The organism is Phyllobacterium zundukense (genome assembly GCF_025452195.1).
GTDB classification, from domain to species: Bacteria; Pseudomonadota; Alphaproteobacteria; order Rhizobiales; family Rhizobiaceae; genus Phyllobacterium; species Phyllobacterium zundukense_A.
Genome location: NZ_CP104970.1, coordinates 115343 through 228701, shown reverse-complemented (window position 1 = coordinate 228701; position 113359 = coordinate 115343). Strand labels below are relative to the sequence as shown.

At 58.7% G+C, this 113359-nt stretch carries 108 protein-coding genes and 8 pseudogenes (2 of these 116 cut by a window edge); 49 read left to right on the top strand and 67 right to left on the bottom strand.

Annotated features, from left to right (window positions below; genetic code table 11):
- A protein-coding gene (locus tag N8E88_RS02870) for a DMT family transporter (RefSeq protein ID WP_262291018.1) crosses the window boundary here: on the bottom strand, positions 1-816 show its 5' portion. It extends 102 nt beyond the left edge of the window; the window shows 816 of its 918 coding nt (coding positions 1-816); it begins with the start codon at positions 814-816; the stop codon falls past the left edge of the window.
- A 296-nt stretch (positions 817-1112) separates the two neighbouring features.
- Between N8E88_RS02870 and N8E88_RS02865 the strand changes: the two genes are divergently transcribed.
- The 3 genes from N8E88_RS02865 to N8E88_RS02855 all read left to right on the top strand — a co-directional run bounded on the left by N8E88_RS02865 (position 1113) and on the right by N8E88_RS02855 (position 5065).
- Positions 1113-3257, top strand: a complete 2145-nt coding sequence (locus N8E88_RS02865) for a ParB/RepB/Spo0J family partition protein (protein ID WP_262291017.1) — start codon at positions 1113-1115, stop codon at positions 3255-3257.
- A gap of 127 nt (positions 3258-3384) precedes the next feature.
- Entirely contained in the window at positions 3385-3780 is a 396-nt protein-coding gene (locus N8E88_RS02860; protein ID WP_262291016.1) for a hypothetical protein, read from the top strand.
- A 94-nt stretch (positions 3781-3874) separates the two neighbouring features.
- Positions 3875-5065: a DUF932 domain-containing protein gene (locus N8E88_RS02855; protein ID WP_262291015.1), complete on the top strand. Its 1191-nt coding sequence runs from the start codon at positions 3875-3877 to the stop codon at positions 5063-5065.
- A gap of 112 nt (positions 5066-5177) precedes the next feature.
- Here N8E88_RS02855 and N8E88_RS02850 read toward each other — a convergent pair whose 3' ends face one another.
- Positions 5178-5486: a transcriptional repressor TraM gene (locus N8E88_RS02850; protein WP_262291067.1), complete on the bottom strand. Its 309-nt coding sequence runs from the start codon at positions 5484-5486 to the stop codon at positions 5178-5180.
- A gap of 71 nt (positions 5487-5557) precedes the next feature.
- Positions 5558-6754 (bottom strand): DUF1173 domain-containing protein, encoded by a 1197-nt coding sequence (locus N8E88_RS02845; RefSeq protein WP_262291014.1) that lies wholly within the window; start codon positions 6752-6754, stop codon positions 5558-5560.
- Positions 6755-7034: 280 nt separating this feature from the next.
- Here N8E88_RS02845 and N8E88_RS02840 point away from each other — a divergent pair, with 280 nt between their 5' ends.
- The 4 genes and pseudogenes from N8E88_RS02840 to N8E88_RS02825 all read left to right on the top strand — a co-directional run bounded on the left by N8E88_RS02840 (position 7035) and on the right by N8E88_RS02825 (position 14108).
- On the top strand, positions 7035-11462 hold the full coding sequence (locus N8E88_RS02840; protein WP_262291066.1) for a bifunctional class I SAM-dependent methyltransferase/DEAD/DEAH box helicase: 4428 nt from the start codon (positions 7035-7037) through the stop codon (positions 11460-11462).
- A gap of 14 nt (positions 11463-11476) precedes the next feature.
- Entirely contained in the window at positions 11477-12523 is a 1047-nt protein-coding gene (locus tag N8E88_RS02835; RefSeq protein ID WP_262291013.1) for a DUF7146 domain-containing protein, read from the top strand.
- Between the two features lie 323 nt (positions 12524-12846).
- Entirely contained in the window at positions 12847-13788 is a 942-nt protein-coding gene (locus N8E88_RS02830; protein ID WP_262291012.1) for a DUF2493 domain-containing protein, read from the top strand.
- 63 nt (positions 13789-13851) lie between these two features.
- Positions 13852-14108, top strand: a pseudogene (locus tag N8E88_RS02825) (type II toxin-antitoxin system prevent-host-death family antitoxin).
- A gap of 150 nt (positions 14109-14258) precedes the next feature.
- On the opposite strand, the gene N8E88_RS31455 reads toward N8E88_RS02825, so the two are convergent.
- The 3 genes from N8E88_RS31455 to N8E88_RS02815 form a co-directional block, all read right to left on the bottom strand.
- Positions 14259-14675 (bottom strand): hypothetical protein, encoded by a 417-nt coding sequence (locus N8E88_RS31455; protein ID WP_315975196.1) that lies wholly within the window; start codon positions 14673-14675, stop codon positions 14259-14261.
- Positions 14672-15034, bottom strand: a complete 363-nt coding sequence (locus tag N8E88_RS31450; protein ID WP_315975200.1) for a nucleotidyl transferase AbiEii/AbiGii toxin family protein — start codon at positions 15032-15034, stop codon at positions 14672-14674. Before N8E88_RS31450 ends, N8E88_RS31455 begins: the two co-directional genes overlap by 4 nt.
- 85 nt (positions 15035-15119) lie before the next feature.
- Positions 15120-15902 carry a type IV toxin-antitoxin system AbiEi family antitoxin domain-containing protein gene (locus N8E88_RS02815; protein WP_262291065.1) on the bottom strand — a complete coding sequence of 261 codons (783 nt, stop codon included), beginning with the start codon at positions 15900-15902 and terminating at the stop codon, positions 15120-15122.
- Positions 15903-16308: 406 nt separating this feature from the next.
- Between N8E88_RS02815 and N8E88_RS02810 the strand changes: the two genes are divergently transcribed.
- Together N8E88_RS02810 and N8E88_RS02805 are read left to right on the top strand one after the other, a co-directional pair.
- Entirely contained in the window at positions 16309-16941 is a 633-nt protein-coding gene (locus tag N8E88_RS02810) for a plasmid pRiA4b ORF-3 family protein (RefSeq protein ID WP_262291064.1), read from the top strand.
- Between the two features lie 338 nt (positions 16942-17279).
- Positions 17280-17429: a hypothetical protein gene (locus tag N8E88_RS02805; RefSeq protein ID WP_262291011.1), complete on the top strand. Its 150-nt coding sequence runs from the start codon at positions 17280-17282 to the stop codon at positions 17427-17429.
- 106 nt (positions 17430-17535) lie between these two features.
- On the opposite strand, the gene N8E88_RS02800 is transcribed toward N8E88_RS02805, so the two are convergent.
- Positions 17536-17805, bottom strand: coding sequence for a WGR domain-containing protein (locus N8E88_RS02800; RefSeq protein ID WP_262291010.1), 270 nt, complete (start codon positions 17803-17805; stop codon positions 17536-17538).
- Between the two features lie 690 nt (positions 17806-18495).
- Between N8E88_RS02800 and N8E88_RS02795 the strand changes: the two genes are divergently transcribed.
- The 9 genes from N8E88_RS02795 to N8E88_RS02755 all read left to right on the top strand — a co-directional run bounded on the left by N8E88_RS02795 (position 18496) and on the right by N8E88_RS02755 (position 27267).
- The gene (locus tag N8E88_RS02795; RefSeq protein ID WP_262291009.1) at positions 18496-19875 is read left to right on the top strand and encodes an ABC transporter substrate-binding protein; all 1380 of its coding nucleotides are present in this window, start codon (positions 18496-18498) and stop codon (positions 19873-19875) included.
- A 62-nt stretch (positions 19876-19937) separates the two neighbouring features.
- On the top strand, positions 19938-20894 hold the full coding sequence (locus tag N8E88_RS02790; protein ID WP_262291008.1) for a carbohydrate ABC transporter permease: 957 nt from the start codon (positions 19938-19940) through the stop codon (positions 20892-20894).
- An 11-nt stretch (positions 20895-20905) separates the two neighbouring features.
- On the top strand, positions 20906-21766 hold the full coding sequence (locus N8E88_RS02785) for a carbohydrate ABC transporter permease (RefSeq protein ID WP_262291007.1): 861 nt from the start codon (positions 20906-20908) through the stop codon (positions 21764-21766).
- Complete coding sequence (locus N8E88_RS02780; RefSeq protein ID WP_262291006.1) at positions 21763-22422, top strand: PfkB family carbohydrate kinase; 660 nt, start codon at positions 21763-21765, stop codon at positions 22420-22422. The genes N8E88_RS02785 and N8E88_RS02780 overlap by 4 nt, the downstream gene beginning before the upstream one ends.
- Positions 22401-22700 (top strand): PfkB family carbohydrate kinase, encoded by a 300-nt coding sequence (locus tag N8E88_RS02775; RefSeq protein ID WP_262291005.1) that lies wholly within the window; start codon positions 22401-22403, stop codon positions 22698-22700. Before N8E88_RS02780 ends, N8E88_RS02775 begins: the two co-directional genes overlap by 22 nt.
- A complete protein-coding gene (locus N8E88_RS02770; RefSeq protein ID WP_262291004.1) occupies positions 22700-23470 on the top strand; it encodes an SDR family NAD(P)-dependent oxidoreductase in 771 nt (256 codons plus the stop codon). Before N8E88_RS02775 ends, N8E88_RS02770 begins: the two co-directional genes overlap by 1 nt.
- Positions 23463-24263: an HAD-IIA family hydrolase gene (locus N8E88_RS02765; protein WP_262291003.1), complete on the top strand. Its 801-nt coding sequence runs from the start codon at positions 23463-23465 to the stop codon at positions 24261-24263. The genes N8E88_RS02770 and N8E88_RS02765 overlap by 8 nt, the downstream gene beginning before the upstream one ends.
- Positions 24264-24291: 28 nt before the next feature.
- Entirely contained in the window at positions 24292-25407 is a 1116-nt protein-coding gene (locus N8E88_RS02760; RefSeq protein WP_262291002.1) for an ABC transporter ATP-binding protein, read from the top strand.
- Positions 25408-25542: 135 nt separating this feature from the next.
- Complete coding sequence (locus tag N8E88_RS02755) at positions 25543-27267, top strand: phosphoenolpyruvate hydrolase family protein (RefSeq protein ID WP_262291001.1); 1725 nt, start codon at positions 25543-25545, stop codon at positions 27265-27267.
- Positions 27268-27274: 7 nt separating this feature from the next.
- Here N8E88_RS02755 and N8E88_RS02750 read toward each other — a convergent pair whose 3' ends face one another.
- Positions 27275-27829, bottom strand: a complete 555-nt coding sequence (locus tag N8E88_RS02750; RefSeq protein WP_262291000.1) for a hypothetical protein — start codon at positions 27827-27829, stop codon at positions 27275-27277.
- Positions 27830-27939: 110 nt separating this feature from the next.
- Between N8E88_RS02750 and N8E88_RS02745 the strand changes: the two genes are divergently transcribed.
- From N8E88_RS02745 to N8E88_RS02725, 5 genes and pseudogenes are all read left to right on the top strand, one after another.
- Positions 27940-29130 carry a Tm-1-like ATP-binding domain-containing protein gene (locus N8E88_RS02745; RefSeq protein WP_262290999.1) on the top strand — a complete coding sequence of 397 codons (1191 nt, stop codon included), beginning with the start codon at positions 27940-27942 and terminating at the stop codon, positions 29128-29130.
- Positions 29127-29951 carry a phosphoenolpyruvate hydrolase family protein gene (locus N8E88_RS02740; RefSeq protein ID WP_262290998.1) on the top strand — a complete coding sequence of 275 codons (825 nt, stop codon included), beginning with the start codon at positions 29127-29129 and terminating at the stop codon, positions 29949-29951. Before N8E88_RS02745 ends, N8E88_RS02740 begins: the two co-directional genes overlap by 4 nt.
- Positions 29952-29980: 29 nt before the next feature.
- Positions 29981-31720 carry an FAD-dependent oxidoreductase gene (locus N8E88_RS02735; RefSeq protein ID WP_262290997.1) on the top strand — a complete coding sequence of 580 codons (1740 nt, stop codon included), beginning with the start codon at positions 29981-29983 and terminating at the stop codon, positions 31718-31720.
- Positions 31721-31783: 63 nt separating this feature from the next.
- Positions 31784-32333, top strand: a pseudogene (locus N8E88_RS02730) (FAD-binding oxidoreductase); the annotation flags it as partial.
- A gap of 52 nt (positions 32334-32385) precedes the next feature.
- Positions 32386-32529 (top strand): hypothetical protein, encoded by a 144-nt coding sequence (locus N8E88_RS02725; RefSeq protein WP_262290996.1) that lies wholly within the window; start codon positions 32386-32388, stop codon positions 32527-32529.
- Between the two features lie 253 nt (positions 32530-32782).
- On the opposite strand, the pseudogene N8E88_RS02720 reads toward N8E88_RS02725, so the two are convergent.
- Positions 32783-33022: pseudogene (locus tag N8E88_RS02720) on the bottom strand (SAM-dependent methyltransferase); the annotation flags it as partial.
- Between the two features lie 214 nt (positions 33023-33236).
- A complete protein-coding gene (locus tag N8E88_RS02715) occupies positions 33237-33581 on the bottom strand; it encodes an RWP-RK domain-containing protein (RefSeq protein WP_262290995.1) in 345 nt (114 codons plus the stop codon).
- Positions 33582-33774: 193 nt separating this feature from the next.
- Here N8E88_RS02715 and N8E88_RS02710 point away from each other — a divergent pair, with 193 nt between their 5' ends.
- A complete protein-coding gene (locus N8E88_RS02710; RefSeq protein WP_262290994.1) occupies positions 33775-33963 on the top strand; it encodes a hypothetical protein in 189 nt (62 codons plus the stop codon).
- A gap of 587 nt (positions 33964-34550) precedes the next feature.
- Entirely contained in the window at positions 34551-34874 is a 324-nt protein-coding gene (locus tag N8E88_RS02705; RefSeq protein WP_262290993.1) for a DUF736 domain-containing protein, read from the top strand.
- Positions 34875-35097: 223 nt separating this feature from the next.
- Here the strand turns inward: N8E88_RS02705 and N8E88_RS02700 are convergent, their stop codons facing one another.
- Entirely contained in the window at positions 35098-35388 is a 291-nt protein-coding gene (locus N8E88_RS02700) for a hypothetical protein (RefSeq protein ID WP_262290992.1), read from the bottom strand.
- A gap of 101 nt (positions 35389-35489) precedes the next feature.
- Between N8E88_RS02700 and N8E88_RS02695 the strand changes: the two genes are divergently transcribed.
- Complete coding sequence (locus tag N8E88_RS02695; RefSeq protein WP_262290991.1) at positions 35490-35882, top strand: hypothetical protein; 393 nt, start codon at positions 35490-35492, stop codon at positions 35880-35882.
- 17 nt (positions 35883-35899) lie between these two features.
- Here the strand turns inward: N8E88_RS02695 and N8E88_RS02690 are convergent, their stop codons facing one another.
- Genes N8E88_RS02690 through N8E88_RS02675 form a run of 4 tightly spaced genes read right to left on the bottom strand, consistent with a single transcriptional unit; the run spans position 35900 to position 38787 of the window.
- Positions 35900-36370 (bottom strand): hypothetical protein, encoded by a 471-nt coding sequence (locus tag N8E88_RS02690; RefSeq protein WP_262290990.1) that lies wholly within the window; start codon positions 36368-36370, stop codon positions 35900-35902.
- Positions 36367-38280, bottom strand: coding sequence for a Ti-type conjugative transfer system protein TraG (gene traG, locus N8E88_RS02685; RefSeq protein WP_262290989.1), 1914 nt, complete (start codon positions 38278-38280; stop codon positions 36367-36369). The genes N8E88_RS02690 and traG overlap by 4 nt, the downstream gene beginning before the upstream one ends.
- On the bottom strand, positions 38271-38510 hold the full coding sequence (locus N8E88_RS02680; protein WP_262290988.1) for a conjugal transfer protein TraD: 240 nt from the start codon (positions 38508-38510) through the stop codon (positions 38271-38273). Before N8E88_RS02680 ends, traG begins: the two co-directional genes overlap by 10 nt.
- Positions 38500-38787, bottom strand: coding sequence for a TraC family protein (locus tag N8E88_RS02675; RefSeq protein WP_262290987.1), 288 nt, complete (start codon positions 38785-38787; stop codon positions 38500-38502). The genes N8E88_RS02680 and N8E88_RS02675 overlap by 11 nt, the downstream gene beginning before the upstream one ends.
- A gap of 220 nt (positions 38788-39007) precedes the next feature.
- On the opposite strand from N8E88_RS02675, the gene traA reads away from it, so the two are divergent.
- The 5 genes from traA (at position 39008) to N8E88_RS02650 (ending at position 48322) form a co-directional block, all read left to right on the top strand.
- Entirely contained in the window at positions 39008-43624 is a 4617-nt protein-coding gene (traA, locus tag N8E88_RS02670; protein ID WP_262290986.1) for a Ti-type conjugative transfer relaxase TraA, read from the top strand.
- 28 nt (positions 43625-43652) lie between these two features.
- The gene (locus N8E88_RS02665; protein ID WP_262290985.1) at positions 43653-43922 is read left to right on the top strand and encodes a hypothetical protein; all 270 of its coding nucleotides are present in this window, start codon (positions 43653-43655) and stop codon (positions 43920-43922) included.
- Between the two features lie 2 nt (positions 43923-43924).
- Positions 43925-46411, top strand: a complete 2487-nt coding sequence (locus tag N8E88_RS02660) for a zeta toxin family protein (protein ID WP_262290984.1) — start codon at positions 43925-43927, stop codon at positions 46409-46411.
- A gap of 337 nt (positions 46412-46748) precedes the next feature.
- Positions 46749-47069: a helix-turn-helix domain-containing protein gene (locus N8E88_RS02655; protein ID WP_262290983.1), complete on the top strand. Its 321-nt coding sequence runs from the start codon at positions 46749-46751 to the stop codon at positions 47067-47069.
- The gene (locus N8E88_RS02650; RefSeq protein ID WP_262290982.1) at positions 47066-48322 is read left to right on the top strand and encodes a type II toxin-antitoxin system HipA family toxin; all 1257 of its coding nucleotides are present in this window, start codon (positions 47066-47068) and stop codon (positions 48320-48322) included. Before N8E88_RS02655 ends, N8E88_RS02650 begins: the two co-directional genes overlap by 4 nt.
- Before the next feature lie 195 nt (positions 48323-48517).
- On the opposite strand, the gene N8E88_RS02645 is transcribed toward N8E88_RS02650, so the two are convergent.
- The 10 genes from N8E88_RS02645 to N8E88_RS02600 form a co-directional block, all read right to left on the bottom strand.
- Positions 48518-48862, bottom strand: coding sequence for an SMa0974 family conjugal transfer regulator (locus N8E88_RS02645; RefSeq protein ID WP_262290981.1), 345 nt, complete (start codon positions 48860-48862; stop codon positions 48518-48520).
- Between the two features lie 65 nt (positions 48863-48927).
- The gene (locus tag N8E88_RS02640; protein WP_262290980.1) at positions 48928-49593 is read right to left on the bottom strand and encodes an acyl-homoserine-lactone synthase; all 666 of its coding nucleotides are present in this window, start codon (positions 49591-49593) and stop codon (positions 48928-48930) included.
- A gap of 263 nt (positions 49594-49856) precedes the next feature.
- Positions 49857-50333 carry an aspartate 1-decarboxylase gene (gene panD / locus N8E88_RS02635; protein WP_262290979.1) on the bottom strand — a complete coding sequence of 159 codons (477 nt, stop codon included), beginning with the start codon at positions 50331-50333 and terminating at the stop codon, positions 49857-49859.
- Positions 50334-50435: 102 nt separating this feature from the next.
- Positions 50436-51032, bottom strand: a complete 597-nt coding sequence (gene pmtA / locus N8E88_RS02630) for a phospholipid N-methyltransferase PmtA (RefSeq protein WP_262290978.1) — start codon at positions 51030-51032, stop codon at positions 50436-50438.
- Positions 51033-51266: 234 nt separating this feature from the next.
- A complete protein-coding gene (locus tag N8E88_RS02625; RefSeq protein ID WP_262290977.1) occupies positions 51267-52904 on the bottom strand; it encodes an MFS transporter in 1638 nt (545 codons plus the stop codon).
- 25 nt (positions 52905-52929) lie between these two features.
- Positions 52930-53670 carry a LuxR family transcriptional regulator gene (locus N8E88_RS02620; protein WP_262290976.1) on the bottom strand — a complete coding sequence of 247 codons (741 nt, stop codon included), beginning with the start codon at positions 53668-53670 and terminating at the stop codon, positions 52930-52932.
- A 187-nt stretch (positions 53671-53857) separates the two neighbouring features.
- Positions 53858-54403: a UPF0262 family protein gene (locus tag N8E88_RS02615; RefSeq protein ID WP_262290975.1), complete on the bottom strand. Its 546-nt coding sequence runs from the start codon at positions 54401-54403 to the stop codon at positions 53858-53860.
- A 366-nt stretch (positions 54404-54769) separates the two neighbouring features.
- On the bottom strand, positions 54770-56413 hold the full coding sequence (locus N8E88_RS02610) for an MFS transporter (RefSeq protein WP_262290974.1): 1644 nt from the start codon (positions 56411-56413) through the stop codon (positions 54770-54772).
- Positions 56414-56654: 241 nt separating this feature from the next.
- Complete coding sequence (locus N8E88_RS02605) at positions 56655-57080, bottom strand: type II toxin-antitoxin system VapC family toxin (RefSeq protein WP_262290973.1); 426 nt, start codon at positions 57078-57080, stop codon at positions 56655-56657.
- Positions 57077-57325: a FitA-like ribbon-helix-helix domain-containing protein gene (locus N8E88_RS02600; RefSeq protein WP_262290972.1), complete on the bottom strand. Its 249-nt coding sequence runs from the start codon at positions 57323-57325 to the stop codon at positions 57077-57079. Before N8E88_RS02600 ends, N8E88_RS02605 begins: the two co-directional genes overlap by 4 nt.
- Before the next feature lie 155 nt (positions 57326-57480).
- On the opposite strand from N8E88_RS02600, the gene N8E88_RS02595 reads away from it, so the two are divergent.
- Positions 57481-57645: a hypothetical protein gene (locus N8E88_RS02595; protein ID WP_262290971.1), complete on the top strand. Its 165-nt coding sequence runs from the start codon at positions 57481-57483 to the stop codon at positions 57643-57645.
- On the opposite strand, the gene N8E88_RS02590 is transcribed toward N8E88_RS02595, so the two are convergent.
- The 3 genes from N8E88_RS02590 to N8E88_RS02580 form a co-directional block, all read right to left on the bottom strand.
- Entirely contained in the window at positions 57632-57934 is a 303-nt protein-coding gene (locus tag N8E88_RS02590; RefSeq protein WP_262290970.1) for a hypothetical protein, read from the bottom strand. The two genes, N8E88_RS02595 and N8E88_RS02590, sit on opposite strands and share 14 nt — an antisense overlap.
- 91 nt (positions 57935-58025) lie before the next feature.
- Positions 58026-58412 carry a type II toxin-antitoxin system prevent-host-death family antitoxin gene (locus N8E88_RS02585; protein ID WP_262290969.1) on the bottom strand — a complete coding sequence of 129 codons (387 nt, stop codon included), beginning with the start codon at positions 58410-58412 and terminating at the stop codon, positions 58026-58028.
- Between the two features lie 314 nt (positions 58413-58726).
- On the bottom strand, positions 58727-59017 hold the full coding sequence (locus N8E88_RS02580) for a hypothetical protein (RefSeq protein ID WP_262290968.1): 291 nt from the start codon (positions 59015-59017) through the stop codon (positions 58727-58729).
- Between the two features lie 150 nt (positions 59018-59167).
- Here N8E88_RS02580 and zigA point away from each other — a divergent pair, with 150 nt between their 5' ends.
- Complete coding sequence (zigA, locus tag N8E88_RS02575; RefSeq protein WP_262290967.1) at positions 59168-60400, top strand: zinc metallochaperone GTPase ZigA; 1233 nt, start codon at positions 59168-59170, stop codon at positions 60398-60400.
- A 422-nt stretch (positions 60401-60822) separates the two neighbouring features.
- On the opposite strand, the gene N8E88_RS02570 is transcribed toward zigA, so the two are convergent.
- Entirely contained in the window at positions 60823-61254 is a 432-nt protein-coding gene (locus N8E88_RS02570) for a GNAT family N-acetyltransferase (protein WP_262290966.1), read from the bottom strand.
- A 160-nt stretch (positions 61255-61414) separates the two neighbouring features.
- Between N8E88_RS02570 and N8E88_RS02565 the strand changes: the two genes are divergently transcribed.
- The gene (locus tag N8E88_RS02565; RefSeq protein ID WP_262290965.1) at positions 61415-61996 is read left to right on the top strand and encodes a hypothetical protein; all 582 of its coding nucleotides are present in this window, start codon (positions 61415-61417) and stop codon (positions 61994-61996) included.
- A gap of 539 nt (positions 61997-62535) precedes the next feature.
- Here the strand turns inward: N8E88_RS02565 and N8E88_RS31650 are convergent.
- A complete protein-coding gene (locus N8E88_RS31650; RefSeq protein WP_410010522.1) occupies positions 62536-62733 on the bottom strand; it encodes a hypothetical protein in 198 nt (65 codons plus the stop codon).
- Positions 62734-62736: 3 nt separating this feature from the next.
- Between N8E88_RS31650 and N8E88_RS02560 the strand changes: the two genes are divergently transcribed.
- The gene (locus N8E88_RS02560; RefSeq protein WP_410010521.1) at positions 62737-63603 is read left to right on the top strand and encodes a nucleotidyltransferase; all 867 of its coding nucleotides are present in this window, start codon (positions 62737-62739) and stop codon (positions 63601-63603) included.
- Between the two features lie 413 nt (positions 63604-64016).
- Positions 64017-64634, top strand: coding sequence for a hypothetical protein (locus N8E88_RS02555; RefSeq protein ID WP_262290964.1), 618 nt, complete (start codon positions 64017-64019; stop codon positions 64632-64634).
- Between the two features lie 634 nt (positions 64635-65268).
- Here the strand turns inward: N8E88_RS02555 and N8E88_RS02550 are convergent.
- The 8 genes and pseudogenes from N8E88_RS02550 to N8E88_RS02515 all read right to left on the bottom strand — a co-directional run bounded on the left by N8E88_RS02550 (position 65269) and on the right by N8E88_RS02515 (position 74869).
- Positions 65269-66041: pseudogene (locus N8E88_RS02550) on the bottom strand (ABC transporter ATP-binding protein).
- A gap of 55 nt (positions 66042-66096) precedes the next feature.
- Positions 66097-67146 (bottom strand): ABC transporter ATP-binding protein, encoded by a 1050-nt coding sequence (locus N8E88_RS02545; RefSeq protein ID WP_262290963.1) that lies wholly within the window; start codon positions 67144-67146, stop codon positions 66097-66099.
- A gap of 32 nt (positions 67147-67178) precedes the next feature.
- Positions 67179-69278 carry an ADP-ribosylglycohydrolase family protein gene (locus N8E88_RS02540; RefSeq protein ID WP_262290962.1) on the bottom strand — a complete coding sequence of 700 codons (2100 nt, stop codon included), beginning with the start codon at positions 69276-69278 and terminating at the stop codon, positions 67179-67181.
- Between the two features lie 18 nt (positions 69279-69296).
- Positions 69297-70499: an ADP-ribosylglycohydrolase family protein gene (locus N8E88_RS02535; RefSeq protein ID WP_262290961.1), complete on the bottom strand. Its 1203-nt coding sequence runs from the start codon at positions 70497-70499 to the stop codon at positions 69297-69299.
- Entirely contained in the window at positions 70489-71916 is a 1428-nt protein-coding gene (locus tag N8E88_RS02530) for an extracellular solute-binding protein (protein WP_262290960.1), read from the bottom strand. The genes N8E88_RS02535 and N8E88_RS02530 overlap by 11 nt, the downstream gene beginning before the upstream one ends.
- A 35-nt stretch (positions 71917-71951) precedes the next feature.
- A complete protein-coding gene (locus N8E88_RS02525) occupies positions 71952-72854 on the bottom strand; it encodes a carbohydrate ABC transporter permease (RefSeq protein WP_262290959.1) in 903 nt (300 codons plus the stop codon).
- Positions 72854-73753, bottom strand: coding sequence for an ABC transporter permease (locus tag N8E88_RS02520; RefSeq protein WP_262290958.1), 900 nt, complete (start codon positions 73751-73753; stop codon positions 72854-72856). The genes N8E88_RS02525 and N8E88_RS02520 overlap by 1 nt, the downstream gene beginning before the upstream one ends.
- Before the next feature lie 63 nt (positions 73754-73816).
- Positions 73817-74869, bottom strand: a complete 1053-nt coding sequence (locus tag N8E88_RS02515) for a LacI family DNA-binding transcriptional regulator (protein WP_262290957.1) — start codon at positions 74867-74869, stop codon at positions 73817-73819.
- Positions 74870-75006: 137 nt separating this feature from the next.
- Here N8E88_RS02515 and N8E88_RS02510 point away from each other — a divergent pair.
- Positions 75007-75201: pseudogene (locus N8E88_RS02510) on the top strand (PfkB family carbohydrate kinase); the annotation flags it as partial.
- A gap of 89 nt (positions 75202-75290) precedes the next feature.
- A complete protein-coding gene (locus N8E88_RS02505; protein ID WP_262290956.1) occupies positions 75291-75548 on the top strand; it encodes a hypothetical protein in 258 nt (85 codons plus the stop codon).
- Positions 75549-75862: 314 nt separating this feature from the next.
- Here N8E88_RS02505 and N8E88_RS02500 read toward each other — a convergent pair whose 3' ends face one another.
- Complete coding sequence (locus tag N8E88_RS02500) at positions 75863-76207, bottom strand: type II toxin-antitoxin system RelE/ParE family toxin (protein WP_262290955.1); 345 nt, start codon at positions 76205-76207, stop codon at positions 75863-75865.
- Complete coding sequence (locus N8E88_RS02495; protein WP_262290954.1) at positions 76191-76466, bottom strand: ribbon-helix-helix domain-containing protein; 276 nt, start codon at positions 76464-76466, stop codon at positions 76191-76193. The genes N8E88_RS02500 and N8E88_RS02495 overlap by 17 nt, the downstream gene beginning before the upstream one ends.
- Before the next feature lie 49 nt (positions 76467-76515).
- Between N8E88_RS02495 and N8E88_RS31645 the strand changes: the two genes are divergently transcribed.
- The gene (locus N8E88_RS31645; protein WP_410010527.1) at positions 76516-76596 is read left to right on the top strand and encodes a DUF3223 domain-containing protein; all 81 of its coding nucleotides are present in this window, start codon (positions 76516-76518) and stop codon (positions 76594-76596) included.
- A gap of 125 nt (positions 76597-76721) precedes the next feature.
- On the opposite strand, the gene N8E88_RS02490 is transcribed toward N8E88_RS31645, so the two are convergent.
- Together N8E88_RS02490 and N8E88_RS02485 are read right to left on the bottom strand one after the other, a co-directional pair.
- The gene (locus N8E88_RS02490; protein ID WP_262290953.1) at positions 76722-77369 is read right to left on the bottom strand and encodes a 3'-5' exonuclease; all 648 of its coding nucleotides are present in this window, start codon (positions 77367-77369) and stop codon (positions 76722-76724) included.
- Positions 77370-77488: 119 nt separating this feature from the next.
- Positions 77489-77701: a cold-shock protein gene (locus tag N8E88_RS02485; RefSeq protein ID WP_262290952.1), complete on the bottom strand. Its 213-nt coding sequence runs from the start codon at positions 77699-77701 to the stop codon at positions 77489-77491.
- A 29-nt stretch (positions 77702-77730) separates the two neighbouring features.
- Here N8E88_RS02485 and N8E88_RS02480 point away from each other — a divergent pair, with 29 nt between their 5' ends.
- Together N8E88_RS02480 and N8E88_RS02475 are read left to right on the top strand one after the other, a co-directional pair.
- Positions 77731-78906: an IS110 family RNA-guided transposase gene (locus N8E88_RS02480; RefSeq protein WP_262290951.1), complete on the top strand. Its 1176-nt coding sequence runs from the start codon at positions 77731-77733 to the stop codon at positions 78904-78906.
- A gap of 802 nt (positions 78907-79708) precedes the next feature.
- Positions 79709-80311: a cysteine hydrolase family protein gene (locus tag N8E88_RS02475; protein ID WP_262290950.1), complete on the top strand. Its 603-nt coding sequence runs from the start codon at positions 79709-79711 to the stop codon at positions 80309-80311.
- 34 nt (positions 80312-80345) lie between these two features.
- Here N8E88_RS02475 and N8E88_RS02470 read toward each other — a convergent pair whose 3' ends face one another.
- Entirely contained in the window at positions 80346-80561 is a 216-nt protein-coding gene (locus N8E88_RS02470) for a winged helix DNA-binding protein (protein ID WP_262290949.1), read from the bottom strand.
- 572 nt (positions 80562-81133) lie between these two features.
- Positions 81134-81895: a GGDEF domain-containing protein gene (locus N8E88_RS02465; RefSeq protein WP_262290948.1), complete on the bottom strand. Its 762-nt coding sequence runs from the start codon at positions 81893-81895 to the stop codon at positions 81134-81136.
- Positions 81896-82766: 871 nt separating this feature from the next.
- Here N8E88_RS02465 and N8E88_RS02460 point away from each other — a divergent pair.
- Together N8E88_RS02460 and N8E88_RS02455 are read left to right on the top strand one after the other, a co-directional pair.
- Positions 82767-83758, top strand: a pseudogene (locus N8E88_RS02460) (putative bifunctional diguanylate cyclase/phosphodiesterase); the annotation flags it as partial.
- Positions 83759-83883: 125 nt separating this feature from the next.
- A pseudogene (locus tag N8E88_RS02455) lies at positions 83884-84590 on the top strand (FkbM family methyltransferase).
- 325 nt (positions 84591-84915) lie between these two features.
- On the opposite strand, the gene panD (N8E88_RS02450) reads toward N8E88_RS02455, so the two are convergent.
- From panD (N8E88_RS02450) to bioD, 4 genes are all read right to left on the bottom strand, one after another.
- Positions 84916-85365: an aspartate 1-decarboxylase gene (panD, locus tag N8E88_RS02450; RefSeq protein ID WP_262290947.1), complete on the bottom strand. Its 450-nt coding sequence runs from the start codon at positions 85363-85365 to the stop codon at positions 84916-84918.
- 84 nt (positions 85366-85449) lie between these two features.
- Positions 85450-86439: a beta-ketoacyl-ACP synthase III gene (locus tag N8E88_RS02445; RefSeq protein WP_262290946.1), complete on the bottom strand. Its 990-nt coding sequence runs from the start codon at positions 86437-86439 to the stop codon at positions 85450-85452.
- A complete protein-coding gene (locus N8E88_RS02440) occupies positions 86436-87707 on the bottom strand; it encodes an adenosylmethionine--8-amino-7-oxononanoate transaminase (protein ID WP_262290945.1) in 1272 nt (423 codons plus the stop codon). Before N8E88_RS02440 ends, N8E88_RS02445 begins: the two co-directional genes overlap by 4 nt.
- Positions 87704-88342: a dethiobiotin synthase gene (bioD, locus tag N8E88_RS02435; protein ID WP_262290944.1), complete on the bottom strand. Its 639-nt coding sequence runs from the start codon at positions 88340-88342 to the stop codon at positions 87704-87706. The genes N8E88_RS02440 and bioD overlap by 4 nt, the downstream gene beginning before the upstream one ends.
- A 244-nt stretch (positions 88343-88586) precedes the next feature.
- On the opposite strand from bioD, the gene N8E88_RS02430 reads away from it, so the two are divergent.
- Entirely contained in the window at positions 88587-88976 is a 390-nt protein-coding gene (locus N8E88_RS02430; RefSeq protein ID WP_262290943.1) for a transposase, read from the top strand.
- A gap of 8 nt (positions 88977-88984) precedes the next feature.
- On the opposite strand, the gene N8E88_RS02425 is transcribed toward N8E88_RS02430, so the two are convergent.
- From N8E88_RS02425 to N8E88_RS02390, 8 genes and pseudogenes are all read right to left on the bottom strand, one after another.
- A complete protein-coding gene (locus N8E88_RS02425) occupies positions 88985-90130 on the bottom strand; it encodes an 8-amino-7-oxononanoate synthase (RefSeq protein ID WP_262290942.1) in 1146 nt (381 codons plus the stop codon).
- Positions 90127-91098: a biotin synthase BioB gene (bioB, locus tag N8E88_RS02420; RefSeq protein ID WP_262291063.1), complete on the bottom strand. Its 972-nt coding sequence runs from the start codon at positions 91096-91098 to the stop codon at positions 90127-90129. Before bioB ends, N8E88_RS02425 begins: the two co-directional genes overlap by 4 nt.
- 193 nt (positions 91099-91291) lie before the next feature.
- On the bottom strand, positions 91292-91960 hold the full coding sequence (locus N8E88_RS02415; protein WP_262290941.1) for a GntR family transcriptional regulator: 669 nt from the start codon (positions 91958-91960) through the stop codon (positions 91292-91294).
- Positions 91961-92856: 896 nt separating this feature from the next.
- A complete protein-coding gene (locus tag N8E88_RS02410; RefSeq protein WP_262290940.1) occupies positions 92857-94023 on the bottom strand; it encodes an ABC transporter ATP-binding protein in 1167 nt (388 codons plus the stop codon).
- Between the two features lie 76 nt (positions 94024-94099).
- Positions 94100-95125 carry a Gfo/Idh/MocA family protein gene (locus N8E88_RS02405; RefSeq protein ID WP_262290939.1) on the bottom strand — a complete coding sequence of 342 codons (1026 nt, stop codon included), beginning with the start codon at positions 95123-95125 and terminating at the stop codon, positions 94100-94102.
- A 32-nt stretch (positions 95126-95157) separates the two neighbouring features.
- Positions 95158-95992, bottom strand: a pseudogene (locus N8E88_RS02400) (carbohydrate ABC transporter permease).
- Between the two features lie 2 nt (positions 95993-95994).
- Positions 95995-96924: a carbohydrate ABC transporter permease gene (locus tag N8E88_RS02395; RefSeq protein ID WP_262290937.1), complete on the bottom strand. Its 930-nt coding sequence runs from the start codon at positions 96922-96924 to the stop codon at positions 95995-95997.
- Between the two features lie 71 nt (positions 96925-96995).
- Positions 96996-98462 carry an ABC transporter substrate-binding protein gene (locus tag N8E88_RS02390; RefSeq protein ID WP_262290936.1) on the bottom strand — a complete coding sequence of 489 codons (1467 nt, stop codon included), beginning with the start codon at positions 98460-98462 and terminating at the stop codon, positions 96996-96998.
- 277 nt (positions 98463-98739) lie between these two features.
- On the opposite strand from N8E88_RS02390, the gene N8E88_RS02385 reads away from it, so the two are divergent.
- Positions 98740-99993 carry an ROK family transcriptional regulator gene (locus tag N8E88_RS02385; protein ID WP_262290935.1) on the top strand — a complete coding sequence of 418 codons (1254 nt, stop codon included), beginning with the start codon at positions 98740-98742 and terminating at the stop codon, positions 99991-99993.
- A 210-nt stretch (positions 99994-100203) separates the two neighbouring features.
- Here the strand turns inward: N8E88_RS02385 and N8E88_RS02380 are convergent, their stop codons facing one another.
- Positions 100204-100686, bottom strand: coding sequence for a hypothetical protein (locus N8E88_RS02380; protein WP_262290934.1), 483 nt, complete (start codon positions 100684-100686; stop codon positions 100204-100206).
- A 305-nt stretch (positions 100687-100991) separates the two neighbouring features.
- On the opposite strand from N8E88_RS02380, the gene N8E88_RS02375 reads away from it, so the two are divergent.
- Genes N8E88_RS02375 through nagA form a run of 4 tightly spaced genes read left to right on the top strand, consistent with a single transcriptional unit; the run spans position 100992 to position 104874 of the window.
- A complete protein-coding gene (locus tag N8E88_RS02375) occupies positions 100992-101876 on the top strand; it encodes a glucosamine kinase nucleotide-binding domain-containing protein (protein ID WP_262290933.1) in 885 nt (294 codons plus the stop codon).
- Positions 101873-102637, top strand: coding sequence for a GntR family transcriptional regulator (locus tag N8E88_RS02370; RefSeq protein ID WP_262290932.1), 765 nt, complete (start codon positions 101873-101875; stop codon positions 102635-102637). Before N8E88_RS02375 ends, N8E88_RS02370 begins: the two co-directional genes overlap by 4 nt.
- Before the next feature lie 27 nt (positions 102638-102664).
- A complete protein-coding gene (locus N8E88_RS02365) occupies positions 102665-103699 on the top strand; it encodes an SIS domain-containing protein (protein WP_262290931.1) in 1035 nt (344 codons plus the stop codon).
- The gene (gene nagA, locus N8E88_RS02360) at positions 103696-104874 is read left to right on the top strand and encodes an N-acetylglucosamine-6-phosphate deacetylase (protein ID WP_262290930.1); all 1179 of its coding nucleotides are present in this window, start codon (positions 103696-103698) and stop codon (positions 104872-104874) included. The genes N8E88_RS02365 and nagA overlap by 4 nt, the downstream gene beginning before the upstream one ends.
- 357 nt (positions 104875-105231) lie before the next feature.
- Here the strand turns inward: nagA and N8E88_RS31640 are convergent, their stop codons facing one another.
- From N8E88_RS31640 to N8E88_RS02315, 10 genes are all read right to left on the bottom strand, one after another.
- Positions 105232-105405 carry a HEPN/Toprim-associated domain-containing protein gene (locus tag N8E88_RS31640; protein ID WP_410010526.1) on the bottom strand — a complete coding sequence of 58 codons (174 nt, stop codon included), beginning with the start codon at positions 105403-105405 and terminating at the stop codon, positions 105232-105234.
- A 164-nt stretch (positions 105406-105569) separates the two neighbouring features.
- The gene (locus N8E88_RS02355; RefSeq protein ID WP_262290929.1) at positions 105570-106475 is read right to left on the bottom strand and encodes a nucleotidyl transferase AbiEii/AbiGii toxin family protein; all 906 of its coding nucleotides are present in this window, start codon (positions 106473-106475) and stop codon (positions 105570-105572) included.
- The gene (locus N8E88_RS02350) at positions 106465-107079 is read right to left on the bottom strand and encodes a type IV toxin-antitoxin system AbiEi family antitoxin domain-containing protein (RefSeq protein ID WP_262290928.1); all 615 of its coding nucleotides are present in this window, start codon (positions 107077-107079) and stop codon (positions 106465-106467) included. The genes N8E88_RS02355 and N8E88_RS02350 overlap by 11 nt, the downstream gene beginning before the upstream one ends.
- Before the next feature lie 387 nt (positions 107080-107466).
- Entirely contained in the window at positions 107467-108165 is a 699-nt protein-coding gene (locus N8E88_RS02345; RefSeq protein WP_262290927.1) for an HAD family hydrolase, read from the bottom strand.
- Positions 108162-108968 (bottom strand): phosphodiesterase, encoded by an 807-nt coding sequence (locus N8E88_RS02340; protein WP_262290926.1) that lies wholly within the window; start codon positions 108966-108968, stop codon positions 108162-108164. Before N8E88_RS02340 ends, N8E88_RS02345 begins: the two co-directional genes overlap by 4 nt.
- Before the next feature lie 62 nt (positions 108969-109030).
- Complete coding sequence (locus N8E88_RS02335; RefSeq protein WP_262290925.1) at positions 109031-110287, bottom strand: ABC transporter substrate-binding protein; 1257 nt, start codon at positions 110285-110287, stop codon at positions 109031-109033.
- A gap of 39 nt (positions 110288-110326) precedes the next feature.
- Complete coding sequence (locus N8E88_RS02330; protein ID WP_262290924.1) at positions 110327-111160, bottom strand: carbohydrate ABC transporter permease; 834 nt, start codon at positions 111158-111160, stop codon at positions 110327-110329.
- Positions 111157-112107 (bottom strand): carbohydrate ABC transporter permease, encoded by a 951-nt coding sequence (locus N8E88_RS02325; protein ID WP_262290923.1) that lies wholly within the window; start codon positions 112105-112107, stop codon positions 111157-111159. The genes N8E88_RS02330 and N8E88_RS02325 overlap by 4 nt, the downstream gene beginning before the upstream one ends.
- Before the next feature lies 1 nt (position 112108).
- Complete coding sequence (locus N8E88_RS02320; RefSeq protein WP_262290922.1) at positions 112109-113257, bottom strand: ABC transporter ATP-binding protein; 1149 nt, start codon at positions 113255-113257, stop codon at positions 112109-112111.
- 87 nt (positions 113258-113344) lie between these two features.
- Positions 113345-113359, bottom strand: partial view of a MurR/RpiR family transcriptional regulator gene (locus tag N8E88_RS02315; RefSeq protein ID WP_262290921.1) — the end only. 807 nt of this gene lie beyond the right edge of the window; only the last 15 of its 822 coding nucleotides appear in the window; its start codon lies off the right edge, out of view; the stop codon is at positions 113345-113347.

The following is a 113359-nucleotide window of genomic DNA, read 5'->3' as shown; positions in this document are numbered from 1 at the left end:
CATTGCGGTGACAGAGCGATCAAAGACGAAGAAATCAGACAGCAGGGCAGCGGCAGGGTTCAGGAAGGATGCAGCGGCAATGATGGTGGTGGGCACCCTGGGATAAGCCGAATACAGCAGCACATAGACGATACCGGTATGGATGATGCCAAGCCCAACCAGCCATCCCCACATGCTGGCGGTGCCACCTTGGAGCGTTGCCATGTTGACAAACGGCAGGAAGGCGATGCACCCGATCAGGCAATGAACCGCGCTTAGCACGTCCGGCTTCACGCCTCTGACCGCGCGCGTGGTCAGCGTTGTGGCGGCGTAGAAAAGCGAGGCAACGAGCGCCAAGCCGACGCCGATCAGCCAATTCCGGTCGGTCTGCACATCCCCGAGCTTCGGCAGGATGGTGAGGACCAGGCCGAGGAACGCGAGGCATATCCACCCGATCTTGTGCCGCGAGAGCGCCTCGCCCAGAAGCAGTCCGCCGGCGAGCACGATCCAGAAGGGTTGCAGATGATAGATGATCGTTGCGAACCCGATCGAGGTTCGATGGAATGCCTCGAACAGGGTCAGCCAATTGAGCACGAGGCAGATGCCGCTCACCAGCACGAGTGGCCACAGTTTTCGCTCAATGGAGAAAAGGCTTTTCAAGCCACCCCTCAGTGATAGCCATCCGATAAGCGCCAACGCTCCGAACAAGCAGCGGAAAAACACCACGTTGAAAGTCGGCTGGCCTGACGAGACGGAAAAAAGCCCTGCCGTTCCTGACAGAGCCATGCCTAAGGAGAGTATGATTGTTGCCCATGTCAGCCCCGCTCTAGATTCCATCTTTCCTCCATTGTCGCACCGCCGCGACGCCGTAAATTCGCTATTCTACGTTTCGGGCCGTCTGGGCCAATGAAATGCGGTCGAAAAGGGCGTGCTCGCGAGCCGGCCATGGAACTATGGATAAGGGTTAGCCGGCCGCCGATCAACATATGTGCCGGTCCGAAGCGCTGCTTTTGCCGAGGGGACCCATCTTGAATTGCCGGAATGGAAGAGAGAGGGAGAGGGGGGAAGGGAGATTTGTGACGGGTTGAGGTGGTTGGAGAGAGGCTCCGGCCGGCCCGTCATGGAGAACGGACATGGCTCAGGCCACCCAGAAAATCACCCTCAGTGCTGCACGCGACATTCCCTTCAACAAGCTGGTCCTCAGCCAACAGAACGTTCGCAAGACCAAGGCGGGCGTCTCGATCGACGATCTTGCCGAGGACATTGCGCACCGTGGCCTGTTGGCCAGCCTCAACGTCAGGCCAGAACTCGATGCCGACGGCAACGAGACCGGCATCTATCGCATCCCGGCCGGTGGCCGCCGCTATCGCGCGCTCGAACGCCTCGTTGCCCAGAAGCGGCTGGCGAAGACCGCCGGCGTCCCGTGCATCGTCAGCAAGGGCGAGACGGCGGAAGTCGAGGATTCGCTTGCCGAAAACTGCCAAAGAATCGACCTGCACCCGCTCGACCAGTTCAGGGCGTTTCAGACGCTGCGCGAACAGGGTCAGGATGAAGAAGACATCGCTGCCCGTTTCTTCGTATCCGTTGCAACAGTCCGGCAAAGATTGCGGCTTGCGTCGATATCGCCTCGTCTGCTCGATCTCTACGCCAGTGACGAAATGACGTTGCAACAAGTTATGGCCTTTTCGATCACCAATGACCACGTCCGTCAGGAACAGGTCTGGGATACGATCTCGCGCCAGCACGTCCGCGAGCCCTATTATATCCGCAGGCTACTGACCGAAACGGCGATCCGCGCAAGCGACCGCCGTGCCGTCTATGTCGGGATCGAGGCTTACGACGACGCAGGCGGCGTGGTGATGCGCGACCTCTTCGACGAGGACAATGGTGGCTGGCTGCAGGATCCCGCACTCCTCGAGCAGCTTGTGATCGAGAAGCTCAATAGCGATGCCGAAGCGCTCAAGGCAAACGAGGGCTGGAACTGGGTCGAGGCGGCCTTCGACTTCCCTTATGGTCACACGGCCGGGCTTCGCCGCTTTTATGGCGAACAGGCGGAAATGACGGCGGACGAGCTTGCGCGATACGATGCCCTGAAGGCCGAATACGACAAGCTCGACGCGGAGTATGCTCAAGCCGAACAGTATTGCGAAGAAACCGAGCGCAAGCTTGAGGAGCTCGGCGACGCGCTCGACAGGCTGAACGACCGGCCTTATGTCTTCGACCATGAAGACGTCGCACGCGGCGGCGCCGTCATCTCGCTCGGCGCCAACGGTGAGCTGAAGATCGAACGCGGATTTGTCCGGCCCGAGGACGAGCCGCAGGTCGAGAGAGACGGCGATCATGCTTTGGAATCTCATGAGGATGCCGAGGGCGGCGACACCCCGTCCGCATTCCTCAACGGCGTCTCCGCGAATGGCACGCCCGCCGCGGACGGCGAGAGCGAAGACGACGATGGTGCGCTTCGTCCGCTTTCCGACCGGCTCGTGCTCGACCTGACGGCAGCCCGCACCGTGGCGCTACGCAACGCGCTCGCCAATGACCCGGTCATTGCCTTCATCGCCGTGCTGCACGCCTTCGTGCTGAAGACCTTCTATCTCTACGGCTCCGATACATGCCTTGAACTGACGCTGCAAAGCGCCAGATTCTCGCAGACACCAAGGCTTGGCGACACGGTCTGGGCGAAGGAGATCGATCAGCGGCACGAAGGCTGGGGCCAGGATCTGCCGAAAAACCCGGACGAGCTCTGGGGCTTCCTGATCGTGCTCGACGACGCGAGCCGCCAGGCGCTGTTTGCCCATTGCGCGTCGCTCTCCTTGAACGCCGTGATCGAGCCCTGGAACAAGCGTAGCGGCGCAATCGCCCACACCGACCAGGTCGCCGGTTCGATCGGCTTCGACATGGTTGAGGCGGGATGGGCTCCGACCGTCGACAACTATCTCGGAAGGGTGACCAAGGCTCATATCCTGCAGGCGGTGCGGGATGCCAAGGGCGAGCAATCGGCACAACTGATCGAGCACCTGAAAAAGACCGACATGGCACGGGAGGCCGAACGCCTGCTTGCCGGCAGCGGCTGGTTGCCGGAGCCGTTGCGCAGCGCCGGTGTGGAGGCCGCGTCCGATGAGGTTTTGCCAGTGGCTGAAGACGCCGGTAATGACCCGACCTCTGAAATCGCCATCAGCGAACTTCCTGCCTTCCTGACAGAGGACGTCGATCTCGCTGATCAGGATGACGAGGCGCAGGACGTGGATGGCCTCGGCCATCTCGACGCGGCCGAGTAATCCCTTCCTGTCCTTCACTCAACACTGCCCGGCCTCGTGCCGGGCTCTTTCGCTTCAGGAGTTTTGAAATGCCTCAATACACGATCGAGACGACCTACCAGCTGCCTGTTTTTCGGAGCCGCGGCTATTGCGCCGAAAGCCTTGGTGCCGCCTGCCGCGCGGTGTCAGGAGCGATGACGAAGCTGCAGGCGAAACCCATGTCACCGGGATCTGGGAAGGAGCGGACGCCGCCTATCGTGGTCCAGCCGTCCCTGTTCCCTCACGTTTTCGGGGAATGGTGCAACGGAAAGTTGGCCACTTCGAGATCCTGCTCGGCTTGCTCAAGATGATGGTCGACGACGTGCTCGCGCATCGGTCGACATCGGAGCAATGGCTTGCCAAAGCCAAATGGGCGATCGCCAGGGGCGAGGCCATCCTTTCCGGCGCCGACGATGTCGACCAGCCGTCCTGTCCGCCGGGATCGAGCAATGAATCGGATGGCGACCGGTCATCTTCGTTCGAGCGTCGGGACGACGACGTTTGAGCGCACATGTCGCTCAGACCATCTCATGCCACTCCACTGCCTTTCAACCACACCCGGCCACAGTGCCGGGCTTTTCGTTTCAGAGGACAATATCATGAACATCATGCCCTCCGCCTCCAGCCCTGTTTCCACCGGCTTCAAGGTCGACATTTCCCGCGGAGAGCGCATTGGCCGCGTTTCGTCCGAATGGTTTTCGCGGCCGGACGACGAACGCTACCTCTCGCTCTCAGAACTCCACTATGCCGTCAAAACCAGGGCGGATCGTGCGCAGGTCCGGACCGTGGAAAGCTCGGCAATCCGGGTTGAAGCGACGCGCAACAATGCCGAGCGGCTGGAACTCGTCGTTCCCGGCGGACGCCAGTCGATCTCGCCAACCCATTGGAGCTACGGACAGCTCTGTAGTCTGGTTGGCGCGCCCGCCAGCTATATGCGGCAGCTTCCCGCGCCGCTGGCTGCGATCAACCTCCAGCATGGTCTGCTCAACAGCCGGTCGGAGCTCATCAAAACGCTCGAAATGGACGACGGCCGCACCGAGCTCAGGGCTGTGACAGGCCCGGAATATGGCAGGATCTGGGATAAGAATCTGGTCGAGGCCATAATGAGCATCGCCGGCAATGGGACCGGAGATACGATGTGGAAGATTCCAGGCCGACTTGACTGGGCCAGTATGACGCACAATCCGTTCGTCGATATCACCAAGGACACGACGACGCTTTATGCGTCGGATCGTGATGTCTTCGTGTTTTTGGTCGATGACACCCATCCGATTGAGGCCGGCCGTCTCCCGAACGGCGAGCCTGATCTGTATTTCCGCGGCTTTTATGCCTGGAACAGTGAGGTCGGCTCGAAGACACTCGGGATCGCCTCGTTCTATCTCAGAGCCGTGTGTGCCAATCGCAACATCTGGGGCTCCGAAAATTTCGAGGAAATCACCATCAGGCACAGTAAATTTGCGGCGCAGCGCTTCGCCCACGAAGCAGCGCCGGCGCTGACAAGTTTCGCCAATTCCTCGCCGGCACCCTTTGTCGCCGGTATCCGCGCGGCGCGCGAACGCATCGTTGCGCGCAACGATGAGGACCGCCAGACCTTTTTGCGCCGGCGCGGATTTTCGAAAGCGGAGACCGGCAAGATCATCGAGACGGTGCTTAGCGAAGAAGGTCGCCCGCCAGAAAGTATCTTCGATTTCGTGCAGGGGATTACAGCGCTCGCCCGCGGCAAGCCACACCAGGACACGCGTCTCGAACTCGAGGGTAAGGCCAAGAAGCTGCTCGAAAGCGCTGCCTGATTGCGCCCCGAAATCCTGCCTGATGCGGTCGAACGGTGTTCGGCCGCATCCGGTTGCTCTCGCCGCAGAATCCAGGATTATTCAATCGATGAAGACGTTGAACGTGTTCGGTTTAATTCACCGGCACTTTAGGGATATGACCCAGGACGGTGATCAGAGTGTTCACCACATACATCTGCGCGTGCATGTCCATGCGGGCCCGGATGTATTCGAGATGCTGAGCACCGCCGGTCGTCTTTCCGGATCTGTAGTCGTCGGGCAATGCCTGGTACAGCTGGTCAGCCTCCTCGACCAGACACCGACGGGTGCGGATGGCCTCGACGGTCAAGCTCTCCAGGTCCGCCTTGGAAAGCCCCTCCGTGAGCCCGAACACGGCACGAACTTCACAACGTTGTTCCAATGTCGTTGTCGCTAGATCCATTTCAATTCCACTCTTTGGCTTGTCTGCGATGCGCATCGACGACCCCTTCCTCTTGATTGGCATGGCAGCGTTCACGGCCATGGCAATTTCGGCATATCGCCTTCGGCGATGCGCCAGATCCACGGTGTCATTTCCGGGCGCGTCTTGATCAGCTCCGCAAGCGCTGCCTCGTAGTCTTCGCCGGCGCCGGCCGGCACGATGTACATCGCGACCGGACCTGGCCGTTCGGCCGCAAGGGTCACCGACACGACCGGTTGGTCCCGCGACAGGTTGAAACGCAGGCCTTTGACGCTCTTGCGCCGCCAGCTTGCCAGTTTCTCCAAAAGCCGTTGCTCGTGGACACTTTCGAACGGGATCCAGTTCTCATTGACCACCATCAGCGCAATTTCCTCGACGCTGGCTATGCCCGCGTCGGAAATTCCAAATGTCGCGATCATGATCAAATGCAACGCATCGCCGGTACCCCAAAGTTCAAGCTCAGTTTCATATTTGGCGCTCAGCCGTCTCCAGGCGTTTGCCTCGATCATGAAGGGGAAGGGGAGGTGGCGCACGAGGATTTTCTGCCCGTCTCGCGCAGCGGCAAATTCCTTCACTTCCGCAACCGCCACCATCAGCTTGCGCGGACCTGGCCCAGACGCCTGGGCACCGGCCAGCGCCGCTGCACGGCGGGCGGCAATCCCTTCCTTGTCTTCCTGATGGAAGGCCTCCGGCACGAACAGGATGTTGCTGAGCGGCTCGCCGCGAACATTCATTTGGCCTGCAGCATCGATGAGGCTTGCCCGGACGCGCCCCCAGCCGCGCTTGCCTGTCCACAGCGACATCCATTCGGTCAACTCGCCGGTATCCCAAAGATAATGCAACACGGCGCGCAGCGACAGTTTCTTTGCCTCATTGCGAACGCTCTCCGAGGCCTGCGAAGCCTCAGCCGCACTTGCGCGAGCGCCGCGCTTCGACAATGAGAAGTCGAGCTTCAGCACCGACGAGCCGGACGCCGCGTCGATCTGGATCGCGTTTCCGATCAAGGGGCCCAGACCCGACAGCTCGTAGGGCGGCTCGTAGGAGGGGCAGGCGCCATCGTGCGCCCCGCCGGTGAGCGGCATCCGCTTGACGAGATATTGCCCGTCCAGCCGCGCGATATACATCGGGACCGGTGGGTTCTTGCATTGGCATAGTGGGCGAAGCTTCTGTGCATAAGCCCGTTCAAGGCAACCCTGGAATTCGGGTGCGCTTTCATCCCACGCCTGTTCGCCAATCAGATAGTGCCGCACATCGCTTCCATGATTTTTTGTCGTCGAGACCACCGTCCAAACCGGAGTGAGGATGTAGCACAGGTTGCTGCGGTCATACTAGCGCAAAAGCAATAGTAAAATCTTGGAGTTGCTCTTTGGAAGCGCGGTGATGTCCACTGATACGGCAGGTGCACGGGCGTTCGGGCGAGTGCTGTTGGTTGCGGGAGAGGAAGAGAGGGGCCGGAAAGGGTTGGCCTGGCGGGGTTTGGAGAGCGCCCAGCGGGCCAGCCTTTACCTCGCTCTCGCCAAGGGTCTTCCCATGAACGTGATTTCTTGCCCTGTCGCGGCTGCTCCTGTCGATCGTCCAGATCCCGCAACCCGCGCAGCACACATCCATCAGGCCGCCACCACGTTGCTGCCATTCCTCGAACGCGGCCAGCAGATCATGAGCGCCGATCTTCGTGACGTCCTCACCTCCACCTTCGGCGGCAGCGATGCCCAAGGCGTCTGGGCGTGGAAAGACGCCTATGAGGCGACCGAGGTGGCACAGGTTCTGTTTCTCAACAAGTTCGGTGCGGCGCTGGAAGCCCGTGCCGCGTCGCCGCGCTCTGTCCTTTCGATCCTGGAAAAAGTGGCGCAGCTGGTGCCGACCCATACCCGCCGCTCCGAGGAGAGCCAGGCGCTGCAGCAGCTTTCCACGCCGCTGCCGCTCGGCTATGCCGCAGCACGCGCCGCCGGCATGACGGCGGCGGACATCGTTCTCGAACCCTCCGCCGGGACCGGCCTGCTCGCGATCTTCGGCGAAATTGCCGGCGCACGACTGGTACTCAATGAATATGCCGCGGTCCGGCGATCCCTGCTCGAGACGCTCTTCTCCGGGGCGACGGTTTCACCGCATGATGCTGCCCATATCGACGATTATCTCGATCCTTCGATCCGGCCGACCGTCGTGCTGATGAACCCGCCCTTTTCAGCAAGCCTGCATCGAGAAGGCCGGGTCGCCGACGCCGCCTGGCGGCATCTTGCTTCCGCCTTCGCACGGCTTGCTCCCGGTGGCCGGCTTGTTGCCATCACCGCTGCCAGCCTCTCGCCCGACAATCCGGCATGGCGTGATGCCTTCATCCGCCTGCAGGCGCAGGGCACGATCCTGTTGACGGCGGCAATCGACGGCAAGGCCTATGCCCGGCATGGCACGACGACCGAAACCCGCCTGACGGTCATCGACAAGATGCCCGCCGCCGATCCCGGACGCTGCGTGACCGCGCAGGCAACCACGCCAGACGTCGAGACCCTGCTTTCCTGGGTCGGAGATCTTCCGCCCCGCTCGCCTTCTGCAGCGCCGAAACTCATCGGCGGCCCCTCGAACACGCCGCGCCACGCCGGCAAGGCGATCGCATCCATGGCAGCCGGGCGCCCGGCAGCGAATGCAGCGAATGCCGGGCGATCGACCCTTCAGGCGGCGTGCGGCAAACCGGATCCGATCGTCGAACTCGTCTACGAGACGCGCGATGACATCGCGCCCGATAGCAGGCATGCGTCTGTGGGCATCTATGAACCCTACCGTCTGCAGTCGGTGCATATTCCCGGCGCCAAACCGCATCCGGACACGCTGGTCGAATCCACCGCGATGGCATCCGTCGCACCGCCAAAACCGTCTTATCGGCCTCATCTGCCGGAGCGCCTCATCGACGATGGTATTCTTTCCGACGCCCAGCTCGAAAGTGTGATCTATGCCGGCGAAGCCCATTCCGGTCATCTCGCCGGCTGGTGGACGGCGGATCAATCCTTTGACAATTTGAGCGCCGCCAATGAAGGCACCGACGGCGCTGTGCGCTTCCGCCGTGGCTGGTTTCTCGGCGATGGCACCGGCGTCGGCAAGGGCCGGCAGGTCGCCGGGATCATTCTGGACAATTGGCTGAAGGGTCGCCGCCGGCACGTCTGGATCTCGAAGTCCGACAAGCTCCTGGAAGACGCCCAGCGTGATTGGGCGGCGCTCGGCCAGGAGAAACTGCTCGTCACGCCGCTGTCGCGGTTTCGGCAGGGAACGCCGATCCGTCTCCAGGACGGTATTCTCTTCACAACTTTCGCCACCTTGCGCAGTGACGAGCGGGAAGGCAAACGCTCCCGCGTCCAGCAGATTGTCGACTGGTTGAGCGAGGACGCGGGAAGCCGCGCCGCCGCGACAGGGAGCACGAAGAGCTTCGACGGCGTCATCGCCTTCGACGAGGGGCATGCGATGGCAAACGCCGCCGGCGGCAAGTCCGAACGCGGCGCCAAGGCCGCCTCGCAGCAGGGCAGGGCGGGTCTGAGGCTCCAGCGCGCTCTTCCCGACGCGCGCATCGTCTATGTCTCGGCGACCGGTGCGACGGAGGTCGAGGCGCTTGCCTATGCCGAACGCCTTGGCCTTTGGGGCAGCGCAGATTTTCCGTTTGCGACACGATCGGAATTCGTCGCAGCGATAGAGGACGGCGGTGTCGCGGCCATGGAAGTGCTCGCCCGCGACCTCAAGGCAATGGGGCTCTACACCGCGCGATCACTCTCCTTCGACGGTGTCGAATACGAAATCGTTGAACATGAGCTCACCGAGGAGCAAGTTGGTATCTACGATTCCTATGCGAAAGCCTTCCAGGTGATCCACAAGCACCTGGAGGCGGCGATGGAGGCGGCCGGCATAACGGGCAAGAGCGGCACGTTGAACAAAAACGCCAAGGCGGCGGCCCGTTCTGCCTTCGAAAGTTCCAAGCAGCGCTTCTTCAATCATCTGCTCACATCGATGAAGACGCCGACCTTGCTTCGATCGATCAGCAAGGATCTCGATGAGGGGCATGCGGCGATCATCCAGATCGTCTCGACCGGCGAGGCCCTGACCGAGCGCCGGCTCGCAGAGATCCCGACCGAGGAATGGCGTGATATCCAGGTCGACGTCACGCCGCGCGAATATGTGCTCGACTACCTGATGCATTCCTTCCCGACGCAGCTCTTCGAGGAATTCTCCGATGCCGACGGCAATGTGAGCTCTCGCCTCGTTTTTGACGCCGATGGACGACCAGTGACGTGCGGGCAAGCCGTGGCCGCCCGTGATGCGCTCGTCGAACAGCTCGGCAGCCTTGCCGCGGTCCCGACCGCGCTTGATCAGATCGTCCAGCATTTCGGGACGGATCGTGTCGCCGAGATTACTGGCCGCGCCCGCCGTATCGTGCGGCGCGACGAGGCTTCCAGCATCGCGCGCTTTTCTGTCGAGAACCGGCCGGGTGCGGCCAATCTCGATGAGACCCGCGCTTTCATGGATGACGACAAAGCCATCCTGGTGTTTTCCGATGCCGGCGGGACGGGACGCTCCTACCATGCGGATCTTGCCGCAAAAAACCAGCGCCTTCGCGTTCACTATCTCCTGGAAGCCGGCTGGCGCGCCGATGTGGCGATCCAAGGTCTCGGGCGTAGCCACCGCACCAACCAGAAACAACCGCCGCTCTTTCGCCCGGTGACGACCAACGTCAAGGCGGAGCGTCGATTTTTGTCGACGATCGCGCGACGTCTCGACACGCTCGGCGCCATCACCCGCGGGCAGCGCCAGACCGGCGGGCAGGGCATGTTCCGGGCCGAGGACAATCTCGAATCCCAATATGCCCGCGACGCGCTGAGACAGTTCTACAACCTGCTCCATCTCGGCCAAATCGCGGGATGCTCGCTGTCGACTTTTGAGGCGATCACCGGCCTGTCGCTGACCTCGGAAGAGGGCGGCCTGAAGGACGAGCTGCCGCCGATCCAGACTTTCCTCAACCGGATGCTGGCGCTCACCATCGACATGCAAAACCGGTTGTTCGAGGCGTTCGAGCAGCTCATGGGCGCGCGCATCGAAGGCGCGATTGCCGCCGGCATCTACGATAAGGGACTGGAGACGATCGCTGCCGATAGCATGTCGATCACTGACCGGCGGTTGGTCTACACCCACCCGGTCACCAGCGCCCGGTCGCATCTCCTGACGATCGAACAGAAGAGCCGCAACCGACCGATGCAGCTTTGCGACGCCCAGGCCCTCGTCAGGCAGGACCCGCGTGCCCGGCTGATGATCAACGGCCGGTCGGGCCGTCCGGCGGTCATGATACCCACCCGCTCGATCATGCTCGACGACGGCTCTGTTGAGCCGCGCGTGTCGCTGATCCGGCCAATGGATGAGCTGCGTTTCGAACTGCGGCAGCTTGAGGAGACGAGCTGGGAGGAAGCCGATGAGCGTGCCTTCGCCGCGGCATGGGAGGCCGACGTTTCCGCCACGCCCGAATTTTCGCAGTCGACGCTTAACATTGTCAGCGGTCTCCTGCTGCCGATCTGGCGTCTGCTGCCGCAGGACTATTGCCGCGTCTATCGGCTTCAGACCGATGACGGCGAGCGGATCGTCGGCCGCGTTGTTCAGCCGGAGGAGATGGGCCGGCTTTGCCAGGCCCTTGGTATTGCCAATAATACGCTCGTCACGCCGGAAGCGGCCTGGGCCTCGCTTGTCGATGGATCGTCGATCATCGGTCTTGCCAGCGACATGACGCTCAGACGCGTCCGGGTGATGAACAACTACCGTGTCGAGCTCACCGGCTTTACCGACGGTATGCGCGGCTGGTTGACGTCGATCGGCCTCTTCTCGGAGATGATCGCCTGGAAGATGCGGATGTTCGTGCCGACGAGCGAGGAGGGGTCGGCGATCCTCAGCCGCCTGATGCAGCGCCATCGGCTGATCGACGTTGTGAGCCGGACGTGATGGGGGCGGTGCAGATGTTGACCGCTTCCGAACTGTCCGACCGCCTCGCGCAAAATGCCGAGGCGGTCTGCCGCCATTATCTCTCCGCCGGCCGCCGCGCCGGCAAATACTGGATCGTCGGGGACGTCGCCAACAACAAGGGCCGTTCGCTCTACGTGCATCTGACTGGCCCGCGCGCCGGCCGGTGGGCTGACGCAGCAACGGCTCAGTTCGGTGATCTGCTCGATCTTGTGCGCGAGAGTTGCGGCCTGATCGACTTCCGTGACGTCGCCGGCGAGGCCCGGCACTTTCTGAGCCTTCCGCAACCCGATCCACAATGCTCCCGAGAAGGCGATGGCCGTGCGGATGCGCCGATCGCAAGACCGCCTTCGGAGCGGGCGCAACGCCTGTTCCGGATGACGCGTCCGCTCGCCGGCACGCTTGGCGACGCCTATCTGCGGCAGCGCGGCATTTTGCGGGCAGCGACCCATGCGGCCCTCGGGTTTCATCCCTCGTGCTACTACCGCGATCTCGCGACCGGCGGGACGTCGACTTTCCCTGCACTAATCGCGGCGGTGACCGACGCAGACGGCTGCGTCACAGGCGTCCACCGCACCTATCTCGGTCATTCGGGTGAAGGCGGTGTCGGCAAGGCGCCGGTCGAAGCGCCGCGCCGCGCGCTCGGCGGTCTTCTCGGCAATGCCGTGCGATTCCGCTTTCCAGCCGGTGCTCCGATCCCGGTGACGGCAGCGGGTGAAGGTCTCGAAACGATGCTTTCGCTGTCGCATGTGATGCCCGCCATGCCGATGGTTGCCGCACTCACCGCCAATCACCTCGCCGCTTTCCGTCTGCCCGAGGGTTGTCGGCGCCTCTACATCGCCGCCGACGCCGATACCGCCGGCCGGCACGGTATCGAAGGCCTGAGCCGGCGGGCCCAGAGGCGCGGCGTCCTGCCCCTGGTGATCGCACCCGAACTCGGCGACTTCAACGAGGATCTGCGGCGGCTCGGACCGGACCGGCTCACCCGAAACTTGCGTGACCAGCTCGCGCCCGAAGACGCGAAAGCGTTTCTGCCTCCGTGATGATCGGGCCCGTGAAGGGCGGCGGGGTATCCGTCATGCGGAGAAGCGGGCTTTGAGGTGCCCGCCCGGTCGGCGCGCCTGCGGGCCTGTCGAGAGGCGACCCTTATCACGCGGGCGCATGGCCTTCAGCGGGTCAGTCAGGTTTCTTCCCCTGACGGGCCGATAATCGGCCCGTCATTCCTCGCGGGGCAAGAAACCCTTCTTCCGCCGCCCGGCGCTCCGCTGGGCCGCGGCGCGGGGCGCCGCGGTTCCGGCCCGTCTCCACGTGAAAGGGGTTCGCCGTCAGGCCGCGAGAGGCGCGGCCCAAACCAACGGAGACCACCATGAACCTTGCCCTTCCCCTCGACGACGGCTATGAGCCCCACCACGCTTCCTCCCCGACCGACCGCGTCATCTACGAGATGCAGCTCTACGGTCATCGTCCCTTCGCAGATGAGCCCGATCCGCGGCCGCTTCCCGAAGAGCCGGTCGTCCAGGGGGCACTGACCGCGATCTTCGGCGCCCTCGTCGAAATGCTCGGCGACACCCGGCTCGAGCCGGATCTCGAAGACCTGCTCTGGTCGTCGGTCAACCTCTTCCATCGTGCCGGTGAGCGCATCCAGCGCGAGCTTCAGCGCAACGAGGATGCCCAGCGCAGTGGGCAGAGCGAGCAGGACGGGTCGGAGGTGAAAAGCGTCGAGCTCGAGCGCCATATCGCCGAGGGCATCACGCTCCTGGAACGCCGCAATGCCTTCGAATTCATGCGCGACTACGCTGGCGATCTCTTCGAGGCGCAGACCGGATCGGCCTGGCGTCCGCGCACCGGCTCCAAGGTCAGCCACGCCAACATGACGGCGGCGATGATCGACTCGAAAGACTTTCTCTCGGCCCGCCGCCGCGCCGAGACCGAGGTGCTGATCCCGGCCGGCACCAAGATCGCCTTTTCCGGCGGCACGGACTACAACGATCATCAACGGATCTGCGCAAAGCTCGACCAGGCCCACGCCAAGCATCCCGACATGATCTTGTTGCACGGTGGTTCTCCGAAAGGGGCCGAGCGCGTCGCCGCTTGCTGGGCCGAAGCCCGCAAGGTCACGCAGATCACCTTCAAGCCGAACTGGGCGAAGCACGCCAAGGCGGCCCCCTTCCGCCGCAATGACGAGATGCTCTCGGTCATGCCGGCGGGCGTCATCATCTTCCCAGGTTCCGGAATCACGGACAATCTCGCCGACAAGGCCCGGCGCCTCGGCATACCGGTCTGGCAGGTTGCTCCGGACGGCGCGTGAGCGCCGTTTTCCTGCAGATCGGGAGAATCCGGATGGTATGGCAATCTATGAAGGAGCACGGCAATGCGGCAATTTACGACAGGCGATCTCAACAAGGTTGGCGACGTTATCGACGCTGCTGCCCGCGAACCCATTGTCCTCACCAGGCACAGGAAACCCTGCTTCGTACTGAGAGCTGTGAGTATTGCCAGCGGATGCGTGCCGGAGGCGATCCTCGCGGCGCCCATCGCGTTTCCGATATGCCGGAGGAACATAAGGAACTCTTCGCCGCGGAGATTGATCGGCTGGCGCGCGGCAAGGGGTATGACGATGAGCCGTAAGTTCTTGCCTGGTCGGGTGATTACCTATCCCGGGTGCGGCAATGGCGTGCGGCCGGTGGCGCAAAAGGCGGCCTGAGCCATCTGCACTTCTGGCGGTCGCGACCCAGCTTCCTCGGGGTGATCGAGGCGCCGTGTAGGTTTCCGATTGAGTTATTCGAGCGCATTCAGGATCGCCTGCAACGTTTCCAGCGCGACTTTGTACTTGTCTTCTGGCATGCGCTCCAAGTTCTGCAATTTCCAGCGGACGGCCGGCAGCTTGTCCGCTCCATCGACGCCAAGCAGCGACCAGTCAGGGTTCCGGGATTTGAAGGATATCAGAAATCGCTTCTGATTGTCGGTCAATGCCTTGTTGATCTCGACGACCAATCGCTCCCGCACGCCCAGAAGCTCGTCGAGGCTGACCTCTTCCTGAGCCATTTGCAGAAACTCACCTTTGTAGAGGCCGGCAATGTCCTTCCGCACAGGGCGCAGCAGCTCCCCCATCGTGCGATTATGGCTGATCAAGTACACGACGAACGTCTTCACGAGATCGGGCGTTAGTCCCTCGGTCTGGAGTAGGAGCTTCACGTCGAAAAGATCGCATGGATGCTGGCGATCGAGAGCGGCGCAGATTTTGCCGGCATAGGGTCAGGAAACGAGAGCAACGGCATCTCGACGTAGCCGAATCTCTCTTCAACGCTGGGCGAAAACTCCCGCAGCTCTTCCGGGAAAGCCGATCCGCGAAGGACGGGCGACAGCTCGATCTTGATGCGATCACCAGCCTGCATGACGAAGAGCCTGAGCGCGTCGGCGCGATCCTGGAATGACCGGATGATGTCGACGTCTGACATTGCTTTTTGGATCGTATCGGCAATGCGGCCAAGTGCAGCTGTGATGTTCTTCAGCGCTGTCTCGCGATCGTCCATCGGCAGGTAGACGAGGTCGATGTCGACAGAGAGCCGCGGTAGGTCTCGAACGAAGAGATTGATGGCCGTGCCGCCCTTCGGGGAGCAACGAGAGGCAGAATGCGTGTCAGGAGCCTGACTTGTCTGTAATAGGGGCTGGCGGTGTCCACATATCCTCCGGAACGGTTATCATGTACTTTGCGTCGAGCCTGCCGCCCTTGATCAGCATCCTGTTTCCGCTACCAAGCCCGAGCTCATCGAGTGTTTCGGCCGGAGGCAGTTTCTTGAGCCACGTGTAGGAATGGCGCTCCGCCATCCAATAGAAGAGTCGCCTCACTTTGACCTGGGTACACTTTCGTAAAAGCCTCTCCATCACGCGCGGCGAGAGCGTCGTCATACCCTGCAGAAGCTGCTCGGCATGTTTGAAAGATATCGTCTCCGGGACATCCTGAAGGACTTCGAGATACGCTCGCTCCGGCGAGGACAGGGTAAATGGCCAGGCGCTTTTTCGCTGCCCGGGGATGTTCGGCCTGGAAAGGATCCGCTCCTGCGTTTCGTATTCGAAATTGACAAGACCGGTCGCACCCAGACCTGGGAGAGGAAGGTGGCGGACAAACTCCACATCTGGGAGGCCGGTTATGAGCCATTTTGGAAGAGGGTCCTTGCCGAACAGGTGCACCTGGCGCCTGTGTGAGATTGGGAGATAGTGCGCGAAACCCTGCTGTTCGAGCGCGGTCAATCCACCTGGTGTCAAATCCAGGCGGAACATATTCTGCAGGGAGGCAACCGCGCTCTCCCAGTTCATCCGCGTGCTCGGCCGCAAATAGACGCCATGCGCTATCGGTTCGAGCTGACGCCCCTTCAGGAGATTGTCTACGGCATGTCGGTCCATGGACGGATCCTGACGCATGAGCCACGACTTGCTGACCGGCATTCCCTCTGGGAGCAGGTCTAGAAGGCGATATCGTCTGTCGGCATCAAGGGGCATCGTTTAGCATAAGCTCCAGTTGCGGCGATGATCGCCGCAAACTCTAGGTCAATACAAATACCACACGCATGGAGTTTATCAAAATAGAAAAATACGGCGATGATCGCCGCAAGTTCATGAATTTAAAACCAGGAGAACCGGAATTCCAGCGTAGTGATTGAGAAGGTGCCTCTATCGTCGCGGTGCTCAAACCTCATGTCCGTCTGCGCCACAACACTTAAGGCGGATTTTTGACCGGGACGAAACGCAAATAATCACGATGCGTTTTCCAACGTACAAACAGATGCTGCGACTTGACGCTTCACGGCTCGTCTTGTTCATTTGCGGCATGTTCAAAGCCCTCAATGCCCTTCAGATTCGCGTTTCGCTCGACGAGATCGAGCCAGCCATCTGGCGTCGTCTCGTCTTGCCGTCGCATTGGAATCTCGAACAATTGCATCTTGCCATCCAGGCGGCCTTCAATTGGTGGAACTATCATTTGCACGAGTTTCGGATCGGCGGGCTACGCTATGGCGACGTGGCGCTGCTGACGGAGGATGCTTTCGACGACGATCCTCGCGTCTTTGATTCCCGGGAGGTGCGGCTTTGCGATTTCGAGCGGCGCGCAACGTTCACCTATATCTATGACTTCGGCGACAACTGGCGCCATACGGTCTCGGTTGAAGAGTTCGTGGCGCTGAATACCGCCCCGAAACATGGCGCCTGCATCGAGGGTGCGCGGGCAAGGCCGCCTGAGGATGTCGGCGGCGTGTCCGGTTATGAGCGTTTCCTGGAAATCATGTCGGACAAGTCCGATCCCGAATATGCGGAAACGAAACGATGGTGCGGCGGGTATTTCGATCCGGACTGGTTCGACCTTACGATCGTCGACAAGGACGTTCGCAACGCGTTGCGTTCAAATGTCCGCCGGCGCCTCCATCAGCCGAAGCCCTCATCACAGCGCAACAAATCGGAAAACTGACGGACAAAGCGAGCGGTGCTCTCTTCGTCTGACGACACCACTCGGGCATTGTCCGCTCAAAGAGGTCGATTAGATCAAAGGTTATCTCCAAATATGTCTGAGCTCATTACTTTCCAAGGCCTGCAGTTCAGCATTCAAAATCGTCCTGGCCTTGTCACCCGCATCCGGGCTCGCCAGGCGCTGCGCGCTTATGAGAGGGCGAAAGGTCCCTATCTTTGGTTTGAAGCGGAGTTCGAGCGACTTGAGACGCTTCGCGAGGCTGCTAACCGGGGTGGCATGATCTCATTCGACAAGGGCCGGAAGCCGACGAGGTTGCCGTTGCTGACGTCGAGCGCGAGATGGATCGCATCAACAAACGTTTCGGTGCGTTGGCGGAACCCTTACTCAAGGCCCGAGCCGCTTTCACCCGCGCCAAACAGTCCACGCAGCGCGTTTTGGAAAAGGTCGGGTTTGAACCGGTCGAGGACGAGGTGTCGGACGGCCCATAAGTCCGAGGGATCGGCGACCAACGTGTGGTCATGGTCGTTCCTTCCTCAGCTCAGAAGACCATTGACCGAAAACCGGCTGATGTAACCGCGTGCATCAGCCGTGTTCTCAGGCGTTCATGGAATTTCCACAAGTTCCGACCGGGGTATAGCCTCTCTGGCGTTTCCGTCGCACCAATTCCAGAAAGTGTGACGCGGCGTCTCGCTCCGTCGAAAAGACATCGCGCTTTTCGCCGCCTCGACTGCCGATCCGGCCCCATGCGCGCACAACCGCGGCCTCACCGAACAATGTCGTTTCGATCGACAACATGTAATAGCGTGCCAGGTTGCGACTGGCATCGACACGCTGGCAGTAGAGTTTGAATGGATAAAGTGCCATGCGGCAAATATCGCTGGCATGAGCAAAACTGTCCAACGAGAGTTTTGAATCGTTTACCGCCGACCGATTCACGACGTTGATATATTGCAAGCACCCGTTGGTTCGCATGACACCGCAAACCTGGTAGCAGCGGCAAAAACCGGTCGCCGGAAGGTGCGCTGCAGCAGGCGCATGGCTGCATTGCACAACAATGAGTTGCTTTTGGTCAAAAAACAGGCATTCTGCACACAGCTGATGCACATGGTGGTTTCTCCTCCCAGTGCCACCGCACCAGCTGTTCCCCTCTGGAGGTTAAATTACCCTTCACACCTTATGGGCCGCGGTCTTCCGTCGGCCCTTTTTTCTGCCTGTCGATGACAAGCTGGCGAAGCGGCTATCGAAGCTATCCGCCTACCTATGCCCTGCCGATAGGTCAGTCGAACGTGCTAAAGGGATGGAGCGAAGCAGTTTTGTAAAAAGACATGAAGCATCTGCGAGCATCTCAATTGCTGAATGCTAAGTTTAGTAAGCAGCGCAGACATCACGTTTGGTCACTGTCGCCTCCTCAGGAGCAACACTTCAAATCAGAATGCTACCCAAAATTACCCAATACCGCGCGGAAGCACCGCACGCCTGTTTTCGAGCGTGATACCGTCCGGTCCATGTTCGCCGTTGAGGATACGCCGAACAGTGCAAACTTGGGAGGATTCTATGTTTAAGCCATTGGCGGCGTTGCGTTGCCGATCCAAAATTCGCGTCCAGTTGCTGCTAGCCGGTGCGGTCCTCTCGACCTCGCTTGTGCTTGGGTCGAGTGCGCATGCCGATGATATAAATTGGCGTCAGTATGAAGGTACGACGATTACCTGGGCCTACGATATCCATCCGTATGCGGATGCGGTCGCGGCACAACTACCCGAGTTCGAAAAGCTCACAGGGATCAAGGTCAAGCCGGAGCTTTACCCGGATGATTCATACTGGAGCAAGCTCACTATCCAGCTCACGACGAAGTCGCCGGCCTGGGACGTCATAGGAACCGGTATCCAGCCGGCATGGGATCTCGGCGAAACGCTGGAACCGTTGAACAAGTATCTCGAAGACCCAAAGCTCACGTCTTCCGACTATGACTACAAAGATTTTTTCCCGGCGCTTACAAGCGCACTGACTTGGAACCTGACCGACGGCCAGATCGAACCCGACGACAATGGGAAGGTCTGGGCCATCCCCCACGCCTTCGAGAACATTCAGCTCTTCTATCGGAAGGACATTCTCGACAAGTATAAGGTTCCCGTGCCAACGACGCCTCAGGAAATGGGCAAGGCATGCGACGCGCTCAAGGCTGCAGATCCCAAGATAACACCGCTTGGCGTGCGAGGCGTCCGCTTCTGGAGCAGCATCCACACCGCGGCGGTATCGATCGCCAAGTCGTATGGCGTCCAAGACTTCGTGGTAAAGGACGGGAAGCTAGACTCGGGGCTGGACTCGCCGGAGTCCATTCAATTCCACAAAGACTATGTGGAAATGATCAAGAAGTGTGCGGCGCCGTCGTTCGCGAACGACAACTGGTACCAGGTTGTCGACGGCATTTCGTCCGGACGCACCGCCATGGCGATCGACTCGAACATGTTCGGCTTCTGGAACGACGTCGCGGGTCAGCCGGCATCCGGTAAGATTGCCTTCGCACCGCCCCCTCGCGCACCCGACGCGAAGATCTTCGAATCCAATATCTGGATCTGGTCACTCGCAATGAATTCGGCATCGAACCAAAAGGGTGCCGCTTGGATGTTCATCCAATGGGCGACGTCGAAGAAGGTCGACCTAGCCGGCGCCGTTGCAGGAAAGCTGGTCAATTCTCCACGGCAATCCACATGGGCCGACAAGAGCTGGGTGGAATACGCCTCCAAGCCGGAATTCAACAACTTCGTCGAAAGCTTCAAGTCGACGCAGGATCGAGCCAAGCTCGCTTTCACGCCAAGAGTTGGATTTAGCGAAGCGATGAACGCCTGGGCTGTCGCCATGCAGAAGATGGTGAGCGGAGCAGACGTCGAATCGACTCTCCACGATCTCGCCGAAGAAATCCGTTCGGGTCTCTAGTCGCGCGCGGTGGGCGGCCCCTGCGCCGCCCTCTCTCGATTGCATGGATATGGAGAAAACCTATGAGCCTGCGTGTTTCAAGGGCGATGTCAGCCAATGCGGCGCCGGCCGTAACAGCAATTCACAGATCTTCGATCACTGACGAGGAGGCAAGAAAGTTCGATTGGGGCAGCGCACTGGCGATAGCGCCGGCGGTCCTTATACTTCTTGGCTTCCTGTTCCTCTTCTTCTACGGCGTCTATCAGTCGCTCACCGATCTCAAGCTCGGTCGAGCAACTGTCAAGTTCGTCTGGTTCGCAAACTACGCATATCTGCTAAAAAACCCCGACTTCTGGAACAACGTCCGCGTCACCGTGACGTACGCATTCAGTGCTGTTGCCATCGAAGCGGTCCTGGGCTTCGCGATCGCAAAGCTCTTTGCAACGGAAGTCCTTCTCGCCCGAATCCTGAAGCCGGTGATACTTCTGCCCCTCGTCCTGCCGCCGATGAGCGTAGCTCTGATGTGGACGACCATGATGGACCCGCAGAGCGGCATCTTGAACTATCTGCTCTCGCTTGTGGGAATCCCACCTATGGGCTGGATTGCCAATCCAAATTCCGCGCTGCTTTCCGTCATCCTGATTGACGTGTGGACCTATACGCCTTTCTTCACACTCATCCTCTTTGCCGGCCTCCAGGGCATAACAGACGATATCAGGGAGGCTGCCCGCATCAACGGTGCAAAGGGGTGGGCAACTTTTACCAGGATCGAGCTTCCGCTCGTCGTCCCGTACCTGTTGATAGCCGTCCTTTTCAGGCTCATCGAATCCTTGAACCAGTTCGACATCATCTTCGGCACCACCCAAGGCGGCCCAGGCAACAGCACATCCGCTCTGTCCGTCCAGGCCTATGTTACCGCTTTCCAGAATCTGACGTTCGGCCGCGGCGCCGCGATGATGGTCGTCAACTGGCTGATAGTCCTCGGAACGTCGATGCTGACTGTGAAGCTCTGGCAAGCTGCCCGTAAGCGTGTGGGCTAGGAGATCGTTCAATGCAATTTACCCGTTCACCCCTCCTTTCGTTCTTACTGAACATTCTCGTCCTTCTCTGTGCGCTGGTCCTTGTTTTCCCGCTCGCATGGATCGTGATGATGTCATTGAAGCAACAGGCCGACGTCATGGCGTGGCCGCCGACCTTCTACTTTACGCCTACGCTCGAGAACTTTCGCGTTCTCTTCGACGTGGCGCAGGCTGGCAGCACAAACTACGGCACGATCAAGGTCGACTTTATTAGTCCTGTGATCAACAGCGTCATCATTGCCTTGGGGTCCGTGCTTGTCTCCCTAGTCGTCGGCGTTCCTGCAGGGTATGTGTTGGCGCGCCGCGACATTCCCAAAAAAGAAGACATCGCGTTCTTCATTCTGGGCTTCCGCTTCGCACCAGCATTGCTGGTTGTCATTCCGCTGTTCGGCATCTTCCAGTCAATTGGCCTCTACGACACTTACACCGGCATGATCTGGGTATATCAGGTCATCACGCTTCCGATGATCGTCTGGCTTAGCCGTTCCTACATCGAAGACATCCCGCGCGACATCGAGGAAGCCGCCGCGATCGATGGGGCGAAACCCGTGCGCATCTTCTTCCACATCGTTCTGCCGCTCTTGAAACCCGGTCTCATCGGAGCATCGCTTCTTGTCTTCCTGCTTGCATGGCACAATTTTGCGCTCGGCCTCATGTTGAGCTCAACACGAGCACCGGTAACGGTCGCTCTCCTCAAGCTGCTCAATCCCGGCGTTCAGTTCTACCCCGTCATGGCGGCCGGCTTGGTCGTGACGATGATCGTGCCGGTCATTCTGATCGTATTCGGCCAGCGGCATCTCGAGCGTGGCCTGACTTTCGGAGCTGTCAAATGAGTCATCGTCCGCTCTTTTTCTTTGGCACGACGAACCTGGATTTTTGTTTCAATGTCGAGAGGCTGCCGACGCCCGGAGAAACGGTTGCTGGAACGCCGGCTCGGCATGCCGGCGGGAAGGGGGCAAACCAGGCGGTTGCCGCCGCCCGACTGGGAATGAGGCCCAAATTCTTCACCAGGTTGGGGGACGACGCCGCCGGTCACATGCTGCTGGATGCGCTTGCTTCCGCAGGTGTGAATACCGAAGCGGTACTCGTTGCACCCGGTGAAATGTCCGGATCGGCCGCCGTCATCGTCGATGACGACGGAGGGAACATGATAGTGATCGCGCCCGGAGCCAATGCCGAGATCACTGGACCGATGATCCGCGATGCCGGTGAGCTTATCGAAGAAAATTCGATCGTCATTGCCGAAATGGGATTGCCGGTCAGCGCTCTGGAAGAGCTATTCGCACTTCGCGACAAGAAGGGCTTCCAGCTCGTCTTCAATCCGGCCCCGGTTCGTCCAGGCCTCTCTTCCTTCGCCTGGAAGCAGGTTGATTTCATAACTCCGAACGAGACGGAAGCTTTCGAGCTTACCGGGATAGAACTTACCGACTTGGCGCCGCCCGCGCGGCTGCGGATGCGCTCCTGGGGATGGGGCCTCGCGCCGCGCTGATCACGCTCGGCTCACGAGGAGCGCTCTACGCAGACGGCAAGGAATCCTTCGTCGTGCCGGCCTTTCCGGTTGTCGCCATTGATACGACGGCTGCCGGCGACGCATTTAACGGCGGCTTTGCTTCGGCGCTGGCCAAGGGACTGCCGGTTCGCGAAGCGGTCAGACAAGCGATGGCGATCGCAGCCCTGTGCGTCAGCCGTCGTGGCGCTCAGTCATCCATGCCGACCGCGGAGACAGTGGCAGAATTCTTGAATCATAACATGCTAAAGGAAATCTAATGACAGTTCTGGGCTTTTCCATCGATGGCAAGACCGTGCTTGTGACAGGCGCGGGCGGCGGTATCGGCGGCGCGATCGTTCAAGCCTTTCTGGCAAGCGGCGCCAACGTGGTCGCAACCGATGCCAACATCGACCATCTCAACGCATCTTTGAGCGGCACGTCGAGCGACCGGCTCCTGACTTTGCAGGTCGATGTAACGAGCGAAGAAGCGATTTCGGCCGCACTTGACGCCGCGATCGACAAATTTGGCTCAATAGACGTGCTCGTGAACAACGCTGGTATCAAGTCAGGAGAGAGCCTCCTTCAAGGGGACAAAGGTAAGATCGACCGCACAATGGAGATCAATACAAGTGCGGTCCTGTCCTGCTCCAAAGTGGCCGTATCCAAGTTTCCTCAACAGTCCGGCGGCCGTATCATAAACATCGGATCTTCTCTTTCCTCGCAAGGCGCGGTGTTCAACTATCAGGCGGGCGGGGCGGATTACTGCCTCTCGAAGGCCGTGGTGCATGACATTACCAAACTGCTCGCCTACGAATGCGCGCCTCGGAAGATCAACGTCAATGCGATCGCTCCGGGCATCATCGACACTCCGATGCACGGCCGGCCACGTGAAGAGACCGAAGCACGTCACGCTGGCCGCATTCCGATGGGTCGCGTCGGAACCCCGGAAGATATTGCAGGGCTGGCTGTGTTTCTTGCAACGCCCGCTGCCGATTACATCACAGGGCAGGTAATCCACGTGAACGGCGGGATGTTGATGAATGGCTGATACTCCAGTGCCTGGTGCCATTTCCGACATCAAAGGTGTCGTGTCGGATCTCGACGGCGTCGTCTATCGCGGCAAGGCTCCGATCCCCGACGCCATCGAAACCTTCAAGGTCTGGCAGAGAGAAGGCGTGCCGTTCTGCTTCGTCACCAATAACTCCACTCATTCGGCGGATGACATTGTCCAGAAGCTGAAGGGCTTCGGCTTGTTGATCACAACGGACAACGTTGTCACTTCCGCTGCAACAGCGGCTATTCTGATCCGCAATGATTACCCCGCTCATACGCCCGTCTATGTCATCGGCGCTTCGTCTCTCAAGGACGCCATCAAGGATGCGGATCTCGAACTCACGGAGCACTCGCCGAAGGTTGTGGTGGTCGGCCTTGATCGCGAGATTACTCATCAGAAGATGACGGTGGCCGTGGATGCGGTACTAAAGGGGGCGCTGTTGATCGGAACCAACCCGGATCTGCTGCTCCCAACCGCAACTGGCTTCGAGCCGGGAAATGGTGCGATCCTCACAGCCATCGCCGCGGCGACAAGGGTAACGCCCGTCATCGTAGGAAAACCTGAGGTGCACATGATCGTGACCGCGCTGGCAAGGCTCGGGACCGATCGCGGGTCGACGATCATGATCGGCGACCAGATCCCTACCGACATACAAGCCGGGAAACGGGCCGGGCTCCGCTCCATCCTTGTGACCACCGGTGTCCCGCCTGTCCAGGACCCGACCCTGCACAAGCCGGATGTCACGGTATCAAGCCTGCGCGAGCTACTGTCGGCGCATACCGTGTAAATAAAACAGGAATTATCGGGAGGAAACGATGGCTGAAGTTCGCTTGGAGAGCATCCGGAAAGTCTATGGTGCTTTGGAAATCTTGAAGGATGTCAACCTGGACATCAAACATGGGGAATTCGTGGTGTTTGTCGGACCTTCCGGGTCCGGCAAATCCACCTTGCTCCGAATGATCGGCGGCCTGGAGAAGATCACGGGAGGGAAACTGCTGATCGACAACAAGGTGGTGAACCAGCTCGACGCGGCAGATCGCAATCTGGGCATGGTATTCCAGAGCTATGCGTTGTACCCGCATATGACGGTTCGAGAGAACCTTGCGTTCCCGCTGCGCATGGCGAAACTTGGCAGGGCTCAGATCGCGCAAAAGGTCGAGGACGCCGCGACCCTTCTGCAGATCAATCATCTGCTGGATAGAAAGCCAAAGCAGCTCTCGGGAGGCCAACGCCAAAGAGTAGCGATCGGACGGGCGATCGTCCGCGAGCCGCAGGTATTCCTGTTCGACGAGCCGCTGTCGAATCTGGACACCGAGTTGAGAGTTCAGATGCGGGTTCAGATCGCCAAGCTCCACAGGCAACTCGGTAACACGATGATCTATGTCACCCACGACCAGGTCGAGGCGATGACTATGGCCGACAAGATCGTCGTCCTGAAGAACGGGAACGTCGAGCAGGTCGGAACGCCACACGATCTATATCATAATCCAGCGTCGCAGTTCGTGGCAGGGTTCATCGGCTCGCCGCGGATGAACTTCTTGAACGGGAAGCTTACCGACGTTGCGCGCGACAGCATCCGTCTCAAGGTGGGCGACCGGGCTCCGACGTTCGTGCCGGTACGCGGGGAGACCGTTCGGACCGGCGACGAGGTAACGCTTGGCGTCCGACCTGACGACTTCATCACGCCGACCGGTCGGCCCGAAGAGCTGATCATAGACGTAGATCTGGACTATATCGAGCATTTGGGCGCGACGACGTACCTTTACGGGACTTCGTCTGGAGAGCCCATCACGGCGCTTGCTCCCGTCGGTGACACGCGTTTCGAGCAGGGGCAACAGATCTCTCTGGCCGTTTCCACGAGCGACTGTCATGTCTTCACCAAGGATGGAAGTGCACTCGCTAGACTACAGGCACCCACCAATTGGAGTTGAATTCACTCCGTCAATGTTCCACTCTTCGGGACTGCGACGGGGTGGAGAGCGGGCTATTGTGACCAAGAATGCGAGCCGATCGGAGCAACCAGCACATGGACATCCGGCCGGCATTGCGGTGCTGGGCGCGCTAAAATGACGGGCATACGGCGCTTTCTGTCAAATCCACGGTCGTTCATGCTCGGAGCTGCGATAGGCTCCGGCATGACGGCCCGCGCGGCAGAGAGGGCGGGCGCTGATTTCGTTATTGCCCTCAACGCAGGTCGATTCAGGGCGATGGGCGGTTCTTCTCCCGCCTCGATCCTTCCCATACGAGACAACAACGCTTTCGTTGCGAGCTTCGGACGAACGGAAATCCTCAAGAGCACGAAGCTGCCCGTTTTTTTTGGCGTCTGCATGTTCTCTCCTTCCACCGATCCGGAGCTTCTTCTGGATCGGCTTGCCAGATGGGGCGTCTCCGGCGTCACCAACTTCCCATCCGTCATTCATCTCGATGACCGCAGGCGCGCTATCATGGATGACGTGGGGCTGGGGTACGACCGTGAAATCTCCTTTCTCACGAAGGCGGCGGATCGCGGGCTCATGACCATCGCCTACACCCGGACGCAATCTGAAGCACGTCGGATGGTCGAAGCAGGCATCCAGGCGATATGCATGAATTTCAATCTCAACGCCGCCGACTTCGCCGAAGGCTCGAACATAGGGCTGACCGAACTGGCCGCGCGCTGCCAGACAATCGCGCGCACCGTGCATTCGATCGACAAGAATGTCGTCTGTCTCCTTGGTGGCGGTCCTATTACAAGACCGGACGAACTGATGGACGTCTGCAAGGAGACGGGAACACAGGGGTTCATCGGTGGGTCTTCGCTGGACCGCGTCCCGCTTGAGATGTCCGTTCTGGAAATCACCTCGGGATTCAAGACAGTCCACGTTCTACGTGAGAGGGTTGAAATCCTGGAGCGCCAGCTTCGCCTCAGCGGCTATCATCACGGCATCGTCGCGCAGTCCGCCTCGATGAACGTTGTCCTCGAGAGGGCCAGGCAAATGGCGGTGGGAGCGAACCCCGTTCTGATCGTCGGAGAGAGCGGGACAGGGAAACGTCGGCTGGCAAGCCTCGTGCACGCCCTGGGCTCTCGCAAGCATCGCAAACCCACCGTTCTACCCTGTCGCCAACCACCCGCAGTCACCTCGGCGGCGCTCTTTGGCACGCAGACCGACGTCAGGCGCCGCATTGCGATTCTCGAGAGTGCGAGTGAATCGTCTGTGATCCTTTTACACGTCGACGGTCTTTCGTCCTCTGCCCAGGAAAAGCTGGCAGACTACATGGAGTCCGGCTTGTTCTCGTCTGTCGACGGCACCGAACAAAGACACTCGACAACCAAGATAATTGCGACGGCCAACACGGCTTCGGAGCTGACGCCAACGCTGGCCGCGGCCTTCTCCGGCTATGAGATCGGTCTTCCGCCCCTGCGAGATCGCCTCGAGGACCTGCCTCTGCTGATCACCCATTTCACGGCAGAGGCTCGGGGCGACGCCACCTCGAATGCGGCGCTTCATATCGAGAATTCGGCCTTCCAAGCGCTCGCGGCGCACCATTGGCCCGGAAACATCCGGGACCTACGGCATGTCGTCGAGCGACTTGCGGCACTACCTGTCGAAACGGCCATCGACGCAGGGCGTCTTGCACCATTGCTTGGCGACGACAGGCCCGTGAGACCTGCGAAGGGCTTATCGGAAAGAGACCTGATCATCGAAGCTCTCCGCCGCAACAAGCTCCATAGAGGAAAAACGGCAGCTTATCTGGGTATGTCGAGAAAAACTTTGTTCAATAAGATCAAGAAGCTTCGAATACTGGAGTGAATCGAATTCACCCTGGGAGACTGACGACCCCGTCGACGATGACGAACTTCATTTCGTCTTCAATGGTTGAGTTCATCAGTTCCGGCGACAACTGCACCGCATTGCTAGAAAGGCCTTGCGGGAGCTGACCGACGTCCGCTGCGTTGTAGAGCACCTCGAATCCTTCGTTCTGAAACCACTCCAAACATTCGATCTCCACCCTCCCGAATGTCTCGTTCTGGCCCGAAGCGCCCTGGCAGAACGACGCCGGAGGAAAATTCGTCACACGGCTTATGCCGCCTTTTCGGAGCAGCTCTGCTATATCGGACCAGCAGGCAAACGGATCAATCATGAGAACGGCGGCATACGACGCGCCGGCTTCCGGAACTTGAACGTCCAGCAACGCGGCCTGCAGCAGCTCATTCCAATCCAGGACCGGCAGTGTTGCCATGATCAATCGCGATCCCGAGGGCAGGGAAGCCAACGGGGGCGCATAGACCGAGATGGTTTTCCCAGCTCCGCTCGGGATGCCCGGCCGAACCGACAGACAGTATTCCCCAGTAATCGCTTCTTCAGTTCCCAATTTTACCCATCTCCCAAGTTATCGGCGACCAACGAGGCGGCGAATGGACTTAGATCGTTTCTCAGGAAGAGGAAATACCTGGGAAGAGAATCTATGAATTTGGATACGTTGTGCGTTGCGATGAGAAGGCCGCAGCCATGGGCCTGATCGATAATCAAGGCGCCGTGGGTATCGTCGCAACCATGGACACAAAATCCGCCGAGGCGGATTTCGTTGCCGAAATCATCATGGACTGCGGACGACGGGTGGTCTTTCTTGACACCGGAACCTCTGGCGCGAGAGAGCAAAACCCCGCAGAATTGCTTGAGTCCAACGCCGCCGCCGTGAAAAAGTGTGTCGATGAACAAGCGGCTTCCGGAGAGATAACCGCGGTTCTAGGGATCGCAGGTGGCAAAGGAAGCGGTGTCTTCGCTCATGTGGCCTCGGACCTGCCTTACGGGTTTCCCAAACTGCTGGTTTCGAGCGCGCGCCCCGCACTGCTGGGAGAGCTCGCAGCCAAGAGCGACATTATTCTGTACCCGACAATTGTCGATTTCTTCGGGATCAACTCTTTCACGTCTAGGGTGCTGGGCAATGCGGCCCGCGCGATTGCAAACCTCCACTATGAGCCCACGCAAGGTGGGAGAGAGCGGAAGATTGTCGCGATTACCGCGTTCGGCGTGACGACGCCTGCTGTTAATCGATGCGTCGAACTGCTCAAGCAGAGCGATATCGACTCGATCGTCTTTCCGGCAAACGGAACCGGCGGAAAGAAGATGGAGGCGTTGATCCAGGCCGGAGAGTTCGATGGCGTCATTGATCTAACGACGACTGAACTCGCCGACGAACTGCTCGGTGGTACGGCAAGCGCCGGCCCTGGACGTCTTACGTCGGCAGGCAGAAAGGGCATACCCCAGTTCATCGCGCCGGGTGCTGTCGACATGGTGAACTTCGGCGCTCGGCAGACTGTTCCGAAGTCGTTCGAGCACAGAAACCTCTACTCGCACACGCCCTACACGACCCTCATGCGTACCACGCGAGAGGAGAACGAGCAGATTGGACGGCTTGCCGGAGAGCGGCTCGCCAGCGCATCAGGCCCCACGATCGTTGCTTGGCCCGCCCGAGGCGTATCCGACTACGATCGCGACGGTGGCGTCTTCTTTGACACGAATGCAGATGAAGGATGGTTGAAGGGGTTGCGGGACGTCCTTCCCGAAACGGTGCCTATCATCGAGCTCGACGCTCACATCAACGATCCCGACTTTTCAGAAACCGCAGTGAACTGGCTCCTGCAGCAGCTTCGAGAGGAGAAGCATCAATGAAAACTATCTCTCGAGATGAAATTCTTGCGTCGATCAGAAGGCAAGTAGATCAAGGCAAACCCGTCCTGGCAGCAGGAAGCAGTTGTGGTCTTGTTGCGAAATGCGCGGTGATCGGCGGCGCCGATATGCTCGTCGTCTACAGCACCGGTCTCTCCAGATTGATGGGTCTTCCAACGAGCCGCATTGGCGATTCAAATTCCAGGACGATCGAGATGGCAGCCGAGATCCGCAACGTGGTCTCGGAGGTGCCGGTGATCGGTGGGGTCGAAGCTTGGGATCCTGTCAGGCTCGACCTCGATCTTCTCTTGGATAAGTTCATCGCTGCCGGCTACTCCGGGGTGATCAACTATCCGACCATCTCGACCATGGGAGACAAGTGGCGAGATCGAAGGGGGCGTGTCGGTCTCGGCTTCGATCGCGAAGTCGAGATGATAGAGCTCGCCAGAAAAAAGAAAATCTTCACGATGGCGTATGTCGCGTCGGCGGAAGACGCCGAAGCCATGGCACGGGTTGGCGCGGACTGCATCGTGCCACATGTCGGCGCGACGCGTGGAGGCTTGTCCGGCCATGAAGACGGTCAGGCAATTAATGAAGCGATCACGAAGATCAACCACATCAACAATGCTGCGAAGGCGGTGCGCTCGGACGTGATCCTGCTGTCGCATGGAGGCGCGATCGCGGAGCCCGAAGATACGGAAGCGGTCTACCGGGAGACCGAATGCGTAGGATTCGTCGGCGCTTCATCGATCGAACGGATCCCGATCGAACGGGCCGTCAAAGCCGTTGCCGAGGCCTTCAAGGCCGTCCCGTTGAAAAGATGACCCAGCCCCGACAGCCAAGCGAGATGAAAATGTCTGAAGAACTCACTGCACGCGCAGGGTGCGGCTCAACGGAAAACATGAAATGGGACCAGGAGGCCGATGTCGTGGTCTTCGGCAGTGGCGCCGCCGGACTTTCGGCAGCTCTCTTCGCCGCGAAGCAGGGACTTAAAGTCCTGGTATTCGAAAAATCGCCCAAGCTCGGTGGGACGACTGCGCTTTCGAACGGCATGATCTGGATCCCTTGCTCGCCGCAAGCAGTGGCGGCAAAGGTCAGTGACAGCCTTGATAACGCGCGCACATATCTGAAGAACGAGCTCGGCAACTATTATCGGGCCGACTATGTAGATGCGTTGCTTCAGGACGGTCCCAAGGCTGTTTCGGAACTGGAGAAAGACACGGACGTCAAGTTCACGCTTGCCTCGGCGCCGGACTACCATTCGAGCCAGGTCGGCGGCGTCGATTCCGGCCGCGCTCTCAGTCCCGCCCCCTACGACGGGCGGCTGTTGAAGGCGGACTTCAAGCTGATCGGCGATCCGATACGCGTCGTGCTGGGCGGCATGATGATTTCTTCGAGCGAGGTGGGAAAATTCCTCAATCCGCTGCAGTCGGGATCGGCTATGAAACATGTCCTGAAACGCGTTTCCCGTTATGTGGCGGACCGTACGAAGTTTCCGCGGGGCACGGAACTCAGTGGAGGTAACGCGCTCATCGCCAGGCTTTTAACGAGCTTGCGCAAGCGCGGCGTCCCGATCTCGACGAATGCCAGCTTGGCTGACGTTGTTCGCTCGTCTGATGGCAATGTGATCGGCGCAACCGTCCGGGAGAGCGGCGGTATCGTCGCAGTACGAGCCAGACGCGGCGTCGTTCTTGCAACGGGCGGCTTTGCTCGTAGCCCGCAGCTCCGGCAGGAATTGAGCGGTAACCATCAGCATGACTATACGCTTGCGCATCCTGACGCCACCGGCGATGGCATTTCTGCTGCTCGGCGGGCCGGGGCGGACGTGGATACCGAAGGCGCAAGCGCTGGCTTCTGGACGCCCATCTCGCTTCTGAATAGCGGTAGAGGCGAAGTCAAGACCGTGCCTTATGGTTGGCTTGACCGCGGCAGGCCGGGCGTAATCGCAGTCGGGCCGAATGCCAAACGTTTCGTCAATGAATCCAACTCGTATCACGACATTTGCCTCGCGCTGTTCGAGAACGGCTATTCGAGGGAAAAACGCTTCTATTTCATCTGCGACGCGATGTTCATCAAGAAGCGAGGAATGGGCCAGCTTCTTCCTTGGCCATGGACATCGAGCACGAAAAAGTTCGAAAAGCTGGGGTACCTGCAGTCGGGGAAATCCCTTAGCGAGCTTGCAGCCAAGATCGGTCTCGATGCCTCCACGCTCGAAGCTACGGTCTCGGAGCATAACCGTCATGCCGAAACCGGCGTAGACCCTTATTTCAAAAGAGGCGAATCGGCCTTCAACCGGATGCTTGGCGACCCGGCTGTGGGCATCAAGAACCCAAATCTCGGCAAGATCTCCCACGGTCCATTCTATGCCCTTCAGATCGTTCCGGCGACGCTTGGCACCTCTACAGGACTGGCTGCCAACACCTATGGGCAGGTGCTGGACGGCGAAGGGATGCCGATCAAGGGTCTTTACGCTTGCGGTAACGACATGACGTCGCCGATGCGGGGAATCTATCCGGGGGCCGGCATCACGATAGGGCCAGGCATCACCTTCGCATTCAGGGTTGTCGAGCACATCAAGCAGACTGTCGGCTGAAGCGCTGTGAGACCCGCAGACTAAGGGCAGCCCGCGTGTCTGACATTCGCGATGCCGGGTATGATGTCGGTTAGGAGGAACCGTGACCGAAGCATCCGTTTTCTGACGCCATCCCCTGAGATCATCGGGAGGCGCAGCCAGATCGTAAAAGACCTGGCTGCGCTGGTGCCCCGCGACGCCCTCATTCACGAACCTCGGGAACTCGTTCCGTTCGAAACCGACGCATTTGTGTCTTATCGGAGGATCCCGCTCGCGGTTGTTCTTCCCACGACAACGGAAGAAGTCGGCGCAGTGATGGCATACTGCTACCGGAACAAGATTCCTGTCGTTCCTCGCGGTGCGGGAACATCCATGTGGAGGAGCGATTCCGCAGGAGGACGCGGTCGTGATCGGCCTCTCTAAAATGAACCGCATCCTTGAGATCGACTTGCCGAACCGCGTTGCCGTCGTTCAGGCGGGCGTCACAAACATCTCGATCACGGAAGCGGTCGCTGTGGACGGCTTCTTCTATGCGCCGGATCCGAGCTCGCAGCTCGCTTGCACCATTGGCGGCAATATCGGAATGTATTCCGGCGGGTCACACTGTCTAAAATACGGAGTGACGACGAACAATCGAAATCCTCTGGCTTCAGAGCGGTCCGCTTCTCCATTTACTGACGGCCGGCATGGCGTTGCAACATGGACATAAGCGCCATTCCGAGGTCGTCGCATGTCTTGCGGCAGGTGATGGTGTTGGCGCAAGCGAGGCGCTGAAAAACGATATTCGCGAAGCTTACGCGACGATGTTCGCCACCATTGAGAAGGGTTAGCCAGAGCGAACCTGAAACGGTGACTTGGCTTCGGCAAGGTTGGGGCGGCTGGCAGTAAAAGATGGACGGACCCACGGAGTCCGCCAACTCCTTTATGGGCTCCCGACACGAAAGTGGTTCATCTGTCCGACATTTGAGAACGGATATGGAACACTGTGCTTGACGGCGTAAAGGCTGATTTTTTGACCTTGAGTGCACCGTTTGCGGGACAAGATGAAATCTTTCTGCGGGGATGAAATCACGAATACCCGATTCATAATTTCACCGCTGAGAAAAAGATGAAGCGAGGCTTGGTCGTCAGGCTCTGATATGCATCCGGGAAGAGCGCGCGCGGGTCAGGCTGCGGTTCGCTCAGTATATTGATCTGAAAACCGGCCGACTTGAGGGCGTCAAACATGGCGTGGAGTGGCCGATGCCAGAAGCGCATTTCGATAGCCCTTCCGTCGCGCTGCCACGTCTCATTGAAACTATAAGTTTCAAAGTAATTGTCGTGTACCAGTCCTTCTTGCCTGTGTTCTCAAACACCAGCAGCTGTGGCCGGGCGATTGGTAATAGCCTTTCGACAAGCTTCGCCAAGCTATTGCGTGCTGGATGTGCCCAGGTCGCGATTACCTTTCCGTCCTTGATCCACTCATATCCCCGGTTCTGAATGGCCAGCAGAATCTGCGTAGCAAGGTCCGGGTTTATGTCGGATAGTCGACTGCCTCTCAGTTTGCTCCCTTTACATCGACACCGCGACCTTGCAGGTCGGAGAGCGCCACCCGGTAAAATTGTTGCTGTAGATTCGAAAGAGATGCCGCCGATATCGCCCGTGCCGCCTTCTGGCGGCTGCGTTCAACTTCCTCGCGAAAAGCCGCCAGTGGAGGACGTCGTGGAGTTTGATCAGCCTGCACTCTGGCCCAATATCCGCGCGGCGGCTTTGGAACCTGCAAACGAACACATAGCTTACCGATTGCAACATCCGAAACACCGAGCTCTTTCGCCACTTCCTGGGTCGGCTTTTCCCAAACCAACGCAAACAGCTCTTCGCGGGAGAGCCCGTGTTGGGTCATGCAATCTCCATCTGGCTTTCGCAAGTTCAGAGGCGATATTATCGGTTCGCCACACACAGTTGCAACCGGCAACGAAAGCTTGGCTGCAACCGCGAAATGCATAAATTTTAGGCCAAAGGTAATTTATCTTGGCAAAAAAGGTAATTTTGCTGCAACACGTCAAAATTGACTTATGCGATTTCAATGGCTTAGAATGTGGCCAAGGGTAATTTACCTTGGCAATCGACACTTGCTTTCCGGCGGCTTCGGGTTTGCGATCTATCTCCTGCCGACTCTTGTACCAGGCGCGTCCGAGGCCTTCCTCTACATGGCATGTGGGTTTCTGATCGTCGTCTGCGCGGGCGTTCTATCCATTTCGATCAAGCGCCGCGAACAGGCGTGACGTCGCAGCTTGGGGGACCAGTTCATCGAGCCGCTGTTGACGCGTGCTGGTTCAATCGGGTCGCCTCCGCGTTGTGCACTTCGCAACGATCCCAGCCAGCGGGGCGCGCCAATGGATAATGCGGTCTCGGCGGCCATTCGGGGTTACCATCGCAAGCGTCCGGCTGTCGAGGGCGCCGAGTTTTAATGCCTGCCGCAGCGCGCCGCGAGCGGAGACAGTCGCCCGGAGGCTGACGGGTTGCATGGCGCTCGCACATGCCGGTCTGCCTGTGCATGCGGCGAGACGGGGCCGGTTCCCGCACATTTGCATCTGACTGGCGACGCGGGGCGGTTCCGGCAAGTGGTGACTTCAACTCCCCTATCTACCCGCACCGGGTTGCCACCGGACGGCCGTGCGATTCTATCTCCGGCTTCGGCCGCTTCGAAACCATTCCCGTTCTCTATGCCGCCTTTTTAAGGGACCGGCCGCCGTCAGCGTCAACCCCGCAAGGGGGTTCCCCCTCGCTGTCGCTCCGGTGACGCCTGCGGCTCGGCCCCTTCTTCGGGCGTCATCGGGAATGGTCCCGAGCAACCGAAGGAGAAACTACCATGGCCACCACGATCGCAACCCTCACCCAGAAGACCGACGGCAGCCTCGAAGGCGTCTTCGCCACCATCCGGGTCAACGCCCCGATCGCCATCATCCCGAACGCCAACAAGGCGAGCGAGGAAGCCCCCGACTACCGCATCATCCACCGCAAAAGTGGCTTTGAGATCGGCGCGGGCTGGAACCGCATCGCCCGCCAGACCGGTGAAGAATACCTCTCGGTCAAGCTGGAGGCTCCGGAGATCGGCGTGATCTTCGGCAACCTCGCCCCCGCCCCCGGCGGTGAGCCGAACCGCAAGGTTATCCTCTGGAACAATCCGGCCTGAGGCCGGGCAGCCGGCTACAGCGACGCAGGATCCTTGCACCGCCGATTTCCAAAACTGCAAACGGGTATCGAACCCGTTTGCAGTTTTTCGGGTGCCACACGAGAGGATGGCTGTCTGCTCAGTTCCGCCCAGTCTGCCATGAGGCAAACAAGGCCTCAAGGCCGCCGGTCGCGTTCCGCGAGCCCTTGACCCCTTGTACCCCTCATGACGCCGCCGGCATCTTTCACGTCAATAAGGAGATGACGACGATGACCACTACTACTTCAACATCATGTGGACCATCGAGGAACTGCGCGCCGAGGCAAAAGCGGCGCAGCGCCGGCTCATCGAGGCCGAGCTCGAGACACTCAAGGCCTAGCGCGAAGATTACGCCGGGGAGCAGCTGCCATAAGGCAGCTCTTTCCTCTCCGGATAGAGGGAGTCGCGCCGGATCGACCGGCGCGACTCCCTGTCCGCCTTGGCGCTCCCGGTATTGCCTTGTCTCTGGATCATGATTAGACTCGCGCGAAAACATCAGTCTACTCTGTGGCAGGTTGGCCTTCGCGCCATAATCGAAAAGGCGAATGTGGGTCGGATCGCCGTCTGGGCCCGAGAGCAAAAACGGGATGTCCGACGATGGCGATCGAGCCTCTTTCCACGAACAGCCACCGTTGTGCTGCGCCCAAAGGTCCCGGCGCGCTCATTTTCCGCTTTGCCGTCAGTTTTCCCTTCACTCTTCTCAAAGGAACGGGACGCGTCGTCTTCTATTGTGTCTGGTATCTCGCCTTCTATCTGCTCTGCATGTTTCGGCCATTCACCGGAATGATGATGCTGGCGGCGATCGTCATGCTACCGATGTCGATCGTCGTTTTCGCCCATCCGGAAGCCGCCGCCGGCATGCCCTTCTGGACTTTCGGCCTGATGGCGCTCGGTCTCGTCGCCTTCTCTGTTGGCTATACGATGCTTGTCGATTGGTTCGCTCCTCCGGGAGCTGAAGATCCCTTCGAGCGCTATAGGCGACGGCGGTAGGTTGTCGTCGACTGCGCCTACCAGGAATCCCGAGTCATTTCTTCAACCCATTTACTGCCGTCATATTCAAACTCCACGCTCATGGACATGACCTCAGGATCGTCGGAAAATTCGGTCACGATCGTTGCGGAGGGAAAACGGTCTTGGGCTCGTTCCAGGGCCATTTTCCGATCCGCACGGGTCATTTCGACAACTTCAGGATCCTGAGTGTCGCCAATGCAGGCTCCAAGGAGCCAGAGCGTGATCTTGTCATGCTCTGCCGCCGCCGCTCGCGCATCATCAAAGATGTCGTCAAGCAACTGAGAGTTCACGGACCACCCGGACTCGTGCACCAGCCAGGCTTTTCCTTGGCTATGATTGAGCACGGCTGCAGCAATGCACGGACCCATGCCCGATGAGCCTATCCCGTCAGGAGCCGCAGCAAAGCCGCTTTGTCCTTGTTCGACGTCGACCAGTTCGCTGGATTCTTTATTCCGCTCTATCGTCAAAGCGTTACAAAGCGGTTTGCCTTTGCCGCCGCATCCATCTCCTTGCGCCGGAAGTAGATCGCCCGCCCGCAGCGGATCGGGCTATGGCCCTGGACAATGATGATCTGCTCGTCCTTGCGCATCGATTGGGTGATCTCGTGCGGCATGATCAGCGGCCGGCGTTGGAAGTTGACGCTTTCGGATTTGCGCGTGCCGCCGTTTTTCGTGTCCCAGCCCAAATTGCGCGAGCGGCCCTCGACTTCGACGGTCATTTCGCCGCATTGGGCCGAGACGTTGCGGGCGGTGTCGAGCGCCTTGATCGCCGCGTAGGATGCAAAGGCGCAACCATCGATCCACGACGTCGCGCCGTCCTTGCCGAAATGCCGCTCCAACTGACCGACCGACTGGTACATCAGCATCATGGTGATGCCATACTTGCGCCCCCGATCGCGCGCCTCCTCCAGCACCCGCATGTAGCCGAGCAGATCCACCTCGTCGAGCATGAACAGCGCCCGGCGTTTGAACGCGCCGTCGGCCTGAACCATGGCATTGATCAGCGAGCCGATGATGACGCGGCCGATGCCCGGATAGGAGCGCAGGATCGACGCGGGGATATTGAGGAACACGTCCTTCTTGCCCGTGACGATATCGCTCGACTTGAAGGCATTGCCGCAGACGAGCGCGGCGTAACTATCGAGCGAGAGCCATTGCGTATCCTTCGACGCGGTCGAATAGACACCCGAGAACGTCTGCTCGGTCATGTTGGTGAAGACGCCGAGCGTTTCGCGGATGAAGGTCGATTGCGCGTTCTCCTGGATGTCGCGCAGCATCGCCAGCACCGACGGCTCAGGCTCCGATACGATCTGCCTCAAACTGCGCAGGTGTCGCCGGCCGGCATAGTCCGGCGACAGCATGACATGCGCCAAGAGGCCGGTCAGCAAATTGTGCGCCTGGTTCTGGAAGTAGGAGCCGGTCGAGGATTCGAAGCGCGCGCTTTCCGACAAAAGCATGTGTGCGATGCCAACGATGTCTTCCTCCTTGTGCTTCGATGCCGCGATCCCGTCGAGCACGTTGAAGCCCATGATCGGGTTCGTCGGATCGAGCACCATCACCTCGCGGCCGAGCGTGTGCGTTCGGTGTTCGACTACCATCGGTGCGACCTCGGTCGACGGATCGAGGCAGATCAGCGGCCCGGTATATCTGAGCGCCGTTGGCACAACATTGCTGGTGGTCTTAAAGCCGCCTGAGCCGGCGAAAAACAGCATATGGGTGGAATCGAAATCTTGTCTGAACGTCAGCAATGGCGCCTTGCCACCTTGCCCCCATGTGCCCCGATCGCTCGGGTCGAAGGGGAGCTCATGGACGATTTCCTTGTCGACGCGGTAGCGTTCCCCGACGACGATTTCGCCATCGGCCGGAAACAGCTTTCCCACTGCGGCCATCGGCAGCCAATCGGCGTCGCCGAAGGTCCCCCGCTTGGCGCGCTTGACCGCTTCGGGGACGACAATGGAAATGCGCGCGGCTACCGCCGAGGCGATAAAGCCGGCGAGCGCGCCCAGCGCGGCAACCATGTCGAGATAGGAAAGCGCGCGATCCCAGGTGACGATCCCCTGGTTTACGGACAGAGCAAGACGCCCATATTCGCGCAGGGCATAGAATGCGAAAACGGCCAGAAAGCAGATGAGGCCCGCAACGGCGATCGGCCTGCGCCGATGCAGCGGCAAGGCCCAGACCGTCAGGAGACCACCAAGCGGTCCGAACAGAAGTGCCGGTACCGGTCCGGCCCGGAGGAACCAATATTCTGCCTTGCCCGTGAGTCCGGAGGCCAATCCTGGCCATCGCCAGCCGACGATGTAGATCGTCATTACCGTCACCGCGATCGGCACGAGCACAAGCAACTGGCTCGGATGCAATTTCCCTTTCAGTGCCATTCCGCCGTCTCCCCGATCTGCGGTGACGCCGCGTCCATCGATGTGGCCCTGAATGCCTCAGCGCCGAGATCGCGCAGCCGCCGATGTTCGGGCGAGCCCGGAGCGATCCTTGCCAGTTCGATGAAGCCGCCGAGCAGAAAGGCCCGGTCAGCTGTCGTCAGACCCGCCTTGGCGACAATGCCGCCGAGAAGAAACGTCTCGCGTGCCTGGCGTTTGCGATCAGCTGTCATGTGAAACCTCCGGCGACGCTCCAGTGCCGCGATTTGCTGGTCGATGCGCTTGAGAAGCAGTGCCACCAGATCCTTTCTTCTCTTCTTTGCGAAATCGCGCGGCAATCTCCTCGAAGATGCGGTCGAGCGCGTCATCCGTGATCTCCATTTCCGCCAGCCCTGATTTCGTGGCGGAACGGGCAAAGCGCTCCGCCGATTTGACGACCAGAAGCTTTCTGCGCTCCCGCAGCTTCTCGATCTGGGCGTCGAGATCGTTGATCGATGATTTTGCGGCCATTCCTGTTTCCTTCCTCTGTCGCAGCAATCTGAACAGCGGCGATTATACTAGCTAGAAAACGTTAGTAAAATAGGTTATTTTGCATTACCCCAAAAATGTCGTGCCGGCATTCCGGCTGTTGGCCGGCATCCGGAGAAGCGGCATCGGCTTGATGAGGCCGATCGGTTTGAGGGCGCAATATACGTCGCTGGCGCGACGTGCTTGGAAGGTGCGGAGAGTCATGGCGATCATGTTCATCAGAGGGCAGGTGATCAGCAGGGGAGCGGGACGCAGCATCGTCTCGGCCGCCGCCTATCGTCATCGCGCCCGGATGATGGACGAACAGGCCGGCACGTCGTTCAGCTATCGTGGCGGTGCCTCCGAGCTGGTGCATGAGGAACTGGCCCTGCCGGACGAGATACCGGCGTGGCTTCGCACCGCAATCGACGGACGTTCCGTTGCCGGCGCCAGTGAGGTGCTGTGGAATGCTGTCGATGCGTTCGAGAAGAGGGCGGACGCGCAGCTCGCCCGAGAGCTGATCATTGCCCTGCCGGAAGAACTGTCGCGGGCGGAAAACGTCGCGCTGGTGCGCGAGTTCAGTGAGAATTTCACGTCGAAGGGCATGATTGCCGACTGGGTCTATCACGACAAGGACGGCAACCCGCACATTCACTTAATGACCGCGCTGAGGCCCCTGACGGAGGAAGGGTTTGGGCCGAAGAAGATCGCCGTCCTGGGTGAGAATGGCGAGCCGCTGCGTGTCGTCACGCCGGATCGGCCGGGCGGCAAGATCGTTTACAAGCTCTGGGCCGGCGACAAGGAAACCATGAAGGCGTGGAAGATCGCCTGGGCGGAAACGGCAAACCGCCATCTGGCGCTTGGCGGCCATGAGATCCGGCTCGACGGCCGCTCATATGCCGAACAGGGTCTCGACGGCATTGCGCAGAAGCACCTCGGGCCGGAAAAGGCAGCATTGGCCAGGAAGGGCAGGGAGCTCTATTTCGCGCCGGCGGACCTTGCCCGGCGGCAGGAGATGGCGGATCGGTTGCTGGCCGATCCGGAGCTTCTCCTGAAGCAGCTCGGTAACGAACGGTCGACCTTTGACGAACGCGACATCGCCAAAGCGCTGCATCGCTATGTCGACAATCCCTCGGACTTCGCCAACATCCGGGCGCGGCTGATGGCGTCCGACAATCTGGTGATGCTAAAGCCGCAAGAGGTCGATGCCGAGACGGGGAGGGCGGCGGAGCCGGCGATCTTCACGACGCGGGATATCCTGCGCGTCGAATACGACATGGCGCAATCGGCGCAGGTCCTGTCGGAGCGCAAGGGTTTTGCCGTTTCGTCACGGCATGTCGCGGCCGCCATCAAGAGCGTCGAAACCGGTGATCCCGAAAAGCCCTTCCAGCTCGATGCGGAACAGGTTGACGCTGTCCGTCATGTCACTGGCGACCGTGGCATCGCGGCCGTCGTCGGTCTCGCAGGCGCGGGCAAATCGACGCTGCTTGCCGCCGCTCGTGTCGCCTGGGAGAGCGACGGCCGCCGGGTGATCGGTGCGGCCCTTGCCGGCAAAGCGGCGGAAGGGTTGGAGGACAGTTCCGGCATAAGATCGCGCACACTTGCCTCGTTGGAACTGGCCTGGGCGGGCGGTCGCGGCAGGCTCGAACGCGGCGATGTGCTGGTGATCGACGAGGCTGGCATGGTGTCGTCGCAGCAGATGGCCCGTGTCCTGAAGATTGCCGAAGAGGCACAGGCGAAAGTCGTTTTGGTCGGCGACGCCATGCAGCTCCAGCCGATCCAGGCGGGTGCCGCCTTCCGGGCGATCACCGAGCGGATCGGCTTTGCCGAGCTCGCCGGTGTGCGGCGCCAGCGTGAACAGTGGGCGCGCGAGGCCTCGCGTCTTTTCGCGCGCAGCGAGGTCGAGAGGGGACTCGACGTCTATGCCCTACATGGCCATCTTGTGGAAGCGCAAACGCGTGACGAGATCGTCGGGCGGATCGTTGCCGATTGGACGGATACCCGCCGGCAACTGCTTCGCAAATCCGTCCTGGAAGGCAACAGTGACCGTTTGCGCGGCGACGAACTGCTCGTCCTCGCCCACACCAATGACGACGTGAAACGGCTGAACGCGGCGCTGCGTCACGTCATGACGGGTGAGGGCGCGCTCGGTGACAATCGCGCCTTCCAGACCGAACGAGGGACCCGCGAATTCGCCGCCGGCGACCGGATCATCTTTCTCAAAAACGCCCGCTTCCTCGAACGGCGTGCCGACCATCTCGGCCCGCAATATGTCAAGAACGGCATGCTCGGCACGGTCGTTTCCACCAGTGACAAGCGCGGCCGAACCCTGATTTCGGTCCGCCTCGACAATGGCCGCGACGTCATTTTCAGCGAAGACAGCTATCGCAATGTCGATCACGGCTATGCCGCCACCATCCACAAATCGCAAGGTGTCACCGTTGACCGGACCTTTGTGCTGGCGACCGGCATGATGGACCAGCACCTCACCTATGTTGCGATGACGCGGCATCGCGATCGCGCCGATCTCTATGCGGCGAAGGAAGATTTCGAGGCGAGGCCGGACTGGGGACGAAAGGCGCGCGTCGATCATATGGCGGGTGTTACCGGCGAACTCATCCAAGAGGGGATGGCGAAATTCCGTGATGCCGACGATGTCGAGGCAAGCCCCTATGCCGATATCAAGACCGACGGAGGGGCCACGCATCGCCTTTGGGGTGTCAGCCTGCCGAAGGCGATCGAGAGGGGCGGCGTCTCGACCGGCGACACCGTGACGTTGCGCAAGGATGGTATCGAGAACGTCACCGTGAAGGTTCCGGTCATCGATGCGGAAACCGGGAGCAAGCGTTTTGTGGAACGGCTCGTCGAGCGCAATGTCTGGACAGCGAAGCAGATCGAAACCGCTGAGGCGCGTGAGTCGCGGATCGAGCTGGAAAGCCATCGGCCGGAACTGTTCGGGCAGTTGGTGGGGCGATTGTCGCGCTCCGGCGCAAAGACGACGACGCTCGATTTCGAGAGCGAGGCCGGATACCGCGCGCATGCACAAGACTTCGCCTGGAGGCGCGGCATCGACCATCTCTCTTTGGCCGCGGCCGAAATGGAGGAGGGCGTTTCGCGGCGGCTGGCGTGGGTGGCGGATAAGAGGGAGAAGGTGGCGAAGCTGTGGGAACGTGCAAGCGTTGCGCCCGGCTTTGCGATCGATCGGGAACGGCGCGCGTCCCACGATGAAGAGCGATCCGACACGCAAATCCTCCCGGAAGCCATCTCCGGCGGCCGGTATCTGATCCCGCCCACCACGGTGTTCCGCCGCAGCGCTGATGAGGACGCGCGGCTGGCGCAGCTTTCATCCCCGGCCTGGAGGGAACGCGAAGACATCCTGCGGCCACTCTTGGAGAAGATCTATCGCGATCCGGATGCAGCACTTGTCCACCTGAACGCCTTGGCATCGGATGCCGGCATCGAACCTCGCAAGCTCGCAGACGACGTGGCGATTGCCCCGGCTCGGCTCGGTCGCCTGCGCGGGTCCGCTCTCACGGTCGGTGGTCGCATGGCATGCGAGGAGCGCAGCGTCGCGACGGCAACTCTCACGCAATTGCTGCCGCTGATCCGCGCCCATGCGACCGCGTTCCGCAGGGACGCCGAGCGCTTTGGCATCCGCGAGCAGATGCGCCGCAGCCACATGTCACTGTCGGTGCCCGCGCTTTCCGGCCGGGCGATGGCACGTCTCGGCGAGATCGAGGCGGTGCGTGAGCGCGGCGGCGACGACACCTACAGAAACGCATTTGCGCTCGCCGTCGAGGATCGCGCCACTGTCCAGGAGATCAAGGCGGTCAGCGAGGCGCTCACCGCCCGCTTCGGCTGGAGCGCGTTTACGCCGAAGGCTGATATCGTCGCCGAGCGCAACATGATCGAGCGCATGCCGGAAGACCTCACGCCGGAAAAACGCGAAGCGCTGACAACGCTGTTTGAGTCCGTAAAACGCTTTGCCGAGGCACAGCATCTGACTGAGCGGCAGGACCGTTCGAAGATCGTTGCTGCCGCCAGCGCCGATCCGGAAATGCAGAACCCTGCCGTGCTGCCGATGCTTGCCGCGGTCACCGCGTTCAAGACGCCGGTGGACGAGGAGGCACGGTTCCGGGCGCTCTCCGCTCCGCACTATCGTCAGCAGCGCGCGTCGCTGGCGGAGGCCGCAGTACGCGTCTGGCGAGATCCCGCCGGCGCGGTCAGCAGGATCGAGGAACTCCTGGTGAAGGGTTTTGCCGCCGAGCGCATTGCCGCGGCCATCAGCAACGATCCCGCCGCCTATAGTGCTCTGCGCGGTTCCGATCGGATCATGGACCTTATGCTCGCCGCCGGCTGGGAGCGGAAGGGTGCGCTGCGATCCGTGCCCGAGGCCGCGGCACGGCTGCGTTCGCTCGGCAGCTCCTACACAGGCGCCTTGGATGCGGAAAGCCAGGCGATCGCTGAAGAGCGCCGCCGGATGGCGGTCGCCATTCCCGGGCTGTCGAAAGAGGCGGAAGATGTTCTCGCGCGGCTGGCCACCGAGGTAAAGAAGGGCGACCGCAAGCTCGGCGCCATCGCCGGTTCGATCGATCCGGACATCCGACGTGAGTTCGCGGCCGTCAGCAGGGCGCTCGACGAGCGCTTCGGGCGCAATGCGATCCTTCGTGAGGAGAAGGACGCCGTCAACCGGGTGCCGCCGGCGCATCGCCCGGCATTCGAGGCAATGCGCGACAGGCTCAAGGTCCTCCAGCAAGCCGTCCGCATGGAGGCGAGCCAGAACATCATCTCGGAGCGGCGCCAGCGCACCATCAACCGCGCCCGCGGCGTCAATCTCTGAAACCCAGGAAACGAAAGGAACCACACGCATGGCTAAACAGGAAACCTCCTACGGTGCAATCGTCCGTGCCGAGATCGCCATCGAAGTGATCAATCAGGCGCGCGCGATCGTGACAGCGCGCGTCTATGAATTCGACGAGCAAGATCCCGCCGCGGCCCAACAGATGCGCGAGCGACGCCGCGAACTCATCGATCTGCAGCAACGCATCCGTGTCGATGATCACGATGCCGTCGAAACGGTCATCGCCGTCTGGGGCCCGCGGGTCAGGGACGAAGCCCGCTTCTGGGCGGAGTTCTGATCATGGCGGAGGAGGCAGTTCCCGGCTTGCTCTCGGCCGAAAGAAACGAGCGCATCTTCCGCCACGACGTCTTGCCGGATTACCTGCCCGAGGAAATGGGCCGGGCGGCACGTCCGCGCCTGATCCTGCTCGGCGGCCAGCCGGGCGCCGGAAAGACAGCCGTTCTGATCGCCAGCCATTCTGAGCTTGCCAAGGCCGGTCCGACGATCCGCATCGTCGGCGACGAGCTCAGATCCTATCATCCGGACTTCCTGACCTACCAGCGGCAGGATCCGGAAACGGCATCGCGCTTCACGCAGATGGATGCGGGCCGCTGGACGGAGAAACTGCTGGCCGCAGCGGCCGACCGTCAGGTCAACATCGTCTTTGAGACGACGATGCGGACGCCGGAGAATGTCGCACGCGTTATCCGCACCGTTCGCGATGCCGGCTATGAAGTCGATGTGCGCGCGGTTGCCGTCAACCCACGGCTGAGCTGGCAGGGCAACCTCTTTCGCTTCGAGGAGATGCTGCACGCCGGGGAGGCCGCGCGGATCCCGCCACAACACGGTCACGATGCCGCCGTTGACGGGCTTCGTGTCAGTCTCGAAAAGCTCGAGCGTGAGCGCCTGGTCGATCGCCTGCAACTGCGGATGCGCGGCGGCACGGTTCTTTATGACAACGAACTTTGGAACAGTGAATGGTCGCGGCCGCCGCGGGCGAGGCTGGCGCTCGAGCAGGAACAGTCGCGCCCCCTGACGCGTGGCGAACTGCAACGGTTTGCCGACGACTGGGGTTTCGTGCTGAACCGGATGACCGAGCGGAAGGCGCCCGCCGATCGCATTGCTCAGGTCGAGACACGGGCTGCCGAAGACGTGAGCCTGCTTCTGGCCGAACGCCGCGAGTCCGGCGGGCCAAATGGCCAGGATCGTGATCGAACGATCTTCCAACGTTCAGCGGATGGACTGCGCCTCTTCGTGGAACTCTACGAGAATACGATCCGCGACGCGGAACGCCGGCCCATCGGCAATGTCGAGGCCCATGCGGCCGGCCGTTTGACCCAGACTTATATCGCCTTACGCCTCGTTGAAGTGGCTCGCGAGCTCGGCCTCCTGCCGGAGGACGGCAAGATCGTCACGACCCGAGCCATGGTGCAGGACAAGCGCGCTAGCACCGAGTTTCCCGCCGCGCACCGGCTGCCTGCCGATCTTGCCGTTGAAACGCCGGACGGGACACGGCGGCGGTTGACGGAGCATTTCGGCCGAGACCTCAATCGCGTGGCGATCGACGCGCAGGTGTTCGGCCCGACGGATCGCATGTCGCGTCTCGCCAATGTCGCGGATTCCTGGGCAGAGGCAGCCGGCATGCGCAAAACCTTTGCCCGAGCGGCCAACAGCGTGGCCGATGGCAGGGCGTCGGCCGACGAGGCGATGACCCGGATGATCGAACCGGGATATGCGGCGGCGATTGCGCGGGCAGGGCGGCGGCTTGAGCGCAACATGACGTTTGCCGAGCGCGCAGCGATTGCGACCGCCATCGTCGATGTGAACGGAAAACAGTTCCGCCCGATGCGGGACGACCTTCGGCTTCGGACAGTCGATCTCGACAACCGCGCTCGCGCCAAGGCCATGCTGGAGGCGGTCCTGGCTGAGACCGCACGGCATGACCGCCTCGATCCGGAACGGCGCAGAGTGGCCGATGCGTTCGTGCGCGGTATCGCCGAAAACGAACAGACGTTGGGTGTCGGGCTGGAGCGCCGATCGGACCCAGGCCGCGCTCCGGTCCCAAGCTCACCCTTGGTTCCGGCTCGGCATTTGCCGGACCTTACGGCCTTAGAGATCGGCGAGCGGCTGCAACAGTCCTCGCGGCTGGCGGACAAACGTGCCGAAATCGAGCACCTGTCGCGGCTAGTATACGGCAGCAGACAGGCGGTGTCGGCGCCAGTGCGAGGCATTGTCGATGCGCAAAGAGGTGCTGCCGCCGGCGACGACGTGCGTGCGGGGCGGCTCGGCGAAATGGCCGGGGAGGGGAGCAGATGGCTTCGCGGGGCAACCCCCGAGCGCAAGACGGCCGAGGCCCATGCGCCGCGGCTCGCCGCTGCCTTGGCTGATTACGGATTGGCGGTAGATTTCGAGCGGCATCAGATTGTCACGCAGCACCGCGAGGAACAGGCGCGTCAGCGCGTCGAAGTCCCCCAGCCATCCGCGGCGCTGTCAACGGTTCTCGCATCAGAGGGAGACGACCGACGGCGGCAGCTTGTGGGAAATGATGGGCTCAAGCGCGAGCTCGAGCGCCTTTCGCTGGCAATCACCAAGAGGTTTGCACCTTCCGACCTCGCAAACCTCAAGGCGGGGGAAATCAAGGATGTTGCGACTATCCACGGCATCGGCGAAATGCGGGCGACGGACGTCAGAAAGGTGCTGCGCCAGGTCGTGGACACGCGGCATGCGTTGAAGGTTCAATCCACAGAACGGTCACGGGTGGAGGCGATGAATCTCGCGAGACGATGAGCGCTGTCTGGCTTTCGCTGATGTCTCACGAGATGATGGTGATACCACCTCGAAGGCCGTAGTCGCGTAGTTCGAGGAGAAGGTCCGCGTTTGAGCCCGCCGCGACGCAATCGGCGACACATAAGTCACTCGACGTCGATTGCAATATCCGGAGTGCGTGTCTTCGAACCAATAGTCGATCTTGCGCAATCGCTACGAGCACGGCTTTGCCGATACCGTCCCTGATCTGCCGTGGGCAAGGCACTCCTGCGCGCGTGTGTCTGCGGGAAGGTTGTGGAAAAGCACCATAATGAATATATATGTGCATGTAGCAATTAGTTTGTGAAAGTGTAATTTCATGGCGAAGCACTCCTTGGCTCTTGAAATTCTGCCCGTGACGGCAACCGAACCTCTCAAAACCCTTGGCGCGCATCTTCGTATCGCGCGAGAGCGGAGGGGAGACAGCCTGCAGTCCATGGCCGCAAGGATCGGCACGTCGATCCCGACGCTACGCAGAATGGAAGCAGGTGACGCGAGGGTTGCCATCGGTATTTACGCCGCCGCGCTCTGGGTATTCGGAAAGTCGGCAGCGCTTGCCGAGATCCTGCAGCCTGGAGAGGACGAATACGCCACCATGCTGGACGTGGACCGCGCAAGCAGGAAGAGAGCGACGAAATGAGCGACTTCCGAGCAACATCGATTGCGGTCTGGTATCTCGGGGACGTTCTCAATCCACGTCTTGTTGGCAGGGTGCGACTGGAAAGCAGCAACCGTCGTTGCCTTCTCGATCTGGACGACGAATGGCGAAAATCCGGATTCGAACCGTCTCCGGATCTTACCCTCGACAAGAAAACGCACGCGCCCCTGGGCGAGATGCTCGCTCCCGGGGCCCTCGACGATGCGATGCCGGATCGTTGGGGTGAGCGTATGATCAGGGTCGTTTCCCGCCCATCCCGGATGAGCCCGCTCGACAAGCTCTGGTACGCCGGCGATCGGCGATTCGGAGCATTGGGCATGTCTTCCAGCTTCGAACAGTACATCCCGTGCGATGAAGCGCCGTTGATGCGGGTAGACTCGCTCGCCGAAGCGGAGGCACTCATCGCCCGTGTTCTCGAACGCGATCCGCTCGATGAGCGGGAGCGGCAGCTTATCGCGAGCGCCGGAAGCATGGGCGGGGCCCATCCCAAGATGCTTGTCGAGAACGAAGGCGAGGAATGGATTGCAAAGTTTCCCCGCGGCAGCAACGTTGACCAGCTTCTGGTGGAGCACGCTTCGATGGAACTGGCCAGGCGCGCGGGACTAGATGTCGCCTCGTCGACCGTCCTCCAAGGCGGTATCGACCACATCCTCCTCGTGCGTCGCTTTGACCGGATCGGCTCCGAACGCATCCATGCCGTCTCGGCACGCACGATGCTGGCCAAGGAAGCTGACGACAGCTACGCCACAATCTCGGCTTTGATCCGACGGCATTGCGCGCCGGATCTCATGCAATCGACGCAGCGCGAACTGTTCCGGCGAATGGTATTCAACATCATGATCGACAATACCGACGACCATACGAAGAATCATGCCTTCCTGCTGCGCGCAGAGGCCGGCTCCTGGAAGCTTTCTCCGGCTTACGACATTCCGACCCAGATGAATGGCCTCGGACAGCAGGCCATTCAAATTTCTCCAAACCCGGCATATGCGAACAACTTCAGCATCGATCACGCGACCGTGGCCGCCCCTTATTTCGGAATGTCCAGGGATGAGGCGCGCCACGAATGGAATAGGATGGCGGGATGGATCAACGCGTGGCGCTCGGTCTTTGCCGATTGCGGCGTAAGTGATTCTGATCTCGACTACATCGGCGACTTTCTGGATTCCAACGAGATGCTCGAACATCGCAAGGATGCCATACCGCCCAAAACCGGCAGTTGCCCGACGCCTTGATCGCAAAACGCGAGGGGCGGAGAATATAGGAGATCATTCGACAGCCTCGTGCCGCTCACGCTAAGCCGCAGCTGTGACCTTTGGTGTCTTCAAACGACCGGCTGGATGACGAGGGGCCGGTCGACGCGCTCGACAGTCGAAGCAATCGCCACCACCCGAATTTCCGGCATCGCAACGGGCGAAGCGCGCTGCGTCCTAGGCTCTTTCCTTTGCAGGTCGGCTTCGATCCGACCCGAAAGGTTCCCCGTTGCCGTCGTACCAGTTGATGACAATGCCGGAGGCCGGCGCGAAATTATATACTGCACCATGCAGCACACCCCGGATGCCATAGTAGGTGCTGAAATCGCGTGCGCCCACCCAGAACAGCAGGCCATTTTCTATCGGCTTGATAATCGCGCGACCGTCACCGAAGTCGACGTCGCGATCATTTCCGAAAACCTCGACCTTCTGGCAAACGGGACTGATAAAAGTGGGGATTTGAGAGGCAATCCAGGTGGCATTGCGGACCACAATGAAGGTTTCTGCAGAATATCTATACATTCTTCCATCTCTGAAGTGTGCCGCACACCGGCACTTCCCAGGGGCATGGCCGGATTGGATTTGGTTCAAGAGGGCTGCGCCTCGTACGTTGGGCGGGCACGCCTGCGAAATGTCGGCCGTTCATAGAGAGGTCCCGAAATGCCAATCTTCTCGCGCATGTTCGAAAGCACGCGGCTTGAAACCTCGAAGGCCCCACAGCAGACAGGGTGCTTGCCATAACCCACCGCCCTGCCGAGTTCGTCGAATTCGGCGCCGGCCTTCTGATAGACCCGCCGCATATGCGGCTCGTAGTTGGAGATCAGCGTGTCAATGCCGTGCTCGAGCGAGGCCTCGCAGAGCGCAAGCAACAGCAGGCAGAAGGCTCTATCGAGCCGCAGGTGCGGAAAATCACGAGCGAGAGCCTCTTCGTCGACGCACATGCGCGTCCCCTCCCAGATGCCGGGAGCGACAAGGTCGGCCGCGTGAGGGAAAGTGGCCCGGAAGACGTCGTAGAGCAGGGTGGGACCGGTGGTTGGCAGCAACCTCACCGCTCCATAGAGCTGGCTCCGATCGTTGTCGCACCAGATCAGGTAAGCTGGCTTCAAGTCGTCGTAGAAGTCGCGCTCGTGAGACCCCCGTACGTTCACCTTCCAACCCAGCCGGTCGGCAAACACCGTCTTTCTCAGGCGAAAATACTGCTCCAGAACGTTTTCATATTTGCCATACTGATGGCCCTGAACAAGTGCGTACATCGTCGTCTCCAATTGCTGGTCGGCGCGATGATGCAATGGGTTGGGCAGCCGCGAAATTCCCGCAGGTGGGCACCCTTAATTGAGGGGTTTGTCATCCGGATTGAACCGGTGCAGACGCACTGCCGCGGTTCTCGACATCCCCGCTGCCGGTGGCGAGCGCTTCGAAAGCCACGCGCCGGAAAACAAAAAGGGCCGCGCTCGGATCTCCGGCGACGGCCCTCTGCTAAAATCCGGGTGCCGGCACGGCCCGCCGAGGGCCAGCCCTACTTTGTCAACGCGGAAGCCTGCTGCGACGTCAGCGACTCAGGAAACCCGTAGTCGTTGTCGGCAATCCCGGTGTTCACCGCCATGTCGAGCGCCCCGTCCGGACGGCGGAACACCTCGTAGGTGATCCTGTCGATGATCGCGTTTCCGGGACCGAAGACGAGAACGCGAGGCTTGAGACTTATGATATCGTCGACCTCGCAAAAGACGCTGGAAGCAATAATGATTTCATCGTCTTTTTGACAGGTGCGGGCGGCAGCCCCATTGAGGATGCAGCACTTGGAACCTGCCTCGCCATAAAGCACGTAGGTGCTGATCCTTGCGCCCGACATCTTGTTCCAGATGTCGACATATTCCAGTGGCTTCAGGTCAACGGCCCTGAAGAAGTCCGCATCGATCGTGATCGATCCGTGATAGTTGAGTTTAGCATCGGTCACCCTGATCCCGTGGAGTTTAGCACTCACATACTTTTCCAACGTCGATACGTCCTTTCATGGCTTCCGCGTGTATGCCTGCCGCTCGCAGGCAGCCGTAAAAAAGGGTGCAAACCGGCGGCCTCTTTCCTGTGCTGGATGTGGCTAGACTGCTCTCCGGTAGGTCCAGAGTTGCGCCGGCGGTATGTTGCGGATGACGAAGTCATAGTGCGACACCACGTAACGGTCGGGCATCTTGATCACCGGCGACAGAGGTCCATAAGTGATCTGAATGACTGGTCGGCCGGCGGGAATTCGGTCAAGCAGGCCCTCAAGCAGACCGACACGCCGTTCCATTGGAAAGCTTAGCAACGGCACAGCGCTGACGACACAGTCGAATTGTTCGCCTTTGAGATCGCTTAGAACGTCATCCAGCGCGAATGCATCGCCCAACCGGAAATCCACGCCCGGAAAGCGTTGCGTCAAGCCATCGTAGAAATCCTGGGAGTATTCGACCGAAACCAACTGGCGCGGATTGATGCCCCGTTCCAGAATCGCCTTGGTGATCACGCCGGTACCGGCGCCGAGCTCCAGGACCGGCATGCCGGATCGCGGATTGATCACGCTTGCCATCCGGCGCGCAGTGTGGATCGACGTCGGGATGACTGCCCCGACACCCTTCCTGTCCTTCCGCCACCCTTTGAAGAATTGCACTTCCTCTTCGAACCTCTTGCCGAGGCGCTCTTTCAGTCGAAATACCATATCCTCTCCCTGCTACGATACTTACCCAACGGTCATTTTGGCGTAGCGCGTTGTGTCCAGTTCTTGCGGCATTTACAAGCCCGTTTGCGACATGGGATCTCACATAAGCTTGTTTCTTTGATCGCGGCGCGGCTGTTCCGCAGCGCTTCATCGATTGTCTTTGCAGCAGGCGGGCGGAGTGCGCGGGAAACGCGACTCGATTTCGGCGACGCCTTTCCCTCCCGCGTGCAAGCTTCACTTCTGCAAAACGTAGGGCACGGATGGAGCCCCGCGACCTGCCTTGGTGGGGCGCTCGATTTGGATCGATGTCCGCGGCGGCTTGCCCTCCGTACTCAGTTTCAGGAGCTCTTGGTCCGAGAGCTTGTCAGCTGCCGTCAGCCGGTGATGCAGGCGGTGATAGTCCGTCCAGGTGGGGGTGCGGTAGGTCTCTATCCACCGGGAGGTTTCCTGAACGTCTCGCGTGAGTGTCCAGTGCCGCGCACCGACACGGCTCTGGATGTGCCGGCGTTCCCGCATGACTTCTAGAAACAAGCCGACATTTTCTTCCGGAATCGAGTATTCCGTCGTGATCAGGATGGGGCCGCTTCTGGGCTTCAGATCGAGCGCGACCGGAGGGGCGGAGAACTCTCCCAACGGTTCGAGTTCCGATCCGGAGCGGTTGCTGACCGGCAGTTTGAGCCCCAGAACAGCCACGACCAATGAAGCGGCGGCGGACCAGCCCAATGCCCACGGCAGAGAATAGTTCTCGGCGATGCTTCCCCAGAGCCAGCTGCCGCCAGCAATGCCGCCGTATGTGAACGCGCTATAGATCGAGATGGTACGGCCCACGACCCATCTCGGGCTTGCCAGTTGTACGTTGATGCCAAATCCAGACCAGGCGGTTACCCAACCTGCACCGCCAACGGCAAGCGAGAGCGTTGCGATGGCAAGTGAAGACGTCAGCGCCAGCGAGATCGCGCATGCGGCGCATGCAACACAGGCGAGGACAATCAACCGCTCCTGTGGCAATGCCCTCCTCAGTGTTGGGTTGCTGCCCCCGGCCAAAAGTGCGCCGGCGCCGAAGCCAGCCATAAGAATACCGTAGACGACAGGACCGCCCTTCAAATGGTCGCGGGCGACCAGCGGCAGCAGCGCCAAAGTCGACGTGCTTGCAAGCCCGAACAAAGTCCCGCGTACGATCGTTGCCTTGATTTCCGAGGATATGGCCGTAAAGCGAAGGCCATCATAGATGGCCGTCATCAACGCTTCGCGCGGAAGGGATGAGGATTTCACCTTCCAATTGTTGCGCCACATAACGGTGAGAGGGGCAACAAAGCTAAGCGTGGTCAGGGCGAAGGTGACAAGCGGCCCAAAGGCGGCGACGACAATCCCGCCAAGGGCGGGGCCGACACTGCGAACCGTGTTGAAGCCGACGTTCAGCAGCGTGACGGCGGCGGGCAGATGCCGGCGCTCCAGGATGTCGCCAATCGACGCGCGCCAGGCGGGATCGCTGAGCGCGATACCGCAGCCATCGAGAAAGCTAAACGTGAGAATGACCCAGGGATCGGTGATGCCGAGAGCCATGATGATCGTCAGCATTGCAGAAGCTGCCATCATCAGGCTGCGACCGACGATCATGACCATGCGCCGGCTGTAGTTGTCGGCAATCGCGCCGACGAAGACCGCCAGAAAGAAGGCCGGCAGGGTCGAGGAAGCTTGAACCAGCGCAACCATCAGATCCGAGGTGGAGACGGTCGCCATCAGCCAGCTGAGCGCCACGGTCTGCATCAGCCAGCCGAGGCTCGAAAGCTGAGACGCGAGGAAGATCGATCGGAAGGTCCGGTTCTCTAGCGGCGCCAATAGGCTGGTATGTTCGGTGGCTGCGCTGGTCATCGTTCGGTCATTTCATATTTGCCGTTCAGCTTCCGGTAGTGCTGTAAGGGTGAATCAGCCGGAGATGCGCCGCGCGCGCTGTAGCCGCCGAAGTGGTTGCGCTTCCAAGCTTGAACCGAGCAGATTTGATGTAGGAACGGACCGTATGACTGGAAAGACCGAGCACGGCGGCGATGTCCTTTGTGTCCTTGCCGAGCGCGCTCCAATGAAGGCATTCGACCTCTCGGGCGCCGAGAAGGGGGACAGGATCATGATCGCCGTGAAGCTCGAACACAGCTTTCTCATGGATGAGAAACGCAAGCTCGACCCACTCGCTGCGCCGCTCGGACACGATGTTACTCCATTCGCGGTCACCCTTGCTGGAGTTCAGTGAAAGGAGCGCACGGCGCGATTTGGTGATGACGGGGATGGAAAAACCGTTGTTACCCAAGCCGTGCCGTCCTGCATCGGCGCAAAATTCGTATGCCGCCTCGGGGATTTCGATTTCTCGCCAGTCGAAGGGCATTTGCCGGATGAGGCCCTCATGAAAAATTGGGTCGATCTTGACGTAGTCCCTCATCAGATAACGCGAGACCCAGCTGTCGGGATAAGTCGTCCTGACGAACGGCGTATCGACGACGTCGGCAACCGTTTGGCAAAGATGGTAGGTTATGAAATCAATTCCGTAATTGGTTCGAAGGACCTCGATTGCCTCGGCAACGTTGGGCGCTGCCTGGATTCCTGCGAATGTGATCCTGAAAGTGGCTGAACTGTCGTTGGAATGCATGCACTATTCTCCTAAAATGCCGCCCTGATTGGGCGTTTTCCTGGGGAGGTTGCGGCCTAGAGCCGCGCCTCGGCTTGAAAGCAACGCCGGAGAACCGACAGCGCTTTGCGAAGCAAGGATTCAAGCGAAAACCCATGGATGGCTCCAATGTGTTGATCATGTTTGGACAACGGTGTCGCCTCCGTCCTTATCGTTCCGAAGTCAGCGCCAGGCTTCGGCTGATGTTCAATGTGCTCGACAGCGTGTTCTGACTGATCAGGACATGGACCAGGGTAAACAGCCGACGGGCGGTCTCATGGTCGATGTCAACTTTCGATCTGAGGCGTTCTCTGAGCAGTTCGGATGCTTCGTTATGGATGGCCCGGCGTCCCATGTCGATGGCCTCGAGCCTATCGGCCGCCGCGCGGGCTTTTGCATGCGAGTAGCTGTCGCACACAAGGCTGTAATCCTTGAGCAGCCGACGGAACGAGGTGAGCGACAAATGGTGACAAAGGATGGGCGCCCCCGTCTCAGTGGTGACGGATATGACCAGCCGCCTGTCGGCCAATGCAAGGCCCAGCCGATAGGGTCCGCCGTCATGGCCAACCGGTGCAAAGGTGTTGTTGTCCAAGAGATCAAAAATCGCGACAGCCTGTTCGCGTTTTTGGTCTTTGTCCGTCTGCCTTCCGAAAGACCCGTCGAGCGAGACCGCACAAAGCCGAAAGCTGGACGAAGACATGGTCGCGGCCGTCATCGCAGGCTCCGGTTCGGTGCATCGGTGGCCTGAGCCACTTCGCCAAGCCGTCCCGCAACGCGGTGAGACGTCGCTGCCGTCGAAACAGATCCGACGACAGCCACGTTGCCTTGGGAGGCGGACGGGAAAGAAAATCTGGTTGAGCTCAGCGCTGCGTGAACGCGTGGAGAAAAATCGACTGCCGTTGGAACAGGGTCAACGGCAGCCGAGTGACCCTGCGAGGCATGGAGTAATACCATTCGCAGGTCTGGAGCTGATGCAGGCGAAGTTTGATCGGGCTTGGTCGGGATGATGTTAGCCAGGCCTCCCGGGCCGGAAGCCCGCTGCAAGCACAGCTGTTCGTTGGGTGATGGGTTCATGTCGACATCACCTCAGGGGCCGCGAAACGACTTCGATGGGCCGGGGGCGGGCTGCGTCCGTCGTGCGCTCGATCGAAAGCACCGTCTGCGGCGGAAGCTCTCCATCATGCAGGGCCTGAAGCTGCTCGACGACGTCTTTATCCGCAGCCGTGAGCCGATGGTTCAGGCGAAGAAAGTCGATCCAGGTTGGCGTGCGGAATGTCTCCGTCCAAACAGACGGCGTTTGCAGGTTTCGCTGGAGAGTCCAGTTTCGGGCGCCGGCGCGGCTTTGAACGTGTCGCCTCGCGCGCATGCAACCCAGAAACGCCTCGGTGTTTTCTTCGGATATGGAATACTCGATTTTGACACCGATCGGGCCACTCCTGGGCTTCAGAGGAAGTGCCAGTTCCGGCGGATGAAAATCCGAACTTTCCTGGTCCGCTTCTTCCCACGGACGCACCGGGAAAAGTATCCCCGCTGCTGCGACCAGCAACAATGCCCCTGCGGCGCCTTCTAAAGCTGTCGTCAGGGAGTAGTTCTGGGCGACGGTTCCCCAGACCCAGCTGCCGGCAGCCATGCCGCCAGCGCTCAAGGCGTAGTAGATCGAGAGCGTGCGACCGACAACCCATCTTGGGCTGGCCAACTGCACCGAGACGTCGATGCCCGTCCAGGTGATGAGCCAGCCCGCACCCCCGAGTGCCAGCGCAAAAGCCGCCACGGCGACCGACGATGTCAGGGCAAGGCAAAGGCAGCATGCTGCACAGGCAACAGAGGCGACCGCCACCAGCTTGTTTTGCGACATGATCCGTCGGAGGAAGCTGTTGCTCATGCCGGCGATAAACGCCCCCGCGCCGAAGCCGGCCAACAGAATGCCGTAGACGATTGGCCCGCTTGTGAGTTGGTCACGCACAATGAGAGGAAGCAGCGCGAGGATGGAGATGCTGGCCAACCCGAACAGGGTCGCACGGGCGACCGCAGACCTAATCTCGAAGGACATTGCCGTGAAGCGCAGCCCGTCGTGAATAGCCGTGGTCATTTTCTCACGCGGGAGAGGCGAAGTACGGACGTGCCATTTGGTGCGCCAAATGGCGCCAAGCGGCGTCAGATCGCACAGCGCGGCCAGGGCGAAAGCGGTGAGCGGTCCGAAGAAGGCCAGGATTACGCCCCCCAAAGCCGGACCAACGCTACGCACGATGTTGTATCCGACAGACGTCAGCGTCACCGCGGCCGGAATGTCGCGCTTGTGCAGGATATCGCCGATGGAAGCGTGCCAGGCTGGATCATTCAACGCGAAGCCGCAGCCGGCGACGAAACCCAGTCCGAGGATGAGCCAGGGACTGATAAATCCCAGGTAGACAGAAATCATCAGTGTCGTTGACGCCAGCGCTAACAGGCAGTGTCCGGCAAACATCACCCTTCGGCGGCTGAAATTGTCGGCGATGGCTCCGGCGAGAACCGACAGGAAGAACACCGGCAACGTGGACGCGGCCTGAACGAGTGCAACCATCAGATCGGACGCCGAAATGGTCGCCATCAGCCAACTGATGGCAACCGTTTGCACGAGCCACCCGAGACTGGATATTTGTGAGGCCGTCCAGATCGAACGAAATACCCCGTTCCGCAACGGAGCGAGGGTTGTCGAACTGGATAGGGGAAGGTCTTCGTGCTGCATGTCTCTCTGACTCTCAAGCCGCCCAGCCTCGTTGCTGCGACGCAGCAGGATATCCGACGCCCCACGACCAACGGCGGCGAAATGCGGTCATTTGGTGCAGGAAACTGGCATCAATCGCCAAATACTGGTGATTCCGGGCGTTACGTTATAACATATCGCATAATCTATCTTATGGAACATGGCTGCGGTTTTGTGGCTGTTGCTTTTTGCCGCTCTCCGGGCCATTCGGGTAATTGCGGTGTCAGCCTCGGTAATCCCATGGGTTTATGATCGTGAGGCCAATTTCTTCGAAATCAGCCACATTGCGTGTGGCAAGTGCCGCCCCGCGCGAAGCTGCAATTGCAGCAATCTGGGCGTCGAATTGGGTTATAGGTCTGCCCAATCGCCGACGCGACGTTGCGATCATCGAATAGGCACCGGCAGCGTCGCTGTCGAAGGCAAGGATGCGACCGGCAAGATCTTCTTCGAAAATCGGCAGGATCGCTGCCTCGAGATCGCGTCGCCGCCGCCCTTCAGGGAGCAACCGCACTCCATACAGGATTTCTGCCTGCGTGACTGTTGTGGTGAAGACCGACGCTGATGGCTGCTCCGCCAGCCAGCGCTCGACGTTGCTCGCGGGCCGAGGCATTAGAAGCTCAGAAATAACGTTTGTGTCTAGAACGATCATCGACCGAAATCAATTGGCTCGCGGATTAGCTCACGTGGAGCGGTTTCGAGTTCCACCCCGCCCAAGAGGGCTATCCGCGACCGGATCGCCAGCGCAAGATTGCGCGGCTGTTTCCCATCCACTGACAATGCCGCCCGCAGAATGTCGCGCGCCTCATCCTCCATAGACCGGCCATGGGAAGCTGCCCGAAGGCGAAGCCGCCTCTTGAGAGGATCGTCTATATTGCGAATCGTCATGCTTGCCATGGTCACTCTCCATTAGTCATTGATTGCAATTTAATCATTGGTGGCAAGCATTGCAAGGTACTTACTGCGCGGCAGATTCGGCAACAAAGGGTACAGCAAGGCCATGCAACACTCCGTATAAACGTCTGCGGGAACATGCTCCGACGGCCGATGAGATGGCGCGACAGGCTCTCTCCGAGGCTTATCGCTCCAGGGGCAGGAAGGGCCAGGCGCTGCAGGTCGGCATTGCCCGCGAGCGTGACTACGCTGCCGATCGAGGCCGCGTATTCGTCGAACCCGAACTTCGCCAGATCTTCGAGCTCATGGCTAGCGCCGCGTAAGACCGGCGATCGGGCGGCTGTCGCGGACGGCGTCCAGGAAACGCCGGGCGACCCTTTCAAGAAAGCGCGGGCTGAAAGACCCTACAGGGGTTAAGCTCTCAAAATCGTACAACTCGTCCGTCCTGACCTTGTTGTAATCATCCAAGATCAGGTGGCTCACTTTATCGGCCTCGGCTCCGAGGCCGATCCTGTGGCGCTCGGTCTCCGGGATGATCTCGTAGATTCTCTCTTCGCCAGATTGTCGCGGTTGCGGCCGCTGTCCGGAAATCCAGCCATTGATTTCCATCATCAGGCAAACGCGACGGATTTTCCGGCCGCTCTCTTCGCCTCGAGCCGCTTCATGTCCCCAGAGATAGTGGAAAGGATAAACCTCGCCCCGCTCATTCTTTTGACTGCTGCTCGACGTCGTCGATGATCTCCTGAAATCCGGTCATGAGATTCTCGATGTCCTCTTCAGGGGCGTCTGCCAGCGTGAAGGCTCGCCGCTCTTCTTGCCTTGTGCCCGTCAGGCGCTCATATTCCGACGTTGGCATCATCACGACTTTCGCCTTCCCTCGTTTCACCAGGGACACTGTCTCCGTCATGGCGGCATCAAGGACGTCGCCGGACCTCCGGCTTAAATCCGAAAACGAAAACTCTTTCAGCGAAACCTCCAAAATTTGTAAGTTCTGTATGATACAGAACTTCTGTAATTCGGCAAGGAGGTGCGCCGGCGCGTCTGGTTTGTGCGGACAATCCAAAACGCCGGGTTTGGCACCTATGTGCAAGAGACAGAAACTCCAGACACGACGGGTACCGCGCCATCGCAAAGCAGTTCACGCTTTTGCCGCTGCCCATGGGTTGACGCCCCGCGCCATTCCAGCGGAGGAAAGGAGCGGATTGGTTCAATCTCAAAGCGAGGAAAACCAGCAATTGCGCACATTTAGGCAACTCCTCGGGTGGCGCTACCGCAAGCATCTAGCGTTGAACCATCCGGATTCCAGAATGTAAGGCTAACTGCTTCCCTGCCCGCCGCTTATTATGTTACGTTTTGAGTAATCGCCATCGATTTGAATAGATCTAGATCGCGAGCGGACTCGCCTCATCCATACTGACGCTTCCGTTCTGGCGGCAACGTCGCTTGATAGTCGTCAGACCTTGCCTTGTTGCGGATAATTCGTTTCAGTTCGGCCTTGCCGGCGACTGATGCCCTGTTTCTTAGAGAAGCGAATTGAAGCCAGAAGGCAGCTCGGTCTTGCTGCGTTTCAATGCCAGCCAGGCGCTCCAACTGGCCCAGGGTTTTTGCCTTGCGCAAGGCAATTTCGACCGGATGATCAGGATCCTGTTCAAGTACCTCCCGCAGTTGCTGCTTACCGGTATTTGTTTTCGACATCCGGATCATCCTTTTTTTGCGGGCCGGTAGCTAACCTGGCCCAACTCAGTCTCAGCCCGGAGCGTCAAATAATCGAAAAACCCTTGACTTGGAATTGCCAGAACTCATATGCATTATGATGTTATAACATATCTTCCCAAGGATCTCTCAATGCCGCCCCTCGACTCGTCCGATCGCCGCCTGCCCGTCACCGTCCTGTCCGGCTTCCTCGGCGCGGGAAAGACCACCCTGCTCAACCATGTCCTCAACAACCGCGAGGGCCGCCGCGTCGCCGTCATCGTCAACGATATGAGCGAGGTCAATATCGACGCAGATCTCGTGCGCGAGGGCGGGGCCGATCTCTCGCGTACCGACGAAAAGCTCGTGGAAATGACCAACGGCTGCATCTGCTGCACGCTGCGTGATGACCTGTTGTTGGAGGTCCGGCGGCTCAGCGCAAGCGGTCGTTTCGACTATCTGCTGATCGAGGGCACCGGCATCGCTGAACCGCTCCCCGTCGCCAGCACCTTTTCCTTCCGCGACGATGAGGGCAACAGCCTCTCCGACATCGCGCGTCTCGACACGATGGTCACCGTCGTCGACGCCGCGAGCCTGCTCAAGGATTATGGCTCAAACGACTTCCTGCGCGATCGCGGCGAAGCAGCGGGCGATGGGGACGAGCGCACCATCGTCGACCTCCTGGTCGAGCAAATCGAGTTCGCCGACGTCGTCGTCATCAATAAGGTGTCCGAAGTTTCGCTTGAACAGCAGGCCCTCGTCCGCAAAGTCGTCATGGCGCTCAATGCCGATGCCCGCATCGTCGAGACCGACTTCGGCAGAGCGCCGCTTGGCGACGTCCTCGACACGGGTCTGTTCAACAAGGAGAAGGCCGAACGCCATCCGCTCTGGTTCAAGGAGCTTTACGGCTTCAAGGATCACGTGCCCGAGACCGAAGAATACGGCATCCAGAGCTTCGTCTATCGCGCCCGGCGTCCTTTCCATCCGCGAACCTTCAACGCTTTCGTCAACCAGACCTGGCCCGGTCTGATCCGTGCCAAAGGGCATTTCTGGCTCGCCACCCGCCCGAATTGGGTCGGAGAATTCTCGCTAGCAGGCGCCATTGCCCGCTCGATCCCGCTCGGCCGCTGGTGGGCCGCAGTTCCCAAAAACCGCTGGCCTGATCATCCGGAGTGGCAGAGGGTCCTCGACCGCAATTGGGACAAGGTCTGGGGCGATCGCCGGCAGGAACTGGTCTTTATTGGTATGGGCATGGACGAGGACGCAATCCGCGCGGCCCTCGATGCCTGCCTCATCGGCGAGCCCAATGCGAGGCGCTTTGAGCCGAGCGCGTGGCGCAACCTGCCTGATCCTTTCCCGGTATGGGGGACGGCCGATGCAGCCTGACCGCGCGATGCAGCCCGACAGCGATACGCGCTCGCCGACGTGACCGAAGCCGACGTCATGGATCTGGCGGGAAATCTCGAAGAAACACCGGCGGCGTCTGAATGGACCCTTCGATGGGTGGCGCTCAGTTGAAGACGTAGTCGACAGTCTGCGTTCACACCAAAAAGCTGCGCCGCTGGCGTTGCCGTGAGGTCAGTGCAGAACGCCACGACGAGTTTTAGCGAAAGCTTCTGAGCGCCGTACGAACAGAAATCAGCGTTATCCATCTGAGGCAAGGAACGTATTTTAAGGAGATCGGATACATCTTGGGATACTCCGACGTGAATGCATTTAGTCGCGCATTCAAATCCTGGACGGGGACGTCGCCATGCCTGGCTAAAGAAGAACTCAAGTAAGTTTGTGACAGAGCCTTTGGTTTTTCGTTAACTCGGAAAGCGATAGGCATTTGTGTTGCGCAGTTCAAACCCAAGCGACACATATAATCCATTGGCCGCTAGCCGGTCGCCTGAGGATGTTAGATCAAGGGAACGCGCTCCCGATCCGCGATATAATTCAATTGCTTTTTGACAAAGTCTCTTGCCTATACCTTGTCCTCGATATTGATCATGGACGGCCACATCTTCGATACGGGCACGTACACCTGTCGGAAGCCGATAAAATATTAGCGTGAGCATGCCCACAATTCTGCTTCCATCGTACGCTGCTAGCAGTTTTAGATCCTCATTACCTAATAACAATGACATTTTTTCCGACGACGGCAGTACGGCAGCGGAAGAAAGTTGCCGTATAAGGCAATGCAGATCAAGCAGTTCACTTTCGACCGTGCTGTGTAAGGGCCGAATTAAAATCGACATTGCATCTCCGTACCAGGCGTCTGAGGGCGTCCAGTGAAAACTGACCAACGATAAACCGCCCGACAGAATCAACGACAAAAAACGATACTTCGCGGAACGAAGTAATCAAGGAGCAAGTATGTACGATTTTTTTGTGAGCAATCAGGCTGTCGTCGCCTCATTGATAGCGGCGCTGACCGGCATCATAACTACGGCGGTAACAATAAGAAACAGCCGAAAGCTGCAGATAGTTGATCTGGATATCAAAGGGTACGCGGCAGCCACGGCAAAGGAAATGGCCCTGATTGCGGAGAGGCAAGCCGATCTGAGAGACGTTGAGCTAAAAAACGCTACCGCCTTCCGGCTAGCTGAAATGTTGTTCAAGCGGTATGAGGCCCTGCGCAATGACATTAGCGACCTTAGAACGATGCTCGACCTTTATAAAAATTCGCCCGGCGAACTAGCTGATGCTGTACGAGAGCGCATATTGTCTCCGTGCAATTCGATCTCGCTCCACGTTTCGCCGAAAGGATCATTTGATGAAGAGTTCAACACACAGATCGAGCATATCAAAGCGTTCCTGCATAGCGGGCACGAATACTGGCAGGCGCGTAGAGATTTTTTCGCTGCATTTGACCTGAACTGTTGGAAACTTGTCGATGCAGAATTCGCACGGGTGCAGGAGACAATAGCGAAAGGGCGGCTCGTCGAACGCCATCAGCCGGAACCTTCAAAGTTCAAAGTGACACAGTCACGCGCCTAAAAATGCTGAGCAGTTGAAGCTTCACGATATGGCTCAAATGATGCCCCATACCCGGGAGCACCCTCCCCCTCCTGCAAGCGTTTCCCGTCGTCACTACGGCCCCTACCGAGACATCCACAGAGCGGGCGCGATACCGCCACTTCGCACGATCATCTGTCAAAGTTAATGGCGAGCCAACATGCGCGAATCGGCATTCTACTGCGTGGTTTGGCATAATTATCATGAACACGCGTGGGGCTAGCGATCAAGAGATTACGCGCTGAAGTCCGGAACGACCGGTCAGTGACACCGGAATCCAGGTCGGCAAGATGATGACTGACTCAAGACCAGCGGAGCTGAACCGCCGTCCCATAATTTGGTACGACATCAAATTCATCGATCTCGTTGTAGCCTCCCGAAAATGTGCAACATCATCGTCCTGGCATCGCAAGTGGCGGTTCCGGAGAATTCACGGCTTGTTCAGCTGCTGATTTAACGTATATACCTGTTACGACTCGTTGCCGATTTGCCTGTTCGACCCGCAGTCACCAAACCGCCTGTCAGCCATGATGAAATCCAGCCTTGATCATCTCCCGGAACGCAAGCAGCGCGAACTGGCGCGCGTCCTTGAGATCCTGCACGAGGAGTTCGACGATGCCCTGAAGGGTGGCACCGCAGCCTTCAACAAACTGGGCCGGATCTTGAAGGTCATCCTCTTCGGCTCCTATGCCCGCGGCGATTGGGTGGATGAGCCGCACACAATGAAGGGTTACCGCTCGGATTATGACCTGTTGATCATCGTCAATGACCGCAGGCTCACCCACTTTGCCAGCTACTGGTACAAAGCCGCAGACCGGCTGCTACACGACAGAGGCGTCACCACCCAGGTCGGCTTTATCGTCCATTCGCGGCGTGAGGTGAATACGGCACTCAGAAAAGGCCAGTATTTCTTCTCCGACATCCGCCGTGAGGGCATCGCCCTTTATGAACTTGATGATGAGCCCCTAGCCGAGCCGAGGCCGCTGACGCCGGCCGATGAATACAAAGTGGCAAAGCAGCATTTCGGCATCACGTTTGCTGAAGCTCAGTTGATGCTGAAAATAGCTCAATGGCAATGCGAGCAATCCCAAGCTAACTCTGCTTGGCGAAATGGAGCGGCATTCAACTTACACCAAGCAATTGAACACGCATATTCAACAGCTCTGCTTACTCTGACCAACTACGGTCCGCCTTCCCACAACCTAAATTTTCTGCGGACCTTGACGGAAGGCCGCGATCGGCGTTTGTCGGAAGCTTGGCCACGCGACCAGCAGCGTTTCCGCGCCTGGTTCAATACAATCAACGAAGCTTATGTGAAGGCACGCTACTCGAAACACTTCGAGATCAGCGAATTCGAGATCAGCGAAGAGGCCCTGGTCTGGCTGGGTGAGCGAACTAAAATTCTGCATCGACTCGTCGAAACGATCTGCAAGGAACATCTGGAACAGCTGCAAAACGCAACGCTCCGGGATGTTTTTTCTGTCCATTGTATGAAACCGCATCAGACCCGCGACACCGCTTTGGACGCAGTATCCGCCCGAGTTCCCGAAGCCCACATAGGTCCGCCGTCTTCGCGGGGGAAACCGTAACCGTGGATCAGGACCAAATCGATGTCGAAAGGCTGGCGCACGATCCCTTCAGCGAGGATCGTCGATCCTTCCCTTGCCATTTTCGCAAGACGATGCCGGCGTCGCGTCGGCGGGCTTCCTTCGCAATGCCGAGACATCACTGCACCAAGGAGCGACTACTTGCCGAAGCCGCAACGTCGCGCCTGCGCGAACTTATACAGATCCCCCGCCTGTCCTACTATCCGCAAGGGGCGCGATCGCTACGGGCGCGTCCTCATCAGTGTCCGCACCGATAACGGCGACGACATTGCGGCCACTGATGGTCGAAAGCGGCTACGGTCGTCCTTAATGCCGGTGGCTATCATGACCCGCATGAATGGTGCCAATGAAGGCGTCATTTCAGGGTCCCCAAGGCCCATTTTGAATAAACAGTTGTGAAGGAAGGAGACGAATGTATGAGGGTGAGAGCATTCTATGGTGTCGTACTGGCTTTGTTGACTGGTCCCGCGTTCGCGCAAAACGTGACATTCGACATTTTCGGAATCCAGATCGGGGACACGCCAGCGGTTGTAACAGACGCTCTAACCGCCAAGGGATTTGCCAAATATAGGGAGCAGCGCGGCCCGAGCTTTGATGAGCAAGTTGCTATCAGGCGTGAAAAGATCGATGCCTTTACGGCGAAAGGGGCGCTCAAAGAAATCATCTACACGAGAGACGCCGACAAAATCAGCATTATGTTCACGGCATGGCCTGACGGGGAAAAGGTGACGCAGGTGTTCTACCGCCCGAACATCACTCCAGAAGACTGCCCGTCTTTCAAGGATGCCGCCGAACAAAAGTACGGAAAAGCCATCAAGTACGCCGGGGCGTGGATCGACCGACCCGTGGAAAAGAAGAAAGGTTTTGGCGAGCGCAAATCGGATGAAACGATATCGGTTATGGTCAAATGCAGCTTGGGCGACAGGCTCATTGACATGGGCCTCTTCGGCGCTCCGACGATGCTAAACCGCATGCTCGATAAAGCCGATGGTGAAGCCATCCACGATTTTTAGGAAGTCAGTGCGGGCAAGGGAGATGCCCCAGTGCTCGGCCCCGCAAAGGGCTGGTCCTCGCCATTCTCGCCTCGGCGCTAGCGCGCCTGCGGCTGGGCGTGGCTCCCGTCCCGGCGAATAAACTTCCCGATTTGAGCCGTTGCGGATAAACGGCTCGATCAAGCGCCCTTGGTTCGTCATCTTACAGTTACAGAAGTCGGGCATTGAGGGGTCGGTTCCGGCTGGGGGGCGGAATCGTACGCTAGCGCGCCCTCCTACGGTTTTGGCCATCCATATTCGCCTGTGAGCAGGGTGCGCCTATGAGGTAGGAGTGTCTGTACGAAGCTCCACGGTTCGCTATCCGATCGTCAAGCGGCTGACAGAAATCCTGAAGATCGAACTGGCCCATGGGTCTAAGCTCTAGATTACAGACCGTCAGCGGCTCATGGGAACAGTTTAGGTAATCTTTTCCTGCGTGGAATCCGCGGTTGCCAGATGTCACCGCTCATGTCGCCCGAGTCCCACATGGCTATGAGACTTTGGCCAGGTGTGTTGTGGGGGAAGAACAACCGCAGTCCGTACATGGTTGGCGGTCAGGAAGCGGCCAGCGCATGGCCAATCGTAATTCGCCGGCGCGGTCGGCTCATGTGCTTTTTCACCAAGATGGTTCCGCGGCTGCGGCTTGTTCCGGTATCTGGCTTGCCGCGGCACCGACGCCTAGAAGTCCGAGAACCTTGTCCCGCAGACGGATGAACTCGGGGCTGGACCGGTCTTGACGCGCTTGCTCGGGAACAGAAAGGATGGTGGCGATGCGGCGGGATGAGAGGCTGCATGACGACGATCCGGTGTCCGAGATGAACCGCCTCGTCGACGTCATGCGTCACTAGCAGCGCCGTTGTCCCCTCATGTTGAACGAACCGTTTGAGTTCGTCCTGGAGCCTGAGGCGCGTTAGCGCATCCAATGCACCGAGCGGCTCATCAAGCAGCAGGAACCGCGGCCGGTTGACAAGCGCCCTGGGCAATGGCAACACGCTGCGCCATCCCAGCCGAGAGCTGCGCGGGATAGGCTTTAGAGAACTGTGTGAGACTGACAAGTTCGAGATGCTCGCGCACCGTCTCCTTCTTCGCGGTCCGCGATAAAGGGCTGCGTCGAAGCGCGGCCACAACATTCCCTTTGACTGTGAGCCAGGGCAAAAGCCTATGATCCTGAACGACGATTGAGGGATCGAGAGCTGGCCGGCGGACGTGCGCGCCGTCGACCAGAATATCCCCACTGTAGTCGAAGTCGAGGCCTAGAATAAGCCGCAACAAAGTGGACTTCCCGCAGCCTGATGCGCCCACGATGGTGACGAACTCTCCGGTCTTGATGGGAAGGTCGACACTGGCAAGCGTGGCCGACGATGCAAAGAAGTAGCCAAGCCGTCGCATGACGGGGTAGCGGACGTCGTACAACCTCATAAAGGGCTCGAGCCTGCCTTTGCTCTCAACGAATACGTTCTCCGGATTGTTTGTCGAACAACAACACTCTGCCGGTATCGAATTCCAGCTTCACCCCTGTTCCTGCCGATATAGGAGGGCCACCTTGCACGACGACGTTCACATCGTGGGACCCCACCCTTACTACGACTTCCTGGTTTTCACCCGTCGGTTCGACTAGCGTCACCGTCCCGTCGATGCCGTCACGTGCGAGACGGATATGCTGCGGTCGGATCCCATAGGTGATTTTTCTGTATTCGGGCAATGCGACCGGAAGTGGAAGGGAAATTCCGTCCTGCATGACGGCGCGATCCCCCTTTACCTCAGCCTGAAGCAGATTTATTTCCGGGGAACCAATAAATCCGGCAACGAAGACATTATTCGGGTCGTTATACAACTCCAGCGGAGGGCCGAATTGTTCGATCTTGCCCCCATTGAGAACAACGATTTTGTCCGCCATGGTCATCGCTTCGGTCTGGTCATGGGTGACATAGACGGTCGTCTTGCCAAGCCGCTGATGGAGCTTTTTGATCTCGCTTCGCATCTTCACGCGCAGCTTGGCGTCAAGGTTCGACAACGGCTCATCGAACAAAAATGCCCTCGGGTCACGAACGATAGCTCGGCCCATGGCAACGCGCTGACGTTGTCCGCCGGAGAGCTCACGAGGATAGCGATCCAAGAGCTTCTCCAAGCCAAGTATCTGCGCCGCGTTCTGAATCCGCGCGCGGATTTCTTGCTTCGATGCACCCGCAAGCTTCAAGGAGAAGCTCATGTTGTTAGCAACCTTCATGTGCGGATAAAGAGCATAGCTTTGGAACACCATCGCGATGTCCCGCTCCTTGGCCCGCATGTCATTGACGACCTTGCCGCCGATCGTGATCTCACCGGCACTGATGTCTTCCAGCCCAGCGATCATCCGCAAGAGCGTCGATTTTCCGCAGCCGGACGGCCCCACGAGAACGACGAACTCCCCATCGCCCATTTCCAGCGAGATGTTCGAAAGCACCGGCACGTTGCCATAGCTTTTCCCGACATTTCTCAGTTCAATTTCGGACATGGTTTCCCCCATTTCCTTTCGCGGCCACGCGCTCAAGCTTCGACGATTTCAAACCGACCGATCGACATGCGCCCGGCAGACGCGAGACGCAGACCTGCCATCCCGTAACACAGGGTCCGATCGTCAGCCTGGAGCACAAACCTGCCGTCGATGGATAAGATCAGGCGATCACTGGTGACGGAAAAACTGACCGCGTAATCTCGACCCTGTTCCGGCATGAATGGCGTGCGTGCCAAGATCGTCGTACCGTGGTTTTCGACGAGAATAACGGCCTCTCCATCCTGGAAGCCGGCGGCATAAAAGCGACTTGTCCCCTGTGCCCTGGCGACGACAAGGTGCGACGATCCCGAGAGCGGCTGAAGATCGGCGCTGACACTGATGTCGCGCAGATAGGCATTCCCGGTCCAGGCGTCGGCATCGCTCGCCGTGTGCGCATGGATGCGGCCTTGCTCGAGGCTCCAATGGCCGCGGTTCCGGGTGAAGCGAGTGATGCCGCCCCATTCAAGTGCCTCTTTGGCGGGATCGACAATCGTGCGGCCTTTGCCTGACACCGAGAACTCGCCGAAAAACAGGCGGCCCGAGAATTTCAGGCGACCGAAATACTCAACGAGGATGCCGATTTCGTCGACTGCTTCGCCATCGCCGTCAGGGATCGTGAATTCATAATCCTGCCAGCCATCACTTGACGGCACGTGCCATGCCCCGGTCTCCTGGATCGTGCCGGACATGGCGCGACGGACATAAGGGGCGACGCGCAGATTGCCGTCACCCTCCCAAGGATCGAGCCACAGCTTGAAACGCACGGCCTGACCGTCATCGACCAGTGGCGTAAACATTGGGCGGTAACGCTCGTCGTCAAAATCCGAGCGCCGATAAAACGGTTTCCAGAAGACCCGGCCGCCCTGTCCACGGTCTAGCCGGTCGAGCTGAATCTCAAGCGCGCCGCGGGCGGCACCGACCTGTTTGTCCACGGACCCCTTGAGAGTTATCTTGTTCAACGGCTCGGTCCGAAACGCGTGGGTCGCGCCCGGGGCATCGAAATCGAAACGGACGCCGCGCCGCTCGAAATCCTGAACCCATAAGTTCGGCGCCTCTCTGCCCTGCAGCCGCAAAGCAAGAACGGTAAGCTCGCGTGCAAAGGATGGGACATCGACGACATTGACCGTACCTGTCACACCGGAGGCGATGACGACATCGTTGATCGGCTTGCGATATTTGTCCCAGCCGGGCTGAACCTGCTGAAATGTACCGACAACCGCACCCGCGTTACCGGCATTGCAGTCGGTGTCCCACCCGGCCATCGTGGCAATTTCGACCGTGCGGGGCAGGTCGCCCTGACCGTAGATCAGCGCCATGACAAGGACGCCGGCATTGGGAATGATATGGCAGACGCCAGGATAACGGTCGTAACCCCACTTCGCCGTCAGCATATCTCGGCAGGCCCGCCAGTCGGTCGGGTTTGCCGCGTGGAAAGCGATCACGGCGTGCGAGACCCGGGCATAAGTCGAATCCGGTGAGATGGTCGAAAGGCCGGATTCGATAGTCTCCTCGATGCTTCTCGCAACGAAAGCCTTGGCGATGGCGGCGGCGCAGAAACGTGCGCCGTTCAAACCCTCGCCATCATGCGCGACGCTTGCCGCGCGCGCAGACGCTTCGGCCGCCTTCTCGGGGTCGCCCGCATGCACCCAGCCCCAGCTGTCGATGAAAATCTGACCGCCAATCTGTTCGGCGACGGTGGTGCCGTTTTGAGAAATCGAGCCGGATTGCGGCGCCGGGATGCCGGCCCGCAGGTTCTGATAGGCGGTATGCTCAGTCGAAATGCCAAAGCCGCCCCACCAGTACATTCCGTGCTCTTCGGCGGCGTAATTCAGCCAGGTCTTGCCGACGTCTTCCGCCTTGGCGCCAAGACCGTAGTCGCGTAGCGCCCGGATGAAATAGACCGGTCCGTTGGTGTCGTCGTCGGCGGCAAAATTCCTGAAATCCCGCAGAAACTCCGTGATTTCGCCATAAGTGTCGCGAATGCGCTCATAGGTCCAGATGGTCGGCTCGACCGGCGCGCCCAGGCGCACGCCAATCGCTTTGCCGATGAAGCCGGAATAGATGCGGTCGAAAATGTCAGTTGTGGAGAGCATGGGATACTTTCAAATAAATCAAAGCGGTTGGATTTCAACGAATTCGGGAGAGCTCTGGAGCGCTTGTCGTGCTTTCAGCCTTGCCGCCTCGCGACGGTGATCGTTGCTTTGGACGGCAATGGCAGTCTCGGTAAACGCGTCGGCTGAAGCAAAAAGCGTCAGCCTGTTCACGCGGTCGAGCTGCGCGGCGACGGCGGCATCGATGACCGCCTCGCCGTGCATGGCGCCTAGGATGGCCCCAGCCATCACGCCAATCGAGTCGGTGTCGCGTCCCGAGTTGATGCCATCCTGGATGGTCCTGTAGAAATCACCGTCGTTGACGACAGCGAAACCAAGTGCCAGCGGCAGTTCCTCGATTGCGTTGATACGAGATGGGCGATAGGCCTCGCTCGGGACGCCGGCTTTCTTGATCGAATGCACAACGTCGTCCCCCATAGGCGAATATTTTCCTATGATCGAATGAAATGTCTCGACAACCTTGGCATGCTCGGCGCCCTTCAGTCCTTGCGCTGCATCGACGATGCCGGCAATCGCCTTCTTCGTTCCATCCTTGGCGAGCAAGAGCGCCTCATCAATGATCTTATCGACCGTCGTACCGGGAACGAGGGCAGCGGCGATCGCCGCGGCGAGCACACCGGCGGCCTCAAGCCCAAAGCTTTGTTGATGACCGGACGCGAACGCAATCGCCTCGTCGTAGGCCGCTTTGGGATCGCATGCATTCACGACGCCGATCGGTGCGATGTACATCGCTGCGCCACAGTTCACCATGTTGCCGATCCCACCCTCGCGCGGATCGCAGTTGGTCAGCTGATGACGCTGGAAGATCCACTTCTCCGGGTAGAAAAGACGTTCGATCAAGAGGGCTTCGCGCTGGAGTTCGGGAACCCACCTGGGCTTCCAGGCGATTTCCCGGACCATGCCGTCAGCCATGTCCCAAGCGTCCAGATGCCGGCGAACGTCGTTATAGACCGACATTAGGCACAAGGTCATCAGCGTATCGTCCGTGACGATGCCGCTGCCGCGGACGCGGCCGCTGCGGGCTATCTCACTCTGGTTCATGCGGTGCCACGCGGTGTCGAGCGACGTCACCTTGCCATAGCGATCGCGGATCTCGACAGCAGAGAGTTTTTCGACGGGCGCTCCGATGGCGTCGCCGTAAGCGACGCCAAAGAGAAGCGCACGAACCCTTCCCTTGAGGGATAGATTAGTGTCATTTGTCATTCAGTACAGTCCTCGCATAGTCGGTCATGTGCGCGCCGCCGGCAGCATTCCACTCCGCGACGTATTGGTCCCATTGGTCGATCTTTGCCTGCCCGGAGATGAACTTATATGTCCATGCCCGGTAGACGTTCTGGGCAGAATCGATGTCGGTCGCGTATTCGGCAGGCCAGATAAAGGCGTTGTCCGGCCTAAAGTCGGCGGCGATGGTCTTCAGCGATTGTTGCGCAGCATCACCCATCAATTGCACCGGCGGTTGCCAGTTGGCCGCGACAAGGAAGCGAGGGTACCAGGTGGCGATTTTGGCGGTCAGCTTAATCGCGCCGCCGTCCTTGGTATATTGCTCGCCTTCAAAGCCGAGCCTTTCGATTATCTGGCCCTCGGGGCTGGCAATGAAATCAAGCAGCTTCACCACCTGTTCTTTATGCTTGGATGTGGTCGAGATCGCGAAGCCGCGCGTTTCCTTGGAGACGTCAAACGCCATCAAGCCCTGTCCTGCGGGGCCCCTCGGCGGCGCAAGCAGCGTCAAGGTCGGATTCTTGTCGGGATGTGCCTGGCGCATCTTTCCGCCATAGATCTCGATCACGTCGGCGGACGAGCCGAAAACGACACCAACCCGGCCGGAATAGAACTTGTCTTCCTTGGTGTCCCACTTCGTCGTGATATACTCCGGATCGAGAAGCTTCTGCTCTCGAAGCGAAGCATAGAAGGCGATCTTTGCCTTTTCCTGAGCGGAGATCCTTGAAGAGATCCATTTGCCACTCTCGTCCTTGAGCCAACTCGCACTGACACCGAACGGCTGATTGAAGATCGAATCGATCTCATCCATATTGCCGGGCGCGGTCAGGCCGTAGGTATGGTCGCTGCCGACGCCGCCAAGATTGGCATCTTTGATCGCCTTGAAGAGCTTGACGTAATCATCGACAGTCTGCGGTGCGCCAACACCCGACTTTGCCAACCAGTCCGTTCGGATGAGCGGCTGCGGGATACGCGGCGGAAAGACGTAAATGAGGTAGGGATAGTTCTTCAGCCGCTCGTTATTGTGCGGGAAGAGCGCGTCCTTCAGGTAAGTGGTCTTCGGCAGCCAGGTGTTCCAGTCCTCGAGGAGGCCCTGCTCGGCCATCTGGGCGTCACCGCCCTGAAAGTAGATGAGGTCGGGAATGTCACCGGACAGAAGCATCGCGTTCAGCTTATCGGCGTAACCTGAAGACGGCAGATCGACGATCTGGATACGAATGTCCGCGCCCTTGGCTTTCAGCGCCTCCTCATACTTGTGCATGAGCTTCACATCGTCAGGATTGCTGTTAAGCAAATCCTTCGAGACGACACGGATCGTCACAGGATCTGACAAGGCCGGCAAGGCGACACCGGTAAGCAGCGCCATCGCAGTCAGAGCGCCTATAACTATTCTTCCAAGCATGTTTTCCTCCTCCTTGAGAATGCTTTGGGTATGCCTCAGCCTTTCAGCGCACCACTCATGGTGCCCTTGGTGAAAAACTTCAGAATCAGTGGGTAGATCGCCAGGATCGGGACGATCGTCAGAAGGATCATTCCTGCGCTCAGCGCGCGGATGTTGATCTGGCTAGCGCCGGTGTAGTTGTTGGAGTTGTCCACGCCGACCATGGCCAGCTTGTCGCCTTCGACGACAAATTGTCTGAGCACCACCTGGAGCGGCCATTTCGACTGGTCGTTCAGATAGATCATCGGCCGGAAGAAGTCGTTCCAGTGAAAGACGAAGTAGAAGAGCGCGACCGTCGCTAAGGCCGATTTCGAGACGGGCAACGCGATATGCCAGAAGATCTGGAAAGCATTGGCGCCATCGAGCTCGGCTGCTTCCAGCACTTCACTCGGAACTTCCTCGAAGAAGCGGATCAGGATGATCAGGTACCACGCGTTGACGACCTTGAAGAGGATGACCGACCAGTAGCTGTCGATCAGCCCGAGCCTCTTGTTAAGGAAATAGTCGGGAATCATGCCGGGATCGAAGACGATCGTTACGAGCACGAGTACAAGGATAGTACGGCGTCCCGGTAGCCCTGGACGCGACAAGGCCCAGGCCATCAGGGCCGTAAAGATGACGCCAAGGACGGTGCTGGTCAGGGTGATGAAGATCGAGTTCAGGATCCCCCGCTGGACCGCCGGATTGGTGATCAATAGCTTCCAGACGTCGAAAGAAAAACCATCCGGAACGATCGCCAGGCCGCTCATGCTCGTTACTTTGGACGGATCCGACAGCGAGATGGCGAGCAGGTTTAACAGCGGCTGCACCATCAGCACGACGAGGATAAGCAAGGTCGAGAGGATGATCGCATATTCGAGACGCTCAATGGGCGTGCGGCGCATTTTGCCCGTAGCCATCACCACACCCCCTTGCCTGTCAGTTTTTTCGATAGGAGATGAGCGCCGCTGATCAGCAGCATTCCGAGGATCGCCTTGAACAAGCCAGCCGCTGTCGCCAACGAATACTGGCCTGTCTGCAGGCCGATCCGGTAGACATAGGCATCGATGATATCGATCTTGCTGCGGACGATATCGTTGGTAAAGTTGATCACCTGGTTGAGATCGGCATTGAGTGCCATGCCGGCGTTCAGTATGAACAGCGTCGCGATCGTCGGAATGATGCCTGGGATGGTGACATAGAGGATCTTTTGCCAGCGATTGGCGCCGTCCATCTCGGCCGCCTGATAAAGCTCCTGGTCGATGGCGATAATGGCAGCGAGATAGAGCAGGCTGTCCCAACCGGCGGAGCGCCAGATCTCGGAGAACACCAAAACCCAGCGGATGGTGCCGGTTTCCGTCATGAACGAGACCGGTTGCATGCCGAAGAAACCCATCACTTCGTTGACCGAACCGGTGTTCGGCGAGAGGACGGCGATAAAGACACCGGCGATGACGACCCAGGACAGAAAGTGCGGCAAATAGATCGCCGACTGGATGAATTTACGGATCCCGCTCCCACGGACTTCGTTGAGCAGCAGCGCAACCACAATCGGCACGGGGAAAACGAAGACGATCTTCATTGCCGAAATGATCAGGGTATTAGCCAGGACTTGCCAAAAGACCGGTGACGAAAATAGCAATTCGAAATGCTTCAGCCCCACCCAGATATTTGGTGGGATGATCCGCAGTTGCTGAAACGCAACCTTCGCCTCCCAGATCGGCATGTAGTGGAAGATGAAAAAAAAGATCAGAGCCGGCGCCATCATCAGGTAGTATGGCCACCAGTCCCGGAAACGGACTCTGGTCCCAACTCTCATTGTGGTAACGTTCCCATATTTTGTTCCGATAGATGGCGAAATTGTGCTCGCGCTCATGAGTTCCTACCTCCCTGCGGCCAATCGGTCGGTATTTCCCGCCAAGAGATTGGCCAATGATCCACGCTCTATAAGGCGGCATGGTATGTAAACGCGGCCGTGCTCTGGCCGTCCGGCCATTTCGTCGAAGAGACACGTGACGGTCGTCGAGCCGATTTTGCGGCCATCCTTTTCGATCGTCGTCAGAGCCGGCCAGGAGAACGCCCCAGACGGAATGCCGTCGAAGCCGAGGATCGAAACATCCTCAGGACAGCGCAGTCCGGCATCTCGGACAGCGAGAATAGCGCCGAGCGCCATCAGGTCGTTGGCGCAGAAGACGGCCAGATGCCGTCCTTTCGACGCGCGCTCCAGCAAGCGGCTCATCGCTTCTTTGCCACCTTCGACGGTGTAGTCGCTATCTTCGGTGTGCAGGCTGGCAGGATCAATATCGCGCTCGATGCAATGTTGATTAATGGCACGCAAAAAACGCGCACGCGCTAGTTTGGACTTTGGACCGAGGATAAATGCTGGCTGCGCGTGACCATGGGCGAGCAGAACATCCATCCCTAGCCGGACCCCCTGTGCGATGTCCGACCCGACACTTGAGGTATCTGGAAAACTCTCCGCGCTTGAGCCGATCAGAACAAACGGCATGCCGAAACGGTCGAGACCATCGAGGTTATCGGCAACAGGATTGATGATCGCTCCGTCGACACGGGCCTGCCGCAAAGCCCGGAGGTGCGCGGCCTCCTTGGCGGAATCCCAGTCCGATGAAAACACCAGCAGCGACATACCCTCTTTGGCGGCCTGATCCTGAGCGCCACGGGCAACATCTGCCCAGAAGGGATTGGCAATATCGGGAATGACGAGACCGAGAAGTCCGCTTCGCCCGGAGCGCATTCCGACCGCGAGATGATTTGGCTCGTAACCGGTGGCCGACACGGCGGCGTGAACGCGCTCCGCGGCCTCCTCCGAGATGTTCGGCGAGCCTCCCAGCACACGCGCCACGGTGCTCTTCGACACGCCGGCTCTTTTGGCCACGTCGATGATTGTCGCCCTGTGGCGGGTTTCTTTCTTCAAGCTAAACTCCTCCGCGCCGACGGGAGACGTAGTTCCATCGGTTGACGTGGGAACGTTACCATCGGTATATGAGGATGGCAACCTCTTTTTGAGGGGCCGCTCACAAGCGCTAGAGGCGAAGTTTCGGGGAGGACGTCATGATAACTGTGTTGGGTTCGATCAATGTCGATCTGGTTGCCAAGGCTCCACGGTTGCCGCGGCCGGGAGAGACGATAACCGGCTGCAACTTCTCGATAGAAGCCGGAGGGAAAGGCGCCAATCAGGCGCTTGCTGCACGAAGGGCCGGCGCCGACGTTCGTCTGGTCGGCGCCGTGGGCAAGGATGGCTTTGCCGTTGCCTGGCGCAGAAACCTTGAGCTTGCCCCCTGATACAAGTATCTCTCAGACGAGAGCACAGACTAACACAAGGGCAGGATGCGGCGATGCTGAAAACCGATACCCGCCAAGCGAATTGGCGTCGTGCCAATCCAGGCAAATATGATGCTCACCTTGCTGTGCAGCGAGCAGTGAAGGCAGGCGAGTTGGAGAAGCAAACGTGTGAGGTCTGCGGGGTCGAAGCGGTCGATGCCCATCATGATCAATACGACGAGCCTTTAAGAGTACGGTGGTTATGCCGACGGCATCACACGAGGCTTCACCACTACGGCGAAGATATGTTTCCGGTCAGGAATGCACTTTAAAGGCCCGACCAAACTGGCTGCCCCTGTTGTTGCGGTCACGCCGCCAGTGACATGCCTCCGGTCTTCCGCTCTACCAGGCCCAGTCGGAACTCATCCCGCTGACGCCGGGGCGAGAGCGAAGAATAGAACGGGTATATGTGCGATCTGCGTCGGCGGCTCATTGGGCGATAGCTTTCAGGCGGGAGCCGATTTGTGTGGCCGGCCACTTTGCTGGTCATAGCGGACCATGCGAGCTCGGAAGGCGGTCTTGATTATTGCCTTGCCCCGCCGCCGGTCAGTGCATGGCAACCAGCTTCACGAGGCTTGCGGGCTGCCTAACATAACATCCTTAGCAGCATCCGGCCCTGATGGTCCTGTCCTCCGAAGAATATTGCCAGAACCCTTATCAGCTTCTGTTCTTCCAAAACCTCGAAGTAGAAAATGGCCCGATGTTTTGTGACATTTCGGATGCCATCCCCGAGCTCTGGCCGGAGGGTGCCCTGAAACGGTGCGTCTGCAATCCGTTCCAGGGCTCGCTCGATCTCTGCAATACGAGATGATGCATGTTCGAAAGCGGCCTCTGGATCTTCGCCAAAATCAAGTCCGGCAGTGATGAGAAAATCGAATATCAGTTCCAGATCAGCGGCAGCAGCTTCGGACCGTTCAACCCGAAAGGCCATATTCAGCCTTTTTTCTGCTGATCATATCCAGGGTCTGACGACGGCCTTCTTCCAGACTGACGAACTTGCCGGCACGGCGCTCCGCAAGCAGCACACTCAGTGCTTGTGTGTGTGATCGTCGAGCTTCCGTTTCATCGCGCAACATCTCCAGTCCATGCTGGATCGCCGCACTCACGCTGGAAAACCGACCTTCAGCCACAAGATTCCGTACAAAGGAATCCTGGGACTCTGTTAGCGAGACAGACGCTTTGACACTCATCTCCAATCTCCTTCTGGCATCAGTCTATACTACTCAGTAGCATAAGGCAATAGAGTATGGCACAAGATGCTTCTGGGTAACGAGGACGGACGGATCAATCGAAAATTTCTCTATTTCTAGTTGCCTCTGAAGAGCTTGGCCCGCGTAACAGAAATTCGCGGGAAGGTGCTGCGCTGAATGAGTGTTGGACCCGCCATTTCGACCTTTGACCCCCGTTTATGTGATATGGCGAATTCTTCTGAAAGCTCGACGAAACTACGCTGTGACGGATCGCCTTTTTGAGGTTCTGCGTGGAAGATCGCCAAACGGTCGCGGGGGATGTGGTTTCAGGTTCTTGGGAGAAGGCCAGGTATTCACATGAGCGATCGGCCGGGAGGATCCCGTTTGATGCAGATACAGAGCGGCGGTCAAATAAGCGTCTTCAAGTGCGCCGTGAGTTCTCATGATCCGCGATCTGCCGATCTTTCGTAAACAGTCATCCAATTTTGCGGATTCACCATGCCATACGTCTCGTGCACGCTCCATTGTACAAAAGGTGGGATGAATTAACTGCTCGACTTCCGCTTTTCGCAATTCCCTTTGCAGATAGCGCATGTCGAACTCTGCGTGGTGCATGACTAGTTCATCTGCCCACAACAACCAGTTGCGAACACGTATAGCCAAATCTGCGAATAGATCCTGATAGCGTGTCATCCAATTATCGAAGCCATGGACACCGAGAGCGGCAGGATGGCTGTCTTTGCGCGGATCAAAAATCAGATAGAGGGATTGCCGTTGCAGTTCATCGCCTTCTAGGCGTACTGCACCAAGGGTGACAATTCGATCGTAGGGCAACAAACCGGTCGTTTCGGTGTCTAACACTATGACACGCTTCTTGCGAGTATGAACGCTTGGCATATCCATGGGAAAGCTGCCTACTGGACCGACCGATCCTGTTGACGAAACTGACAGTAAGTCCGGAATTTGGGTCCTACCTAATTTGGGCCGCTCGCGAATGGTCGCGCGAACGAGATCGCAATCAATCAGTCAACGCTCAGGTTGTCAGCAGACGATTTGCCGGAACGGCGGTCCTGGACGATCTCATACTTGATTTTCTGGCCGTCATTGAGGCCACGCAATCCAGCCCGCTCTACCGCGGAGATATGGACGAACACATCAGCACCGCCGTCGTCGGGTTGAATGAAGATCCCATGGGGAGTGACAGCGGCCGGCGCTCTGGCAGAGTAAGGCTGCATCAAAGCACTCACTCAAAAAGGAGCCAGCCATGAAAGCTGTGATTGCCCCATCAGAAACACCGACCGCCATACGCACCGATCTTGCCGCAATATTCGTATCATTGGAACTCTCTCGCTCAACCTGGCTGATCACATCGTTGTCGCCGGGAAACGGCGAGAAGATGTCGAAGCACTCGGTGGTTGGCGGCGATGTGACGGCATTGCTGCATCGTTTTGCTCAGCTCCAGGAGAAGGTGCGATCTCGTACGGACGATGAGGTTCCGGTCGTGAGCATTCAGGAAGCCGGACTTGACGGCTTCTGGATCGATCGTGTGCTGAAGGCGAACGGGATAGAAAGTTACGTCGTCGATCCGGCTTCGATTGCAACCTCGCGGCGCAGACGGCAGGCGAAGACGGATAGGCTGGATGGCGAGGCATTGGTGCGGGCGCTGTTGGGTTTCAAGCGGGGTGAGCCGCGTGTTTGCGCTATGGTCAGGCCCCCGGACCCTGGGAACGAAGATCGCCGCCGCATCTGCCGGGAACGCAAGGTATTGATTGCCGAGCGGGTGGAGCATGTCAATCGGATCAAAGGCCTGCTTTTCGCCCAGGGCGTGCGTGACTACGAGCCGCTGCACCAAGGCCGCCGCAAACGACTGGAAGATCTCCACACCGGTGATGGCCGACCTTTGCCACTGCATCTGAAAGCGCAGATAATCCGCGAACTTGACCGGCTCGAATTGCTGCTTGTGCAAATCGCGGCAGTCGAGAGCGAAAGGGATGCACTGCTGGCTGCGCAAAAGGATACGGTAGTTGAAACGCCGGCACCGGCAGCGATGCTGCTCGACATCAAGGGTATTGGTCCGGAGTTCGCCGCCATCCTATGCACAGAAGGGTTTTTCCGTCACTTTGACAATCGCCGGCAGGTCGCTTCGTACGCAGGACTTGCGCCAACCCCCTGGCAAAGCGGCACCATCGATCACGACCAGGGCGTGTCGAAAGTCGGCAATCCCAGGCTGCGCACAACCATGATTCAATTGTCGTGGCTGTGGTTGCGTCATCAACCGCAATCAGCGCTCAGCTTTTGGTTTAAGGAGCGCGTTTGGTCAAATGGCGGGCGCATGAAGAAGAGCGCCATTGTCGCGCTAGCGCGAAAACTTCTCGTGGCATTGTGGAAATACGTCGCCATGGGCGTTGTTATCGAGGGGGCTGTGATGAAGTCCGTCTGACAACAATCCCGATTGTGTAATCTTGTAATCTTCCGGGACCGATCAATCCCGGCGGATCCAGGTGGATGACCGCGTTTTGGCATGGCTTAAAATGCCGTAGATGAAGAATGGTCTCATCTTCCTGAGCCACTGCCGCAACGCAAGCGGGATAATGGTGCAGCCGTTCAGCGGCGACCGCATGTGAGTTTGAACCGGCGATGGAAACACGCCGTGTTATGCAAGCTGGCCCAGACCATGGATACCGAAGACGGACCGAAAGGAATCTTGCTCATGCGAAAATAACCTCTTGACCCAAAACTCTCCATGTGAGCCAAAACCTTTGGTCGAGTTGAACCATTTAACAGTGCCAGTAGCCATTTCCATCTTCTTCGTGCGTAGGAGTGTTCGAAAGAGCGGCGAACCGATTATATTTGCCACCGGAGGTTTATGGCCTCGACCGGAAATGTCAATCAGTAGAATTTCCTAGTGAGATCGGGGGGTCCTCGACACGAGCGCACCGATGCTGGCGGGGGGATACCCCGCCCGAAAGCATAGGTCTATTTGGCCGGCGGGAAAACTATCCTCGAAGTCGGCTCGGAGATCACATCCGGCGGCAGTCTGTCCAACATATCTTTTGTGCGTTCGAGGATGGCGGGCGCCACACAACTTACCCAATCTTACTTGCTGCCACCGCAGTCGCGAAGAACTTAAATGCTTTTGCAACCGATGAATGCCAGACTGCGGACCGGCAAGAGCGGCCCTGCCAACACCGTTGCAAAGTCTAGCGCAAGCGGCAAAATCCGCGATAGACCAAGGAGAAAATATGTCCCCTCTTTCACTATTGCCAGAGCAAACCGCTCTGATCGTTATTGATGTCCAAAAAGCTTTTGATGAGATGGAGGCAGTTGACAATAGAAGGAACAATCCGGAGGCTGTGGCAAGGATTGCGGAGCTTCTGGCTGCGTTCCGCAGATCGAAGGCCAGCATAATTCATATTCGCCACTCAAACCAAAAACCACAGTCCCGTTTCAATCCCGCGCAAAGTGGACATCAGGTTATAGAGGAGGCACGCGAACGGCCGGATGAACCTGTACTCGTCAAGACCGTGAACAGCTCATTCATCGGCACTGACCTCGAACAGCGTTTGAGAAACAGCGGCATTCATGGCGTGGTGATTGTGGGAGCGACGACAAATCACTGTGTGGAGACGACTACGCGCATGGCGGGCAATCTTGGCTTTGATACTTTATTGGTTTCCGATGCGACCTGGACGTTTGACCGCCAGGGATTGGATGGGCGGCTTTATGCGGCGGCCGACATCCATGCAATGAGCTTGGCTAATCTGAACGATGAATTCTGCAGGGTTGTGGCGACTGAAGACATCATTGCTGCCTTGAAATCCAGTGACTTTTCGCACCAGCGCTGAATGACAAGCAGTTCATCTGGACGCATCCCACGGCTCACAGCGGCTCGCCTTTTTTCGGCTCTCTCACAATTGTCTTTCCATCGCCGCTGTATCCGACAGTACCAAGAACTGATCGTATCTCGTCCATGGATTCGAGCAGGCGTCGCTTCGCTGACTCTGACAACTTGCCAACCGTGGCTTCCAACGTCTGATCGACCTCGTTTTCCAGTTGGTCGAGTATCTTGCGCCCGTGATCGGTCAATTTGATCAACTGACGTTTTCCATTCCAGTCATCCGTTGATTTCTCGGCCATCCAAATGAAACGAGCCGCGCAAGTATCCGGCTGATCTGGGCTTTGTCCATCATCAAATCGGCTGCCAGTCGTGTCGCAGTTGTAGTTCCGGATGCCAATATTTCCGACGCGATCCTGTGCATGGCAATCGTGTAGCCGCTTTTTGAGTGCCGCTCAGAAAGTAAGCCGAGCTTTGCCGTATAAAAGTGGTTGAAGCGTCGTATCTCTTTTGTTGATTGCATCAATAACACCCGACAGTTGGCTTAAACCCACCATTTATGTTGATGCTATCAACATATCGTAAACGTCGGCGCCATCTGACTGCATCCCAGACATCATCCGTCGACATGATTGGCGCGCTTTGTTCGCAGGGCGGCAGGCGGACGTTTGGTCGTGGACGGGAGATTGGTCGGGAACCAATAGAAGTCGTCGCATGGAACGCTCCCTGACGTGGTGGAACTGAGCTTGGTAAGCTGGGTGCTGACTGTCATACTCGGTTTCTTCGCCGCTCTCGACTGACCGGTCCAATCCGTGGAGTGGTGCAAACCAGTTCACGCGTGCGATTTGATTTTCGCAAAGACGACGCGGTTGCGCCCTTGTTCCTTGGCCTGCAAGAGACAATCATCAGCTGTTGCCAGGAGGTGTTCGAGTGTCTGGCCGGGCTCGTGGAAAGAGACGCCGATGCTGACGGTCATGGCTAACTCCTGATCCTGAACATTGCGGGAAATTCCCCGTGCGCCCAGCAATATCTTCTCCGCCATCCACGCAGCTTGTCCAAAGTCCGCGTCAGTGAGGAATATCGCGAATTCCTTTCCGCCAAAGCGTGCGCCAACATCGCGCCTGCCCAGCGTCTCCCGGATCATTGTGCCGAGTTCTAGGAGCACGCCATCGCCAATCACGTGACCGAATTTGTCATTAATGGTCTTGAACCGGTCGGCGTCAATGTAAAGAACGGCCCCGGCACTTAATGCAGGATTGCTGTTCCTGATCAGACGCTCGACCCGAAGATGAAATTCATGGCGTGTCGTAAGTCCGGTCATACCATCCTTGCGAAACGCAGTTTCAAGTTCTTCTGCCATCACTTTCAGCTTGTAGTTCTGCCCAATCAGAAATGCCCCCAAGGGACCACCGACAACAAGTACGATCAAAGTTGTCAAATAGATCGTCTTGTCCGCACGGTCGTATCCACCGAGATGGAAGAAGAGGACCGCGAGAACATTTGCCAGTGTACTCCCCAGCACAAGCAGAAGGACAATTTGCTTAATTGGCGCCATATCATCAAATTTCAGTACCAGGATATTGTAGTATTTCATCGGCGTCCTCCACCACAATGGATGGACTATAGGTATAGTGAAATGAAAGTACACACCTACCGCAGGAGAGCAGTCTAAATTCTACTTTTATTGTAAATATTCGCTAGGGGGACTTTGCTTTTGGGTGCAGCCCAGCATCCTCGTCATGTGTGGCAGAGAGGAAGCCGGCCTTCATTCGACATTGGCTTGTCGCGTTTTACCTTCGCGACCAGCCAATAAATGCAGTTTTACTGCGTAACGACGCTCCGATACGCGGTCAATCTAGAGTGAGGAACGTGTATCTTGCCAGCAATCTTACTGCTGGAGCCAGACATGCAACGTATCGCGCCTAAAGCGGATTGGAAAAAAGACGCTCAATCGCGCTTCGATACATTGCGAAATCAGCACTCGACTCTGCCGCGCGATGGAGGCTGGATCACGGCACGAACGTTGGAAGACTGTGTTCGAAAGATCCATGGCGGCGAAGTGCTGTGATTTGATTATTTCCGGGACAACATGTCGAAATTCTCGAGAGTTTCCTGACCCGGCTGGAATGCAGTGAGAACCACACCGCCTGACCATACGGATAGAGAGCGATATGCGACCAGATAACGACGGGCCTGGGTTGGACGAGACGCTGTTTTTCGCATCGGTTTGGCCATATTTGATTGTCTTAGTAATGATTATCGCGATCGCCTTTTGGATTTGGTTCGACATGCGGAACGAATGATGTTGGTTACCGGACAGCAAAGCACGAATGCAAGGAGGACCGCGTTGGCTTGCAGACCAAACCCGAAGATCTCAATAGGGAAATCGGCGAAAGTCTCCGGGAGCTCAGGTTACGCGCTGGCATGACCCAGCAAGAGCTTGGGGCCGCAATAATTAGTTTCCCTACAATGTCAGTGAACGGGAGATCAAAATCGGTACATGCGTCGGGGTTGCCATATCGAACGCGGAATCCGACGCAGATGAACTGTTCAAGCATGCGGACGTCGCGCTCTACGAAGCGAAGGCTCTCGGCTCAGGTCATGCGTGTGTCTTCCAATCCCAGATGCAGACTCGGTTGACGGAAAAAAAGTCTTTCGAAGCCGATCTCAAGCAGGCGCTGCGGAATGGTGAACTGGAAATATTTTACCAACCGCAAGTGAACACAATCACCCGTGAGATTTGTGGCTACGAGGCCCTCTTGCGGTGGGCTCATCCGATACGCGGGCAGGTTCTTCCATCAGAATTCATTCCAGTCGCGGAAAATATCGGGCTGATTCATGAACTGGGCGAGTGGGTCTTGAGAACGGCTTGCCTGGAGGCAACCCGTTGGCCAAGGCCGCTCAAAGTTGCGGTCAATCTGTCGCCTGTACAGTTCCGCAGCCGAAATCTCATTCAGAGCGTCATTACCATACTCTCTCAAAGTGGTCTCGATCCCAACCGCCTTGAGCTGGAGATCACCGAGTCTGTGCTCCTGGACAAGAACGGACGCTGGACATTTTGACGAAACTTAAGGCAGTTGGCATCCAGGTTGCTATGGACGACTTCGGCACCGGATATTCATCGCTTGGCAGCCTCAGGAGTTTCCCCTTCGATAAGATCAAGATCGATCGCTCTTTTATCCGCGACGTTACGACCCGCGCAGATGCCTTCGCCATCGTCGAATTGGTGACTGGGGTCGGGCGAAGCCTGGGGATGACTACAATCGCTGAAGGCATCGAGACCGAAGAGCAATTCGCATGCGTCAAAGAGGTTGGATGCGAGCAGGTTCAAGGCTTCCTGATGGGCAGGCCCGTACCTGCGTCGAGATTAGAGCATCTTCGCCAAGAGGTCGATAGCGATGGCTTGATTAAATACGAGCGTCTCGTCGATGCCAACGCGGCATCTGGCAGAGGGTAAAACGTTCGGTTCGGTTTCGCATCGTCATCCTAAAACATAGCGATGTCTTGAAAAAAGAAAGTCGGTGCAGGCGATAGTTAACCCGTCTGGCAGCATAGCCCTATAAGCAACCAAAGGAGTTTGGTTTGGAATTACTGACGGTTCACGGAATTAGGGTGGCTCTAGCATCTGATGAGGTTTCACCGGTTATCTGGCAGGCGCTTACAAGTGGCAGCTACGAAGCAAAAGAGGCCAAGGGGGTCATCAAGGCCGTGAGGCCGAATGATCGCGTGCTGGAGCTGGGGACTGGGATCGGCGTCATCACGTCGATTATCGCAAAGGTTCAGGGAGTCCGGGTGTGGTCGTTCGAAGCAAATGCATCGACAGCGGCCCTTGCACATCGTGTGATCAGTGCAAACGACCTTCGCAACGTCGTATTGTCCAAGGAATATTGACGGCCGGTGAACCGTGTACCTTGCCGTTCTATGTTCGAGAGGATCTCTGGATGTCATCCATGGACGAAAATCAAGGTTCTTACCAATTCGAGATATCGCTAGCGTCGACCAACATCGATGGCTTTATAGCGGATCATGCCATCAACGTTCTGGTCATGGACATTGAGGGCGCTGAACGAGATTTGCTTCGCAGGGCTGAGCTTTCCGGCATCGATCGGATCTTCCTTGAACTTCACGACCACCTCTACGGATTGTCAGGCATTCGTGAAATTACTCAGGCTTTGGGAGCAAAAGGCTTCGCCTACGACCCTCGTGGCTCCTATGGCCCCTGTGTCCTCTTCGCCAAAAAGCAGGGCCTGCGAGAATACGATGCGGGAGTTTTCGAAGCGACGGATTGAAAGCATGCGATTCAATGACCAGATACTTCGTGAGTTATGTGAAGCCGCGATTCGATTGGGTCAGATGAACGCACACAAGCATCTTGAACATCTGTTTGCTCTGATAGAACAAGAGCCCCAGTGCCATCACTCCGAAGACTGCCATGATGAGAAAGAACGTGCCAACGATTAAAACGTGTTTCACACGCCACTCGCGGACTGAAGAACTGAGAAAAGCCGAGAACGTGCGCCCTCGCGTCGGCGCATCGTGCTATCGGGTAAACGATTGCCGTCGAGCGGATACAAGAGTCTCCTTCTTACCAGAGACAATTTTCCGCGGGCCCCGTCAGGCGGGAGAAACAAGAGCGGGAATCGCCAACGGCTGATTCGACTCATCAAGGATGGCGAAGATATATCCGTTCTCACCAAGGGTAACAGAGTAACTTAGACGGTCACACACGCGGTTGGTTTTGTCGAAAGTAAGGACCCGTGGCTTCAAAAACGTAATCTTCTGCTCGTCTAGATAAACCGAATTGCAGACGATGATTTGGTCGCCAGGTTGGCATGTCCGCGCCGCAGCACCATTGAGAATGCAGCATCGGGAGTGGCGCTCACCGAATATGACATAGGTCGAAATCCGTTCGCCGGAATTCTTGTTCCATATTTCCACAAATTCCATGGGAAGAATGCCTGCTTCCTCGCAGTGAGCAGGATCAAGGGTAATCGAACCGTGGTAATTGAGGTTCGCCTCTGTGATGTGTATCCCATGAAGCTTGCCGGCGACCATCTTTCGCATTGTTTTAAACGTCCTTCGTTTTAATACACCGCTACCATTCGTGCAGGCGGCTCGGTTGAACCGGATATGATCTGCAACGCTCCGCTAGATGCCCCAGACGACCGCGCCGCCTGTCAGGCCGGCACCGGCTGCCGTCAACAGCAGCTTTTCTCCCGACGCAAATGGCCTTGCCCGGTGAGCGAGCGACAGCGAAAGCGGAATGGTCGCGGCCGAGGAATTGCCGTATTCAGCGATCGTGCGAACGATCCTTTCGGGCTCAATCCCGATATTCTCACCAACGACGTCGAAGATACGGGCATTGGCCTGATGCGGGACGAACCTCGACACCTCCGCAGGCGGGAGCTCAGCGCTTGCCAGCGCCCGCCTGGCGCAAATGGTCATGATTTGCACGGCCTGGGCAAATATTTCTCTGCCGTCGCGCATGGTCATCAGGCATTCTTCAGCGGCCATGCCAGCAGCAAATGGCTGTTTGGAGCCCCCCGCCGGAATCGAAATCAGACCGTAGCGGCTGCCGTCAGATGCAAGATCCACACCGAGCAGCCCCTGTTCCGCATTGTCAGTCGGGACCAGAACGACGGCGCCCGCCGCATCGGCAAAAATAACACCGCTGGCGCGTTCTGCGGGGTTGATGCGCCGGCTCAAAATATTGGCAGCGACTACGAGCACAGGCTTGCCTTGGGTTCTCACAAAGCCGTCAGCCAATGTCAGCGCATAGATAAATCCCGAGCAGGCGCCGGCAAGATCGATCGCACCGGAATTCGCCAAGCCGAGATGATGGGCTAGCAACGGAGCGGAAGGCGGCAACAGATGGTCTGGGGTCGATGTCGCCAGGATCGTCAATCCGATGTCGCCAGGGTGGACGTTGGCATCGTAAAGGGCAACGCACCCAGCCCTTGCTGCAAGATCGGTAAGCAGTTCTCCTTCCACCACCCACCGGCGCGCGCGGATGCCCGTCCTGCGCTCGATCCAGCCAGGTTCGAGACCGAGCTGGTCTTCGATCTCGGCATTTCCAACACGGCGCTCTGGAGCGTAATGGCCGAACCCGGCGATACGGCTTGCCTTGACCAGACTCATCGGTCACCGCCTTGGACAATCATGTCCGCTGCCTCATCAATGACATCGTAGATCCGGGCGAGATCGTCGGCCGTCACACAATAGGGCGTCATCAGGTAGATAACATTGCCGAGTGGCCTGATAAGGATATTTCTTCCCTTGAAGAATGCCCTGAGCTTCGGCCCCGCATCGGAAAGGTAACCGGTCGCCGGGACATTGACGTCAAGCGCAACGATCGTCCCGGCCTGACGCACGTTACCGAAACGGGCGTCCGCCTTGAACCGCTCCAGCCTTGCGCCATGCATGGCGACGAGCGACTGGATGCGTGCCGTGACCGGCTCGGTCTTCCAGACGTCAAGATTGGCCAGCGCTGCGGCGCAGGCGATCGGATTGGCGGTATAGGAGCTGGAATGAAAGAAGGTCTGGCTTCGATCTGTGGACAGATGCGCATCGAAAATTTCGGCCGAACATAAAGTCGCGGCCAGCGGGAGTGATCCGCCCGTCAGCCCCTTGGATGTGCATAGTATATCTGGTGTGATGTTCGCCTGCTCGCAGGCAAAGAGAGTTCCCGTGCGGCCCCACCCGGTCATCACTTCGTCGGCGATCATCAGGCTGCGATGCCTTGTCGCGATCGCCTTCAGTTCAGCCAGAAGCGATGCCGGGTACATACGCATACCCCCTGCTCCGAGAACCAGCGGTTCAATCAGCAGCGCTGCAACCTGTCCGCCCCGGCAGAACGCCTCGAAGGCGTCGAGCGTGTCCTGTTCTCCTCCCGGCACTGGAAACGGCAGTCTGTCCACACCGAAAAGCATTGGTGCATAGGCCGTATTGAAGACACCCCGTTCGCCCGCTGACATCGTCCCGATCGTATCCCCATGGTAGCCATGCTCCATGACGACAATGCGGGAGCGCGGCGTGCCCCAATTGTGGAAGAAGCCGAGGGCCATTTTCAGCGCCACTTCGACGCAGGTCGAGCCGCTGTCGGAATAGAACACATGGTCGAGACCGGCAGGGGCAATAGCGACCAACCCTCTCGCCAGTTCCTCCGCCGGCTGGTGGGTATATTCGGCAAAGATAATCTGGTCATAGATCTCGCTGGCACATCGGATCGCATCCATGATGCGCGGGTGGCGATGGCCGTGCGTAATGACCCACCAGGAGGAGATCGCATCGAGGACAGCGTGACCTTGCTCGTCAAAGAGATAGGTGCCCTCTGTCCTGACAATGCGCTTCATTGCCGGCTCGAGTCCGTGCTGGGTGAATGGATGCCAGACAGCGGAGCGGGTCACAGGAGCCCTTTCCGAAAACAGGACGTGTCGAAATGAATTCGAAACGCCTGGCGCAATGCACAAGGCGTCAGGGGATCAATCAGCGGTAACCGTCCAAGACAGTTTACGTTGCCGAGTTTGGGAATGATTTCTAGCGTATCGGTCTGTTCGTTGCCGATGAACGCAACACCGAAAACCGGAATGGAACGGCGGCGCAGGGCTTCAAGTGATAGCAGCGTGTGGTTGATCGTTCCAAGCTCGGTGCGGGCGCAAAGGATCACCGGAATCTGCCAGCGGGCAAAGACATCGGCGAACACTTCGCTTTGCGTCAAGGGGACCAGCACGCCGCCAGCTCCCTCGATGATAAGCGTTGACTGAGTTTGCGGAGGTAAAAGTTCCTCCGGTCGGATCCGAACCTGGGCAATTTTTGCAGCAACATGCGGCGAGGCCGGCGTCTTCAACCGCCACGCCTCAGGGATGATACGTTCACACGGTATTCGTCCGAGACGCTGGACAGTTTCGCTATCCGTTTCTCCTGAAAGGCCCGATTGAACGGGCTTCCAGTAAGCAGCACCAAGCGCATCGGCTAATGCTGCCGAAAATACCGTCTTGCCGATATTGGTGTCCGTCCCCGTGACAACAAAACGGAGTGTCATGCTTCCCTACCTTTCAGATGCTGTGTGGACAGTGCCATGCGATGTTTTTCTGCTGTGCCACGATTTCCGCCGGGCGGCGGTGCCGGAATAGTTTTCATGCTGGCTGCCATTGATGGCTCAGGAGCAGAGCCCCCGGCAGCGCCAAATCGCATCGACCCCCGATCAGGCTCTGTGATTGATCGCCGTGCGGGACAGCGACGGCGCGGGCGGAACGCCTGACCGTGGTCAACGCTCGGAGGGGAGCATGCGCATTGATGTCGGCACCGATATCGCCAAGGACATCCACTGCCTCCACCGAGAACTGGCTGTCGAAGCGCTCGCGACCAAAGACCGCATCCCCTCCGCCGACGCACTCGCCGCCGCGGCCGGCATCGCCCCCGTCCTGCGCCAATCCGGCAAAACCCGCTTCCTGCGACGTCCTGCCGGCGGCAATAAGGGCCCCAAGCGTGTCTCCTGCCAATTCGCCTTCTGCTCGCTCGGTCAGCCAGACAGCCACGTCTTCTATACCCGTGAACCCCGCGAGCGAAACCGACACCAGGCATTCATCGCTGTTGCCCGGCGCCGCGTGAACGTACGGTGGGCCATGCTGCAAACCCGATCTCTCTTCCAGGTCAGCTTCAAGATTGTCGTGTGATGTTCGCATTAGGCTGCCTCCTCGATAAACACAGTCGCCAAGGCGTCAAACATGCGGACAATGGCGGCCCGGTCGACGTTGAGGGTGATGGCGATCCGCAAGCGGGCTGTCCCTTCCGGCACCGTCGGCGGGCGGATTGCACGAATATCGAAGCCCTCGGCGCGCATCCGTGCGGCGATACGCATCGCGCGACTGTTGTTGCCGATCATCACCGGCAGTATCTGCGAACCGCTGCCTTCGATCCCAAGCACCGCCGTCAGTTGCGCATTCGCAAAGGTACGAAGGTGCGCGAACTCCGTGCGGCGCTCCGGTTCGTCCACCAGGATTTTCAGGGCCTCCCGAACGCCTGCGGCCATCAACGGCGAAGGTGCCGTGGAGTAGATGAAAGACCGCGCGCGATTTACGAGGTAATCGCAAATCACGCTGCACGCGCCAATAAGCGCCCCGGAAACGCCAAGTGCTTTCCCACATGTATGTAGCAGGATAACATTATCCCGGCCCTCCATGCCGGCGGCAAGACCGCGGCCGCCAGAGCCGAAGGCGCCTGTCGCGTGCGCCTCGTCGATCACGACGAAGCCGTCATGCCTTTCTGCCAGGCCAAGAAGCTCCGCCAGCGGCGCGCGGTCACCATCCATCGAATAAAGGCTCTCGACGGCGATCCAGGGATGTCCCATCCCCCCGTCTTTGCGCCACCTTGCGATCGCGTCCTCGAAATCAGCAACATCATTGTGCCGTGCGGCGACTGCCTCTGCCCGGCTGGCCGCGATGCCCTCATGCGCGCTGGCGTGGATCAGAGCATCGTGAACGATGAGATCGCCCCGCTGCGGTAGCGTTGAAAAGAGTGCGGTATTAGCGATATAGCCACTTCCAAAATAGAGCGCCCGACCGGTTCCAAAAAAGGCGGCAGCATCTGCCTCCAGGGCCTCGTGTTCAGGGTGATTACCCCGTAACAGACGCGACCCGCCCGAGCCAACGGCAACACCGCGCTCCAGAGCCTCGGCAATTGCCGATCTGATACGCGGTGAATTGGCAAGACCAAGATAATCGTTCGATGTGAAATCGATGCCACCTTGCGGAACGAGCGCACGCCGCCGTCGCTTCCGCTCCAGCCCGCTCAGCGTCTTTGCATAGCGGGCAAGATGCTCGGGCATCATTCAGCGGTGTCCAGCGCCATCGGCTTCAGCCCGAGGCGGCGGAACAGCGCGGCGTCATGATCTTCGCCGGGATTGCCGGCTGTCAGCAGCGTGTCGCCGACAAAGATTGAATTTGCGCCAGCAAAGAAACACAACGCCTGCATCTCGTCACTCATGTCCGAGCGCCCGGCGGAAAGGCGGACATGGGTCTTTGGCATGAGGATACGGGCAAGCGCTATCACGCGGACAAATTCAATCGGGTGGACCGGAGCCGCATCCCCAAGCTTTGATCCGGGGATGGGGATCAGCATGTTGATCGGCACGCTCTCAGGCGGAACCGGCAGATTAGCGAGCGTCACCAGCATGGCAATATGATCCTCGGTGGTCTCGCCCATGCCGAGGATGCCGCCCGCGCAAACCTTGATTCCCGCCTCCCGCACATTCGCGAGCGTCTCCAGGCGGTCCGCGAATGTACGCGTGCTGATAATTTCGCTGTAGAAGCGTTCCGACGTGTCGATGTTGTGATTGTAGTAATCAAGGCCGGCATTGCCGAGCCGTGCCGCCTGCGCCGGCGATAGCATGCCGAGCGTCATGCAGGTTTCCATTCCAAGCTCCCGGACACCCTCGACCATGGCGACGATCGTCTCCATGTCGCGGTCTTTCGGGCTGCGCCAGGCGGCACCCATGCAATAGCGTGTCGCACCGCCCTCCTTGGCCTTGCGAGCCTCAGCTAGGACGCGCTCGACTTCCATCAATTTGGAAGCTTTAAGGCCGGTGGGATACTGCGCGGATTGGCTGCAATAACCACAATCCTCCGGGCATCCCCCTGTCTTGATCGACAAAAGCCTGCTCAATTGCACAGCGTTGGGGTCGAATTGCGCCCTGTGGATGGTGTGCGCCCGAAACAGCAAATCATTGAACGGCAAATTATAGATTTTTTTGGTCTCTGAAAAATGCCAGCTTGCATCGGCTGAGGCATGCAGATTGATGGATTGCAACTCGGGCACCTCCGGCAGCGGGTATTCTTCGACTTTTAATGTGGGAGAGCAATTATAGATAGAATCGATACTTATCTATAACTCTAGCCAGCGCGATAAAAAACGCAACCGAATAAGAGCCGGCCTTCGAAATAGAGCGGCTCTTGTAAGGCTGCACAGCAGCAGGCTTTAAAGGGTGGGCGTGCTAGCCGACGATGGCGAAAGCTTCTCGCGTCGAACCTGTGGCGCTTCTGACAGGCTTTTGCCCGATCCATTGGACGTGGCGTTCGAGCACTGCGACGGCATTGTCAATATTGCCCTGGCGCAGAAATCCCAGGATCGCGCGATGGTCATGATCCGTCCGCACTTCCCAATCGGAACGCCAGGCGGAAAACAGGAAACGCGCGCTTACCGAATGAAGGTCATCAATCGCGGCAAGCAGCCGCGGCATGCCGCATGGCACGAGGATCAGCCGGTGAAACCGCCGGTTTGCCTCCTCCCAAGAGCGCACATCCCGCGAATTGTCCCCGGCAACGGTTGCCTCTTCAGCATGCTCCAGAATTGAGGATGTCAAATGCGGAGCCGCCTGCCGCAGCGCAAGACCCTCGAGCTCGGCACGCATCAGTGCCACTTCCCGCACTTCCTTCAAATCGAAGGAAGCCACCCGCACGCCGCGGCGGGGTTCGCTGACCGCCAGTCCCTGTGCTTCCAGCTTGCGGAACGCCTCCCGGACCGGCACATGGCTCGCACCGAATTCCTCGGCAATGTGATCCTGCCGCAGTTTCGTACCCGGCTCCAGTTGGCCGGTTACGATCCTGTCGGCAAGAATACGGCTGATGCGGTTGGCGATGGTGTCTGCATTCGTTGAGGTCATGTTCTATAGATATTTTGCTTCCGAGAGCCTGTCGAGCCCGGCCGAATCTTTTTCGCGTATGAAGCCTTTGGATGCGCGGCCGGCACGATTTTCCTGGTGCCCATTGGACTTCAGAGAGCGCGCGCGCCGTGAGCCCCGCCCAGTGATCTTGAGCGGCATGAGCTTGCCTTTGAAACCATAGGAGAACTGTGATCGCGGTGGCGGTCAAGGTGCAAACCGGTTCACGCGCGCGATTCGATTTTCAAAAAGACGACGCGGTTGCGCCCTAGCTTCCTTGGCCTGCAATCGACCTGCGCCATTTGCGATACGTGACCGCCGCTGCTGAACATGGAAGTTCCGACAGGCGGCATCCATCAGCAGGGGAATCCGCGATCTTGAGGACGGGATAGGTGCCTCTTTGAGGCTGGCATCTACATCGACACCACGCCACGGTCGCCACCGATAGCAAAGCTCAACACTGGGATAAGCGCAAGCGACTTTCACAAATTCACAAAGGGATTGCGTTGAAGTACACGGTGAAGCCCGGCATCCGGTAAGGTGGTGCGAGGCCGGGCCTCGGCTGTCGGGGTGTACAGCCCTTTTAAGGTAGCAGCGTTCTTTTTCGCTGCAAGCACGGTTTACGCCGTCTGCCAAAGCATTAGAAATTTCTGACGGCCAACCGCGGAGAACGGACATCACGCCGAAGACAGTCATGATGAGCAAGAACTTACCAACATCGTTCACACGCCATTCCTTAGCGATGGTGTTGCGGATGATGTCCCAGTCCACACGGGTTGCGAAAATGCTGAGCAATAAAAAAGGCTGCCGCCGAACTCCATTCGACGACAGCCAAGATGCCTTGGGAGGCAAGAGAAACTACTTTGAAAACCCTATCTGGTTATGTTCCTTGCTAAAAATCAGTCGCGGATGGCGACACCTGTCGTCGGATCGAACCAGTGTAGCTTTGCGAGATCGACCGTCAGAGCGAGGCGCTGGTTCAGAGCTGGTGTCAGGGCCGGAGGAATTCGCGCCACCAGGCGGTTCTTACCCTTGTACGTGAAACCTTCGGTGTCCTCAGCATCGTTGACGTTAACGGGCGGGGACGGGATGTCGAAGAAGACAAACGTATCGGCCCCGAGTGCTTCAGCGACAGGAATCCGCTCGTTGAACAGCGCCTCCCCCTCCGGACAAACTTGAAACATTTCCGGGCGGATCCCGGCAATGACCTGCCGTCCGGCGTACGCCGACAGGGCCGCCCCTGCGGGAACAGGAAAGGATATTTCCGTTCCCGAAATCGCGGCTCTCAGTGATCCCGTCTCTGCCTTAAGCTCGATCCGCAGAAAATTCATGGCTGGTGATCCGATGAAGCCAGCAACGAAGAGGTTGGCCGGCTTGTCGTAGAGCATCTGCGGCGTGTCAATCTGCTGAAGGTTGCTTTCCTGATCATTGGACACCGGCTTCAGCACCGCGACGCGGTCCCCCATAGTCATGGCCTCGACCTGGTCATGGGTCACATAGAGCGTCGTAACACCGAGACGCTGATTGAGCAGCTTCAGTTCGCCCCGCATCTGGACCCGGAGCTTAGCATCAAGATTGGATAGAGGCTCATCCATCAGGAACGCCATCGGATGGCGAACAATCGCACGCCCCATCGCCACACGCTGGCGCTGACCGCCGGATAACGCGCCGGGTTTGCGCTCGAGATATCGGGTAAGATCCAACATTTCGGCAGCATCCCGCACGAGCTTGTCGATCTTTTCCTTCGGCATTTTGCGCTGCTGCAGACCAAACGCCATGTTTTCATAGACGCTCATGTGTGGATAAAGCGCGTAGTTCTGGAAAACCATCGCGATATCCCGGTCCTGTGGCTCGGTATCCGTTTCATCCGTGTCATCCATCAGCAGTCGGCCGCTATTGAGCGTTTCGAGGCCGGCCGCCATTCTGAGCAAGGTGGATTTGCCGCAACCCGAGGGGCCGACCAACACGACGAATTCTCCGTCCGAAATGGCGAAGCTCACATTGGCGACGGCGACGGTCCCGTCCGGATAGGTCTTGCCAATCCCGTCAAAAGTCATGGACGCCATTTTTATCTACTCCCAGTATTTTCGGGCGAGGCAAGCCGTCCGTAAGGACGAAGCGCCCCGCGCTTTTGGTTCCGGCTTAGCCGATGTTTACCGCTTTGCCGCTGACGACTGATTCCTCGATCGCCGCCAAAATCCTGGTGTTCGCGAGGCCGTCCTCAGCATCGGCCAGCAACGGAGCACCACGCACCACGCTGTCGACAAAGCGGGCAATAGACTCGAGCACGAAGCCACCGATACGCGTCTCTCCGGTCGGCGTGATGCCGATGTAATCGTTGAATCTCAGTCCTCCCTCCACAATCCTGCGCAGGCCGCCGTTATGGGTCGGGTCCGCCTGGATTTGTCCCTTTTCGCCGACAAACTCGATTTTGAAGTCAACGAGGGAAGGATTGTCTTTCGACAGGATCCAGCTGTTTTCCATGGTGACGACCGTCCCCTTGGAAAACTCCAGGATGGACACGTGGAAGTCCTTGGTGTCGACGCCACTGCTCGAAAGCGTGCCGGAACGGGCAACGGAATAAACGCGAGTGACCTCGTCTGCGAGAATGAACCGCAGGACATCGACCAGATGGCTTCCAAGGAACCAGAGGGCCGAAGATTTTGATGCCCAGCTCAGCATTTCCAAGGGAACGAACGTGGTGTTCGAAAGGCGCGCCGTCCCATGTTTTGCGAGGCCGATTTCACCGTTCTGGACCATGTCACGCAGTTGGGCGAGGATGGGGTTCACGCGGTTGTGAAAGTCCACCATCAGCTTGCCTTTTGACTTTGCGGCAGCCTCGGCAATCTCCTCGGCCTCCTTGACGGTGGTGGCAAGCGGTTTTTCGCTCAGGACATGCTTGTCGGCCTTGAGTGCGGCTAGGATGATTGGCGTATGCGTAAAGTCCGGTGTTGCGACCGATACGGCGTCGATCTCATCGCTGGCGAGCAGCTTCGTGTAATCGGTGAAGGCCTTTGCTGCTCCGAAGCTTTCCTTCATCTTGAGCGCCCTGCCCTCATCAAGGTCGCAAACGCCGACAAGCTCAGTTTCCGGCAACACGTTAAATGTGTGAGCGTGATTGTTGCCCCAAAGACCGGCACCGATGACGCCCATTCGCAGTTTGTTCATTTCATTTACTCCATTCAAACATTGGGTAGGTCTCAGCCTTTCACCGAACCAAAGGTGAGGCCTCGTACGACGTATCGATCGAAAACCAGGAAGATGATCATCGGCGGAATCATCGCCAGGACAGCGGCAGCGGCGATGTAGTTCCACGTCACTCCGCTGGTCGCGAAATATCCAAGAGTTCCGATCGGAAGGGTGGCGGTCGAGCGCGAGCTCAGGACAAGGGGAAAGGCGGCATTGTTCCATGCAAACACGAAGGCGAACATGGAGGTGACGATGATGCCGGGGCGAACGATGGGAAGCGTGATCCGCCACATGATCGTGTACCAACGCGCGCCATCGACGCGAGCAGCTTCTTCCAGTTCGGCCGGAACCTCATCGATGAAGCTCTTCATAAGCCAGACGGAAAATGGGATCGTCAGCGTCTGCAGAACCAAAATCATGGAAAGATAGGATCCCTGAAGACCGATGCGCGTGATCAGGACGAAGTACGGGATCAAGAACGCGACCGGCGGGGCCATAAGGAGACCGAGATACCACAGCATGATGTTCTTCTTGCCGCGCAACTTGAAACGGGACAGGGCATAGGCGGCCGGAACTGAGAAAGGAAGATTGAGCAACACGGCTCCAATTGCCACGACAAGGCTATTGACCAGTTGGGGGGCGTTGGTACCGGGATCGACGAGAATGTGCCGGAATGCATCGAGATTGGGCTCGAAAGTGAGTTGCGGCGGCATTGTGAATGCTGTGTCCGCCGGGCGGATCGCCAGAGCGATGAACCACAGAATAGGCCCAATAAAGATCGCCAGGAAAAAAAAGGCCGGCAGCATAGGTAAGTGCAGTGTTCAAACTCGTAGTGCGACGGGACATATTTACCACTCCTCGTTGCGGAACGCGAAGAACACATAGAGGGCGACGATGATGTTGACGATCAGCACCGTGATCCAAGTCATTGCACTGACAAGACCTATGTTGAAGTTCACGAGGCCCTGTTCATAGAGGGAATAACCGAGCGTGCGGGTGGAGGTGCCAGGTCCGCCGCGTGTCAGCACAAGCACAGTGTCGAAGGTGTTGAAAATCTGCATGAAGCGCAGCATGATGATAATAATCGCGGTACGCTTGATAAGTGGCAGCTTGATCCGCATCAGGATCGTCCACGGCGAGGCGCGATCCAATCGTGCGGCCTCAAGGATCTCATCGGGAACCGCAAGCAGGCTTGCGTAAAGCACAATCGCGAAGAAGGGTGTCCACTGCCAGATATCGACGAACAGGATGGCGGCGAGAGCGGTGGACGGGGAGCCGAGAATGCCTTCCGCTGGAACGGGCAGCCACAGTGCATGCAAAATCCATGTCAACAGCCCGCCACCGGGATCATAGAGGTAGCGGAATAGGAAGCCGACGACGATTGGCGCGATCGTGGTCGGCAAGATCAGCAGCGCACGCACGATGTTCATGCCCGGGAGGGCTCTCAGCAGAATCAGGGCAATCGCCAGGCCAAGTCCAAACTCAATTGCCGTGCCCGCAACTGACAGGATCAGCGTGTTGCCGAGTGCCGCGCGAAAATCGAAGGCGTTGAGGGCCTGAACATAGTTGTCGATCCCGACGAAGGCGAGCGGCTGCGGCCCGATCTGGAGATTCCAGAAGTAAAAGCTCGATTTCAACGCAAACAGCAAAGGGTAAGCGATTAGGGCGAGCAGCATTACGACCGAAGGCGCAATCAGCAGGTAGGGCAGGTTTCGTCGGACAAAGCTCTTGCCTGCAGGCCCGAGGGCCCGCGGAGAGCGACCAATTGTAGTGTGCATTTCCGGGTCCAGTTCTTTTTCGCTCGTTTTGCCGGCGCGAACGCTGCCGCGCCGGCTCGAAGAGAACTCTATTACTTCTTGCCGAGCTTGCCGATCAGGGCTTTGGCCTCATCTTTGCTGTCGGCGAAGCTTTCCTTCTGGTAAGGGATCATGAGATTGCCCTTCAGGATGCTCTCGAACAAACTGTTGGTGCGCTCGAGGGCCGTCTTCGGATCTTCGCTACCCGTGAGGAGCTGGTTCAACGAGAGTCCGAGCACGCTTTCGACGGCCGTGTAGCCTGGGACAGGCGGGCGCGTGATCTTGCCGTTCCCCTGCTTCATCATTGAATATTGCACGTCGAGATACGGATAGATCACCCTCAGATCCTGATCCTCGTAGAGCGAGGCGCGCGCGAAATCGGAGAACTGGTAATTCAGATCCGGCCAAAGGGCCATCTTCTTCTGTGTCGCCTTCGACGTCGCCCACTTGATAAAGGCGTATCCGGCCTCCTGCCTTTCAGAGCTGGATGGAATTCCGAGGCTCCATCCGCCGATGCTTACGGTCTGAGGCACTCCCTCGGCCTTGGGCAACACAGCAGTCGCGTACTTCTCCATGACGTCCGACTTCTTGCCGGTCATGTAGCCGGAATTCTTGATCAGGTAGAAGTATGGGGTCCACCAGTAAAACATGCCGATGTCGCCCTTGGCAAAGCGGGTACCGGCATCGAACCAGACATAGTTGATCGCTTCGGGGGGAGACAGCTTATAGAGTTGTCTGTAAACCTCGACGGACTTTACCCAAGCCGGACCGGTGAGTTGAGGAGAGAAATCCCAGGGAGCCGTCGGGAAGGACTTGAACCAGTTTGCGCCGTGGCTCACCGAGAGCTGCGTGAACATATGAGTAATCGGCGACGGCTGCGAGCCGCAAATCACGGTCGGGAAAAGTGGCTGGCCTCCGAACGATTTTCCTTCGAGCTTCTTCAGAGTGTCGACGTATTTTGTCCAGGTCCATTCTTCCGAAGTTTTCGATGGCGGGGCAGCAATGCCGAACTCATCGAATATGTCCTTGCGGTACATGACGCCTTGCGCATAGGCCGCAACCGGAAGCGTGCCGATCTGGCCGCGCCACATGTTCGAGGAATACAGGACCTCGGGAATGAAGTCGGAAAGGTCGAGTTCGCTGTCGCGGGCGATGAAATCGTTGAGCGAGATGATCCAGCCGTTGTCGAGATATTGCCCAAGCCACATCTGATCTACAACGATGACGTCGGCATCTGAGGTTTTGGCGACAAATGCGGAAACAAGGCGCGACTGCAGGGCGTCGTAGGAGAGACTCTCGAGCTCGATCTTGATGCCCGTTTCCTTCTCGTACTCCGGGACCATTGCCTTCAGCGAGAAGAAGAACGGATCTTCAACGGACAAGACGCGCACCGATTTGGCGTCTTGTGCGCCGGCGCGCCGGGGTGCGGCCAAAGTACCGACACCAGACGCCAAAAGAGCTGCGAAAGAAGCGCTCTTCAGCATGTTCCGTCGCGACATAGTTCTAATATCAATTGTCATACGAGCCTCCTCAGTTGCCTTGTAATCCGATTCCCGCCCTTCTGCGGAGCTGAAGGCTTCCGCGTCGGATCTGAATCGTTACCCCTCTATCTGCCCTTCAGCAGTTTGTTTGTACTTCGCACAAACTTATGCTACTGTCAAGAAGTCGTCACAATGAAATTTTGGAACTGGAAGCCTAAGCGCCGCAATCAAGCCTATTATGTAGACGCAATGTGCTGTCTGGTCGTGCAAGAACGTACAGGATACAAAGGCCGACCCGGTAAACTGGAGATGTGAGTTGAAATTTGATCATCAGCCGTCCTATTCGTTAGGCCACCGCACACCTTCGAGTAAGGACGTCGCTCCTGGCGAGAATGGCGTGACACTTGTTTCGCAATCAGTGCTCGGCGCCATCAATCGCGGTCGCGTGTTGCAGGCTTTGTATGATAACGGGCCCAAAAGCCGTGCGGACCTCGCGCGCCTCGCCGGAGTTAACCGGACAACTATAACCGGCATCGTTCAGCCGATGATTGAGGAACAGCTTCTCGTAGAAGGGGATGCATCTCCCTCTGATTTCAAAGGCGGCAAGCCAGCGCGCCCTCTTTATTTCAATCCTGAGGCCCCGGTGCTAGGAGCTGTGCTCCTGCTGCCCGGCACCATACAGACTTGCCTTGTGGCGTTAACCGGGGAAATCAAAGCCGTTACCAAGGCTGAATTCGATCCATTTGGCGACAGGCAAGCTTTCATTGCGATTATGAAGGACACCCTTACGTCTACGCTTTCTCAAGCCCATCGGGCGCCGTTTGGAATTGGCATTGCGTCGGCGGGGATGATCGACAGTGATAACGGGGTGATCCTCGCCGTTAACCTTGCGCCCGTTCTGACGGGGCTTCCCCTTGTGAAGATTTTGCAGGAGCACTTCTCTCTTCCGGTCGTCATTGATCATCACCCCCGTGCCTTGCTTGTCGGAGACCGATGGTTTGGACCCGGGCGTGGCCAACAGAACTTCGCGGCGATTTACACCGGTGAAGTCCTCGGCGGAGCCTTCTTTATTGATGGCAAAGTCTACCGTGGACTTGCCGGTTCCGGCGGCGAACTTGGCCATACAGTGGTTCAAATCGATGGCGAGGCCTGTAACTGCGGTAAACGTGGCTGCTGGGAAACTGTGGCCGCCCTGTCATGGCTGCGAAGGGAGGCTGCCCGAATAGGTTTGCCGCAACCGGGCAGCATTACATGCGCTCGTCTTGTGAAAGAGGCGGAATCCGGATCGGAGCCGGCAGACGCACTCCTCGAACGCTACACACGCAATGTGGCTTTCGGAATTGTCAACCTGCAGCAAACACTTTCCCTTAACTCCTACGTCCTCCATGGAGACCTTGCGGGCGGGGGGGCAACGGCTGCAGAGCGCGTCAGACGGCACGTCGAGCGACTGGTGATGATGAGACCAAACCAGGAGATTTCCATCACGGTGAACGGCATTGGTGAGGGCCATACTGCGTTGCGAGGAGCCGCTGGACTGGTGCTATCAAGTCACCTGAAGGTGGTCATTTAGGGACTGAGACGCGGCTGGAAGGCCGGTGATTGAAATGGATCGGTGGTCCCCAGCCGTCTATCACTCGGAGCACCTGATCTGCTCACATCTATGGAACGGAAATGGCCTTGAAAGGATAAGGAAGCAGACTGGTTAGGTCATCGCCGTCACGAACGAGACGGGGAACGAGCGCCCCGCCTCGCCGATTACTGACTGGGAAATAGCTTCCGCTCAGCCGTTGGGCGTAAATGGTAAAAACCCGACGAAGCCGGTGATTTTCCATGCACCCTCTTCCTTCGTGCAAAAGAAAACGGACTGCCAGTTCAACTCCTGAGAGCCACCGTCTGCAAGGGCGATCGCATCATCGAAGGTCTTTCTCGCAGTGGCCGTATGCCCTTCCACACGGATGTCCAACATATTGGTTGCGCGAAAGAGAGCATCTCTCCGGTCCTCGGCATATCGGCTCGCGGCAGAGCGTCGGGCATCGTCCAGCCAGGCATCACGGTATGCTTCTACCGTTGGAAATCGCGGCTCCCAAGCCGCGGGATCAGCCAAGCCTTTGGCATCCAATCCGCAAAAGCCGTCAAACTTGAAGGATGGAGCGAAGATTGACCAGTCTTGGGCGACGAAGCCGTCGACGTCTTTTCGCACAAGCATTTCCCAGATGGCGTGGTGATCAGTGTCTGCGGGGAAAGGGTTCAAATCAAAGGGCATGAGAAACGTTCCTTAAGTTAGCGTCTACCCTACCGTCTTAATCAATTCGCGGTTGACTTCCTAGTATGTTTGTGCGACGCACGTACTAACCTTTACTGATCCTTTGGAATTTTTGAGGATCAGGTGGGAACCAGGGGTAGGCGCGGTCCGAGCTCCAAGGGTTATGCCACTCTCGAAGCGTACACAGGCTGAGCGCCACGCCCGGTGCTGGTTGTCAAACGCCAAGAGCATCGCTCGGCGAATCCTTGAGGCAGGAGCCGTTTGCCGCTCAATGACTTTGCGTTCACGAGAAGCAGCAGGCGCCCATGACGTTTTATCTGATCGGAATCGACGGCGGTGGAACAAGCTGCCGTGCGGCAGTCGCAGCCCCAGATGGACGTATTCTCGCACGCGCAAAATCCGGTCCAGCCAACATTCTCTCTGATCCGGAAACGGCACTGTCGAATATTGCCGATGCGGCGCGTGCCGCCTTCCGTGAAGCGGGTCTCGATCCCGACACTATCGCGAAGGCGCGCGCGGTTCTCGGGGTCGCGGGTCACAATGTTGGCGACGCCGTCGAATACGTGAAGCGGTGGCTGCCTTTTGCCGCCGCCGATATCGAATCCGACGGGCTAATCGCGCTTCAGGGCGCACTTGGCGATCAGGACGGCTCCGTCGCCATTTTGGGTACTGGCACGATCTACGTCTCACGTCACCGCGAGGAGGTCCAATACGCTGGCGGGTGGGGTTTTACTATCGGCGACCTTGGCAGCGGCGCCCGCATTGGTCATTCGCTCCTGCAGGAAAGCCTATTGGTCCATGACGGCATTCATGACCCCTCCCCTGTGGTTTCAACCGTCCTTTCGGAGTTCAATAACGATGCGCGAGAAATTGTCGAATTTGCGCGACAGGCAAAACCCGGTGAGTTCGGTCGCTATGCGCCGCGGGTATTCGAGTTCGCCGAGCGAGGAGATGCCGTTGCGGCGCGACTGTTGAAAGATGCCTCCCTCACTGTTGACGAAGCGCTCGACCTCTTGGTCGCGCGAGGAACGAAGAAGATTTGTCTACTCGGGGGATTAGCGCCGTTCTATCGTTCCTGGATCGCTCCACGGCATCAATCGCTGCTAGCAGAACCCGAGGGCGACGCACTTACCGGGGCCGTGGCACTCGCGGTCGCGCGGTTCGGGCGTAGACCGGAGGCGATGGCATGAGCGACAGGCTCGCCGCGATCCTTCCACGTGGGGGCGTACACCACAAGGGCGCCGGGCCGCTGTATCACAGACTTCGCCTGTCGCTCGAAGAGGCGATCCTGTCTGGCAAGCTCAACCACGGCGATGTTCTTTATCCCGAGCGGGATTTCGCCGAGTATGCCAGGGTTAGCCGTGTCACAGTTCGCAAAGCAATCGACCACCTCGTGCGCGATGGTCTGCTGGTGCGCCGTCACGGGTCAGGAACCTTCGTTGCACGATCCGCCTCGCGCGTAGTTCAGCCCGTGTCGTGTACGACCTCTTTGAGCGAAGAACTCTTCTGGAGCGGCGCGAAAACTGAGTGCGAGTGGATGGAGCGCAGCATTTCCCATCCATCCCCAGAGGAGATGATGACGCTCGGCCTCTCCGCCGATAATCGAGTAGCGCGCTTGATCCGGTTACGCAAATCCGCAGGTCAACCGCTTGCAATCGAACGGACTTGCATTTCTTCAGAGTTCCTGCCCGACGCGCTCCGCGTCACCTCATCGATTTACAGTGCACTCGAAGACGCAAATGTGAGGCCAGTGCGTGCGATCCAACGCATCTTCGCGTGCAATATCCACAACCCGGATGCCAGCATGCTCGGCGTAGAAATCGGGGCGGCCGGTATGTTGACCAAACGGGTCGCTTATCTTCCTTCCGGCCGAGCAATCGAATTTACCCATTCACTCTTCCGAGGCGACGCCGACGGCTTCGTCACTGAATTCACAATTTCACAAACCTAAAGACCTGTTCTCAGGAAGGATTCCATCATGCAGACCACCGGGCAGACGAACATGCGGCGAGAGATCGACGAAATTCCCGAAGCTGCCGCGAGGTTGCTCGATCACTCGGCGAAAGAATTCGCCGCCGCAGGTTCGGCCTTACGTGCGAAGGATCCGGCGTTTGTCGTGACGATCGCCCGCGGCTCCTCAGACCATGCCGCACTGTTCCTGAAATATGCGATCGAGCTCACCGCAAAATTACCCGTCGCGTCGATCGGACCTTCGCTCGCGTCGATCTATGGCACAGAGTTGAACCTTAGCCGCGGCGCTGCTATCGCGATCTCGCAATCAGGAAAAAGTCCCGACATCGTCGCGATGGCTGACGCAGCAACCCGCTCTGGCGCCATTTCGATCGCGCTGACCAATACACTGCCCTCCCCGATGGCGGATGCCTGCCGCCACGCTTTGGATATTCTGGCTGGCCCGGAAAATGCGGTAGCCGCCACCAAATCCTATGTGAATTCCATCGTTGCAGGCCTTGCAGTGCTGAGTGAGTGGACGGGGGATGCTGCGCTGAAACGGGCGGTGGCAGATCTACCCAAGCACTTTGCTGAAGCGGTAAAACTCAAATGGCTGGAATTTGCCGCCGACGCAGGTGAAGCTGAATCCATCTATGTGATAGGTCGCGGGCCGACCATGGCGATCGCCAGCGAAGCGGCCTTGAAATTCAAGGAGACGACCGGGATCCATGCCGAAGCCTATTCCGCGGCGGAAGTGCTGCACGGACCCGTCGCACTCGTTGGCACCCGCTTTCCGATTTTGGCACTTGCGGCCCGCGATGCCGCCGAGGGCTCTGTCGCCGAGGTAGCTGACGAGTTGGTTGCAAAGGGCGCCAGGGTACTTATCACCTCGCCTCTGGCAGCAACGGCAAAACCCCTGCCCTTCGTTGAGACGGGGCACCCTATTACGGATGCGCTGGCGCTAATTCTGCCATTTTATGGCTTTGTCGAAGCCTGGTCGCGATCGCGTGGCCGCAACCCCGATGCACCCGCCAATCTCACGAAGGTCACGGAAACCCGATGAGAGCAAAAAGTAGAATCACGGGCGCGCGAATCTTCGACGGTATGGAATGGCACGATGATGCCGCGCTTGTTGTCGAGGCAGGGCGTGTCGACTCTATTGTTCCTGAAAATTCCGACGATGATAGCGTCGAAACTATTGACGCGCGCGGCCTCCTTCTCGTGCCGGGCTTTATCGATCTGCAGGTCAATGGGGGCGGCGGTGCCCTCTTCAACGAGCAGCCGACGCTTGACGGCATCCGGCGGATCTGCGCGGCCCATGCGCGGTTCGGCACGACGGCATTGCTCCCGACGCTGATCACCGACACGCGCGAGGTGACGACCGCCGCCATCAAGGCCGGGATCAAAGCGAAGGCCGCTGGCGTGCCGGGCTTCCTCGGATTGCACTTCGAGGGACCGCACCTCTCCTTGGCCCGGAAGGGTGCTCATGATCCATCGCTGATCTGCCCCATGGGAAAATCGGATCTCGACGAGATGCTTGCCTGCATGAGTGCGCTGGGCTGCCTGATGGTGACGCTCGCTCCGGAAAATGCCACCAAGAGTCAAGTGAAAGCGCTTGCCGATGCGGGCGTCGTCGTCAGCCTTGGCCACACGGATGCCATCTTCGAGACGGCCTGCGCCTATGCCAAGGCGGGGGCTCGCACGGTGACGCATCTCTTCAATGCCATGAGCGGCCTTGGCCACCGCGAACCGGGCGTTGTCGGCGCGGCACTAGCGACCGGGGCGCTCCATGCGGGAATAATCGCGGATGGCTTCCATGTCGATCCGGCGGCAATGGGCATAGCGATCCGCGGCAAGCAAGGGCCGGGGCAGATCTTCCTGGTGACCGATGCGATGTCGACGATCGGGACTGACATGACGCGCTTCCGGCTGAACGGACGCGAGATCCTGCGCAAGGACGGACAATTGACGCTTGCCGACGGGACACTTGCCGGCGCCGACATCGACATGCTTTCCTCCATTCGCTTCGTTCATGAGACGCTCGGCCTCCCACTGGAGGAAGCGTTTCGCATGGCGACAGTATACCCTGCCGATGCCATGGGCATTGGCTCACACAAAGGTAGGCTTATGCCTGGATCTGACGCAGATTTTGTACTGCTAACGCAGGAACTTGAGCTGAGATCCACCTGGATCGGCGGGCGAAAGGTTTCCGAGGCCGATCCTCCCCGTGTCGCCTGAAGCCGGGCACTTCGCGACTCGAAAAAAGCCCCAGCCCACGCGTATAGAAATTTCGCCCTCGCCAATGATGGAGGGCCGGCAACCGCACATGCTGTCACCGGGCGCCTGGAAAGGGGTTTGGGTGCTGTCAGACTTCTGCCTTTTGCAACGCGCCCAGCTGGTACAGAGCGTCTCCTTTTCGTTGATTACCTGTCCTTCAGCAATCCGAACTTGTCGATGAAGCAGCTGTTGAACGCGCGTATTTTTTGTTGACTGGATCAACTATACCCACTCGATGTTTAAGTACCACATAACCAATTGAAATTGCTCGCAACTTTTGTGTTGGCGAGAATTTCCGACACCCAGGCCGTCAAAAAGTTACGCCTTTGATTTTAGAGGGAAAAGCGCTGCGCTTTCGGTATCATTCTCGTCCGCAGCGTAGAAATACGGTATATTAGTTAGGTCGCCCGGCCGAAACAGGGTGCTATGGTTCTGAAAGCCGCCGTTCTTGCCCCAGTCAAGTTCAATGCGACCAAGCGTCAGATGAATCATTGATCCCAAGCGGCGGCACTCCAGCTTCGAGGGCGAAAGCCCGACTTGTTTAGGTTATCACGTGTTTCTACGAATTGTTTTCTTTGGCCAGTGTCCTTGGGGTGCGCGGCCGAAACTCCTACCACTTCGTACCACGGCCTTCGCCTCTCTCCGGCCATCCTGGCTCACGGCTGTATCCATCCCTCGCGCGGCTTCCAACGCCAATTGCCATCGAGGGGCTCTGTCAAGGGCAGCAGAAGGTGCCCGAGATCCCCCACTACCGTGGCCAAGCTTGGCGGCGCGGCCGCCATGCGTTCGCGACCAAGAAAGGCCCGCCACTGACGATCCCATACTTCCGCGTAGGCATCGCTGAGACCCGTCGGTCTCTCCTTGGGAAGTTCCGTCCCTCTTCTAGCAAATGTCTGGCGCACGGCCTCTACAAGGGTGGGCCGCTCAAGTTCGAACGTCTCGGCAATCCACCAGAGATCGTAAAAATCCTTCAGGCGGCTATTTGCCATGCCGAGCGTTACCAGCGCCTCGAATTTCTCGGCGACCACGGTCGCGACCGGATAGGCCCGCAGGCGCGGCGCCGGCGCATCGAGCAGCGACGGATATTCTATGTCGACCGGTCCAGGCGTGACGGCATCACCGAAGCCTATGTCCACCTGAATGGGAATGCGCGCGCCTGCGATAGCGGCAGTGGTCCGGACACGAACGCCGCCGTATTCGACTTCCTCACGGATCGGCACGGCTTCGAGCCCATCGACGTCGAAAACGACGCCGTCATCGTCGACCGGCTGCGTGCAAATGACATGGAAAGTTTCGGCGATGGCCTTCGGGCTGTTCTCACCGTAACCCAGCAGGTCGAGGTCACGCGTCGGCCGAAACGGGTCGGCGACCCACGTTACGAAGAGCATCGCGCCCTTTAGGATGAAGCGGTCGCGATGCGCGGATAGGCTCAGCCGGTACAGGAGCCTTTCGAGCGCGTAGCGCGTCAGCAGGATCTGAAAGTCCACGCGCTCTGTGCGTGACCGCGCAAGCAGCCGGGCGCGCACGGATGCCCCGACGTTTTTCTTCGGTTCACGCGCCATCGGCCACCGTCGCTTCGACGTAGGGTCGCATGGTCGACCAGATCCTGGCCTTCTTCGCATATGTCCAGAGTTCGTCGCTTGTTGTCTTGCGCCGCCGAAGGCCCTCGCGCAGCCCCTCCATCGCAACGTCGAGGCCGACTTTCGATCGATAGCGGAAGCAATCGACGATCGAGCGCGCCGGATTTGTGATCGGCACCTCGACGCCCTCGATGCGATGCCGTTCGACGCCCTCGGTGAGAGCGAACCCGGTGAAGCGTACGAACCGGATCGGCGGATAGTCGATCTTGGGGCGCCAAGCCGTGCGATCAATGGCCATCCAGACCGCCGACGGCATTTGCAGCGTCAGCTCATGAAATTGCAGCGCCGAGGTCAGGCAGACGATCCCTTTCGGCACCAGCGCTGATGCCTCGGCCAGGGCATGACTTACGTCCGTCGCAGCGTCGGGAAGCTGGTAGAGACCGCGCGCCGGACGAACGACTTCTTCATCTCGTATGAGACGCGCGAGCGTCTCCGAGCCAATTCCGTGCGCGGCGAAATCCTTCAGCCGCAGCATGTGCCGAGCTTTCAGGAGTTCGAGCGCGCGAGCCCGTTGGGTGTCGGCCATGTCCACGTCCGTGATATTTCCTCTGCCATGACTCATAACAGCAGAGGTTTTAACACATTCCATCTCTGGGAAACACCCCCTCACCTCTCCCTTAAGGGGTGGCGTGTCTCGGTGATGCCATCGGCGCTATTGCCGATTCTCAGCGTCAATCGCCCCGCTGGGTGGTCGAGCTGATCCGCGCGCCCGTGCGAGCGAAAGTGCAGAATTTGAATTGGTGGTGTGTGACGACTTGGGCCATCTCGCTCCTCCTCCCCATTCGGTTGACCGACCGGGTGCAGCCGAATATCGATGTTCTCCGGTGATGGATCAGAAGCCGACGCCCTGATCTGGGTCGGGCGCCGGACGTCGTGCCGCCCGGCGCCCTGGGGGAAGCTATCTATTGAATCATTAAGTCTGCTCAGTAGCGCATAAAGCTGTGTTCACCGTCAGCAGCATGCCCAGTTCTTCAGCCGTTCGCGCAACGACCGAAGCGCCGGCTGAGAGCAATCGTTGACCGTGATCCTCAAGGCAGTGGCCGCCTGCCGTAAAACCAATCACCGTCATTCCTGCGGCCACACCGGCGCGAACGCCGGCAATGCTGTCTTCCACCACGGCGCAGCGCGCCGGTTCAATGCCCATCCGGGCTGCAGCGTAGAGGAACAGGTCCGGTGCCGGCTTGCCCGCCTTCACCAGGACCGAGCTGAATACGTGTGGATCGAAGTGCGGCCAAAGCCCCGTCAGTTCAAGACCTAGTCTCAGCTTGTCGGGGGCGCTGCTCGAGGCGACGCAGCGCGGCAAGGGCAACTGATGCAGAAGCCGGTCAATACCTTCGATCGCTTGCAATTCTATCCGATAGCTTTCCTTTATCCGGGATTGCACGATGGTATCGAAGTCATCAGGCAGGGGACGGCCCCAGTCTTCTTCGATCATTTTCCGCATGGTCGCCGACGACAGGCCGGTGAATCGTAGAACCACATCAGAATAGGACGTGGGATAGCCGATGCGGGTCAGTTCTTCGGCGTCGATGCGACTTGCCAGCGTCTCACTATCGATCAGAACGCCGTCACAATCAAAGATGACCAGTTCATAAGGGGTCAGTCGGTTCATTGCACGGTCTCCGGACGAGGACCTGCAGCGGAGATCTCGACGACGTGGCGGTCGCTCACTTCGAAACGATGCACCAGGACGCCATCATCATCTATCAGCGCAACATCAAAGGCCGGCGCATCCTCGACAAAGTCCGCATCTCTCCGCACGAAATTTGGAATGATCTGATGCGCAACACCGCGGCTTGCGCTGAAGGGGATGCCGCTCCAGGTACCGCCGACATCGACATGCACATGACCGTGGAAGATGTGCCGCACATTGCCGGCCCCAACGATCGCCCGCATGTTGTGACGCCAGTTCTCTGTGTTCCATGGCTCAAAATGCGGCAGACCGATAGGTTGCAGCTGATGGTGGGCGAAGAGATAAACTGGCAGGTCCGATGTTGCCAGTCGCGCCAGCAGCCATTCGAGCCGGCCACCACCCAAGGAGCCATGGCCTGATCCTTCCACCAGCGTGTCAAGGAAGATGAGGCGTCCGGCCGAGCTTTCATGGACCGACTGCACAAAACCGTTCTCATCGCGCGGCTCGTCAGGAAAGGCCTTTAGAAAATTCGCGCGGTAATCGTGATTACCGAGCAGAAGTCGCATGGGCACGCGCAATTCCTGCAGCACGTCGCGCAGCAATTCGTACGAAGCGGGATCTCCCTCGTCGGTGAGATCGCCGGTGACGACACAGAGTTCTGCATCGGCGTGATCGCGGTTGATGCGCTCGATGGTCTTGCGCAGCCGTTCGGCAGGATCGAAGCCGAAGAGCATGGCACCTGGCGGCACAAGGTGCAGGTCGGTGAGGTGAATGAGTTTCATGGGGAAATCCGTTTGAAGCAAAGGGACACGGCACAATTTGCGCCGCATCCCCCTGGGGAGAACTAGTTTGTCTTGGGCAGGAGTGCGCGGACTCCGGTAGCCATGTCTGCCAAGGCCGCTTCTGGTTCCTTGGAACCAAGCGCGATTGCCGTCATCTCGTCGCGAAGGAGTTGCCCAATCTCAACGCCGTTGTCACCAGGCCATGAGAACCACGGGCGGGCGCGCGGTGTCTGGAGCACGCTCGTATACCAGTTCGGGTTCTTTTCGTAAAAGCTACCGAGATGATCCTTATCGAGCGCAAGGGTGTTGGTCGGCATATATCCGGTATTTGGCACGACGATGCTCTGGCCTTCAGGGCCCGTAGCAAACTTGACGTAATCCCAGGCCGCGGCGCGCTTGGCTGCGTCTTCTGTGAGGATCACAGCCACCATGCCGCCGGTCGGCATCGTGGCATTGTCGGCGCCGAGCGGCTGCTGGGCCGTCTTCAGCGTAAACCGGTTTCCGATTTCCTTTTCGAAACCGCTGACGCTGCCGGCTGAGGCAAAGAAGAAGCCGAGCTTGCCGGAGGTGAACAGCTGGCGCGCGGCATTCGAGTCGATCGCCGGCTGGGCACCGTCGGTGTGGAACCGCTTGAAGAGCTTGACCGCAGCCTGACCGGCGGGACCGTCGAAAGCGATATCGCTCTCCTTGTCGTCCATCATCTGGCCGCCGAAATTACGCACAAGGTTCTGCGTCGCCCAGTCGTCAGAGCCGAGCTGATAGTACATGCCGGAAATACCATCGCCCAGCGCTCCGATCTTTGCTGCAAGAGCGATGAAGTTCTCCCAGTCGTTCGGAATCTTACTAGGATCGCCGCCGACCTTTTTCACGAGATCAGCGTTGAAGTAGACGACCGGCGTCGACATAGCAAATGGCAGCCCGTACACATGTCCGTCAATCGTGGCGAGCGACAAAACCTGATCCGTGTAGCCCTTGTCCGCCAAATGATCGGAGGAGACGAGATCGTCGATGGGTTTTAAAAGCCCACGCGTTACGAGCGGGCGCAGCACGTTGAAGCCCACATAATGGACGTCCGGCAACTCGCCCGCCATGCTCTGGCGGATCAGCGTCTGGACGGCCTCGTCGTAGCTTGGCGCTGCTGCCCGGAAGCTGATCTTGACGTCCGCATGGTCTGCCATAAAGCGATCGGCGATCGGTTTATGGATTACTTCGTGTTCGGGCCACGCGTAGTAAACGTCGAGTTTCGTCTCGGCTTTCGCCGGCACGGCTGCTAGCGCGGCTATCATACCGGCAGCAAGGATCGTTGCATTTGTTTTCACATTGCTCTCCTAAGGTTTGAGATAGGGTTTGAAACGGAGCTAATGTCGGCCGAGCACCAGGCCCCGTATAAAATGCTTCTGCATGAGAAGGAAAAGAGCGACCAAGGGCGCAGTTACGAGAACGCCCCCGGCCATCAGTGCCCCAACGTTACCGGCACCCTCGCCCGCTTGCCGGAAATAGGCGATCCCGAGCGAGGGTGTCATCATGTTGGGATCAGTCGTCACCACAAGCGGCCAGTAGAGATCATTCCAATGAGCCACGATGGAGAAGATCGAAAAGGAGGCGACCGCAGGCCAGGCCGCAGGCAGCATGATCCGCCACGCGATCGACAGTTCGCTAAAGCCATCCAGTCGCGCCGCGTCGAGCACCTCGTCTGGAAAGGTTACGAAGAACTGACGGAACAGGAAGATTGCAAATGCCGAGATGATCCAGGGAAGGACCAGAGCGGGATAGCTGTTGAGCAGCCCGGATTTTGCCAGCGCAATGTAAATAGGGATGGTTGGGATCTGCACCGGTACCAGAAGCCCGAGGAGGACGGCACCGAGGAGAAACGGCCTGCCAGGGAAGGACAACTTGGCGAGCGCATAGCCGGAGGGAATAGCGACCGCTATCTGCAGCACAAGGATTGCAACGCATACAATAATGCCGTTTCCCATGAAACGCAGAAGAGGGATAGCGGAAAGGACAGCGCTGTAATTCTCGATTGCGCCGTTGAACGTGGGAATCGGCAAAAGACTGCCGCTGAAAATCTGGCTCTGTGGCGTCAGCGAGGCAAGCAGCATCCAGAAAAACGGAAAGACCATGATGATCGCACCGGTCAGGAGCACAGCATGCGAGGCAAGGGACGATGCGAAAGATTGCCTTACAATCATGACTTGTCTCCATTCGTGCTAACGCGCGAGCGGCGTTCGGAGATGCGCATCTGGATGAGAGACAGGACGGTCACGAAGATGAAAAATGAAACCGCGATTGCCGACGCATATCCCACACGGAAGAAACGGAAGCCTTCTTCATAAAAGGTGTAGAGGATGACAGAGGTGGACTTCATCGGTCCGCCTTTTGTCAGAACTGCAACCGTCTCAAAGACCGAAAATGCTCGGATAATCGTCATCACTGCGACGAATAGTGTTACCGGTGCCAACATCGGCCAGGTTACGAGCAGGAAACGCTTCACGCCTCTGTCCGCCCCATCGATCGCTGCGGCTTCATAGAGCTCTTCTGGGATTGTCGAAAGACCAGCAAGGAAGAGGATCATGTTGAAACCAACGAGTTGCCATATTCCGATTGCTGAAAGTGCATAAATGGCTGTGGCCGGATCGGACAGAAACCTGACCGGCGACGCACCCAGAAGCTGCAGCAGTGCATTAGCGAAACCGAGGCTCGGATGCAGAATTGCTTCCCATGCCGTAGCGAGAGCCACCAATGTCGCTGCCACCGGCAGGAAATAGGCGGTCCGGTATAAGATAGCAAAAGGAGAACGGGCAATCAGGAGAGCGATCAAAAGGCCCCACCCGATCGATGTCGGCACGACCACAAGAACATAAATCGCTGTGTTGCGCAGACTGTGGGAAAAGCCGGGATCGGTCAACATGCGCGCATAGTTGCCGAGACCGACAAATCGAGCCCCTGCCAGACCGAGTGAAGCGTCGGTGAACGACAGGATGAAGACGAGGATTGCAGGACCGATCAGGAGAGCGGCAATCAGCACTGTCGCGGGCAGTGTCAGAATGAGGCCAGCCCGCGCCTGGGCCCGAGCAAACCGGTAGCTGGTTGAAACGACGGGCAAAGCTTGGATTGGAGTGTCGCTGACCACGGCCATATCATGCCGCCTTGCTCTGGTCGCGCCGCTGTCGGGACCCGTTCGAGGGGAAGAACCATGCCCTTTCCGGATCGATGCACAACCCCACGGTCTGCCCGCCACGCAGGGACTGTGCGCGTTCAGCAGTGATCCGGACGACGAACTGCCGGCCAATTTCAGCGTTGGCAAAAATGTAAGCGTCAGTCCCGGCATGCTCTATCCGCGCGACTTGAACGGTTAAGGCGCCTGGCTGATCATCGCCGACGAGTGATGCATGTTCCGGTCGGAACGCTAGTGTGCCAGCATCCTGGTTACCAAGTGCGTCGCTGATAATGATCCTGCTGCTCCCGATCATCAGGCCGCCACCGGTCGGAGCAGCGACAGGCAGCTCGTTCAGGAATGGCTGGGCCAGGAACCGGGCAACATCGAGATCAACCGGGTCGCGATAAAGATCCGCAGGTTTCGCGACTTGGCGGATCTCACCACCAAACATGATGGCGACGCGATCCGAAAGGGCTGCCGCCTCCGCCTGGTCATGGGTGACAAACAACGTCGTCGTTCCCATTTCCTTGTGCAGCCTGGCGATCTCGCCACGTGTATGAATGCGTAGCGCGGCATCAAGGTTCGCCAGCGGTTCGTCCATCAGGAAGATCTTGGGGTTTCGGACCATAGCGCGGCCCAAAGCCACCCGTTGGCGCTGCCCGCCGGAAAGCGCCGCTGGCCGGCGATCGAGCAGCGCATCGAGCTTGAGCAGTGCTGAGGTCTGCCGAACCCGCTCTTCGATCAAGCGGTTGCGTTGAATAGCTCCCGGCAGCAAAGTACCTATGACGGGAAGGCGTTCCAGGCTGGTCAGTTCGCGCATGATCAATGGAGCGGCGATATTGTCGTAAACGCTCAGATGCGGATAAAGCGCATAGCTTTGGAACACGAAGGCAAGGTCCCGATCTTTCGGAGCGACGGTATCTAAGGCCCGTCCGCCTGCTCGCACATGCCCTTCATCGGCCCGCTCCAGACCAGCTATGATTCGCAGGAGGGTGGATTTCCCGCAGCCGGACGGTCCAAGCAGCGTGACAAATTCACCAGCGGCGACTTTGAGCGAAACACCGCTGAGCACGTGCGTCGCTCCATAGCGCTTGCTGATGTTGTCGAGGTCGATGTCTAAAGCCGCCATTTCCCGGTTCCCTTTCGGTCGGCATCAGCTTTAATGGTGTTTTATTTCATTTTTGTGACATTATGGAGTTTAGTTTCATTTTGCAAACTAATTCTCCATTTC

What these genes read in the sequence shown, in the direction of transcription:
- N8E88_RS02865 (WP_262291017.1), top strand. Translation starts at nt 1,113, where the DNA reads ATGGCTCAGGCCACCCAGAAAATCACCCTCAGTGCTGCACGCGACATT.
- N8E88_RS02855 (WP_262291015.1), top strand. Translation starts at nt 3,875, where the DNA reads ATGAACATCATGCCCTCCGCCTCCAGCCCTGTTTCCACCGGCTTCAAG.
- N8E88_RS02850 (WP_262291067.1), bottom strand. Translation starts at nt 5,486, where the DNA reads ATGGATCTAGCGACAACGACATTGGAACAACGTTGTGAAGTTCGTGCC.
- N8E88_RS02840 (WP_262291066.1), top strand. Translation starts at nt 7,035, where the DNA reads ATGAACGTGATTTCTTGCCCTGTCGCGGCTGCTCCTGTCGATCGTCCA.
- N8E88_RS02835 (WP_262291013.1), top strand. Translation starts at nt 11,477, where the DNA reads ATGTTGACCGCTTCCGAACTGTCCGACCGCCTCGCGCAAAATGCCGAG.
- N8E88_RS02830 (WP_262291012.1), top strand. Translation starts at nt 12,847, where the DNA reads ATGAACCTTGCCCTTCCCCTCGACGACGGCTATGAGCCCCACCACGCT.
- N8E88_RS02815 (WP_262291065.1), bottom strand. Translation starts at nt 15,902, where the DNA reads ATGCGTCAGGATCCGTCCATGGACCGACATGCCGTAGACAATCTCCTG.
- N8E88_RS02810 (WP_262291064.1), top strand. Translation starts at nt 16,309, where the DNA reads ATGTTCAAAGCCCTCAATGCCCTTCAGATTCGCGTTTCGCTCGACGAG.
- N8E88_RS02805 (WP_262291011.1), top strand. Translation starts at nt 17,280, where the DNA reads ATGGATCGCATCAACAAACGTTTCGGTGCGTTGGCGGAACCCTTACTC.
- N8E88_RS02800 (WP_262291010.1), bottom strand. Translation starts at nt 17,805, where the DNA reads ATGGCACTTTATCCATTCAAACTCTACTGCCAGCGTGTCGATGCCAGT.
- N8E88_RS02795 (WP_262291009.1), top strand. Translation starts at nt 18,496, where the DNA reads ATGTTTAAGCCATTGGCGGCGTTGCGTTGCCGATCCAAAATTCGCGTC.
- N8E88_RS02790 (WP_262291008.1), top strand. Translation starts at nt 19,938, where the DNA reads ATGAGCCTGCGTGTTTCAAGGGCGATGTCAGCCAATGCGGCGCCGGCC.
- N8E88_RS02785 (WP_262291007.1), top strand. Translation starts at nt 20,906, where the DNA reads ATGCAATTTACCCGTTCACCCCTCCTTTCGTTCTTACTGAACATTCTC.
- N8E88_RS02780 (WP_262291006.1), top strand. Translation starts at nt 21,763, where the DNA reads ATGAGTCATCGTCCGCTCTTTTTCTTTGGCACGACGAACCTGGATTTT.
- N8E88_RS02775 (WP_262291005.1), top strand. Translation starts at nt 22,401, where the DNA reads ATGGGGCCTCGCGCCGCGCTGATCACGCTCGGCTCACGAGGAGCGCTC.
- N8E88_RS02770 (WP_262291004.1), top strand. Translation starts at nt 22,700, where the DNA reads ATGACAGTTCTGGGCTTTTCCATCGATGGCAAGACCGTGCTTGTGACA.
- N8E88_RS02765 (WP_262291003.1), top strand. Translation starts at nt 23,463, where the DNA reads ATGGCTGATACTCCAGTGCCTGGTGCCATTTCCGACATCAAAGGTGTC.
- N8E88_RS02760 (WP_262291002.1), top strand. Translation starts at nt 24,292, where the DNA reads ATGGCTGAAGTTCGCTTGGAGAGCATCCGGAAAGTCTATGGTGCTTTG.
- N8E88_RS02755 (WP_262291001.1), top strand. Translation starts at nt 25,543, where the DNA reads ATGACGGGCATACGGCGCTTTCTGTCAAATCCACGGTCGTTCATGCTC.
- N8E88_RS02740 (WP_262290998.1), top strand. Translation starts at nt 29,127, where the DNA reads ATGAAAACTATCTCTCGAGATGAAATTCTTGCGTCGATCAGAAGGCAA.
- N8E88_RS02735 (WP_262290997.1), top strand. Translation starts at nt 29,981, where the DNA reads ATGTCTGAAGAACTCACTGCACGCGCAGGGTGCGGCTCAACGGAAAAC.
- N8E88_RS02725 (WP_262290996.1), top strand. Translation starts at nt 32,386, where the DNA reads ATGGCGTTGCAACATGGACATAAGCGCCATTCCGAGGTCGTCGCATGT.
- N8E88_RS02715 (WP_262290995.1), bottom strand. Translation starts at nt 33,581, where the DNA reads ATGACCCAACACGGGCTCTCCCGCGAAGAGCTGTTTGCGTTGGTTTGG.
- N8E88_RS02710 (WP_262290994.1), top strand. Translation starts at nt 33,775, where the DNA reads ATGTGGCCAAGGGTAATTTACCTTGGCAATCGACACTTGCTTTCCGGC.
- N8E88_RS02705 (WP_262290993.1), top strand. Translation starts at nt 34,551, where the DNA reads ATGGCCACCACGATCGCAACCCTCACCCAGAAGACCGACGGCAGCCTC.
- N8E88_RS02700 (WP_262290992.1), bottom strand. Translation starts at nt 35,388, where the DNA reads ATGTTTTCGCGCGAGTCTAATCATGATCCAGAGACAAGGCAATACCGG.
- N8E88_RS02695 (WP_262290991.1), top strand. Translation starts at nt 35,490, where the DNA reads ATGGCGATCGAGCCTCTTTCCACGAACAGCCACCGTTGTGCTGCGCCC.
- traG (WP_262290989.1), bottom strand. Translation starts at nt 38,280, where the DNA reads ATGGCACTGAAAGGGAAATTGCATCCGAGCCAGTTGCTTGTGCTCGTG.
- N8E88_RS02680 (WP_262290988.1), bottom strand. Translation starts at nt 38,510, where the DNA reads ATGACAGCTGATCGCAAACGCCAGGCACGCGAGACGTTTCTTCTCGGC.
- N8E88_RS02675 (WP_262290987.1), bottom strand. Translation starts at nt 38,787, where the DNA reads ATGGCCGCAAAATCATCGATCAACGATCTCGACGCCCAGATCGAGAAG.
- traA (WP_262290986.1), top strand. Translation starts at nt 39,008, where the DNA reads ATGGCGATCATGTTCATCAGAGGGCAGGTGATCAGCAGGGGAGCGGGA.
- N8E88_RS02665 (WP_262290985.1), top strand. Translation starts at nt 43,653, where the DNA reads ATGGCTAAACAGGAAACCTCCTACGGTGCAATCGTCCGTGCCGAGATC.
- N8E88_RS02660 (WP_262290984.1), top strand. Translation starts at nt 43,925, where the DNA reads ATGGCGGAGGAGGCAGTTCCCGGCTTGCTCTCGGCCGAAAGAAACGAG.
- N8E88_RS02655 (WP_262290983.1), top strand. Translation starts at nt 46,749, where the DNA reads ATGGCGAAGCACTCCTTGGCTCTTGAAATTCTGCCCGTGACGGCAACC.
- N8E88_RS02650 (WP_262290982.1), top strand. Translation starts at nt 47,066, where the DNA reads ATGAGCGACTTCCGAGCAACATCGATTGCGGTCTGGTATCTCGGGGAC.
- N8E88_RS02645 (WP_262290981.1), bottom strand. Translation starts at nt 48,862, where the DNA reads ATGTATAGATATTCTGCAGAAACCTTCATTGTGGTCCGCAATGCCACC.
- N8E88_RS02640 (WP_262290980.1), bottom strand. Translation starts at nt 49,593, where the DNA reads ATGTACGCACTTGTTCAGGGCCATCAGTATGGCAAATATGAAAACGTT.
- pmtA (WP_262290978.1), bottom strand. Translation starts at nt 51,032, where the DNA reads ATGGTATTTCGACTGAAAGAGCGCCTCGGCAAGAGGTTCGAAGAGGAA.
- N8E88_RS02625 (WP_262290977.1), bottom strand. Translation starts at nt 52,904, where the DNA reads ATGACCAGCGCAGCCACCGAACATACCAGCCTATTGGCGCCGCTAGAG.
- N8E88_RS02620 (WP_262290976.1), bottom strand. Translation starts at nt 53,670, where the DNA reads ATGCATTCCAACGACAGTTCAGCCACTTTCAGGATCACATTCGCAGGA.
- N8E88_RS02615 (WP_262290975.1), bottom strand. Translation starts at nt 54,403, where the DNA reads ATGACGGCCGCGACCATGTCTTCGTCCAGCTTTCGGCTTTGTGCGGTC.
- N8E88_RS02610 (WP_262290974.1), bottom strand. Translation starts at nt 56,413, where the DNA reads ATGCAGCACGAAGACCTTCCCCTATCCAGTTCGACAACCCTCGCTCCG.
- N8E88_RS02605 (WP_262290973.1), bottom strand. Translation starts at nt 57,080, where the DNA reads ATGATCGTTCTAGACACAAACGTTATTTCTGAGCTTCTAATGCCTCGG.
- N8E88_RS02600 (WP_262290972.1), bottom strand. Translation starts at nt 57,325, where the DNA reads ATGGCAAGCATGACGATTCGCAATATAGACGATCCTCTCAAGAGGCGG.
- N8E88_RS02595 (WP_262290971.1), top strand. Translation starts at nt 57,481, where the DNA reads ATGGCGCGACAGGCTCTCTCCGAGGCTTATCGCTCCAGGGGCAGGAAG.
- N8E88_RS02590 (WP_262290970.1), bottom strand. Translation starts at nt 57,934, where the DNA reads ATGATGGAAATCAATGGCTGGATTTCCGGACAGCGGCCGCAACCGCGA.
- N8E88_RS02580 (WP_262290968.1), bottom strand. Translation starts at nt 59,017, where the DNA reads ATGTCGAAAACAAATACCGGTAAGCAGCAACTGCGGGAGGTACTTGAA.
- zigA (WP_262290967.1), top strand. Translation starts at nt 59,168, where the DNA reads ATGCCGCCCCTCGACTCGTCCGATCGCCGCCTGCCCGTCACCGTCCTG.
- N8E88_RS02570 (WP_262290966.1), bottom strand. Translation starts at nt 61,254, where the DNA reads ATGTCGATTTTAATTCGGCCCTTACACAGCACGGTCGAAAGTGAACTG.
- N8E88_RS02560 (WP_410010521.1), top strand. Translation starts at nt 62,737, where the DNA reads ATGAAGGGTTACCGCTCGGATTATGACCTGTTGATCATCGTCAATGAC.
- N8E88_RS02545 (WP_262290963.1), bottom strand. Translation starts at nt 67,146, where the DNA reads ATGTCCGAAATTGAACTGAGAAATGTCGGGAAAAGCTATGGCAACGTG.
- N8E88_RS02540 (WP_262290962.1), bottom strand. Translation starts at nt 69,278, where the DNA reads ATGCTCTCCACAACTGACATTTTCGACCGCATCTATTCCGGCTTCATC.
- N8E88_RS02535 (WP_262290961.1), bottom strand. Translation starts at nt 70,499, where the DNA reads ATGACAAATGACACTAATCTATCCCTCAAGGGAAGGGTTCGTGCGCTT.
- N8E88_RS02530 (WP_262290960.1), bottom strand. Translation starts at nt 71,916, where the DNA reads ATGCTTGGAAGAATAGTTATAGGCGCTCTGACTGCGATGGCGCTGCTT.
- N8E88_RS02525 (WP_262290959.1), bottom strand. Translation starts at nt 72,854, where the DNA reads ATGGCTACGGGCAAAATGCGCCGCACGCCCATTGAGCGTCTCGAATAT.
- N8E88_RS02520 (WP_262290958.1), bottom strand. Translation starts at nt 73,753, where the DNA reads ATGAGAGTTGGGACCAGAGTCCGTTTCCGGGACTGGTGGCCATACTAC.
- N8E88_RS02505 (WP_262290956.1), top strand. Translation starts at nt 75,291, where the DNA reads ATGCTGAAAACCGATACCCGCCAAGCGAATTGGCGTCGTGCCAATCCA.
- N8E88_RS02500 (WP_262290955.1), bottom strand. Translation starts at nt 76,207, where the DNA reads ATGGCCTTTCGGGTTGAACGGTCCGAAGCTGCTGCCGCTGATCTGGAA.
- N8E88_RS02495 (WP_262290954.1), bottom strand. Translation starts at nt 76,466, where the DNA reads ATGAGTGTCAAAGCGTCTGTCTCGCTAACAGAGTCCCAGGATTCCTTT.
- N8E88_RS02490 (WP_262290953.1), bottom strand. Translation starts at nt 77,369, where the DNA reads ATGGATATGCCAAGCGTTCATACTCGCAAGAAGCGTGTCATAGTGTTA.
- N8E88_RS02485 (WP_262290952.1), bottom strand. Translation starts at nt 77,701, where the DNA reads ATGCAGCCTTACTCTGCCAGAGCGCCGGCCGCTGTCACTCCCCATGGG.
- N8E88_RS02480 (WP_262290951.1), top strand. Translation starts at nt 77,731, where the DNA reads ATGAAAGCTGTGATTGCCCCATCAGAAACACCGACCGCCATACGCACC.
- N8E88_RS02475 (WP_262290950.1), top strand. Translation starts at nt 79,709, where the DNA reads ATGTCCCCTCTTTCACTATTGCCAGAGCAAACCGCTCTGATCGTTATT.
- N8E88_RS02465 (WP_262290948.1), bottom strand. Translation starts at nt 81,895, where the DNA reads ATGAAATACTACAATATCCTGGTACTGAAATTTGATGATATGGCGCCA.
- panD (WP_262290947.1), bottom strand. Translation starts at nt 85,365, where the DNA reads ATGCGAAAGATGGTCGCCGGCAAGCTTCATGGGATACACATCACAGAG.
- N8E88_RS02445 (WP_262290946.1), bottom strand. Translation starts at nt 86,439, where the DNA reads ATGAGTCTGGTCAAGGCAAGCCGTATCGCCGGGTTCGGCCATTACGCT.
- bioD (WP_262290944.1), bottom strand. Translation starts at nt 88,342, where the DNA reads ATGACACTCCGTTTTGTTGTCACGGGGACGGACACCAATATCGGCAAG.
- N8E88_RS02430 (WP_262290943.1), top strand. Translation starts at nt 88,587, where the DNA reads ATGCGCATTGATGTCGGCACCGATATCGCCAAGGACATCCACTGCCTC.
- N8E88_RS02425 (WP_262290942.1), bottom strand. Translation starts at nt 90,130, where the DNA reads ATGATGCCCGAGCATCTTGCCCGCTATGCAAAGACGCTGAGCGGGCTG.
- N8E88_RS02415 (WP_262290941.1), bottom strand. Translation starts at nt 91,960, where the DNA reads ATGACCTCAACGAATGCAGACACCATCGCCAACCGCATCAGCCGTATT.
- N8E88_RS02410 (WP_262290940.1), bottom strand. Translation starts at nt 94,023, where the DNA reads ATGGCGTCCATGACTTTTGACGGGATTGGCAAGACCTATCCGGACGGG.
- N8E88_RS02405 (WP_262290939.1), bottom strand. Translation starts at nt 95,125, where the DNA reads ATGAACAAACTGCGAATGGGCGTCATCGGTGCCGGTCTTTGGGGCAAC.
- N8E88_RS02395 (WP_262290937.1), bottom strand. Translation starts at nt 96,924, where the DNA reads ATGCACACTACAATTGGTCGCTCTCCGCGGGCCCTCGGGCCTGCAGGC.
- N8E88_RS02390 (WP_262290936.1), bottom strand. Translation starts at nt 98,462, where the DNA reads ATGACAATTGATATTAGAACTATGTCGCGACGGAACATGCTGAAGAGC.
- N8E88_RS02380 (WP_262290934.1), bottom strand. Translation starts at nt 100,686, where the DNA reads ATGCCCTTTGATTTGAACCCTTTCCCCGCAGACACTGATCACCACGCC.
- N8E88_RS02375 (WP_262290933.1), top strand. Translation starts at nt 100,992, where the DNA reads ATGACGTTTTATCTGATCGGAATCGACGGCGGTGGAACAAGCTGCCGT.
- N8E88_RS02370 (WP_262290932.1), top strand. Translation starts at nt 101,873, where the DNA reads ATGAGCGACAGGCTCGCCGCGATCCTTCCACGTGGGGGCGTACACCAC.
- N8E88_RS02365 (WP_262290931.1), top strand. Translation starts at nt 102,665, where the DNA reads ATGCAGACCACCGGGCAGACGAACATGCGGCGAGAGATCGACGAAATT.
- nagA (WP_262290930.1), top strand. Translation starts at nt 103,696, where the DNA reads ATGAGAGCAAAAAGTAGAATCACGGGCGCGCGAATCTTCGACGGTATG.
- N8E88_RS31640 (WP_410010526.1), bottom strand. Translation starts at nt 105,405, where the DNA reads ATGATTCATCTGACGCTTGGTCGCATTGAACTTGACTGGGGCAAGAAC.
- N8E88_RS02355 (WP_262290929.1), bottom strand. Translation starts at nt 106,475, where the DNA reads ATGGCGCGTGAACCGAAGAAAAACGTCGGGGCATCCGTGCGCGCCCGG.
- N8E88_RS02350 (WP_262290928.1), bottom strand. Translation starts at nt 107,079, where the DNA reads ATGGCCGACACCCAACGGGCTCGCGCGCTCGAACTCCTGAAAGCTCGG.
- N8E88_RS02345 (WP_262290927.1), bottom strand. Translation starts at nt 108,165, where the DNA reads ATGAACCGACTGACCCCTTATGAACTGGTCATCTTTGATTGTGACGGC.
- N8E88_RS02340 (WP_262290926.1), bottom strand. Translation starts at nt 108,968, where the DNA reads ATGAAACTCATTCACCTCACCGACCTGCACCTTGTGCCGCCAGGTGCC.
- N8E88_RS02330 (WP_262290924.1), bottom strand. Translation starts at nt 111,160, where the DNA reads ATGATTGTAAGGCAATCTTTCGCATCGTCCCTTGCCTCGCATGCTGTG.
- N8E88_RS02325 (WP_262290923.1), bottom strand. Translation starts at nt 112,107, where the DNA reads ATGGCCGTGGTCAGCGACACTCCAATCCAAGCTTTGCCCGTCGTTTCA.
- N8E88_RS02320 (WP_262290922.1), bottom strand. Translation starts at nt 113,257, where the DNA reads ATGGCGGCTTTAGACATCGACCTCGACAACATCAGCAAGCGCTATGGA.